The organism is Ensifer sp. 22460 (assembly GCF_052044935.1).
Classification (GTDB): domain Bacteria; phylum Pseudomonadota; class Alphaproteobacteria; order Rhizobiales; family Rhizobiaceae; genus Ensifer.
The window spans coordinates 1-113,332 of sequence record NZ_JBQENZ010000004.1 but is presented as its reverse complement, the minus strand read 5'-3'; the positions used below and the strand labels follow the sequence as shown (position 1 = coordinate 113,332).

The window sequence follows — 113,332 nt, the reverse complement described above, 5'->3', positions numbered from 1 at the left end:
ACGTTCGACGAGCGCCTGGTGCGGATCGTCTCGATGCGGGCAAACGCCTTCATCGAGGGCGTCGCCGATGTGACGACCGGCGACCGGGTGCTGAAGGGCGACGAGCTTTTCCATTTCTTCTCGAAGGACATCGCCAAGGCCGGGGCCGAATACACCACGGAACTGCGCGGTGGTGGCAAGCCGGACCTCGACGTCGGGGGTGCGCTGCAACTGCGCAATCTCGGCGTGCCGGAAGAGACCGTCAAAGCGATTGCCCGGAGCCGGACGGTGCCCAGGAGCATCGCTTATCTCTCCCCAAGCGATGGCGTCGTCCTCGAACGGAGCGCGACAACGGGCATGATGGCCGAGGCCGGCGACGTCCTCTTCCGGATTGCCGACATGTCGAAGGTATGGGTGATTGCCGACGTACCCGAATTCGATGCCGCGACCATCCGGCAAGGCGCGCATGCGACGGTCCGGGTGCGGAATCTGCCCGGCAAGGCGTTCGAGGGCACAGTCGATCTGATCTATCCCGAGCTTCAGTCGCAGACGCGGACGGCCAAGGTGAGGATCGAGCTTCCCAATACCGGCGGACTGTTGCTCGCGAACATGTACGCCGAGGTCGAGATCGCCTCGGGTGACACCGCCCCGGTCGTCGCGGTGCCCAACAGCGCCGTGATCGACACGGGCGACCGACAGGTGGTGTTCGTCGACAAGGGGGAAGGTCGCTTCGAACCGCGTGACGTCGCGCTCGGAGCGCGGGGCGGCGAGCGAACGGAAATCAGGAAAGGGATTGAAGCGGGAGAGAAGATCGTCGTCTCCGCGAACTTCCTGCTCGACGCCGAGAGCAATCTCAATGCGGCGCTAAGCGCCCTCACTGCGGACGAGGTGAAACCATGATCTCGAACGTCATTGCCTGGTCCGCCCGCAATCTGGTGCTGATCATCGTTGGAGCCGCGCTTGCGATCGCCGCGGGCGTGTACTCCCTGCGCTCGCTTCCGCTCGATGCCATTCCCGACCTCTCGGACGTGCAGGTCATCGTCTTCACCGACTATCCCGGCCAGGCACCGCAGGTGGTCGAGGATCAGGTCACCTATCCGCTAACGACGTCGATGCTGACGGTACCGCGGTCGAAGGTCGTTCGTGGCTTCTCGTTCTTCGGCATCTCCTTCGTCTACGTCATCTTCGAGGATGGAACCGATCCCTACTGGGCGCGCAGCCGCGTGCTCGAATACCTGAACGCGGCGGCAAACCGCCTTCCCGAAGGCGTCTCGCCGAGCCTCGGCCCGGACGCGACGGGTGTTGGCTGGGTCTACCAGTACGCCCTTGTCGCCAAGGAGCTGTCTCTGGCCGAACTGCGCTCCTTGCAGGACTGGGTCGTGCGCTTCGCCGCCTCGAAGTCCGAGGGCGTAGCCGAGGTCGCGAGCGTCGGTGGTTTCGTCAAGCAATACTCCGTCGTCGTCGATCCGGCGCGCCTGCGCGCCCAGGACGTGACGCTGAAACAGATTGCCGACGCAGTGCGCGCCAGCAACCGCGACGTCGGCGGGCGGACAGTCGAGATTTCCGAGTTCGAATTCATGGTTCGCGGCCGCGGGTATCTGCAAGGCATCAAGGACATCGAGAACATCGTGCTGATGACCGAAGGCGGTGCGCCGCTGCGCCTCGGCGACGTGGCGCGGGTAGAGACGGTTCCCGACGAGCGTCGCGGCATCACCGAACTGAATGGCGAAGGCGAAGTCGCAAGCGGCATCGTCCTGCAGCGGGTCGGCGAAAATGCCCTCAACGTCATCGACAGCGCCAAGAAGAGCCTGGCGGCGATCAAGGATAGCCTGCCGGCTGGCACCGAGATCGTGCCCGTCTATGACCGTTCGGAGCTGATCAAGGCGGCGATCGAGACGCTCAAGGGCACGCTGGTGGAGGAGTCGATCATCGTCGCGCTGGTGACGATCGCCTTCCTCCTGCATGTGAGGAGCGCGCTCGCCGCCATCATCATGCTGCCCATCGGCATCCTGATCTCCTTCATCGCGATGCGGGCGCTCGGCATCGGGGCCAACATCATGAGCCTTGGCGGCATAGCGATTGCCATCGGTGCGATGATCGATGCGGCGATCGTCATGATCGAGAACGCCCACAAGCATCTTGAGCGCGCGCCGCCCGACAAGCCCAGAGCCGAAGTCCTGATAGAAGCGGCAAGCGAGGTCGGCCCGGCACTGTTCTTCAGCCTACTGATCATCACCGTGTCCTTCCTGCCGATATTCACGCTGGAATCGCAGGAGGGGCGGCTGTTCGGACCGCTTGCCTTCACGAAGACCTTCGCCATGGCGGCAGCGGCGCTGTTATCGGTGACACTCGTTCCGGCACTGATGGTCCTATTCGTGCGCGGCCGGATCGTGCCGGAGCACAAGAACCCGCTCAACCGCTTTCTGATCTGGACCTACCGCCCGATCATTCACGGCGTGCTTAAGGCGAAGACGCTGACGATCCTGCTCGCGGTCGCCGCGCTTGCCGCAACGGTGTGGCCGGCGCGCCAGATCGGCAGCGAGTTCATGCCGGCCCTCAACGAAGGCACGCTGATGTACATGCCGACGACCTTGCCCGGCCTGTCGGTGACCAAGGCGGCTGAGCTGATGCAGACCCAGGACCGCATCATCAAGTCCTTCCCGGAGGTGGAGACGGTCTTCGGCAAGGCGGGACGGGCGCTGACTGCCACCGATCCGGCCCCGACGGAGATGTTCGAGACAATCATCACTCTGAAGCCGAAGTCGCAATGGCGGCCAGACGTGACCATCGACAGCCTCAAGCGGGAGATGGACGCAGCTCTTCAGTTCCCCGGAGTCTCCAACGCCTGGACCATGCCGATCCGCGCCCGCATCGACATGTTGTCGACCGGCATCCGTACGCCCGTCGGCGTCAAGGTCTACGGAACTGACCTCAAGGAGATGGAGCGGGTGGCGCGCGACATCGAGACGGTACTGAAGGCCATCCCCGGCACGTCCAGCGCCTACGCCGAGCGTGTCATAGGCGGATACTTCCTCGACATCGTGCCGGACCGCACCGCGCTCGGGCGCTACGGCCTCAGCATCGGTGACGTGCAGGATGTCATCGCCACGGCGCTTGGGTCCGAGGTGGTCACCTTGACCGTCGAGGGAAGGGAGCGCTACGGCGTCGCCGTCCGTTATCCGCGGGCCTTCAGAAGCGATCCACAGTCGATCGCGCGCGACATCGAGGTCGCGCTTCCCGGCGGCGGAACGGTGCCCCTCGGTGCTGTCGCCGACGTCAAGCTCGAACGCGGTGCGACAACGATCCGGACCGAAAACGGCCAGCTCGCGGTCTACATCTTCGTCGACATCGCCGACCGCGATCTTGGCAGCTATGTCTCCGAAGCTCAGGAAGCCGTCGCGAAGAGCGTGTCGCTTCCATCAGGCTATTCGGTCGCCTGGAGCGGGCAGTACGAGTATCTGGAACGGGCAAAAGCGCGCCTCGCGATCGTCGTGCCACTGACCCTCGCGCTGATTTTCCTGCTGCTCTACCTGAACTTCAAAGCGCTGACGGAGACCCTCATCGTCATGCTGTCGCTGCCCTTCGCACTCGTTGGCGGCATCTGGCTGATGTGGTGGCTGGGCTTCAACGCCTCGGTGGCGGTGGTCGTCGGCTTCATCGCGCTTGCGGGCGTGGCGGCAGAGACGGGTGTGATCATGCTGATCTATCTCGACCAGGCGCTTCGCGAACGCCGTGAGGACTGCGACCGCGAACAGCGCCCCTTCACGCGGGACGACCTGCATCACGCGATCATGGTCGGCGCAGTGGAACGGGTCCGACCGAAGATGATGACGGTCGTGGCGATCATCGCCGGGCTGGTGCCGATCCTCTGGAGCACTGGGGCCGGATCGGAAGTCATGCAGCGCATCGCCGTGCCGATGATCGGCGGCATGATCTCGTCGACGGTGCTGACACTGGCGGTCATCCCGGCAATCTACGGACTGGTGAAGGGCTGGCGTTTGCCAGCCCGCACCGACGAACGACCAATGGTCGAAGCTACCGAGATGAGGCTCAACGAAGCGGCCGAATGAAGGATGGCAACCATGCGCCGGGGCCAGGGCTTGCGTTGCGTCACACAGTGTTGACGCGGCTGGTCTCCGCAGGGGCGCATCATCGCTTGTATTCCCGAAGATTCGGCGCGATTCTCTCGTCATGAAGCGCTGGCCTGTCCGACAGCTTAGCCTCTTGCTCCTCGCGGTTTTCGTCGCCGCGGGGATGAGCCTGTCGGTGGCCCAGGCGAGCAGCATGGCTGCCAAGATGGCGACCATGGCGGAAATGACGATGTCCGACCACGGTGACTGCCAGGATTGTCCCGACCAGACCGGGGCGATGAAGGCGATGGCCTGCGGCAAGCTCTGCGCAGCGCCCGTCGTCGCGCCGCTGCCCACGGCGATCCACATTCCGGCCGGGGATAGGCTTGCTCCGGTTGCTGCCCGCGAGCCGTTTCTCTTCGGCTGGGTCTGGCCGCCCGATCCCGCCCCACCACGAACCTTCGACATCGGCTGATTTTCCGACGGTCGCGGCAAAGCGGCCCGCCGGATGAGCGAACCCATGCGCGGCAACGCAGATGCGTTCCGTCGTGTACGATGATCGGAAGGATCGAACGTGAATAGTGAATCCACTTGCCCTGTTTCGCGCCGGGGGCTGCTCCAGGCAGGCGCAGGTCTTCTGCTGGCAACAGCGCTGCCGTCCATTCCGGCGCAATCGGCGTCCTCTTCGAACGACTACAAGGTCGCTGTCGCGCCGGGCCGCGCGCGGCTTGCGGGTCCGGATCGGCCCGAAACGGGCGTCTGGACTTACAACGGAACGGTGCCCGGCTCACTAATACGCCTTCGCCAGGGCGACCCCGCGCGTCTCGTCGTCGAAAACCGCCTCGCGCAGGAAACGACGGTCCACTGGCATGGCATCCGGCTTCCCAACTCCATGGACGGCGTGCCTGGGCTGACGCGGCCGCCGATCGGGCCGGGAGAGAGCTTCGTCTACGAGTTCACGCCGCCGGATGCCGGAACCTTCTGGTATCACCCGCACGCCAACAGCCTCGAGCAACTCGGCCGCGGCCTCGCCGGAGCGGTGATCGTGGAGGAACGCGAACCCGTCGCCGTCGACCGCGACCTTGTCTGGATGCTTTCCGACTGGCGGCTGATCGAGGACGGCGGCATCGCCTCCGGATTCGGCAACCGGATGGAAGCGGGGATGTCCGGTCGCGTCGGCAACACGGTGACGCTCAACGGCCGGGTTTCGGACGCTGAGACTTTCCGGTCGGGTGAGCGCATACGGCTGCGCCTCGTCAACGCGTCGCTCGCGCGGATCATGGCGCTGCGCTTCGATGGACATCGGCCCGTGGTCGTGGCGATCGACGGTCAGCCGTGCGATCCCCACGAACCCGAGCGCGGCCGCATCTTTCTCGGTCCGGCGATGCGGGTCGACCTTGTTCTCGACATGCAGGGAGAACCTGGACGGCACTACGACGTTATCGATGATTTCTACGACGGCCTGTCTTATCGGCTGACGCAGCTCGTCTACGATGATGGGCCACCGGTCCGCGAGCATCCTCTCGACGCTCCGCTTGCGTTGCCCCGCAATCCTTTGCCTGAGCCCGATCTCGCCTCGGCGGAGCGCCACAGGCTTACGCTCCAGGGCGGCATGATGAGCGCGATGATGGGTAGGGGGGACATGCAGGGCGGAATGATGGACGGCGGCGGCATGATGGGCATGGGCCATGGTGCTGTCTGGGCGATCAACGGCCAGTCGATGACCGGGGATGGCCATGCGGGAATGGAGCCCGCCCTCGCTTTCAAGCGCGGACGAAGTGTCGTGCTGGAACTGCGCAACGAGACCACCTGGTGGCACCCGATGCACTTTCACGGCCATAGCCTCAAGGTGCTGAGCCGCAACGGCAGGCCCGTCCCGCATCGCCAATGGCAGGACACTGTGCTGATGGCCCCGAAGGATATCGTCGAGGCGGCCTTCGTTGCCGACAACCCCGGTGACTGGATGCTGCATTGCCACGTCATGGACCACCAGATGTCGGGCATGATGACCGTACTGCGCGTCGCCTGAACCAAACAGAACTACGCAAGGAGAACCGATATGACCCCTTCAATCCGCTTCGCCAGTCTCGCCGCCTTCATCGCCTTCGCCGGGCCGGCGATCGCCGATCCGCTGCAGGCCACGCTTTACAAGAACCCGCAATGTGGCTGCTGCGAGGGCTATGCCGCCTATCTGCGCGAGAACGGCTTCAACGTCGACGTCAAGCCGACCAATGATCTTCTCGAGATCAGCCGAGAGGCGGGGGTGCCGGAAAACATGCAGGGCTGCCATACGATGTTCATTGACGGCTACGTGGTCGACGGGCACGTGCCGGCGACCATCGTCCGCAAGCTCCTCAAGGAGCGGCCGCCAATCGCCGGCATCACCCTACCGGGCATGCCGATGGGCTCGCCCGGTATGGCTGGCACGAAGACCGAACCGTTCGTGATTTATACGGTGCCAAAGGACGGCAAGAAACCGGAGGTTTACGCGACGGAATGAAATGCGACGGAAGGCCCGTCGAATCGGCTATCCGTAACGGAGATCAAGGCCGACCGGTTCGCACAGCAATTCACAGTGGATTTCGCTCTTTGTTGGGAGAGAGGCGCTGTAAGTCCGATTTGCAATCGTCAATCACCGAGCAACGTTGACGCAAGGTGTGTCCATTAACGTGACAAAAGACGCGATCGACCTCAAGTGGCAATATGGGACGGAGGGATGTGGCGAGGTACCGTGCGCAGTACGTGCGAATGTGTCGAAACGGTCAGACCTGTCCGGCGGCGATTGTCGAATCGTGCAATGAAATCAATGCTGCCCTAAATTGATATATCTGGTGAATTACATCTGAAACAGGAAGGGAGGCGAAGCCTCCCGCGAAGGTGCCGAATGACGAATATGCAGAAGTTCGATCTGTCTTCCGTCGAGCCGGAAACCGGCACGCCCGCTGCCGACCGGCTGATCTCCGGGGCGCCGCAATTCAGTACCTGGAACCTGGAAGAGGCCGATGGCGGCCTCTATGCCGGAGTCTGGGAATCGACGCCCGGCAAATGGCGGATCGTCTATGAGGAGTGGGAATATTTCCACATCATCTCCGGCTATTCGATCGTCACGCAGGATGGTGGCGAGGCGGCGCATTTGCGCGCCGGCGACAGCATGATCCTGCGTCCAGGCTTCGAAGGGACCTGGGAGGTCGTGGAGACAACCCGCAAGGACTACGTCATCCGCTTGTGACACCCATGCACCGAAGACTGGGCGGTCTTCGGTGCCGCTACCAGACGAGGTCGAGACGCTCCAGGCCGTGGAAATGAAACGCGTCCTTCACCTCGGGCTCGTTCTTCAGCCGCATGTCCGGCAGCCGCCGAAACAGGATCGGCAGCGATAGATTGAGCTCAAGCCGGGCCAGCGGCGCGCCGATGCAGAAATGCAGGCCGGCCCCGAAGGAGACATTGGCGCCTTCATCGCGCGTCGGCCGGAACGCATTCGGGTCCGTGAACTTCTTCGGGTCGACATTTGCCGCCCCGAGCAAAAGGCCGATCTTGTCGCCCTTGCGAAGGGTGATGCCGTCTTCCAGCTCGACATCCGAGAGAGCGTAACGCTGGAAAATATGCAGCGGTGCCGCAAAACGCAGGCACTCCTCGATCGCCAGCCCCGTTGATGCCTCCGTGGCAAACAGGTCCTCGGCGGAAAGCCCCGATTGCAGAATGGTCCGAACGGCGTTGCCGATCTGATGCACCGTCGCTTCGTGACCGGCATTGAGGAGCAGGGCGGTGGTCGAGACCAGCTCTGCCTCTGAAAGTCGTTCGCCATCCTTTTCCGAGGTGATCATGTGCGTCAGCAGGTCATCGGCGGGATTGCGGTGTTTCTCGGCGATGATCTCTCGCAGATAGCCGGCAAATTCGGCGGACGCCTGGTTGGCGTCGAGTTCGGTCTCGTGGCTCGGGTTGAAGACATACATCCGGACCATGCGGTGCGACCAGTCGAGAAGATCGGGCGCGGCCTCGACGGGTATGCCGAGCATGCGGGCGATGATCGTCACGGGGATCGTTTCGGCGTACGTCTTGAGCAACTCGACTTCGCCGTCGCCTTCGAAGCCATCGATCAAGGCGTGCGACAGATGCTCGATATCCGGTCTCAACTGTTCGATCTGCCTTGAGACGAAGGCCCGGTTGACGAGGGTGCGCAGCCGCGTGTGTGCCGGCGGCTCGAGCTCCAGCAGCGAATGTTCCTCCAGCGCGTCGAAATCCCTTAGATGTGGCTTCGACGCCGGTAGGCCGACCTCTTCGCGCGTCGCCACATGCAGGATCTGCCGACCGAAACGGCGGTCGCGGAGCAGCGCGTTTACCTGGTCATAGCCTGCGAAATACCATTGTTGCCGCTCCTCCCAGAAGAAGGCCGGACATTGCGCGTGGATCTCGGCATAGGCGGCGAGCGGCTCACGGTAGAAAGCGGGATTGCGCGCATCGATAGAAACGCGCCGTTGGGCGCCGTCAATGGTTATGGCATGCATGCAACGGGCTCTTTACAGAATTTGACCGACGTCTATTTCTACGGGAACCGGCGTTCAGCCGGCAAGTGCAGATATCCCTGCGGGCGTCGGCATGGCGTTGACAGTGTCGGTAATGGCGGTCAATCTCCTGGCGCTGCGTAGGGCGCATCGGCAAGAGGCTGAAAGGGCAACGCCCGCCTACGGGAGACAGACCGTAGTTGCGCCCATGCCAAACCTTGAAAACCTGAAGAAGCAGGCGAAGCAGTACCTCAAATGGCATCGCGAACGGTACCATCCGGTCGCAGCGGAGATCAGGGCGGCCTTGCCCCGTTACCGTGACCTTGATGACGACGCCATTCTAAAGGCGGAGTTCAAGCTCGCCGACGCGCAGGAGCTGATCGCGCGCCAATCGGGATTCGACAGTTGGCAGGCGCTCAAATCAGGAGCCCTGGCAATGACCTCGCACTCAAAACCCACCACATCGCAGCCGGTGCTGCAGTCGACCGCCGCGCAGCTGTTCGTTGCCGATATCAGGGCTTCGTGCGACTTCTACGCGGAGAAGCTCGGCTTTGCCGTCGATTTCGTCTATGGCGACCCGCCATTCTATGGGCAAGTGATCCGCGACAGCGCCAGGCTTGCTCTACGCCTTGTCTGCGAGCCGGTCTTCGTCGATGACATCCGCCAGCGCGAGGACCTGCTTTCGGCTGCCATCACGCTCGAAACCGTCAATGACATCAAACAATTGTTCCTGACCTATCAGGCTGCTGGCGTACACTTTCACCAGCCGCTGCGGACCGAACCCTGGGGCGCCCGCACCTTCATCGTGCTCGATCCGGACGGAAATCTGATCCTGTTCGCAGGACCGGCCGACTGATCGAGAGCGGCGAAAATGGACGCCGGCGATGCTCGTGCTGTCCCGGCATCCACCCGTTCGCTCCCGTATCGCAGTTGCGAAACAACTTCTGCTCTCCGCCCTTTTTCAGTGGCGCCCGGTGACCTATTTGCGCAATGATGCGGGCAGCAGGCAGGGAGCGGCATGGCAAAAAACCAGTCCAGTCTATCGGCGGGGATCGTGGCAGCGATCCGCAAGCGGCGTCCCACGGTCGTTCATCGCGAAGCTGCGGTGAACCGCGGCGACATTGTCATCGCCTCCTACAACATCCATAAATGTGTCGGTACCGACGGCCGTTTCGATCCCGGGCGGACTGCCAATGTGATCGGCGAACTGGGCGCCGATATCGTCGCGCTTCAGGAAGCGGACCAGCGGTTCGGCGAGCGTGCGGGTCTTCTCGATCTCGAACATCTCCGGCGCGAGGCCCATCTCGTTTCGGTGCCGATCTCCGGCTTTTCGGCGAAGGGGCATGGATGGCACGGCAACGTGCTGTTGCTACGCGAGGGCGCCGTTTCCGATGTCAGGCAGCTGAAACTCCCAGGTGTCGAGCCGCGTGGCGCACTCGTCGTCGATCTCGACCTGAAGGTCGGCCCCTTGCGCATCATCGCCGCCCATCTCGGTCTTCTCAGGCATTCCCGCGCCCAGCAGGCCGAGGCGATCCTTGAAGCGGCAGCCGGCGCGAACGGGCGGCCGACGCTGCTCATCGGCGATCTCAACGAGTGGCGCATGGGCCGGAGATCGTCACTGTCCTTCCTAAGTCCTGTTTTCGATCCGTCGCACGCCACGGTCGCGAGCTTTCCGTCGCGTTTTCCGCTGCTGCCGCTCGATCGTGTGCTTGGCAATCCGCACCACCTGGTAACGTCGGTCGCCGTGCATGACTCACCGCTTGCGCGGATCGCATCGGACCATCTGCCGGTGAAAGCCTCCATCGCCTTGAAGGCTGCCCAGCAGGATCACCGAGACGGAAATCGGGTTGGGGCCGGCCGTGCGGGGTCGGTCTGACGGCGAGGCGCGCTTTCGATGTTATCCTCCGTTCTGATCATCGTCGCCGCGATCGTCGGTGTGGTCGTGGCGGCCATCCTCTACATCTATGGCCGGTTCGGACGGCGCCCGCACGGGCTGCCGTCAACGGCACTTCCGGTGGCCGAGGCCGGTACGGAACTCGATCGGCTTATCATGCCCCTTCTTGCCGGCCGCCCGAACGCAAATGGCGTGGCGCTCGTGTCGGACAGTATCGAGGCCCTGGTAGTGCGCGCGCATGCGGCGCGGCGCGCCGGGCGCAGCCTCGATCTGCAGTATTATTACTGGAAGGATGATCTGACCGGTCTTCTGCTGGCCCGAGAGATTTTGGCGGCGGCCGACAGAGGCGTATGTGTCCGGTTGCTGCTCGATGACATCAACGCCGGCATTCATGATCGCATGTGCATCGCGCTTGACGCCCACCCCAATATCGAGGTGCGGCTCTTCAACCCCAGCCGGGCGCGGACCGACCGCTTTCGCCGCGGCTTCGAGATGGCAATCCGCGCCTTCAGCGCCACCCGCCGCATGCACAACAAGCTGTGGGTGGCGGATGGCCGGGTCGCGATCGCCGGCGGGCGCAACATCGGCGACGCCTATTTCGACGCCGCCGAGCTTTCCAACTTCCGCGACCTCGACGTCTGGATGGTGGGGCCGGTGCTGGACCAGGCGTCCGCCATGTTCGACCGGTACTGGAACAGCGACTCCGTCCTCCCGATCGCTGCACTGCGCACGCCACGCAAGCAATATTTGCCGGCGCTCCGTGAGGCCGTCGACGGGCTTGCCCGGACACCCGCGGGCCGGTTTTACATCGAGCGCGTCGACAAGGCTGCCCAGGAAACCGGCATCTATCACGGCACGCGGCGGCTTCACTGGAGTTCGCAGATCCGCCTGGCATCCGACCCGCCGGAAAAGGCGCTGATGCAGCGGCGCCAGAACTGGTTGCTGCGCGAACTCTTCCCGTTGATCGAAGCGGCGACGCGGGATTTGAGGATTATCTCTCCCTATTTCATCCCCGGCGTTGCCGGCACGCGAGAGCTTGCGGCCATCGTTTCGCGCGGAGCTCGGGTCGCGGTGCTGACCAACTCTCTCGCAGCGACCGATGTCGCAGCCGTTCACGGCGGTTACATGAAGTACCGCCGGAAGCTCATCCAGGCCGGCATCGCTCTCTTCGAATTGAAGGAGCAGGGCGACGTTGCCGAAGGGCACCGCATGACGTTGTTCGGGCGCCGCAATGCGAGCCTGCACAGCAAGGCTTTCGTGGTCGATGGCTTGAACGGGTTCGTCGGCTCGATGAACTTCGACCCCCGCTCCGCATCGCTCAATACGGAAATGGGTGTCGTCTTTGCCGATGCGGCTCTTGCCGGCGAGCTGGCCAGCATGTTCGAGGAGGAGACCTCGCCGTCGATCAGCTACCGGCTCGGGATGGACGGTTCACGGCTTGTCTGGCGTGATCGCGCGAACGGCTCCGAGCGGCTGTTGCGGCGCGAGCCGGATGCCAGCCTTGCCAGGCGGATGATTGCCAACCTGATCCGTATTCTGCCGATCGAGTCACAGCTCTAGGAAGGCCGCGCCGCCGATACACGATTTGCCGTTCGTTTACCGACGTCATCGAACCCTGTGTGAAATGCTCGGTCGCGGCGGCCTGCGGCGCGCATGTCGGCGAAAAAAGGCTCTATTGACAACCATGTGTGGAGGAGCGCCGAACTTCGCAGCAAAGGGCGCTTCGATTAAGCTTATCGAAGCTTCGCGACTTGAAGTGAAGGGTGTTGACACTCTATGTAGGGACAGAAGGCAAATTCCGTGATTCCCGGTTCGCAAAGGTTTTGCGAGCCCGATTGATGAAGGTTCGATATGAGAAATCCCGTTGATACCGCCCTGGCACTGGTGCCGATGGTTGTTGAACAGACCAACCGCGGTGAACGTTCCTACGATATCTTTTCGCGCCTTCTGAAGGAGCGCATCATCTTCGTCACCGGTCCGGTCGAAGATCAGATGGCGACGCTCGTCTGCGCCCAGCTCCTTTTCCTCGAGGCGGAAAACCCGAAGAAGGAAATTGCGCTCTACATCAATTCCCCGGGTGGCGTCGTCACCTCCGGTATGGCGATCTACGACACGATGCAATTCATCAAGCCGGCGGTCTCGACGCTTTGCGTCGGCCAGGCGGCCTCGATGGGTTCGCTGCTCCTGGCGGCCGGCCACAAGGACATGCGCTTCGCCACGCCGAATGCGCGCATCATGGTTCATCAGCCCTCGGGCGGTTTCCAGGGCCAGGCCTCCGATATCGAGCGCCATGCCCGCGACATCCTGAAGATGAAGCGCCGCCTCAACGAGGTCTATGTCAAGCATTGCGGCCGCACCTACGAGGAAGTCGAGCAGACGCTCGATCGCGACCATTTCATGAGCGCGGACGAAGCTCTGGAGTGGGGTATCGTCGACAAGGTACTGACCTCGCGCGAAGAGATCGAAGGCACCGAGCAGGCCTGATAACGCGCTTTTGTGTCGCGATAGATGTAATTGTGACACAATTGTAATGGCTCAAGGGCTTTATCGTCAGGGTAAAGCCGGTAATATGGACCGTTAATGCTATGTTGGATTCTGAGGGCATAGTGTTCGGATGAGTTGGGAGAGTCGTTGCAGCCGCATCGGGCATGGTCGCCCAGGTGCGGTAAGTACTCCCGGAAGCCCTGCGTGAGGATAGGCTACAGGGCGAATTGAGTGGTCCGCGATACTTCGCTTGAAGTGTCCGGCGTGCTGGAAGGAAGTGGAAATGAGCAAGGTCAGCGGAAGCAACGGCGGTGACTCGAAGAATACGCTTTATTGTTCGTTCTGCGGCAAAAGCCAGCACGAAGTCCGTAAGCTGATTGCCGGACCGACCGTCTTCATCTGCGATGAATGCGTCGAACTGTGCATGGACATCATTCGCGAAGAGAACAAGACCTCGATGGTCAAGTCCCGCGACGGTGTGCCGACCCCTCAGGAAATCATAAAGGTCCTCGACGAATACGTCATCGGCCAGCAGCAGGCCAAGCGCATCCTCTCGGTGGCCGTGCACAACCACTACAAGCGCCTGGCGCATGCCGCCAAGGGCAGCGACGTCGAACTGGCGAAGTCCAACATCATGCTCGTCGGCCCGACCGGCTGCGGCAAGACCTATCTCGCCCAGACGCTCGCCCGCATCATCGACGTGCCGTTTACCATGGCCGACGCCACGACGCTGACCGAAGCCGGTTACGTCGGTGAAGACGTCGAAAACATCATCCTCAAGCTGCTCCAGGCCGCCGACTACAACGTCGAGCGCGCGCAGCGCGGCATCGTCTACATCGACGAAGTCGACAAGATTTCCCGCAAGTCCGACAACCCGTCGATCACCCGTGACGTTTCGGGCGAGGGCGTGCAGCAGGCGCTGCTCAAGATCATGGAAGGCACTGTTGCGTCGGTGCCGCCACAGGGTGGTCGCAAGCATCCGCAGCAGGAATTCCTGCAGGTGGATACCACCAACATCCTGTTCATCTGCGGCGGTGCGTTTGCCGGCCTCGACAAGATCATCTCCGCCCGTGGCGAGAAGACCTCGATCGGTTTCGGCGCGACGGTCCGCTCGCCGGAAGATCGCCGCGTCGGCGAGGTTCTGCGCGAACTCGAGCCGGAAGATCTGGTCAAGTTCGGTCTCATTCCGGAATTCATTGGCCGTCTGCCGGTTCTGGCGACGCTCGAAGATCTCGATGAAGATGCGCTGATCCAGATCCTGTCCGAGCCGAAGAACGCTCTGATCAAGCAGTATCAGCGCCTGTTCGAGATGGAAGACGTCGAGTTGACCTTCCACGAGGACGCGCTGCGCGAGATTGCCCGCCGGGCGATCGTGCGCAAGACCGGCGCCCGCGGCCTCCGTTCGATCATGGAGAAGATCCTGCTCGACACGATGTTCGAGCTGCCAACGCTCGAAGGCGTGCGCGAAGTGGTCATTTCCGACGAGGTGGTCAAGGGCGCGGCGCGGCCGCTCTACATCTACTCCGAGCGGTCGGACGAAAAGACCAACGTTTCGGCCTGATAACGCCGAATTATCGTTTGAGAAGCCCGCCTTGTGCGGGCTTTTTCATGTTCGCGCACTTAGCTGTTGAGACAAAGGCGCCCGAGCGCAGATTTCACAATTCGATTGTTGCTAAAGTGTCTCAAACAACGCAATGATGTGACGATTCAATGAAGGACCTTTATCGTTGCGCGTCCTTGAGCCTCGTTCTCCGTCGCAAGGCCCGCAACAGAAATGATGCGTAGTCAGAAGGACCCGGCCACGGTTGGTGGGTGTCGCGTCCAGCCTTGAAATGGACGCGGTGGCACTCCACTTTGATGTGGAAAATATGACAACCGGGAGTGCCTGCGGGGCTCCCGGGAACGGGCCCGAAATCGGGACGGAAAGGAAATGACATGACGAACAAAACGTCACCGGCGACTGAAAGCGCGACCTACCCGGTCCTGCCGCTCCGCGACATCGTGGTCTTCCCGCATATGATCGTGCCGCTCTTCGTCGGCCGTGAAAAGTCGATCCGTGCGCTTGAGGAAGTCATGGGCACCGACAAGCAGATCATGCTTGCCACCCAGATCAACGCCACCGACGACGATCCGGAACCGTCCGCGATCTATGAAGTCGGCACCATCGCCAATGTCCTGCAATTGCTGAAGCTACCCGACGGCACCGTCAAGGTGCTGGTCGAAGGCCGCGCGCGCGCCAAGATTGACGGCTACACGCCGCGCGACGAATTCTATGAGGCATCAGCGCACACGCTGAGCGAGCCGGAAGAAGATCCGGTCGAAATCGAAGCGCTGAGCCGCTCGGTCGTTTCCGAGTTCGAGAGCTATGTGAAGCTCAACAAGAAGATCTCCCCCGAGGTCGTCGGTGTCGCCAGCCAGATCGAAGACTATTCGAAGCTGGCCGATACGGTCGCCTCGCACCTGTCGATCAAGATCGTCGAGAAGCAGGAAATGCTGGAGACCACCAGCGTGAAGATGCGTCTGGAAAAGGCGCTCGGCTTCATGGAAGGTGAGATTTCCGTCCTGCAGGTCGAAAAGCGCATCCGCTCGCGCGTCAAGCGCCAGATGGAAAAGACCCAGCGCGAGTACTACCTCAACGAACAGATGAAGGCGATCCAGAAGGAACTCGGCGACGGTGAGGATGGCCGTGACGAGATGGCCGAGATCGAGGAGCGCATCGCCAAGACGAAACTCTCCAAGGAAGCGCGCGAAAAGGCTGACGCTGAACTGAAGAAGCTGCGCCAGATGAGCCCGATGTCCGCGGAAGCGACCGTGGTTCGCAACTATCTGGATTGGCTGCTCGGTCTGCCCTGGGGTAAAAAGTCGAAGATCAAAACCGACCTGAACCATGCCGAAAACGTGCTCAACACGGATCATTTCGGTCTCGATAAGGTCAAGGAACGCATCGTCGAGTATCTCGCCGTGCAGGCGCGTTCGTCGAAGATCAAGGGCCCGATCCTGTGCCTCGTCGGCCCTCCGGGCGTCGGCAAGACCTCGCTCGCCAAGTCGATCGCCAAGGCGACCGGCCGCGAATATGTGCGCATGGCGCTCGGCGGCGTTCGTGACGAAGCCGAGATCCGCGGTCACCGCCGCACCTATATCGGCTCCATGCCGGGCAAGGTGGTGCAGTCGATGAAGAAGGCGAAGCGGTCCAACCCGCTGTTCCTGCTCGACGAAATCGACAAGATGGGCCAGGACTTCCGCGGCGATCCGTCGTCGGCTCTGCTCGAGGTGCTGGATCCGGAACAGAACTCGACCTTCATGGACCACTACCTGGAAGTCGAATACGACCTGTCCAACGTGATGTTCATCACCACGGCCAACACGCTGAACATTCCGGCGCCGTTGATGGACCGTATGGAAGTGATCCGCATCGCCGGCTACACCGAAGAGGAAAAGCTGGAGATCGCCAAGCGGCATCTGCTGCCGAAGGCGATCCGCGACCACGCGCTGCAGCCGAAGGAGTTCTCCGTGACTGACGGAGCCCTGATGGCGGTCATCCAGACCTACACGCGGGAAGCCGGTGTTCGTAACTTCGAGCGCGAATTGATGAAGCTCGCCCGCAAGGCGGTGACCGAGATCATCAAGGGCAAGACGAAGACGGTCGAAGTCACGGCGGACAACATCAACGACTACCTTGGTGTTCCGCGCTTCCGTCACGGCGAAGCCGAACGCGACGATCAGATCGGCGTGGTCACGGGTCTTGCCTGGACCGAGGTCGGCGGCGAACTGCTGACGATCGAAGGCGTCATGATGCCCGGCAAGGGCCGCATGACGGTCACCGGCAACCTGCGTGACGTGATGAAGGAATCGATTTCGGCGGCGGCGTCCTATGTCCGCTCGCGGGCGATCGATTTCGGCATCGAGCCTCCGATGTTCGACAAGAGCGACATCCACGTGCACGTGCCGGAAGGTGCGACGCCGAAGGATGGTCCGTCGGCCGGTGTCGCCATGGCAACCGCGATCGTGTCGATCATGACCGGCATCCCGATCTCCAAGGACGTCGCGATGACCGGCGAGATCACGCTGCGCGGCCGCGTGCTGCCGATCGGCGGTCTCAAGGAGAAGCTGCTGGCAGCGCTCCGGGGAGGCATCAAGAAGGTGCTGATCCCCGAAGAGAACGCGAAGGATCTCGCCGAGATCCCGGATAACGTGAAGAACGCGCTCGAAATCATCCCGGTTTCGCGGATGGGCGAGGTGCTTGTACACGCTCTGGCGCGCATGCCGGAACCGATCGAATGGGACCCGGCAAGGGAGCCGGCAACCGTCGCAGTGGTTGATTCGCAGGACGAAGCAGGCACCTCGATCGCCCACTAAAAAGTGCCGGTGAATGGGCGCAGCGACCTCACGCGGCGCCCATTTTGCAGAAAAATTGGGAAGACCGGCCTCTGGCCGGTCTTTTTTGTTGTAAAAGCGCCCTGCAAGCCTTGCATTCCAAGGGATTAGGCGCAATTGGGAAAGGCAAGACGCGGGCGATGCGCAAGCCGCCGCGGCTTAAAACACAGTCGTTTCGAACCAATCTGAAAGGGGTGGAAACATGAACAAAAATGAGCTCGTGTCTGCCGTTGCTGAGAAGGCCGGACTTTCCAAGACCGACGCATCTTCTGCAGTTGATGCAGTTTTCGAGACCATCCAGGGCGAGCTGAAGAGCGGCGGCGACATTCGCCTGGTCGGCTTCGGCAACTTCTCGGTTTCGCGCCGCGAAGCCTCGAAGGGCCGCAACCCGTCCACGGGTGCGGAAGTTGACATCCCGGCCCGCAACGTGCCGAAGTTCACGGCCGGCAAGGGCCTGAAGGACGCCGTCAACGGCTGATCAGATTTGCTTGGCGGCCGGACACGAGGCCGGCAGTCCAGGTATTCGAGGGTTCGGCGAAAGCCGGACCCTTTCGCATTCCGGGGGGCTGCCCTTGCGGCCTCCTGCCATTTGCTCTACGGCTTGCCCATTCTCAGGGCGGGGTGAAAATCCCCACCGGCGGTAAGGGCGCTGCAACATCATGCGGTGACCCAAGCCCGCGAGCGCCTTTCTCTTGAAGCGGGGAAGGGGTCAGCAGATCCGGTGCAATTCCGGAGCCGACGGTCATAGTCCGGATGAAAGAGAATGGTCGTCGGCACGAAGAGCAGGGCTGCCCGGCGTCGTGCCGTGCGCTCATGCGTCCTGATTTGTGTTTGTCCATTTCTCAGGATGCGTGACATGAATCAGACTTCCCTCGGTTTGTCCTCCTCGCGCGCCATGGCCGGTGCCGGCTTCATGGTGCTGGCCGGTATTGCCTTCGCCGGGCTCAATGTCGTTACCCAATGGCTGACGATGAAACTCGGCTTTCCCGCTGCCGCCACGGCCTTCTGGCAATATGCCTTCGCCCTTCTCTTTTCTTTGCCGTTCCTGCGGCGCGTCGGACTTTCGGCGATGCGCACCGATTACCCGTGGCGCCACGTCGTGCGCGTGGCCCTCGCGGCCTTCGGCGTCGGGGCCTGGGTCTCCAGCCTTGCGCATGTGCCGATCTGGCAGGCGATTGCCCTGGTGATGACCTCGCCGTTCTTCATCATCCTTGGCGCTCGCCTGTTTCTCGGCGAACGCGTCGGTCCGGCCCGCTGGACCGCGACCGCGGTCGGATTTGCCGGTGCGATGATCATTCTTGAACCCTGGTCGGACAGCTTCACCTGGGCAGCGCTGCTGCCGATCCTCTCCGCCTTGCTCTGGGGCGCCTCGTCGCTCATCACCAAGAGCCTGACGAGCAGCGAGCGTCCCGAAACCATCACCATCTGGCTGCTTGTCCTTTTGACCCCGATCAATGGCGCCATTGCGCTCACGGCCGGTTTCGCGGTGCCGCAGGGCATGGCGCTCGGCCTTCTCGTGCTCGCCGGGGTCATGACAGTGTTCGCGCAATATTTGCTGACGCTCGCCTATACGGTTGCCGACGCCGCCTATGTGCAGCCCTTCGATGATTTGAAGCTGCCGCTCAATGTCTTTGCCGGCTGGCTGGTCTTCGGTTACGCACCGACAGGCTATCTCTGGTTCGGTGCGGTCCTGATCCTTGGCGCGTCACTGTTCATCATGCGCAACGAGAGTCGGCGCGAACGGGAGGCTGTTGCAACCTGAACGGTGTAAAACCCGGCCGGTGTCATTCGGCTGTCATCGCAGTCGCGCAGAACCCCCATGTTTTCAGTATTCTCCATGGGGGATTTCAATGATCATTACTTCGCGCGTGACCGCGTTCGCGGCCGTCCTTCTTGCTTCGGTGGCATTTCCTGCGGCGGCTGAACCTGTATTCAATCGTATTGCGTCCTTTGCCGTTGCCGACAATCTGCCTGATGGTGACGCGCGCAAAGCGCCGACGTCCGCCGAGATCATCACGGCCAGCGAAGACGGCAATACGCTGATCTACTCCGACAGCCCGGGCGAGCGCGTCGGCCTGATCGACATCACCGATGCCAAGGCGCCGAAGGCAGCCGGCACAATCTCTTTCGACGGTGAGCCGACCTCCGTTACCGTTGCCGGCGCCAAGGCGCTCGTTGCGGTCAACACGCGCGAAAGCTTCGTCAAGCCTTCCGGTCTTCTGGCAATCATCGACCTGGCGTCGAAGAAGGTGGATGCGACCTGCGATCTCGGCGGTCAGCCGGACTCGGTTGCCGTCAACAAGGACCGTACGCTTGCGGCCATCGCCATTGAAAACGAGCGCGACGAGGAAGTGAACGACGGCAAGATCCCGCAGATGCCGGCCGGCGATCTGGTGATCCTGTCCTTGAAGGACGGCGTTGCCGATTGCGGCTCGCTGAAGCGCGTGACGCTGACGGGTCTTGCCGAAATCGCTGGCGAAGATCCGGAGCCGGAATTCGTCTCCTTCAACGGCAAGGACGAGATTGCGCTGACGTTGCAGGAGAACAACCACATCGTCGTCATCGACGGCAAGACTGCGACGGTGAAGACGCACTTCTCTGCTGGCACCGTCGACCTCAAGGATATCGACATCAAGCGCAACGGCGCCATCGCCTTCAAGGACGAGCAGCCGGGCCGCAAGCGCGAGCCCGATGCGGTGAAGTGGCTCGACGATAACCGCATCGTCGTTGCCAACGAAGGTGACTACGAAGGCGGCTCGCGCGGCTTCACGATCTTCGACACCACCGGCAAGGTGCTCTACGAATCGGGCGCGAGCTTCGAGCATGCCGTTGCCGCGATCGGCCACTACCCGGAAAAGCGCTCGTCGGCCAAGGGCGCGGAGCCCGAGGGGCTGGAAGCGGCCAAGTTCGGCGACGACAACCTGTTCTTCCTGCTCGCCGAGCGCGCTTCCGTCGTCGGCGTCTACAAGGATACGGGTGCGGAGCCCGAACTGCTGCAACTGCTGCCGTCGGGCATCTCGCCGGAAGGCGCCGTCGCGATCCCGTCGCGCAATCTGCTTGCGACCGCCAATGAAGTCGACCTCGTCGAGGACGGCGGCGCGCGTTCGCATGTGATGATCTATGAGCGCGGCGAAGGCGAAGCTGCCTATCCGCAGATCCACTCCGCCGAGAAGGACGGGCTGCCGATCGGCTTCGGTGCACTCTCCGGTCTTGCTGCCGTCTCGGACAAGCCGGGCTTCCTGCGCGCCGTCAACGACTCGGTCTTCTCGTCGCAGCCGACGATCTTCACCATCGACGCCACCCAGAAGCCGGCGCTGATCACCGAGACGCTCGCCATCACCCGTGACGGCGCACCGGCTCAGAAGCTCGACATCGAAGGCATCGCCAATGACGGGGAAGGGGGCTTCTGGCTCGCATCGGAAGGCAATTCCGACAAGCTCTACAGCCACGCGCTCTTCCACGTGAACAAGAAGGGCGAGATCAAGAAGGAAATCGCTTTGCCTGAGGCGCTGCGCGCCGGCGAAACCCGCTTCGGCTTCGAAGGCATCACCGTTGTTGGCGAAGGCGACGACCAGACGCTGTGGATGGCTGTTCAGCGCGAATGGAAGGACGACGAGAAGGGCTTCGTCAAGCTCGTCTCCTACAAGCCGAAGAGCGAAGAGTGGGGTGCCGTGCGCTACCCCCTGGAAAAGGCCGGTGACGGCTGGGTCGGCCTGTCGGAAATCTCCGTTCATGGTGACTACGCCTACATCATCGAGCGCGACAACCTGATCGGCCAGGCAGCCAAGCTCAAGAAGATCTACCGCGTCGCGCTGACGGAACTGAAGCCGGCAGCACTTGGTGGCGAACTGCCTGTCGTCAAGAAGGAGGAGGTTCGTGACCTCATTCCCGACCTGAAGGCGCTCAACGGCTATGTCGTCGACAAGGTCGAGGGCTTCACAGTCGATGCAGCCGGCAATGGCTATGTCGTGACCGACAATGACGGTGTCGACGACTCCTCCGGCGAAACCCTGTTCTTCTCCATTGGCGCGATCAACGCGATGTAAGCGTTAACGCCCGGAGAAAACGGAAGAGGCCGGGACATGATGTCCCGGCCTCTTTCTGTTTCGGACTGGTAGGAAATAGCGACTAGCGGGCGACAGCGACCTGCGCCGCCGCTTCTTCGGCCTCATCCTTGCGCTTGCGGATCTCATCCGTCCTGTCGACCAGCTTGCCGACGATGTCGTAGAGGGCATCGAGTTCCTCGTCGTCGAGCGCCGAGAAAATTTCCTCGAGCAGTTGCTTGCGTGGATGCTCTGCGGCTTCAAGCACGACGCGACCCGTTTCGGTAATCGAGACGATCTTGGCGCGCCGGTCCTCGGGATCGGGCTTGCGCATCACCAGGCGGTCGCGTTCCAGACCGTCGATGGCCTCGGTGACCGTGCGCGGCGCGAAGTTCAGCGCACAGGCGATATCGGTCGAGCGACAGGGACCGAGCTTGCTCAGGAAGAAGAGGAACTTGCTGCGTGCCAGCGACACGCCTTCTTCGGTCATCGATTCGTTCACCAGCCGGTGAACCCGGTGGTAGAGCTCGAACAGTCTATCGGAAACTTCAAATGTCTTCTTCATGATCGTCGCTGGAATTTCATGAGGTGCCATGTGAAATGGCAGTAACATTAGTGATAGTTACAATTGCCACCTTTGTCGACAGAAACCTCTGAGACTTCACGGTAAGCACTTGGAGGCAAAGAAACGGCCGCCGTTTCCGGCGGCTGTTTCTGTCGGTTTGTCAAGAATTTCGTGTCTCGAACCCGCCCGCGAAAAACCAAGCACGGCGTGCGTCGTGGTTATGCCGCCCGGCGTGTCGAGCCGGCCGACGGCGCGTAGCCGTAGGCCTGAGCCTCTTCCAGCGTGAAGCGGGCGATCAGCTCGCGCAGGCGGCCGGCTTCCTGGGCAAGCGTGGCGCTTGCGGCATTGGCTTCCTCGACCATGGCTGCGTTCTGCTGGGTCACCTGATCCATCTGGTTCACGGCGGTGTTGACCTCCGACAGTCCGGCGGACTGCTCCTGCGCCGAGATGGCGATCGCATCCATGTGCTGGTTGATCGTGACGATGAAGCCTTCGATGGTGCGGAGAGCCTCGCCGGTTTCGCGCACGAGCCGGACGCCGCTTTCGACTTCGACAGCGGAGTTGCGGATCAGGTCCTTGATCTCCTTGGCCGCATTGGCCGAGCGCTGGGCAAGCTCGCGGACTTCCTGAGCGACGACGGCGAAACCCTTGCCGGCATCGCCGGCGCGGGCTGCTTCGACGCCGGCGTTCAGCGCCAGAAGATTCGTCTGGAATGCAATTTCGTCGATGACGCCGATGATGTTCGAGATCTGGCTCGACGAATGCTCGATCCGGCCCATGGCATCGACCGCGCCCGAGACGATGGCGCCGGACTTGCGGGCGCTTTCGTTTGCCTGGCCGGCGACGGCACGGGCCTCGTTGGTGCGCTTCGACGAATTGCCGACATTGACGGTGATCTGGTCGAGCGCAGCGGCCGTCTCTTCCAGTGAGGCTGCCTGCTGCTCGGTCCGACGCGACAGGTCGTCCGCACTCTGGCTGACTTCGCGCGCACCGCTGTCGATGCTGCCGGAGCTGGCCGAAACGGCGGCAAGCGTATCGGCCAGTTGGGCGACGGCCTGGTTCAGGTCGTGGCGGAGCTGCTCGAAGTCCGGTGCAAAAGGTTCGTCGAGCTGGAAGGCGAGATCGCCGGAGGCAAGCCGGCGCAGGCCGCCAGCAAGACCGGCCGTCGCTTCCTGGAGGCGGCGCTGTGCCGCCGTTTCGGCTTCCTCGGTCAGACGCAGGCGATCGGCTTCAGCCTGGGCGCGCTGTGTCTGGGCATCCGCTTCGAGCTGCTGGTTGGTGATTGCCGCCTGACGGAAGACTTCGACGGCACGGGCCATCTCGCCGATTTCGTCCTTGCGGGCACCGTAGGGGATGCTGGTGTCCGTGTCGCCTTCCGCAAGGCGCGCCATCGAACGGGTGATGATCTGGATCGGGCGGGCGATACCGCGCACGGCATAGAGAATGGCGCCGAGCACGATGATCGCCGCGACGGCGATGACTGCGATTTCGATCATGCGGATCTGGTCGTGCGTTGCCGAGCTTGCTGCAACCGCGGCGTCGGCGCCGGCGACGTTGAGCGCGCGTACTTCCTTGATCGCCTCGTCGACCTTCTGCTCGGTCTCCCGCATCTCGACCTTGAAGACGCTCTGCGCCTTCATGTTCTCGAGGTTGTTGGAGAGCTTGACCATGCCATCGGCGATGGAAAGGTAGGCCTGATAGGCAGCGCGTACCTTTTCCAGCGCGGCCTTGTCGGCGTCCGTTACCATCAGCGCCGCATAGTCGTCGGCGAGCTTGTTGAAGCCTTCGACGGTCTGGCCGATGACTTTTTCCGCGGCCTTCTTTTCGAAGGGCGTCAGCGAGATCAGGTGGCGCGCAAAGGCCATGCGCGTATCGGAAAGCTGGGTTTCGAGCGCGCGGGAAAGCGAGACACGCGGCAGCCAGGTGGTGGCGATCTCGTTGTTGCGCTCGTTCATCATCTTGATGCCGCCGAGCGACGAGACGGCTAGCGCCGCGACGATGACGGCGACCACGAGGAAGAGGGCAATGAGCGTGTGTGAAATCTTGAGTCGTGACATAGGTTCCCCCCGGAAGGACGGCCGTCCATAAAAGCTGTACTTGATGAAGTCGTTCCGGCTCTTGATCGTCATGACGGAGCGGATGCCGAAGCAGGAATCATTCCGGTGCCTGGATGCGCTGGGAGCGCAGCCGACGGAAACCTAGCGAACAAGATGTTACAAAAACCCTAATCGATTAAAGTGAGTATAATCTGATATTTGCAGGTACTCCGGCCGTGCTGTTGATCATTCGTTTTCGGCAGTCTCTGCGGAGATGTTCTGTATTAGTCTTGGCTTTACTTGGATGGTCTGAAGAATGCTCGTCTGCAGCCGACCAATCTCCCACGTGGATGAAGGGTCGACACTGATTGACGGGCGCCGGCCTGCCGGGCCATGGTCGGCCATGCCCTTCCGCTTCGTCCATACCGCAGATCTTCATCTCGATTCGCCCCTCCGCAGCCTCGCCCTTAGAAACGCCGACCTCGCGGAGATCGTGCGCGGCGCGTCCAGGCGCGCCTTCGTCAAGATCGTCGATCTCTGCATTGCCGAAAAGGTCGATGCGCTGCTGATTGCAGGCGACCTCTATGATGGCAGCCAGACGTCGATGAACACGGCGCTGTTTCTCGGGAGGGAGTTGCGCCGGCTGGATGAGGCGGGGATCCGGGCGTTCATCATCCGTGGCAACCACGATGCCCAGTCGCAGGTCACCAACGAGCTCACTTTGCCGCCTTCGGCGCATGTGTTCAAAGGCAGAGCGAAGGCCGTTCTTGCCAAGACCTTGGCAAGCGGGCGCGACGTCTATGTGCACGGGGTGAGTTTCGCCAGCCCGCACGCGCCGGAAAGCCTGCTGCCGGCCTTTCAGCCGCCGATGTCGGGGGCGCTCAACATCGGCATGCTGCACACAAGCCTTGCCGGTGCGGCCGGCCATGATCTCTACGCGCCCTGCAGCGCCGCCGACCTCGTGGCACATGGTTTTGACTACTGGGCTCTCGGCCACATCCATCAACGCCAGATCCATGCAACGGCCCCCTTCGTCGTCATGCCCGGCATACCGCAGGGCCGCGACGTCAACGAAGCCGGTGTGAAGAGCGTGACGCTGGTGGCGATCGATGAGGACGGCCGGGCGGAGATTACCGAACTGCCGATCGGCATCGCCAGTTTCGAGCGCCTGCCAGTCGATATCACCGGCCTCTCCGAGTGGCGCGACGTGCTTGATGCGGTCAGGCAGGCGCTTGTGCGGACATCTGTGGATACGCCGGCGGAAAATGTGATCCTGCGCGTAACGCTGACGGGCGCAACACCGCTGGCCTGGCGCCTTCGCCGCGACACGGATTTGCTGCGCGCCGAGATCGACAACATCGCGGCCGGCATCGTCGGTTGCTGGATCGAGAAGCTGGAACTCGCCTGCGGCAATCCCCTGGTGGAAAAAGCGGGTGCAATGCTGGATCCGGTCGATGAGCTGGTGGCCCTCGTCGAGGCCGATGTTCTGCCGGCTCACGGATTTCGCCAGGAAGTCCGGGCAGCCGTGGAAGATCTGCTGCAACAACTGCCCCCTGAGCTGCGCCAGGCGTTGGCACCCGATGAAGACGCGATCGAGCGCCTCGCTTTCGAGGCCAGCGCGTCGGGAGGCACGGAAGTGCTTGCCCATCTTCATGGCAGCGGTTCCGGCGAGGGCATCCACTGATGCGGCTCAGCGCGCTCGATCTCGTCCGCTATGGCAAATTCACCGATCGCCGCCTCGACTTCGGTGAGAGCGTGGCCGGCGTGCCCGACCTGCACATCGTCTACGGGCCGAACGAGGCGGGCAAGTCAACGATGTTCTCGGGCTTCCTCGATCTGCTCTTCGGGATCGAGCACTCGAGCCCCTATGGGTTCCTGCATCCCTATCCGACAATGCGGGTCGGTGGCACCATCGAGGCGGCTGATCGGACGCACCGCGTGTTCCGGGTCAAACGCAAGTCGAACTCGCTGGTCGGCCCCGACGATCAACCCTTGCCCGACAATCTCTTCTCCGGTGTGCTGGGCGCGATCGACCGCGACACCTATCAGACGATGTTTTCGCTCGATGACGAGAGCATCGAGAAGGGCGGCGAGGCGATCCTGAAGAGCGAGGGAGAGCTTGGGTCGCTGTTGTTTTCCGCAAGCTCCGGCCTGCCGGACAGTACGGCGATCCTTGCCGCCTTGCGCGGCCAGGCCGACGCCTTCTACCGGCCACAGGCGCGCAAGCATCAGCTTGCAGAGCTGAAGGCGCAGCTTGACGCCCTGAGGGCGGAGCGAAATGCCCTCGACATCAACGCACGCGAATATGCGGCGCTGCGCAAGACGCTGGCGCAAGCACGCGACCGGCATGAGGAAGCGATCACACGTCGCGCCGAACTTCGGGTCGCGCAGTCTCGCCTGAAGGCGGAGATCGAGGCCCTGCCGCACTTTGGCCGGCTGCGTGCGCTTCGCATGGAACTGGCGAGCGCGCCGGTACTGCCGGTCCCGCCGACCGAGTGGGCAGCCGAGCTGCCGGCGCTTCGCCGCCAGGAAGCGGAGATCGAGGTCAGGCTTCGGCAGAACCAAAGCGAGATGCAGCACCGCCGCAATGCGTTGGAAGAGCTTCCGCTCGACAAAAAAGGGCTGTGCCTGGCCGAACGGCTGACGGCGCTGCAGGAGACGGCCCTCGATGCGCGCTATGTCACGGCCGCGCGCGATATGCCGTCGCGATTGGAAGAGTTGGCGAGGTCGTCGACGGAGATCGTCGGTTGCCTGCTGCGGCTTGGCGAACCCGCTGACCGCGATCCTGCCGATCTGCTGCTGCCGGCAGGGGTCGGCGCGCGACTGCAGGATCTGGCGCGCCGACATTCTGCACTGGCCGAACGGTGCGCTTCGGCTCACCACGAAGTGCAAGCCGCGGCCGAGGAAAAACGGATCGCTGAATGTGAGCTGGTGCGGATTGATGGAGAAGGGGGGCTGGCGGACACCTCCGGTCTTTCGGGGCGACTGACGCTGCTGCGGCGCAGTGACTGCCTGCTTCGGAAACAGGCCGCCGCGCAATCTCTGGATCGGCTGGAAGCGGAACTTGCCGACAAGCTGCTGCTGCTGAAGCCTTTCGCTGGAAGCGCCGACGATCTGCTGGCGCTCGGCGTTCCAGCGCCTGGAGCGCTTGAGGCGTTGCGTAGGGCCGCAGCCACTTTGGAAGAGCGGCAAGCGCGCGTATCCGATCGCATTGCCGGCGAGCAGGAGCTGCTTGTGGGCGAGGAGGCGCGGCTGGCCGCGCAGTCCGCCGTTGGCGGCACTCTGGACGATGTTTCGGCCGCGGCACTGCGTCGCCGTCGTGACGAGGCCTGGGAGCGGCACAAGGGCCGGCTTCTTCAGGAAACGGCTGTCGCTTTCGAAGAGGCGATGGGTAGGGATGACGAAGTTACCGCGCTGCGCCTCGCCGAAACGGCGCGGCTTGCCGATATGCGCGGCCTGTCTCTTTCGATCGCCGAGAGACGCGCCCGCCTTGCGGCGCTGCGCGAGCAGCAGCAGCGATGCAGTGAGGAGGCGGCGCTCCAGGCGCAGTCTCTGGAAGTCGTCGTCACGTCCTGCGGCTTGCCGAGCGTCACGGGCTTGCTCCAACTGGAAGCCTGGCTCGCTATCCGGAGTTCGGCGCTCGAACTTCGCGCGCAATTGCGCCCTGTCCGTCTGGAGTTCGAGCGGGCGCATGCGGAGGAGGCCGAAGCGATTCGCGGGCTCAGCGACGAACTTGCCGGCATCGGCATAGAAGCAGGGCTGTCGGAGCGGCTCGACGATCTCCTGCAGATCGCGGAGCGAGCCGTATCGCAGGCACAGACCGCGGCCGCCGCCCGCAACGCGGCCCGCGAGACGGCAAAGCGCAGCGCAATGGTTCTTGAAGGCCGCCGCTCGACCTTAGATCTTGCTGAAGCCGAAATGGCCACGTGGCAGGAGCAGTGGAATACGCTTCTTGCCAAGAGTTGGCTTGCCGAACGCAGCGAACAGCTTGTTCCGGAGCAGATTGGCGCGATGCTTACGGTCCTGCAGGACCTGGACAAGCTCGTACAGCGCAAGGCCGATCTCGAGTATCGTGTCGCCGGGATGCGCAAGGATCAGGCGGCATTCGAACGTGCCATCGCCGACCTCGCCGGCGGACCGCTGACAGACGATACGTTCGCAACGTTCACGGCGCTCAAGGTGCGTGCTGCCGAGGCCCATCGGCTTTCCGACCGCCGGGCGACATTCCTGTCGGAGCTGGCCCGCTTGGACGACGAGCGACGCGCAATCTGTGCCGAGCAAGAGCTCCATATAGCGCGCCGGCGCCTCGTCCTCGAGTTTTTCGACTGTGAAACGGTCGACGATGCCATGCAGCAGTTCGAAGCCGCGCGCGAGCAGGGGCGCCTGCGCCAGCGAATCGCCGAACTGGAAGCGGATATCGCTTCCCGATTGGGCGTTTCCATGTGCCAGCAGGCCGAGGCGTTGCTCGCAGAGCTCGATGCGGCCGCGGTCCTGCTGGAATTGGCGCGGCTCGATGCGGCGCTCGAAGACAGCGACCGCGAAGTCAGCGAGTTGCACACGGATATGCGCGGCAAGGAGAAGGCGCTTGCCGATGTCGAAGGCGGGGACACGGTTGCCGAGCTCGATCAGAAGCGGCGAACGCTGCTGCTCGACATCGAGAGCAAGGCGCTTGCCTATCTGCGGCTCCGGGCCGGTGTCATCGCAGCGGAGACGGCGCTTCGGCTTTTCCGCGAGCGCCACCGCAGCGCAATGATGCGCCGCGCCTCCGAAACCTTCAGCCGGATCAGTGGTGGAGAATATTCCGGCCTGTCGGCGCAGTCCGACAAGGGGCAGGAGTTCCTGATCGCCAATGCCGCTGGCGGCGGATCGAAACTTGCCAAGGATCTCTCCAAGGGCACCCGATTCCAACTCTATCTGGCGCTCAGGATCGCCGGCTATCACGAAATCGCGGCAGCACGCGAATCGCTGCCCTTTATCGCCGACGACATCATGGAGACCTTCGACGACGGACGTGCTGGCCGCGCTTTCGAGCAAATGGCCGAAATGGCGCGCGTGGGCCAGGTGATCTATCTGACGCACCACGAACATCTTTGCGAGATCGCCCGCAGTGCCTGCCCGGCTGTGACAATCCACAGGTTATGATAGGCTCGCGGGCGTGGCGGTGCCTGTTGGCCGTGACGCGCTTTCGCTGAAAAGAAGCGCCGCAAACGAAAAACCCGGAGGAACGAGAGATGGACATCATACCCGGTGGGTCGAGACCTTCGATGCGCGCGCCGGCTGAGTATTTCACCGGTACGGTGCGACAGGATCCGGTCATCGAGACCGCAGATCCGGCGCGGATCCGCGCCGTCAGCGTTACCTTCGAGCCGGGCGCCCGCACCGCCTGGCACACCCATCCACTTGGTCAGACATTGATCGTGACCGCCGGCCGCGGCTTCGCGCAAAGCTGGGGCGGCCCGGTGCGCGAGATTCGCGTCGGCGACGTGGTCTGGTTCCCGCCGGGCGAAAAACACTGGCACGGTGCCGCGCCCGATACCGCAATGGTTCATCTTGCGATTCAGGAAGCGCTCGACGGCAAGGCTGTGGATTGGCTGGAGCATGTGACCGACGAACAGTATCGCGGGGCGTAGTGCCACGCGACAGAATCAGCTGACCGACAGGAACGGCCGGTCACGTCGATGATGGGGAGTGCATGGCTGACGGCGGCTGTCAGGCACAGCCGCTTCTGTCCCCGACAGGCGCCGCTCAACATCAGCGCTATCGTGGCACAGATAGGCGCCGCCGGAGCGAACGCATTCTCGGCCTATGAACAGTCACGAACGCAACAAGGTTCTAACGCCGCGAGGTCGCTGTCTTATGCGATGAATTGGGAGGAGAAGGAAAATGGTGGGCGATGAGAGACTCGAACTCCCGACATCCTCGGTGTAAACGAGGCGCTCTACCAACTGAGCTAATCGCCCTTCCGCGTTTGGACCGGATCAGTCCGCCGCGTCGGTGGCCGTGATCTAGGCGTAACCGAAAAAAACCGCAAGAGCATTTGTATCGTTTTTATGATTTTTTTTTGTGTTGGATCGCGCGATGCCCTGAATTGCCGGGGTTGCTAGTTGTGGACAAGAAAGCGTGTCTTCGGCCGTCACCCGTGGCAGGGGAGGGCGAGAGATAAAGATTTGCCGTTCGGGATCATCGTAGAGGATGGAAGAGGCAATCGGAGTGGGCGTATGGCTGCGTCGTGCGCATGATCCGGCCTCCTGAACATTGTCGTCACCTTGCCCTGTGGATCATTTTTCGCTCCGTCACGGATTTGTCTTCAAACACGCTTGACACCCAAATGCGAACCGCTTAGTTAGCCGCTCATCGAACGGGCAAGCCCGCTCGGTGCCGGGGCGGAAACGCTCCAACCAAGTCAAGATGATGCGGGTGTAGCTCAGTCGGTTAGAGTGCCGGCCTGTCACGCCGGAGGTCGCGGGTTCGAGCCCCGTCACTCGCGCCACTCTTGATCTGGATTTGCCTAGGCATTCTCAGGAAGCGCCGATGGTGGTAATAATGATCGTTCGCGGTCATCATGCGCGGGTGTAGCTCAGTCGGTTAGAGTGCCGGCCTGTCACGCCGGAGGTCGCGGGTTCGAGCCCCGTCACTCGCGCCATTTCTTCTTCTTACACTCCTCCTGTTTTTGCGTGCGCTAGCGCTGATTTGTGCACTGCGGCAATCTGTCTCTCCTTGCCGCTGTTTACGGTAAAGTCGGTCACGGCTTGCGATTCCGAGCTTTGTCGTCTCCACCCATTCGATCCTGTGTCGCGAACCGGTTTAATTGACCCTTGAAGGCTTGCGCACGGGCGCGGGCTGCGCTAACCACTCTGGCGTTGCAACATATTTTTCGGCCTGCGAGATCTGTTGTTCTGGCGCTCTCCCATGCGCCCTCCCGCAGGCAGGGACGGATAACAATGACTGAACTTCTCGGTTCCTACGTTCCGATCGCGATTTTCATTGGAATCGCATTGGTGATCGGTGTGGCGCTTCTGATTGCTCCCTTCGCCGTCGCCTTCAAGGCTCCTGATTCGGAAAAACTGTCGGCCTACGAGTGCGGCTTCAATGCGTTCGATGACGCCCGCATGAAGTTCGACATCCGCTTCTATCTCGTGTCGATCCTCTTCATTATCTTCGACCTCGAAGTGGCCTTCCTCTTTCCCTGGGCGGTCTCGTTCCATGAGCTGGGCTGGTTCGGCTTCTGGTCGATGATGGTCTTCCTCGGCGTGCTGACGATCGGCTTTATCTATGAATGGAAGAAGGGAGCGCTGGAATGGAACTAGCAGCATCCGGCACTACGCTCGTTGCGCCCAAGCCGAAGGGGATCATCGATCCCTCCACCGGCAAGCCGATCGGCAGCAATGATGCATTCTTCGGCGAGATCAACAATGAACTCGCCGACAAGGGTTTTCTCGTCACCTCGACGGATGAGCTCATCAACTGGGCCCGTACCGGCTCGCTGATGTGGATGACCTTCGGTCTCGCCTGCTGCGCGGTCGAGATGATGCAGATGTCGATGCCGCGTTATGATGCCGAGCGTTTCGGTTTCGCGCCGCGCGCCTCACCGCGTCAGTCCGACGTCATGATCGTCGCCGGCACGCTGACCAACAAGATGGCGCCTGCGCTCCGCAAAGTCTACGACCAGATGCCGGAGCCGCGCTACGTCATCTCGATGGGCTCCTGCGCCAATGGCGGCGGCTACTACCATTATTCCTATTCGGTTGTTCGCGGCTGCGACCGCGTCGTTCCCGTCGACATCTATGTGCCAGGCTGTCCTCCCACGGCAGAAGCGCTGCTTTACGGCGTGCTTTTGCTGCAGAAGAAGATCCGCCGGACCGGCACGATCGAGCGCTAAGGCAGGGGGTCTTTGATATGAGTGAAGCCCTGAACGAGCTTGCGTCCTACCTGCGCGAAACACGCGGTGCGCTGATCTCCGACGCGTCGCTGAACTATGGCGAACTGACGCTGACGACGACGTCTGCGAACCTCATCGCGCTGCTCACCTTCCTGCGCGATGACGTGCACTGCGCTTTCATCAACTTCGTTGACGTCTGCGGCGTCGACTGGCCGCAGCGTCCCGACCGTTTCGATGTCGTCTATCACCTGCTGTCGCCGCGCCAGAACCTGCGCGTGCGCATCAAGGTCCAGACCGGCGAGAACGAGCCTGTGCCGTCGGCGACGCCGGTCTATCCCGGCGCCGACTGGTTCGAGCGTGAAGCCTACGACATGTACGGCATTCTGTTCACCGGCCATCCGGACCTGCGCCGCATCCTGACGGACTACGGTTTCGAAGGACATCCGCTGCGCAAGGACTTTCCGGTCACCGGTTTTGTCGAGGTCCGTTACGACGACGAAGCCAAGCGCGTCGTCTACGAACCCGTCGAGCTGAAGCAGGAATTCCGCAACTTCGACTTCCTCTCTCCCTGGGAAGGCACGGATTACGTCCTGCCCGGCGACGAGAAGGCGAAGGCACGGTGAGACTAAATGGCCCGCGGTAGCCGTTGAACGGCTGCCGTCCGGCCTGGAGCAATCGGTATGACCGAACATAACGTCCGCAATTTCAACATCAACTTTGGCCCGCAGCATCCGGCGGCGCACGGCGTTCTTCGTCTGGTGCTCGAGCTTGATGGCGAAATCGTCGAGCGCGTCGACCCGCATATCGGCCTGCTGCATCGCGGCACCGAGAAGCTGATCGAGACCAAGACCTATCTGCAGGCCGTGCCCTATTTCGACCGCCTCGACTACGTGGCGCCGATGAACCAGGAGCACGCCTTTGCGCTGGCGATCGAGAGGCTGACGGCCACGGAAGTGCCGATCCGCGGCCAGCTCATCCGCGTCCTCTACTCGGAAATCGGCCGCATCCTCTCGCACCTGCTGAACGTGACCACGCAGGCCATGGACGTCGGTGCGTTGACGCCGCCGCTCTGGGGTTTCGAAGAGCGCGAAAAGCTGATGGTGTTCTATGAGCGTGCCTGCGGCGCGCGCATGCACTCGGCCTATTTCCGTCCGGGCGGTGTCCATCAGGACCTGCCGCACGAACTGGTCGAAGACATCGGCAAATGGATCGATCCGTTCCTGAAGACCGTCGACGACATCGACGAGCTGTTGACCGGAAACCGCATCTTCAAGCAGCGCAACGTCGACATCGGCGTTGTCAAACTCGATGACGCCTGGGCCTGGGGATTCTCGGGCGTGATGGTGCGTGGCTCGGGTGCTGCCTGGGACCTTCGTCGCTCGCAGCCCTACGAATGCTATTCCGACATGGAATTCGACATTCCGATCGGCAAGAACGGCGACTGCTTCGACCGCTACCTGATCCGCATGATCGAAATGCGCCAGTCGGCGCGCATCATGCGCCAATGCGTCGATCGCCTGCTCGGCGATGCCAAGGTCGGTCCGGTTTCGTCGCTCGACGGCAAGATCGTTCCGCCGAAGCGCGGCGAGATGAAGCGCTCGATGGAAGCGCTGATCCACCACTTCAAGCTCTACACCGAAGGCTATCACGTGCCGGCCGGCGAAGTTTACGCCGCCGTCGAAGCGCCGAAGGGCGAGTTCGGCGTCTACCTCGTCTCCGACGGCACCAACAAGCCCTATCGCTGCAAGATCCGTGCGCCGGGTTACGCGCATCTCCAGGCGATGGATTTCCTCTGTCGGGGACACCAGCTTGCCGACGTTTCGGCCGTGCTGGGCTCCCTCGATATCGTGTTCGGTGAGGTGGACCGCTGATGCGTCTCGTGCCCCTGGCCACGCTTGCTCTTTTCGCGTTTGCATCGACCGCTTCCGCACAGGAATCGGTCGATAGCGGCGCGACGTCGGGCGGCATGCGCGGGGGCTCGATGGCCGACCTTGTGGCCAAGGGCTACGAGATCAAGGCCGCGGTCGCCAATGGCACGCGCTACATCGTATTTTTGCAGAAAGACCAGTCAGCCTATGCCTGCGAATTCGTCTCGGTGACGAAATCGCGGTGCGGTTCGATTAACTGATAAGGTGTCCACTAGAATGTCCGTTCGTCGACTAGCCGAAGACACCGTCCAGCCAGCGAGCTTTGCCTTCAGCAAGGAGAACGCCGCCTGGGCGAAGGAAACGATCAAGAAATACCCCAAGGGTCGTGAGCAGTCTGCCGTCATCCCGTTGTTGATGCGCGCTCAGGACCAGGACGGCTGGGTCACGAAGGCCGCCATCGAGTCGATCGCCGACATGCTCGGCATGGCCTATATCCGCGCGCTCGAAGTCGCGACCTTCTACACCCAGTTCCAGCTGAAGCCGGTCGGTACGCGTGCGCACGTTCAGGTTTGCGGCACGACGCCGTGCATGCTGCGTGGCGCCGAAGACCTGATCAAGGTCTGCAAGAGTAAGATCGCCCACGATCCCTTCACCCTCAATGAGAGCGGCACGCTCTCCTGGGAAGAAGTCGAATGTCAGGGCGCCTGCGTCAACGCGCCGATGGTCATGATCTTCAAGGATACCTTCGAAGACCTGACGCCCGAGCAACTCGAGCAGATCATCGACCGTTTCGAAGCAGGCAAGGGTGCCGAAGTCACCCCCGGTCCGCAGATCGACCGTATCTATTCCGCACCGGAAGGCGGTCTGACGTCGCTGATGTTGGCTGATCTGGCTCCGGCCAAGGCGGCGACCAGCGCCAAGAAGGTCAGCGACGCGCCGGCCGTCTCCGTGCCGCCGTCCAACGCCGGCCGTGTCAAGACGGCTGCCAGCGAGACCAATGCTTCCCTGAAGACGCCGGCGACGGCAAAGGCCGAGGCTGCCGCCAACGCCAAGGTCGAAGGCGACACCGTCGACAAGTCGAAGCCGGTCAAGGCTGCAGCCGTTGCCGGCAAACCGTCGCTTGAGGACAAGAACCGCCCGGCCGGCATCGAAAAACCGGCTGCCGTCGACGACCTCAAGCTGATCTCGGGCGTCGGTCCGAAGATCGAGGGCACGCTGAACGAACTGGGCATCTACACCTACGCGCAAGTTGCTTCGTGGAAGAAGGCGGAGCGCGAGTGGGTCGACGGATACCTGAATTTCAAGGGCCGCATCGAACGCGACGACTGGGTCAAGCAGGCCAAGGCGCTCGCCAAGGGCGGCGAAGCCGAATACATCAAGGTCTTCGGCAAGAAGCCGCGGTAAAGAGGTGAATTATGCTCAGAGATGAAGACCGCATCTTTACCAACATCTACGGCCTCAAGGACAAGTCCCTGAAGGGCGCCATGGCGCGCGGCCACTGGGACGGCACCAAGCAGCTGCTCGAAAAGGGTCGCGACTGGATCGTCAACGAAGTGAAGGCCTCCGGCCTTCGCGGTCGTGGCGGCGCCGGCTTCCCCACCGGCCTCAAGTGGTCCTTCATGCCGAAGGAAAGCGACGGCCGTCCGCACTATCTCGTCGTCAACGCCGACGAGTCGGAGCCCGGCACCTGCAAGGACCGTGACATCATGCGTCACGATCCGCACACGCTCATCGAAGGCTGCGTCATCGCCAGCTTCGCCATGGGTGCGCATGTCGCCTATATCTATGTGCGCGGTGAGTTCGTCCGCGAGCGCGAGGCGCTGCAGGCGGCAATCGACGAGTGCTACGCCTTCGGCCTGCTCGGCAAGAACAACAAGCTCGGCTACGACATCGACATCTATGTGCACCACGGCGCCGGCGCCTATATCTGTGGCGAAGAGACGGCCCTGCTCGAAAGCCTCGAAGGCAAGAAGGGCCAGCCGCGCCTGAAGCCGCCGTTCCCGGCCAACATGGGCCTCTACGGCTGCCCGACCACCGTCAATAACGTCGAGTCGATCGCCGTCACGCCGACCATCCTGCGCCGCGGCGCCGGCTGGTATACGAGCTTCGGCCGTCCGAACAACCACGGTACCAAACTCTATTCGGTTTCCGGCCACGTCAATCGTCCGTGCACGGTCGAAGACGCGATGTCGATCCCGTTCCATGAGCTGATCGAAAAGCATTGTGGTGGCATTCGCGGCGGCTGGGACAACCTGCTCGCGGTCATCCCCGGCGGTTCGTCCGTTCCCTGCGTGCCCGGCGCGCAGATGAAGGACGCGATCATGGATTTCGACGGGCTGCGCGAAGTCGGTTCCAGTCTTGGAACCGCCGCCGTCATCGTCATGGACAGGTCGACAGACATCATCAAGGCGATCTGGCGTCTCTCGGCCTTCTACAAGCACGAGAGCTGCGGTCAGTGCACGCCGTGCCGCGAAGGTACCGGCTGGATGATGCGTGTCATGGAACGCATGGTTCAGGGTCGCGCCCAGAAGCGCGAGATCGACATGCTGTTCGACGTCACCAAGCAGGTGGAAGGCCACACGATCTGCGCGCTTGGCGACGCAGCCGCCTGGCCGATCCAGGGTCTGATCAAGCACTTCCGTCCGGAAATGGAAAAGCGCATCGACGAATACACGCGCAATGCCTCGTCGCACGGCGCGGTTCTGGAAGCGGCGGAGTAACAGGCGATGGCCGGTGCACGCGAGGAGGGACAGATGAAAGGGCAGGCCGAAACAGGCATTCCATTCGCGCGTCCGCTCGGCGGTGATCCGGCCGATCCGTTCGGCATGGCCGAATGGATGAAGGGCCTGCCGCAGGTGTCGCTGCACCCGCTGATGGTTCACCCGGCTGCCGCTGTGGCGGCGGTAACAGCGATCGGTTTCGGTCTGACCAGCCACTTTGCTGGCGCGATGTTCGGCGCGATGCAGGGTGCGGTCGAGGCGGCTCAGAAGCGGGTGGAGCCGGCAGAGCAGGACGTAACCACCGTTGTCGCCGAGACGGCGCTCCCGGCAGAAGCAGAAGCGAAAACGGTCGTGAAGCCCGCCGCTTCGCCAAATCGTATTGCGGCAAAACCGGCCGTTGAGAAGGTCGCGGTCGAGAAGCCGGTCAAGGTTCGCGCGGCGCGCGCCAAGGCGCAAGCTGCTGACGACCTCAAGCGGATTTCCGGTATTGGCCCGAAGCTGGAGCAGGTGCTCAACGCGAAGGGCATTCGCGGTTTTGCCGATATCGCCGGCTGGAGCGAGGCGGACGTTGCCCGCTTTGACGACGAGCTCGGTTTCGGCGGCCGCATCAAGCGGGACGATTGGGTTGGACAGGCCAAGGCGCTGAAGGGCGCGTGAGACAATAGGGGCGGGGACCTGAGACGGTCATCGCCCGCAAGCAGCAAGGCTGTGTTGGAATTGTCCGTCGCCGGAAGGCCGATGGACGGAAGACAGGATTGAGTACGAAGATGGCAAAGCTGAAAGTCGACAGAAAAGAGATCGAGGTACCGGATCATTTCACGCTGCTTCAGGCGTGCGAAGAGGCCGGAGCCGAGGTTCCGCGCTTCTGTTTCCATGAGCGGCTGTCGGTCGCCGGCAACTGCCGCATGTGTCTTATCGAAGTGAAGGGAGGGCCGCCAAAGCCCGCCGCTTCCTGCGCCATGGGCGTGCGCGACCTCCGTCCGGGCCCGAACGGCGAGACGCCGGAAGTCTTCACGACCACGCCGATGGTCAAGAAGGCCCGCGAAGGCGTGATGGAATTCCTGCTGATCAACCACCCGCTCGACTGCCCGATCTGCGACCAGGGCGGCGAATGCGACCTGCAGGACCAGGCGATGGCCTTCGGTATCGACAGCTCGCGTTATCAGGAAAACAAGCGCGCCGTCGAAGACAAGTATATCGGCCCGCTGGTCAAGACCGTGATGAACCGCTGCATTCACTGCACGCGTTGCGTCCGTTTCACGACCGAAGTCGCCGGTATTGCCGAGCTTGGCCTGATTGGCCGCGGCGAAGACGCCGAGATCACCACCTATCTCGAGCAGGCGATGACGTCCGAACTGCAGGGCAACGTCGTTGACCTCTGCCCGGTCGGCGCGCTGACCTCGAAGCCATTTGCCTTCACTGCTCGTCCGTGGGAGCTGAACAAGACCGAATCCATCGACGTGATGGATGCACTCGGTTCTGCGATCCGCGTCGACACCCGCGGTCGCGAAGTCATGCGCATCATGCCGCGCGTCAATGAGGACATCAACGAAGAGTGGATCTCCGACAAGAGCCGCTTCATCTGGGACGGCCTGAAGACGCAGCGTCTCGATCGTCCCTATGTCAAGAAGGACGGCCGACTGCAGCCGGCGACCTGGGGCGAAGCCTTCCAGGCGGTCAAGGCTGCCGTTGCCAAGACCTCCGGCGACAAGATCGGCGCCATCGCCGGCGACCTCGCTTCGGTCGAAGAAATGTACGCGCTGAAGCAGTTGATCGCAGCACTCGGCTCCGAGAGCGTCGATTGCCGCCAGGACGGCGCCGCACTCGACCCGTCGCTTGGCCGCGCCAGCTACCTTTTCAACCCGACCATCGCCGGCATCGAAAGCGCTGATGCGCTGCTGATCATCGGCTCCAACCCGCGCTTCGAGGCTTCGGTCCTCAACGCCCGTATCCGCAAGCGCTACCGCATGGGCAACTTCCCGATCGCCGTGATCGGGGAGCCCGGCGAGCTGCGCTACGAATACGAATATCTCGGCGCCGGCACCGAAACGCTCGCCGAACTCGTCTCCGGCAAGGGCAAGTTTGCCGCGACGCTCAAGAAGGCGCAGCGCCCGATGATTCTCATCGGCCAGGGCGCGATTGCAGGGGAGGGCGGCGCTGCCGTTCTTGCTGCCGCCGCCAAGCTCGCGGGCGCCGTCGGTGCGGTCACTGCCGAGTGGAACGGCTTTGCCGTTCTGCACACGGCTGCTTCCCGCGTCGGTGGTCTCGACCTCGGCTTCGTACCGGGTGCGAACGGCAAGACGGCGGCCGAAATGGTTACCGCTTCCGACGTTCTCTTCCTGCTCGGCGCCGATGAGATCGACCTTGCCGGTCGCAAGTCCGGCTTCACCGTCTATATCGGTTCGCACGGCGACAACGGCGCGCATGCCGCCGACGTCATCCTGCCGGGTGCGACCTACACCGAAAAGTCCGGCACCTGGGTCAACACGGAAGGTCGCGTTCAGGTCGGCAATCGCGCCGGCTTCGCACCGGGCGATGCGCGTGAGGACTGGGCGATCATTCGCGCACTCTCCGACGTTCTCGGCAAGAAGCTGCCCTTTGATTCGCTTGGCGAATTGCGCTCGAAGCTCTATGCGGCTCACCCGCATTTCGCGGATGTCGACGCGATCGCGACCGGCAACGGCGACGAAATTGCCGCACTCGGCCAAAAAGCCGGTGAGATGGGCAAATCCGTGTTTGCGTCTCCGGTCAAAGACTTCTATTTGACGAACCCGATAGCGCGCGCATCCGCCGTCATGGCCGAATGCTCGGCTTTGGCACGCAACAACTTCAAAGCTGCGGCGGAATGAGCGCGAGGGAATAGAGTATCATGGACGCTTTCGTTTCGACCTATGTCTGGCCCACGATCATCATGGTCGCCCAGTCGCTGCTGCTCCTGGTCGCGCTGCTGCTTTTTATCGCCTACGTTCTGCTCGCCGACCGTAAGATCTGGGCTGCAGTTCAACTCCGCCGTGGTCCGAATGTGGTAGGCCCGTGGGGACTTTTCCAGTCCTTCGCCGACCTTTTGAAGTTCGTCTTCAAGGAGCCGGTAATTCCGGCTGGCGCCAACAAGGCGATCTTCCTGCTCGCACCGCTCGTTTCCGTGACGCTGGCCCTTGCCGCCTGGGCGGTGATCCCGCTCAACGCCGGCTGGGTGATCGCGAACGTCAACGTCGGCATCCTCTTCGTGTTCGCCATATCTTCTCTTGAAGTTTATGGCATCATCATGGGCGGCTGGGCGTCGAATTCCAAATATCCCTTCCTCGGCGCGCTCCGCTCCGCGGCACAGATGGTCTCCTACGAAGTCTCTATCGGCTTCGTCATCGTTACCGTCCTGCTCTGCGTCGGCTCGCTGAACCTGACGGACATCGTCAACGCGCAGTCCACGGGCATCGGCACGAATCTCGGCCTGCCGGCGTCGTTCCTCGACTGGCATTGGCTGGCGCTGTTCCCGATGTTTATCGTGTTCTTCATTTCGGCACTTGCCGAAACGAACCGCCCGCCTTTCGACCTGCCGGAAGCCGAATCCGAACTCGTCGCCGGCTTCATGGTCGAGTACGGCTCTACTCCGTACATGATGTTCATGCTCGGCGAATATGCCGCCATCTGCCTGATGTGCGCGCTGACGACGATCCTGTTCCTCGGCGGCTGGCTGCCCCCGGTTGACGTCTGGTTCTTGAACTGGGTTCCCGGCATCATCTGGTTCGTTCTGAAGGCATCCTTCGTGTTCTTCATGTTCGCAATGGTGAAGGCTTTCGTTCCGCGTTACCGCTACGACCAACTGATGCGTCTCGGCTGGAAGGTCTTCCTGCCGATCTCTCTTGCAATGGTCGTGATCACTGCATTCGTTCTCAAGCTGACGGGAGCCGCATGACGATGGCTCACGCTTGGCAGCATACCGCCGGTCGCTCCCAGGCCGGCAATTCTGGAGGTAAATGATGGCCGGTCTTTCGCAAGCCGTCAGCTCGCTGTTCCTGAAGGAATTCGTCGGCGCGTTCTTTCTGTCGATGCGCTATTTCTTCAAGCCGAAGGCGACGTTGAACTACCCCTTTGAAAAAGGGCCGGTCAGCCCGCGCTTCCGTGGCGAGCATGCGCTGCGTCGCTACCCGAATGGTGAAGAGCGCTGCATCGCCTGCAAGCTCTGCGAGGCGATCTGTCCTGCACAGGCCATCACCATCGAAGCCGGTCCGCGCCGCAACGACGGCACCCGCCGTACGGTGCGCTACGACATCGACATGGTGAAGTGCATCTATTGCGGTTTCTGCCAGGAAGCCTGTCCGGTTGATGCCATCGTCGAGGGCCCGAACTTCGAGTTCGCCACCGAGACGCGCGAAGAGCTTTACTACGACAAGGACAAGCTCCTCGCCAATGGCGACCGTTGGGAGCGCGAAATCGCCCGCAACATCGCAATGGACTCGCCCTATCGCTGAGGCCAGAGCGTAGCGCCGCCCCGGGGAGGGCGGTGCATGTGACATAGGTTTGGGCAACGGCCGGACGCGTGTCCGGCTTTGCCTGTGGAGTGGGGCCTGAAGCGCCTCACGCCGTGCAAGACGAAGAAGGCACCGATCATGGGTCTGCAGGTTCTTTTTTTCTATCTCTTTGCCTTCATCGCGGTGGCGTCGGCATTTATGGTCATTGCGGCCAGGAACCCGGTTTATTCGGTTCTGTTCCTGATCCTGACCTTTTTCAACTCGGCAGGCCTGTTCCTGCTGACCGGCGCCGAGTTCCTCGCGATGATCCTGCTGGTCGTCTATGTCGGCGCGGTCGCGGTGCTGTTCCTGTTCGTCGTCATGATGCTCGACATCGACTTCGCGGAATTGCGGGCGGGCGTGCTCGAATACGCGCCGATCGGCGCGCTGATCGGCCTGATCCTGGCTGCCGAGCTTATCATCGTGGTCGGCGGCGCAACATTCTCGCCTGAGATCGCCAAGGCGATTTCGATGCCGATCCCGGCCGTCACGGAGCGCACGAACACGGCAGCCCTCGGCGACGTGCTCTATACGCACTACGTCTACTTCTTCCAGATCGCTGGCCTTGTGCTGCTCGTCGCCATGATCGGCGCCATCGTGCTGACCCTGCGCCACCGCGAAAACATCAAGCGCCAGAATATCCCGCAGCAGGTTGCCCGTACGCCCGAGACCGCCGTCGAAGTGGTCACGGTCAAGCCGGGCCAGGGCATCTAAGTCGGACGCGAGATCGAGGAACATAAAATGGAAATCGGAATTTCCCACTATCTCACCGTCAGCGCCATCCTGTTCACGCTGGGCGTCTTCGGCATCTTCCTGAACCGGAAGAACGTCATCGTTATCCTGATGTCGGTCGAACTCATTCTTCTGGCGGTCAACATCAACATGGTCGCCTTCTCGGCGTTCCTGAATGACATCACTGGCCAGGTCTTTGCCCTGTTCATCCTGACCGTCGCGGCTGCGGAAGCGGCTATCGGACTTGCAATTCTCGTCGTCTTCTACCGCAACCGCGGCTCGATCGCTGTTGAAGACGTCAACATGATGAAGGGCTGATTGGGCTATGGATACCATCATCAAGGCTATCGTCTTCCTGCCTTTGATCGGCTTTCTGATCGCCGGCCTCTTCGGTACTTCGATCGGCGCCAAGGCATCGGAATATGTGACAAGCGGTCTGATGATCATCGCCGCTGCGCTGTCCTGGTACGTCTTCTTCGACGTCGCCTTGGGCCACCAGGAGATGATCAAGGTTTCGGTGCTGCGCTGGATCCAATCCGGCAGCTTCGATGTCGAATGGGCGTTCCGCGTCGATACGCTGACATCGGTCATGTTCGTCGTCGTCAACACGGTGTCGACGCTCGTGCATGTCTATTCGATCGGATACATGCACCACGATCCGCATCGTCCGCGCTTCTTTGCCTATCTGTCGCTCTTCACCTTCGCGATGCTGATGCTCATCACGTCGGACAATCTGGTGCAGATGTTCTTCGGCTGGGAAGGTGTGGGTCTCGCGTCCTACCTGCTCATCGGCTTCTGGTACAAGAAGCCGTCGGCGAATGCTGCCGCGATGAAGGCCTTCATCGTCAACCGCGTCGGCGACTTCGGCTTCTCGCTCGGCATCTTCCTCGTCTTCGTGCTGTTCGGCTCGGTCAACTTCGAGACGATCTTCGCCGCCGCCCAGACCTACCTGCCGGCCGAAGGCGCTGCAGCAGGGGAGGCGGTTGTCACCCTGTTCGGCATGCACCTTGACAAGGCTGACGCGATCACTGCGGCCTGCCTTCTGCTCTTCATGGGCGCGATGGGTAAGTCGGCGCAGTTCCTGCTGCACACCTGGCTTCCGGATGCCATGGAAGGCCCGACTCCGGTTTCGGCACTTATCCATGCCGCAACCATGGTTACCGCCGGCGTCTTCCTCGTCGCCCGCATGTCGCCGCTCTTCGAACTGTCGCCGGACGCACTGACCGTCGTGACGATCATCGGTGCCATCACCGCCTTCTTCGCCGCGACCGTCGGTCTCGTTCAGAACGACATCAAGCGCGTGATCGCCTATTCGACCTGCTCGCAGCTCGGCTACATGTTCGTGGCGCTCGGCGTCGGCGCCTATGGCGCAGCGATCTTCCACCTGTTCACACACGCCTTCTTCAAGGCTCTCCTGTTCTTGGGTGCCGGTTCGGTCATTCACGCCGTCGATGGCGAGCAGGACATGCGCTACATGGGTGGCCTCAGGAAGCACATCCCGGTCACCTACTGGATGATGTTCATCGGTACGATCGCGCTGACCGGTGTCGGTATTCCCGGTACGCTCTTCGGTACGGCTGGCTTCTTCTCGAAGGACGCGATCATCGAGTCGACCTTTGCCGCGCACAGCTCGGTATCCGGTTTCGCCTTCGCCCTGCTGGTGGTCGCCGCGCTCTTTACGAGCTTCTATTCGTGGCGCCTGGCGTTCATGACGTTCCATGGCAAGCCCCGTGCGTCGTCGGATGTCATGCATCACGTGCACGAGTCGCCGCAGGTCATGCTGGTGCCGCTCTACATTCTCGCCGCCGGCGCACTGGTCGCAGGTTTCCTCTTCCACGACCACTTCTTCGGCGAAGGCTATGCCGAGTTCTGGAAGGGTGCGCTGTTCACGTCGGCTGAAAACGAAGTCCTGCATGAGTATCACCACGTACCGCTGTGGGTTAAGTGGAGCCCGTTCTGCGCCATGGCGCTCGGCCTCTTCACCGCCTGGTACATGTATATCCGCCGGCCGGAACTGCCGAAGTATCTGGCAGACCAGCACCGTGGCCTCTACCAGTTCCTGCTCAACAAGTGGTACTTCGACGAGCTCTACGACCTGCTGTTCGTGCGCTCGGCCAAGTGGCTCGGCACCTTCCTCTGGAAGGAAGGCGACGGCCGTGTGATCGATGGCTACGGCCCGAACGGCATTGCCGCACGTGTGCTCAACGTCACTGACCGCGTTGTCCGCCTGCAGACTGGTTACCTCTATCACTACGCGTTCGCGATGCTGATCGGCATTGCCGCGCTCGTTACTTGGATGATGTTCAGGAGTTCCTTCTGATGACCGATTGGCCCGTACTTTCCGCGGTCACCTTCATGCCGCTCGTCGGCGTACTGCTTCTCTTGCTTGTCAGGGAAGACAGCGCCTACGGCCGCCGGAACATCCTGAACGTTTCGCTGCTGACGACGATCTTCACCTTCGCGGTGTCGGTCTACATCTGGTACCAGTTCGATGCGTCGAACCCGGGCTTCCAGATGCTCGAAAAGCACGAGTGGCTCGGCACCGGCATTTCCTACCATCTCGGAGTCGATGGCATCTCGGTGCTCTTCGTCGTGCTCTCGGCCTTCCTCATGCCGTTCTGCGTGCTCGCAAGCTGGCTGTCGATCGAGAAGCGTCTCAAGGCATACATGATCGCGTTTCTGGTCCTGGAAACGTTCATGATCGGCGTCTTCGTGTCGCTCGATATCGTGCTGTTCTACGTGTTCTTCGAAGCCGGCCTGATCCCGATGTTCCTCATCATCGGCGTCTGGGGTGGCAAGGACCGCGTCTACGCCAGCTACAAGTTCTTCCTCTATACGCTGCTCGGCTCGGTGCTGATGCTGCTCGCGATCATGGCGATGTACTGGCAAGCCGGTACGACCGACATCACGCAGCTGCTCGCCTATAACTTCCCGCGCCAGATGCAGACATGGCTATGGCTCGCTTTCTTCGCCTCCTTTGCGGTGAAGATGCCGATGTGGCCGGTCCATACCTGGCTTCCAGACGCGCACGTTCAGGCGCCGACAGCGGGATCCGTTATCCTGGCGGGCATTCTCCTGAAGCTCGGCGGCTACGGTTTCCTGCGCTTCTCGCTGCCGATGTTCCCGCTGGCATCCGACTATTTCGCTCCGTTCGTCTTCACGCTGTCGGTCGTCGCTATCATCTACACTTCGCTGGTGGCGATGATGCAGACCGACATCAAGAAGCTGATCGCCTATTCGTCGGTCGCGCATATGGGCTATGTGACGATGGGCATCTTCGCCGCCAATGTTCAGGGCGTTCAGGGCGCGATCTTCCAGATGCTGTCGCACGGCATCGTCTCCGGCGCACTCTTCCTTTGCGTCGGCGTCGTCTATGACCGTTTGCACACCCGCGAGATCGCGGCCTATGGCGGTCTCGTCAACAATATGCCGAAATATGCTGTCGCCTTCATGGTGTTCACCATGGCCAACGTTGGCTTGCCGGGCACGTCTAGCTTCGTCGGTGAAGTGCTGACCTTGGTCGGCGCCTTCCGCGCCAACACCTGGGTGGCGCTCTTCGCCACGTCCGGTGTGATCCTTTCGGCCGCTTATGCGCTCTGGCTCTACCGACGAGTGATCTTCGGTGCGCTGGAGAAGGAAAGCCTGAAGTCTCTGCTCGATCTTTCCGGTCGTGAAAAGGCGATCCTCTATCCGCTGGTGATCCTGACGATCTTTTTCGGCGTCTATCCGGCACCGATCTTCGATGCGACCGCGGCTTCCGTGGATCTGCTCGTCAACAACTACTCCGCAGCCCTGCAGGCAGCGCAAAACGTTGCGCTTTCGGTGCAATGACCACAGGACGTGATTGGACATGACTGCTGAAACCCTCCTTGCAAGCCTGCAACTCTCGATCCCCGAGTTGATCCTCGCGGTCGGCGCGATGGCATTGCTGATGATCGGCGTGTTTGCCGGCGAAAAATCGGCGTCGACGGTCACCGGCCTTGCGGTTGCCGTTCTGATCATCGCCGGTCTCTGGCTCGTGCTAAAGACCGGCGAAGGCTCGGCCTATGGCGGCGCCTTCCTGTCGGATCCCTTCGCCAAGTTCATGAAGGTGCTGGCGTTGATCGGCTCGATCACGGCGCTGGTGATGACAGTCGGTCACGCGCGTTCCGCCCAGATCGATCGCTTCGAGTTCCCGGTGCTTCTGGTGCTGGCAACGCTCGGCATGCTGTTGATGATCTCGGCCAACGACCTGATGTCGCTGTACCTCTCGCTGGAACTGCAGTCGCTGGCGCTCTACGTCGTCGCTGCGATCAACCGCGACAGCATCCGCTCGACCGAGGCCGGCCTCAAGTACTTCGTGCTCGGTGCGCTTTCCTCGGGCATGCTGCTCTATGGCATGTCGCTGATCTACGGCTTCACCGGTCACACCGGCTTTACCCAGATCGCCGCTGCACTGACGGCGGAGGGACGTTCGCTCGGCCTGATCTTCGGTCTCGTCTTCGTGCTCGCCGGTCTCGCGTTCAAGATCTCGGCCGTGCCGTTCCACATGTGGACGCCGGATGTTTACGAGGGTGCGCCGACGCCGGTCACCGCCTTCTTCGCGGCAGCGCCGAAGGTTGCGGCCATGGCGATCCTTGTGCGTATCGTCATCAATGCCTTTGAACCCGTCGTTGCCGACTGGCAGCAGATCATCGTCTTCATCTCGATCGCTTCGATGCTGCTCGGTTCCTTCGCGGCGATCGGCCAGAAGAACATCAAGCGTCTGATGGCTTATTCCTCGATCGGCCACATGGGCTACGCGCTGGTCGGCCTTGCTGCCGGCTCGATGGCGGGTGTTCGCGGCGTGCTGCTCTACATGCTCATCTACATGGTCATGACGCTCGGCACCTTCGCCTGCATCCTGGCGATGCGGCGCAAGGAAGGCGAAAACGTCGAAAACGTCGACGACCTCGCTGGTCTCTCGCAGACAAACCCCTTCATGGCGACCGTACTGACCGTCCTGATGTTCTCGCTCGCCGGCATTCCGCCGATGGCAGGCTTCTTCGGGAAGTACTTCGTGTTCATGGCCGCAATCGAAGCGCAGCTCTATGCACTCGCCATCATCGGCGTCCTCGCATCCGTTGTCGGCGCCTATTACTACCTGCGCGTCATCAAGGTGATGTGGTTCGATGACGCCAAGGGCGAGTTCGCCCGTACGGCTGGCGAACTGAAACTGGTGTTCGGACTCTCGGGTCTGTTCGTCCTTGGATACGTCCTGATCGGCGGTCCGCTTGGAAGCGCTGCCGAGGCCGCGGCGCGGACCTTCTTTTGATCGCCCTTGAAAGCGGCGGCCGGATATCGCCCGACGATTTCCGGCACGTCGCTCTCGATGCGGTTGGATCAACAAACAGCGAATGCCTGGCGCGTGCGCGCCAGGGCGACCCGGGCAATCTCTGGGTCACCGCTGTCAGGCAGACCGGTGGCCGGGGACGCCGCGGTCGCGCCTGGTTCTCTGAGCCCGGCAATCTCTACGCATCGCTTCTCCTGATTGATCCAGCGCCGATCGAGCATCTGCATTCCCTGCCGCTCGCGGTTGCTGTTGCCGTGCACCGGGCAATCCGCCAGGTGATGCCGCCGGGCGCTGCACCGGTCGAGATCAAATGGCCGAATGATATCCTCATCGATGGGAAGAAGACCTGCGGCATCCTGCTCGAAGGTGAGGCGCTTGCAGATGGGCGCCAGGCACTGGTCATTGGCTGTGGCATCAACATTGCCGTCCAGCCGGACGAGGCCCTCTATCCCGTTACCTCGTTGAGGAAGGAAGGCGCTTCGGTTTCTCCGGACGAACTTTTCGCGCGGCTGTTCATGACGATGGCGGAGACGTTGTCGCTGTGGGAGCGCGGCGCGGGTATTGCAAAGACCATCGAGCAGTGGCGGTCGGCCGCCCGCGGCATCGGTGAGACGATAACTGTGAACCTGCCGGACCGGTCGCTTTCGGGCCGCTTTGCCGGTATTGATGAGACCGGGCGGTTGATGCTCGATACCGGGTCAGGCACGATGCACGCGATTGCCGCCGGCGACGTATTTTTCGGATAATTCCTAGAACAAGGGCGCGTTACAATATGGCGCAAGACGAAGAACTGGTGTTCTTGCCGCTTGGCGGCGTCGGCGAAATCGGCATGAATCTTGGCCTATACGGCTACGGGCGGCCCGGAAGCCGCCAGTGGATCATGGTCGATTGCGGCGTCACCTTTCCGGGGCCGGACCTTCCAGGCGTGGATCTGGTTCTCGCAGATATCAGCTTCCTGGCGGAAGAGCGCCGCAATCTCAAGGGCATCATCATTACCCACGCCCACGAGGACCATTATGGCGGCCTGAACGATCTTTGGCCGGGCCTCAACGTTCCGGTCTATGCCTCGCCGTTCACGGCGGGCATGCTGGAAGCCAAGCGCGATTTCGAGAGAAGCCGCAGTGAGATCCCGGTGACGATCTTCAAACAGGGCGACCGCATCAATGTCGGCCCGTTCGAGATCGAGGCGGTCGGTGTCAACCATTCGATCCCCGAGCCGATGTCGCTGATCATCCGCACCCCGGTCGGCACTGTCGTCCACACCGGCGACTGGAAAATCGACCTGCATCCGTCGCTCGGGCCCCTGACCGACGAGACGCGTTTCCGCCAGATTGGCGACGAAGGCGTCTTGGCGCTTATCTGCGATTCCACCAATGCGATGCGTGATGGTGTTTCGCCGTCGGAACAGGAAGTCTCCGAGAGCCTGACGAAGATCATCGCCAACGCCGAGGGCCGGGTCGCGATAACGACTTTTTCCTCGAATGTCGGGCGCATCCGCTCGATCGCCGAGGCGGCGGAAGAGGCGGGCAGGGATGTGCTGCTGCTCGGCAGTTCGATGAAGCGGGTCGTCGCCGTGGCTGCGGATCTCGGCCTGATGGAAGGGATCAAGCCTTTCCTTGCCGAAGACGAGTTCGGCTACGTGCCGCGCGACAAGGTCGTGGTCATCCTGACCGGTAGCCAGGGTGAGCCTCGGGCAGCACTCGCCAAGATTGCCCGCGACGAGATGCGCAACGTGGCTTTTTCCGCCGGCGATACGGTCGTTTTCTCCTCGCGCACCATCCCCGGCAACGAGAAGGCGATCAACGACATCAAGAATGGCCTGGTCGAGCAGGGCATACACATCATCACCGACAGTGAAGCGCTGGTGCATGTGTCCGGTCACCCGCGCCGCACCGAGCTGCAGCAGATGTATCAATGGCTGCGCCCGCAGATTCTCGTTCCGGTGCATGGCGAGGCCGCGCATCTGACGGCCCATGCCGAACTTGGTCAGCAGTCGGGCATCGCCAGCGTTCCGCGCCTTCGGAACGGTCAAATGCTGCGTCTTGCACCAGGCCCGGCCGAGGTCATCGACGAAGCGCCGCATGGCCGCATCTACAAGGACGGCAATCTCATCGGCGATTTCGAAGAGATGGGCATCGGCGAACGCCGCAAGCTCTCCTTCGCAGGGCACGTCGCCGTCAACGTCGTACTCGACGGCCGCTACGATTTCCTTGGTGACCCGGACATCGTGGCGATCGGCCTGCCGGAATTCGATGACGAGGGCGAAGACATGGAGGATACGCTCTATGACGCGATCCTCGGTGCGGTCGAGAGTATTCCGCGGGCAAAGCGAAAGGATCTGGCCATGCTGCAGGAAGCGGTTCGCCGCGCCGTTCGCAGCACAGCCAACCAGACGTGGGGCAAGAAGCCGATTGTAACGGTGTTTGTCACCAAAGTCTGATTGGCGGTCGCCCCGCGGCAGTGTAAGCGGGGCCGGTACAGGACGCGGGAGGATCGCAATGCTCGGAAGAGTGAACCATATCGCCATCGCCGTGCCGGATCTTGCCTCCGCCGCCGAAAGCTACCGCTCGACGCTTGGTGCATCCGTCACCGAGCCGCAGACGTTGCCGGAACACGGCGTAACCGTGGTGTTCGTCACGCTGGCGAACACCAAGGTCGAGCTATTGGAGCCGATCGGCGAGACCTCGCCGATCGCCGCTTTCCTGGCGAAGAACCCTTCGGGCGGAATGCATCACATCTGCTACGAGGTGGACAATATCCTCGCCGCACGCGACGCGCTGCGTGCGGCCGGAGCTCGCGTTCTGGGGGACGGCGAGCCGAAAATCGGTGCGCATGGCAAGCCGGTGCTTTTCCTGCACCCCAAGGATTTCCAGGGTACGCTGATCGAACTCGAAGAGGTGTGACAGTTGACCGCGCGATGCGCGTTTGTCTGATCGGGCCGGCGGCGCTATAAGGCGGACAGAATGTCGCGGATGTCGCGGCGAAACGGCCTGCGGTCGTTGCGTCGATCGCCTTCACCGGGAGCCGGAAATGCCACTGTTTTCAACTTTTGCTATTTACTTCATCATCTGGTGGATCACGCTGTTTGCCGTGCTTCCCTTGGGAGTGCGCACGCAAGCGGAGGAAAACAGCGTCGTCCCGGGAAGCGTCGAAAGCGCGCCGGCCAAGTTCAATGCGAAACGGGTCGTGCTTTTGACCACGGCGATCGCGGCTGTCATCCAGCTCGCCTGGTACATCGTCTCCGTCAAACTTGGCTACGGGATCGATTCCATTCCGCGGTTTTACCCGAAATTCTATTGAGAATATCGGCAAGGCGGATGGGCTGAGCCGAACCGCAAGGCTGCCGGGTGCTTGATTTCTGCGTCATGATGACGCCGCGCGCGATGCTGTGGGTGGAACCAGCGCAATTGCAGGGTTGACCGCCGCCGAATTGACATAGTTCAATTTTTACATCTGCTTCGTGCTCGCGACGGGGCGAGAAAAGCAAAAAAAAACAAGGCTAAAAGCCTTGTTTTTCAAGTTTCGCGTGATCCTAATCCGTTTCCGGCGGCAGCGACGAAGCGCGCCTAAGATCTTATCCTCCCAAGACTTGACCGCGAAAGTCGGCAAGAATTTAGTCTTCATGCCTGTTTTGTGAGCCGAAATTAGCCCAAACATTAAGCTGTGTCATCCTGTTTTTTTGCATTTTTGCTACAGTTGGGTAAAATATTCCCGTTGACAACTCCTGTCGTAATCTTGTTACTAGCGTGCTCTTTTGACGCAGGCTTTTCCGGTCTTTCCCCTCAAAATCAGTGGCTCCGATCTTTCCGGCGATGGCCTGAGAGTAGGGTTTTCTTCCGCCTGCGAAGCAGCTATGAACGCAAGGCTCATAAAGGTTCACGTTGGCTTTGCTGGCGATGGATAATGGAGAGCTCGACCCCGAGAAGCAACGGTCGCCCTTGCCAGTCTACCGGCGAAGAAGGCACCCGAGCTCAACGTCATTTCGCCCGAATCCGCCGATAGTGCGACGTTCATCAAGTTCTGGAACCCGTCATGCGCCTGTCCCGCTTTTTCATGCCCATCCTGAAGGAAAATCCTAAGGAAGCGGAAATCGTTTCCCACCGCCTCATGCTCCGTACCGGCATGATCCGGCAGCAGTCCTCGGGCATCTATACCTGGCTGCCACTGGGCAAGCGGGTTCTCGACAAGGTCAATGCGATCATCCGCGAAGAGCAGAACCGCTCAGGCGCGATCGAACTCTTGATGCCGACTCTGCAGTCCGCAGAGCTCTGGCAGGAAAGCGGTCGCTACGATGCCTATGGCAAGGAGATGCTGCGCATCAAGGATCGCCAGGACCGTCCGATGCTTTACGGCCCGACGAACGAGGAAATGATCACGGACGTCTTCCGGTCCTACGTGAAGTCCTATCGTGACCTGCCGCTCAACCTCTACCATATCCAGCTGAAGTTCCGCGACGAGATCCGTCCGCGTTTCGGCACCATGCGTTCGCGCGAGTTCCTGATGAAGGACGCCTATTCCTTCGATCTCGATCGCGAGGGGGCAGAACACGCCTATAACCGCATGTTCGCGGCCTACCTGCGCACGTTTGCGCGCATGGGTCTTCGCGCCATTCCGATGCGTGCCGACACCGGCCCGATCGGCGGCAACCTCAGCCACGAATTCATCATCCTCGCCGACACCGGCGAATCCGAGGTCTACTGCCACAAGGACTTCCTCGGCTTCGATATTCCGGGCGAAGAAACCAACTTCGAGGACGTCGCCGGCCTGAAGGCGATCTTCGACAAGTGGACCTCGCGTTACGCCGCGACATCGGAAATGCACGACGAGGCCGCCTTCAATGCGGTTGCCGAAGGCGACCGCCTGTCGGCCCGCGGCATCGAGGTCGGCCACATCTTCTACTTCGGCACCAAGTATTCCGAAGCCATGGGCGCCAAGGTTCTCGGCCCCGACGGCAAGGAGCATGCCGTGCACATGGGCTCCTACGGCATCGGCCCGACCCGCCTCGTGCCGGCAATCATCGAAGCGTCGCATGACGACAACGGCATCATCTGGCCGAAGTCGATCTCGCCGTTCGATGGCGTCATCATCAACATGAAAGCGGGCGATGCCGCTTGCGACGGCGCCTGCGAGACGCTCTACTCCGAACTCGGCAAGGCGGGATTCGACGCACTGCTCGACGACACGGACGACCGCGCCGGTGCAAAGTTCGCGACTGCGGACCTGATCGGGGTCCCGGTCCAGATCATCGTCGGCCCGCGTTCGATCGCCAACGGCGAAGTCGAGGTCAAGGATCGCAAGACCGGCGAGCGCGAGACCATGACCGTCGAAGCTGCGATCAACAAGCTGATCGCAACGAAGTGAAGAGGCGAGGGAAGGCAGGATGACCGCCGTGACTGAAGATCAGGTGCAGGCCGCAACGCAGCCTGAAAAGTCCTCCAGCCGTCCCTTTTCCGCCTTTGAGCGCATGGTGGCGTGGCGCTACCTGCGTTCCAGGCGCAAGGAAGCCTTCATTTCGGTTATCGCCGGCTTCTCCTTCATCGGCATCATGCTCGGCGTCGCGACGTTGATCATCGTCATGGCCGTGATGAACGGGTTCCGCACCGAGCTGATCTCGCGCATTCTCGGCATCAACGGTCACATGATCGTCCAGCCGATCGACGGGCCGCTCAACAACTATGCGGAGCTGGCGACCAAGTTCTCGGGCGTCAAGGGCGTCACCATGGCAATCCCGTTGGTCGAGGGCCAGGTTCTGGCGCAAGGCATCGGCGATAGTTCTACTGGTGCGCTGGTGCGCGGCATCCGCGCCGACGATCTCGGCAAGATGAAGTCGGTTTCCGACCATATCCAGTCCGGCGACATGGTCGGCTTTGCCTCCGGCTCCGGTGTCGCGATCGGCTCACGCATGGCCGAGCAACTCGGCATTCGCGTCGGCGGAACAATCACGCTGACCTCGCCCAATGGCGACGTGACGCCCCTTGGCATGAATCCGCGCGTCAAGGCCTACACCGTCTCGGCGATCTACGAGATCGGCATGTCGGAATACGACTCGACGATCATCTTCATGCCGCTCGAAGAGGCGCAGCTCTTCTTCAACGCGGAGGGGCTTGCGCAGTCGATCGAGATCTTCGTCGAGCATCCTGATGTCGTCGACGAACTGCGCCGGCCGATCGAGGATGCCGCGGGCCGACAGATCTTCATTACTGACTGGCGCGACCGCAACAAGACCTTCTTCTCGGCGCTCGAAGTCGAGCGCAACGTCATGTTCATGATCCTGACGCTGATCGTGCTCGTCGCCGCGCTGAACATCATTTCCGGCCTGATCATGCTGGTGAAGGACAAGGGCAGCGACATCGCGATCCTCAGAACGATGGGCGCGACCTCCGGCTCGGTGATGCGTATCTTCTTCATGACGGGTGCCGCGATCGGCGCGGCGGGAACGGTCGCCGGCGTGGCGCTCGGCGTCGTCGTCTGCCTCAACATCGAATCCATTCGGCAGTTCTTCTCCTGGATCTCTGGAACCACACTTTTCAGCCCAGAGCTCTATTTCCTGAGCCAGCTTCCGGCCGACATGAATGCCGATGAGACCGCGCTCGTCATCGTCATGGCACTCACCCTTTCTTTCCTCGCCACAATCTTCCCGGCCTGGCGTGCTTCGCGCCTCGATCCGGTGCAGGCCCTGCGTTACGAATGACAAGGACATCAACTGAATGAATGCGCGCGTGGCACTGCAGCTTTCCGGCGTCGAGCGACACTACGGGGAAGGCGAAACGTTCCTGTCCATCCTCAAGGGTGCGGATTTTACCCTGAGAAGTGGCGAGACGGTTGCGCTGGTTGCGCCTTCGGGAACCGGCAAGTCGACGCTTCTGCATGTCGCCGGACTGCTGGAGCGCCCGGATGGCGGCGAAGTGCTGGTCAACGGCGTCTCCTGTGGTGGCCTCAACGACGATCGGCGCACGGCGATCCGCCGCAACGAGATCGGCTTCGTCTACCAGTTTCACCATCTGCTTCCCGAGTTCTCGGCACTTGAGAACATCATGATGCCACAGCTGATCGCCGGCTTGCCCAAGGCTGAGGCCGCCGATAGGGCAAGGGCGCTGCTCGACTACATGCGCATCGGTCACCGTGCCGATCATCGCCCGACGGAGCTCTCCGGCGGCGAGCAGCAGCGCGTCGCGATCGCGCGCGCCGTCGCCAACGCGCCGCTCGTGCTTCTTGCGGACGAGCCGACAGGCAATCTCGATCCGGAAACCGCCGGTTATGTCTTTGAAGCGCTGGAGGCGCTCGCGCGCCAGTCGGGCCTCGCGGCCTTGATCGCCACGCACAATCATGAACTCGCCGGGCTGATGGATCGGCGCGTGACGATCGAGGACGGCAAGGTCGTCGAGATGAACTGATGGCGCCGGCCGCGCGGGCGCGTTGATCGCCCAGCGCCGTTGCCTCCAACTGTCTTTGGCCAGCGCGGAAGAAACGTCTCACAGTTCAGTCCCAGACCGCCCTGGGCGCGGCGTGCGCGTCTTCTGGCGTCGCTCCTAACGCCGGATCAGGCCGCCGCGGTAGTCGAGTTCGTAAGCTTCCTCGCCATCGACGAAGATGACCTCGCGGCCGGAAAAATGTTCGGTGTCGCCGCGGCTGCTATCGATGTAGTAGCCATGCGCATGCCGAAACTCCATGCCGCCGAGGAAGTGCCGCTTCTCACGATACATCGCCTGTAGGGCAGCCTTGATGACCAGACCTGCCTTCTCTCCAGTTGTGAGCTCGGGGCGCATAATCCGGCCGAAGTAGTTCATCGCCCAGCGCGGTTCGCCATCCTGCCAGACTGTTTCCTGTCCTGCAAAATCGGTTCCGCCGAAATAGCTGTCGAGATAGCGCCAACTGCCCGTTTCGTAGCCGATGTCATGGGAGCCTTGGCGAGAGGAAGGCCGCGGCTCGCCGCCGCCGACATAGGTTTTCGATTTGGCTTCGACGATAAAGTCCTTCAGTTGTTCGAGCGCGGCCATGTGGGTTCCTCATATGTTCTGGCCGAGGATGCCGTGGTCCGTGTTGGTTGTAAAGAACAAATAGAGAACAATCACCTGATTACTGAACGCCGCAAGCCTTCTGGCCGCGATCGTCGTTCCAGTCCTTGAGCAGGACGAGTTCGCCCTTGGTGGCTATGGCCTTGTCGTTGGATTTGCCCTTGCCTGTCAGAACGTTGAGGTCGCACTTCAACGTGTTGTCTAGATCGAGTGTATCGTAGGATGAGTAGGTATAGCCGGCGACCACGAACTCGAAATTGCGGTAGGCGACCGTCAGTTTCTGTTCCCAGCGGTCACGTCCGATGGAATCGTTGTGGCTGGAGATGAGCAAAGAACCGCTCGGCAGCGCCTCGACCCACGGCGCCTGTCCGGCAAAGTCAAAGTCGCCCCAAATCTTGTTCGGGATCGCCGCCTTCAGCTCAAGAGCGCCATTCTCACCGGTCAGATAGAGATAGACACCGTTGTCATCGTCGCTTCCATCTGCGGGGCGCACGATCAGGGCGAGGTCCGCGTCACCGTCCTTGTTCCAGTCGCCGGTCGCCGCGGAGACGATGCGGGCAGGGTCGATCGTTTCGGCCGCGGAGGCGACGGCCGGAACCAGAAACAGCAATGGCAGAATCAGACGTGCATGCATGTCGGAACGCTCCGCTTGGTTGTTCCTCTTGATATGCGGGCGCGGCGCTTTCCTCAAGCGGCTTCCTGGCAGTTAACCTGCATTCGACTGCCGTGTTAACCATCGTCAACAGAACGTCTGTGCTCGGCTTGACGCGTGAACAAAAATAGAACAAAGTAAAAACATAACGGAAAAGGAGCCATGTTATGACTGATTTTGTTCGTGACCTCGCCGCCTTCGCTTCGATGAGCCTGTTCATCGCAAGCATCTCTTTCATCGCGCTCGGCCTCTGAGGAGCGTCGATATTTCCTCTCAAGCACCTCCCGAAATGCGCCCCCTGGATTGAATAAGGGGGACGACGTGTCAGGTGAAACTGGACATGTCGGGTGATAAACGGGATATCCTGCCGACCAGACAGGAATCAGGGTGCGAATAATGGCAGACGACGGCAAAGCAGCATCGAGCGAGGCGCTTGGTTCGGACCCGCAGTTTGTGCATCTGCGCGTCCACTCGGCCTTCTCCCTGCTCGAAGGTGCGCTGCCGCTGAAGAAGGTCATCGGCAAGGCGGTTGCCGATAATCAGCCGGCGATCGGGATCGCCGACACCAACAATCTCTTTGCCGCGCTCGAGTTTTCGCAGAAAGCAGCCGACGACGGACTGCAACCGATTACCGGCTGCCAGCTTTCCATCGACATGGAAGACGAGGCGGATGGCGAACGGCGCGGCCACGCGCAACATCTCGCGAAGCTGCCCGCGATCGTCCTGATCGCCGCGACCGATGATGGTTACACCCGGCTCGTGGATCTGGTGAGCCGTGCCTATCTCAGCGGCGAGGGCAGCCAGGCGACTCGGATCACGCGCTCCTGGCTTGCCGAAAACGGTACGGACGGATTGATCGCGCTGACCGGTGCGTCGGGCGGCCCGGTGGACCTGGCCCTGAAGGCGGGCTCGACGGCACTGGCCGAAGCGCGTCTCGAGGCGCTGCATGATCTCTTCGGCGACCGGCTCTATATCGAGCTGCAGCGGCACGGCGGATTTGACCGCCGCCATGAGAGCCGGATTATCGACCTTGCATACAAGTTCGACATTCCGCTGGTTGCCACCAACGAAGCCTTCTTTCCGTCACCGTCCGACTATGACGCCCATGACGCCCTGATGGCGGTCGCGCACAACGCCATGGTTTCGGACGACAGCCGCTTCCGCCTGACGCCGGACCACTACCTCAAGAGCCGCAAGGAGATGGCTGCGCTTTTTGCCGATCTGCCGGAGGCGCTGGAAAACACTGTCGAGATCGCACGGCGCTGCTCTTTCATGCTGAAGACCCGCGGACCGATCCTGCCGCGCTTTACCGGCGCCACCGCAGATCCGGAAGAGGCGGAGCGCGCCGAGGCGGACGAACTGCGCCGCCAGGCGGAGGAGGGGCTCGAAGAGCGTCTCGCCAGGCTCGGCATGGCGCCCGGCTATAGCGAAGAGGAGTATCGCGAGCGCCTGGCCTTCGAACTCGGCGTTATCGAGCGCATGAAGTTCCCCGGCTACTTCCTGATCGTTGCCGACTTCATCAAATGGGCGAAGCAGCACGATATTCCCGTTGGGCCGGGCCGTGGTTCGGGTGCAGGGTCGCTCGTTGCCTATGCGCTGACGATCACCGACGTCGATCCGATGCGCTTCTCGCTGCTGTTCGAGCGCTTCCTCAATCCCGAGCGCGTCTCGATGCCCGACTTCGACATCGACTTCTGCCAGGACCGGCGCGAAGAGGTGATCCGCTACGTGCAGCGCAAGTATGGTCGCGAGCAGGTGGCGCAGATCATCACCTTCGGTTCGCTGCAGGCGCGTGCCGCACTGCGCGACGTCGGCCGCGTGCTCGAAATGCCCTATGGCCAGGTCGACAAGATCTGCAAGCTGGTGCCGAACAACCCGGCCAATCCGACGCCGCTCTCCAAGGCGATCGAGGAAGAGCCACGCCTGCAGGAGGAAGCCGAGAAGGAGCCAGTCGTCGCGCGGCTTCTCGACATCGCCCAGAAGATCGAAGGCCTCTATCGCCACGCCTCGACCCACGCCGCCGGTATCGTGATCGGCGACCGTCCGCTGTCTCAGCTCGTGCCGATGTATCGCGATCCGCGCTCCGACATGCCGGTCACCCAGTTCAACATGAAATGGGTGGAGCAGGCGGGCCTCGTCAAGTTCGACTTCCTCGGCCTGAAGACCCTGACCGTTTTGAAGGTCGCCGTCGATTTCGTGAAGCAGCGCGGCATCGAAGTTGATCTGGCGAGCATCCCGCTCGATGACCCGAAGACCTATGAGATGCTGTCGCGCGGCGAAACGGTTGGCGTGTTCCAGGTGGAAAGCGCCGGCATGCGCAAGGCGCTGATCGGCATGCGGCCGGACTGCATCGAGGATATCATCGCGCTGGTGGCGCTCTATCGCCCGGGCCCGATGGAGAACATCCCGGTCTACAATGCTCGCAAACATGGCGAGGAAGAAGTCGAGTCGATTCATCCGAAGATCGACCATCTGCTCAAGGAAACGCAGGGCGTTATCGTCTACCAGGAGCAGGTGATGCAGATCGCCCAGGTGCTCTCGGGCTACTCGCTCGGCGAAGCCGATCTTCTGCGCCGCGCCATGGGTAAGAAGATCAAGGAGGAAATGGATAAGCAGCGCGCCCGCTTCGTCGACGGCGCCGTGAAGAACGAAGTGTCGAAGCCGCAGGCGGACCTGATTTTCGACCTGCTCGCCAAGTTCGCCAACTACGGCTTCAACAAGTCGCACGCAGCGGCTTACGCCATCGTCTCCTACCAGACCGCCTATATGAAGGCGCACTATCCGGTGGAGTTCCTGGCGGCGTCGATGACGCTCGACATGTCCAACACGGAAAAGGTCAACGACTTCCGTCAGGACGCAAAGCGCCTGGGCATCGAGGTGATTGCACCGTCGGTGCAGTCCTCATTCCGACATTTCCAGACGGGCGAAAACCGCATCTATTATTCGCTTGCCGCAATCAAGGGCGTGGGCGAATCCGCGGTTGAGCATATCGTCGAAGTGCGCGGCGACCGGACCTTCGCGAGCCTTGAGGATTTCTGCCTCAGGATCGACCCCAAGCTTCTCAACCGTCGCGTCTTCGAAAGCCTGATCGCTGCCGGCGCGTTCGAATGCTTCGGCTATGACCGTGCGGAACTGGTCGGCGGGCTCGACCGCATCCTCGGCTTCGCCCAGCGTGCGCAGGAGAACAAGACGAGCGGCCAGAGCGACATGTTCGGGGCGGGGGCGGCAACCGGGCCGGAGCGTATTGCGCTCCCGACCTACACGCCTTGGCTCGCTTCGGAAAAGCTGCACCGCGAATTCCAGGTGCTGGGTTTCTACCTTTCCGCCCATCCGCTCGACACCTACAATGCGCTGCTCGCCAAGATGCGCGTGCAGACCTTCGGCGATTTCGCCGGCGCGGTGAAGAAGGGGGCAACCGCCGGCCGGCTTGCCGGCACGGTGACCTCGAAGCAGGAGCGCAAGACGCGCACCGGCAACAAGATGGGAATCGTCGCCTTCTCGGACTCCTCGGGCCAATTCGAGGCCGTGCTGTTCTCCGAAATGCTGCACCAGTATCGCGACCTCTTGGAGCCGGGCAAATCGTTGGTCATGACGGTTGCCGCCGAGGAGCGGCCGGAAGGCATCGGGCTGCGCATCCAGACCCTGCGCTCGCTCGAGGAAGAATCGCTGCAACTGCAGAAGGCGCTGCGCGTCTATGTGCGCGATTCCGGCCCACTGAAATCGATCGCCTCGCACCTCAACACCAGGGGCGACGGTCTCGTCTCCTTCGTCGTCATCAAGGACAACGGTCAGCGCGAGATCGAGGTGGAACTGAGCGAGAAGTTCCGGATCTCGCCCGAGATCGCTGCGGCGCTGCGCTCGGCGCCGGGCGTGGTCGACGTCGAGTTGGTTTGATCGGCAGGTTTCTCCGTTTCGTTCGAAGCGAAGAAATCACACCGATCACCTTGAGGGTGGGCAGCTGGGACAGAAAGCGCACATTGTGCTTTCCTGCGGTTCCCCGGGATCAGTCACCCGGACGCGATCGGGTGACGGTGATGAAATCGGTTCCCTGGCCGGTCTCCAGCCCGCTTTCCGTGTCGGCGATCGAGAGCGAAGAGCCCTCGGCCAGCAGTCCTTCAACCCGCTTGCGAACGTCGTCGGATATCGTCATTCGCGCCAGCGTGCGCTGTATGCCGTTATAAGCGAAGGGGTCGGCCTCAATGGAAATGCCGAGCCGCTTCTTCATCGAGGCGGGCAGGTGGTTTTCAAGCGAGACGCCGAACCATTTGCCTTCGGCGCCTTCTTCTTCATTGTGCCGGAACTGGAGGAAATGCGTCCCAAGGGCCTCTTCCGGTTTGTCGATGGTGAGGCCGGCTTCGAAAAGCGGCTTGAAACCTTGCCGTACGAGGATCTTGCCGTTCTGCGGCGGCGTTCGGCCGGCCTTACGCAGGAGCTTGTCGGTCAGTTCCGGCGTCAGCTTGCCATCACTCTCGAGACCTTCGCCCGTCTGGAAGGCGCGGAGCGCCGCAATGGTTGCCGTGCCTGCATGGCCGTCGATCGAGCCGGGCGCGTATCCGAGGAATTCCAACGAGGTTTGAACCTCGCGCATGGTGTCGCGCGCGTCGCTGCGCGTGATCAGGATGCGGATCGGTTCTTCCATGGATCTGGAGGTGCCGGCACCGCCGGTCGGCTCTCTCATCGCCACTTCCACCGGCGTATCTCCGGCCTGACTGATCGCCGGTCTGAGCGGAACATCGGAAAGCGGCGGCTGGATATTTACCGGAACCGGACGGAAGAGGAGGGCGCTTTTAACCTCTGCGGGCGATATCTGCCGGTCCGAGATCAGCACATGCACGCCGCGCTCGGTCATCTTGTAGAGCGACGCGGCGAAAGCGCTTGGCAGGCGCACACATCCGTGTGAGGCGGGGTAGTCGGGCACGTGGTTGGAGCCGTGCAGCGCAATACCCGACCAGGTGAGCCGCTGCATGAACGGCATCGGCGCATTCGAATAGATGTTCGACTTATGATGGCGCCGCTTTTCGAGGATAGAGAAGATTCCGGTCGGCGTCGCATGGCCGGCCTTGCCGGTCGACACCGGTGACGTCGCAATCACGGCATCGCCGTCATAGACGACGAGCGATTGCTGGTCTTTCGAGACAATGATTTGCAGCGGCCCGCGACTGCCTGCAAAGCCGGTGGCCGGCGACAAAAGCAGAGCGACGAAGCTGGCGGTGAGAGCGAAACGCGATACCATACACTCAACCCAACACGTGACTTGGCGAACGAGCCTAGCCGGCAATCTTTAAGGAATTCATCCAGTCCGTGTGTGGGCCACATCAAGGTTGCGTGATCGCCGTGTATCTACGTTCAGTGATCGCGTTTGCGGGTACCGAAGGTATAGCCGGTCTCGACGCTCTCCTTACCGAACTTGTCGCGCAGCTTGTTCATGGCGTCTTCGGCCGCTGCCCGGCGGGTTGCCGCCGGATCGACAAGGTCCGGAGGGTCGGCCAGATCCGGGGCGGATAGATCGCTGACGCCAATCCCGATCAGGCGATACTTCGTGCCATCCGCCTCTTTCTCCAAAAGCTGAAGCCCGGTGCGGAAAATGCGGTCGGCAAGCCGGGTGGGGCTGTCGAGCCGCCGGTTGCGGGTGCGAAGCTTGAAGTCGGTGGTTTTGAGCTTCAGAACGACGGTCTGGCCCGCGAGTTCGGACTTTCGCAGCCGGTGGGCCACCTGCTCGCTCAGGCGCCTAAGGTGCGTGACCAGGTCGTCGTAGCGTGCGATGTCGTCATTGAACGTCGTCTCCGCGGAAACGCTCTTCGCCTCGCCGTCGATTTCGACCGCCCTCTCGTCGAGCCCGCGCGACAGGCGATAGAGCCGCTGCCCCATGGTGCCATAGCGGCGCATCAGGTCGGCTTCCTCCATGGTCTGCAATTGCCCGATCGTGCGCACGCCATAGCGTTCCAGGGTGGCGGCGAAGGCCTTGCCGACGCCCCAGATCAGAGTGACCGGCTTTTCCCTCAGGAACTCCAGCGCCTCGGCCTGACCGATGACGGAAAAGCCGCGCGGCTTTTGCAGATCGGAAGCCACCTTGGCGAGGAACTTGCAATAGGAGAGGCCAACCGAAACGGTGATGCCGATCTCCTGCTCGACACGGCGGGCGAAGCGCGCGAGGGTGCGGGCCGGCGGATCGTGATGCAGTCGCTCGGTGCCTCTGAGCTCAAGAAATGCTTCGTCGATCGACAGTGGCTGCACCAGCGGCGTCAACTCCTGCATCAGCGTGCGGACCTCGCGGCCGACGCGCGCATATTTCTCCATGTTGGGTTTGATGACCACGGCCTGCGGGCAGGCCTCCAGCGCCTTGAACATCGGCATTGCCGAGCGTACGCCGTGAATGCGGGCGATGTAGCAGGCTGTGGACACCACGCCGCGCTTGCCGCCGCCGATGATCACCGGCTTGTCGGCAAGCTCCGGATCGTCGCGTTTCTCGATCGACGCGTAGAACGCGTCGCAATCGATATGCGCCAAGGTCAGATCGTAGAGCTCGCTATGGCGCAGCAGGCGCGGACTGCCGCAGGCCGTGCAGCGCCGCGCGCTAGCGGCCTGTTCCTTGAGGCAGTCGCGGCAGAAGCCTGGAGATTGAGCAGCGCTGTCGGGCATATCAGGAACAAATATTGAACATCGCGACCTTACGCTCTACGCTAGTGAGTCTCAAGGGAGGCTCTGTTGGAAATCACACTCCAGTTCTCACCTGTCACGGCAGATAGTTGGGCGGATTTCGAGCAGCTTTTTGGGCCGAACGGTGCCTATGGCGGTTGCTGGTGCACCGCGTTGCGCCTGCCGCATTCCGTTCGAACGGCGATGCCGGCAAGGGAGCGCAAGGCCTTTATCAAGGCTCGTATCGATACCGCGCCGTCGCCCGGTATCCTCGGCTATTTCGAGGGAACGCCGGTGGCCTGGGTTCAGGTTGGTCCGCGCCAGGATGTTCCGCAGTTCAATTCGCCGCGCACGGTCGCGCGACCGCTGGAGGACCGTGAGGCGACCGATCCGACGATCTGGGCGCTGAGCTGTCTGTTCATGCAGTCGAAGCTGCGGGGCAGGGGCTTGAGCCATCAAATCGTGCGCGCCGCGATCGACCACGCCAGGGCGGGCGGCGCGCGCTATCTCGATGCTTGTCCGATCGATCGTGCCAAACAGTCCAAGTCAGTCGCCCTTTGGGTCGGCGCGACGACGGTCTTCGAGGCTGCAGGATTCGACATCGTGGCGCGCCGCAAGGATGGTAGACCGCTGATGCGATTGGATTTGCACTGATGGGAACCGGCGCTGAACTAGCCCTCGAAATGCGCGCGGATGGTGGCCGCCGCTTCCGGCCAGTCGGCCACAGCGCGGATGCCGGCGTCCGGCTTTGGTGCAAGCGCGCGAAACTCCGCGTTAACCATCAGGTTGATCAGCAGGCAGGACGGCGTGTGATGCTGGACCGACTGCAGGTTGCGAAGAATGTCATCCACGAAGACCAGCGGAACCGGGCGTCCGCCGTGCAAATTTTGGACGATCGGTCCCTTCGGTTCCTCGGAGGCAAGCAGCGGATAGGGAAGGCCAAGCCGGTCGAGCAAGGCACGGCGGATCGCGGCGTGATGCGGCGGCATGGCCGTCAGGAAAACGATGTCCGCCTCCTCCGACAGAGCAGCCAAGGTCTCGACGACCTGTGCAGCCGGCGTCTGCCAGCGATCCTGCGTCCCGTAGAAGGAATCAAGCAGGGCTTTGACCTCCGCCTCCGCCAGCGGTTGTTCGTTCGCGCGATCGATGATGTTGCCGGTCAGGCGGAACGATCGGGGCAGCAGCACGTGGCCGCAGCTATCGAGAAAGGCTTTGAAGGGATTGATGAATTCGAGCACGACTTCATCGACGTCACTGACGATCAGCGGGCGCTCTCGAAGCTGAATGCGGTCGCTTGTGGACGTGCCTCGCACGCTCAATCCTCAAAACCCGAATGGTCAGAAAGCGCCGCATGGGCGCGCACGACATCTTCCGGTGCCGTGCCGGTTGCCTGGCAGAATGCCATCAGCGTCGGCTCGTGGTCCATGAGAAAGGCGATGAGACCGCCCATGAAGCCGGGTTCGGCAATGGCATTGCGCAACGCCGTTGGATCGGTGCCCGTCAGTGCCAGGAAACGGGACAGAAGCTCAGGCTCGCCCGCGAGCCAGGCAAGGATGTCGATGGCGATTTCGTCAGCGCTCTTCAATGCTTCGTCCCCGTATGGTTTTTACGTGCGGAGTTACCTATTTTTCAACCAAATAGGCCTATCTCTGAAGTTGAGGAAATGGGTCGAGTCGTCGGCTCTGCAAGTTAAATGTCCTGAGGAGACTTGCAAGACGATGATGGACAGCAAGGGATCGACATGCCCAAACAGGTAATGATTGTTGAAGACAACGAGCTGAACATGAAACTGTTCCGCGACCTGATTGAGGCTTCCGGCTACGCGACGATCCAGACGCGCAACGGCATGGAGGCGCTCGAGCTCGCGCGCAAGCACCGGCCCGATCTCATTCTCATGGACATCCAGTTGCCGGAAGTATCCGGTCTGGAAGTGACGAAATGGCTGAAGGAAGATGACGAGCTTCACGTCATTCCGGTCATTGCGGTCACCGCATTTGCGATGAAGGGCGACGAGGAACGGATCCGCCAGGGTGGATGCGAAGCCTATGTTTCCAAGCCGATTTCCGTACCGAAGTTCATAGAAACGATCAAAACCTACCTGGGCGATGCCTGAGCGGCGGGAAAATTGATATGACTGCGCGTATTCTTGTCGTTGATGATGTTCCGGCCAATGTGAAGTTGCTCGAAGCCCGGCTGCTCGCCGAGTATTTCGATGTACTGACGGCCAATGACGGCTATTCGGCGCTGGCGCTTTGCGAGAAGACGCCCATCGATCTCGTGCTTCTCGACGTTATGATGCCCGGCCTCGATGGCTTCGAGGTCTGCGAACGTCTGAAGGCCAATCCGCGCACGGCGCATATTCCCGTCGTCATGGTGACGGCGCTCGACCAGCCGTCGGATCGCGTGCGCGGCCTGAAGGCCGGCGCCGACGACTTCCTGACCAAGCCCGTCAACGATCTCCAGCTAATGTCGCGCGTGAAGAGCCTGGTGCGGTTGAAGAATGTCAGCGATGAATTGCGCCTGCGCGCCCAGACGGCGCAGACCATCGGCCTCGAAGACGTCGGCGGTGCGGATCGTCCGGACGAGCCGGGCAATGTTCTGCTCGTCGATGGCCGTGGCTCGTCACAGGAGCGGCTGCAACGCGCCCTCAAGCCGATCGCCGATGTTTCGGTGATTTCCGATCCGCAGGCGGCGCTCTTCGAAGCGGCCGAGAACAACTTCGACCTGGTCATCGTCAATGCGAATTTCGACGACTACGATCCCCTGCGGCTGTGTTCGCAGTTGCGCTCGCTGGAGCGGACGCGCTTCATCCCGATCCTCTTGATCGCGGAGCAGGGCAGCGACGAGATGGTGGTGCGTGCGCTCGATCTCGGCGTGACCGATTATCTGATGCGGCCGGTTGATCCCAATGAACTGATTGCCCGCTCCATGACCCAGATCCGGCGCAAGCATTGCAATGACAGGCTGCGCTCGAGCGTGCAGCAGACCATCGAACTTGCCGTCACCGATGGCCTGACAGGCTTGCACAACCGCCGCTATTTCGACACCCACCTGAAACTGTTGATGGACCGGGCTGCGGCGCGCGGCCGGCCGCTCTCCATCTGCATGACCGACATCGACCGTTTCAAACAGGTCAACGATACCTACGGCCATGATGCCGGCGACGAAGTGCTGCGGGAGTTCGCCAACCGCATTCGCACCACCGTGCGCGGGGCCGATCTTGCCTGCCGCTTCGGCGGAGAGGAATTCGTCGTCGTGATGCCGGATACGTCGGCTGAAATGGCGGCGGGCGTCGCCGAGCGCTTGCGCATGATTATCGAAAGCCTGCCGTTCCCGGTTCCGCAGGCGGATGGCGTTTTGAAGGTAACGGCGTCGATGGGAATAGCGACGCTCAGGCCGGGTGCTGACACGGCCGAGGCTCTGCTGAAGCGCGCGGATACGGCGCTCTACCAGGCCAAGCACGAGGGCCGCAACCGCGTGGTGGCGGCGGCCGCCTGAGCGTTTGTCCGTCCAATCCGGGCGCTCCGCGACCCAGTGATTTTCTTGGGGCACCTCTTGCGGGTCGCATTTAAAGTTGTATTCTCGCCACAGCCGATGCTACCGGGGAGTTTGGGTAGCCGCGGCGCCCATGCGCGTGCCTGTCTTACTCTGATACAGAATTAACCATGCGCTTAGCGGCACCGCTTCGCGCATTAAGAATTCGTTGATTTTTTTCCATTTTCAGGTGATGCTGATGAACAAGTAGGCATCGCCTACCAACATTTTGCTTACCCCATGATGCTCAGGTCCGCCGCATCTCCTGGGTCGTGGGGTCGGTCGGTTGGCTTTTGACTTCTGCGGAATCCTCGTGCCGCAGTCAGACGCCAGCCGACCCCCTTTTCCGAAGCGCCGTCCCATCTTGGGGCGGCGTTTTTTGCTTTCTCGGTACCGGGCGAGGGGGCGCCGAGTCGGCATGTCTTTCAAGCATCCTTTGACCTGTCAGCGAGGCCAGCGGTGCCTTGCGTGCCATTTCCCGGACGTCCAAAAGGAAAGGGCGCCTGACCTTGCGGTCGGCGCCCTAAATCCCCGAGAAACGGTCGATCTTACTTGATCTTGGTTTCCTTGAACTCGACGTGCTTCTTGACGACCGGGTCGTACTTGGTCTTGGTCATCTTTTCCGTCATCGTACGGCTGTTCTTGGTCGTGACGTAGAAGAAACCCGTGTCGGCTGTCGAAAGCAGCTTGATCTTGATGGTGGTGGCTTTTGCCATGGTCGTCCTGCCTTTGTAACAATGAAAGCCGTGGACAACCGGTTGCGGGCCACGGGCAAGGTTGGCGCGAAACTACAAATCGCGGCCGAAAAGTCAAGGCCGTTTTGGATTCAAAACGATCCTGACCACCGAAAGCGCGACATAGAGGCCGAAAAATCCGGCGATCGCCCAGGCAAAGCCATTGTTGCCGGTGGCATCCATTGAAGCACCGATGGCCTGCGGCCCCGCAACGGTGCCGACGGCATAGGAGAACACGAAAGCGGCGTTGGCGGCGGCAAGATCGGCGCCCTGCAGCCGCGAGCCAAGGTGGCTGAGGCCGACCGTGTAGAGCCCGGAGACGCAGCCGCCCCAGAACAGCAACACGATCGCCATCAGGAACCAGCTTTCGACCAGAAGCGGCAGGAACAGCGCGCCAACAAGGCCGATAACAGTCATGGCCGAGAGCAGGGTGCGCCGGTCTTTGACGCGGTCGGACAACATGCCGACCGGGATCTGGAAGATGAAATTTCCGACCCCCATGACCGTCAGCAGGAGGGCCGCCTGCGATTCGCTGAAACCGGCTCTCGTGCCGAAGATGAGGAACAGCGAAAGACCGCCTGATTCGACCGCGCCGAAGATGAACACGGCGGCGGTTGCGGTGGGCACGAGGAAGACGTAGCGCAGGAAATGCCGCTCCGGCTTCTCGTCGATGACGGGGCTTTCGTCGCGTGCGAGGAAGATCGGCACCGAGGCAAGCAGGATGACGCCGGCGCCAACCATGAAAGGCAGGATGCCATCACTGCCGAGGATTGAAAACAACAGCGGCCCGGTCAGGAAGCCCAGCGACAGGAACGTGCCATAGATGCCGAGCACGAATCCGCGCTTTGCCGGCGGCGCCGTGGCGTTGATCCAGAACTCGGAGAGAATGAAGAGGACGGTGATCGCCCCGTGGAAAACGATCCGCAGCGGGAACCAGAGCCAGAAGTTGGTGATGTAGTAAAAGCCGAACGAACTCGTTGCTGCGATCAGGACGGCCCACAGCATTGTCGGCGCGACGCCGTGTCTATGAGCGAACTTGGTCGTGAACGGGGCGGCAACCATCGATGCCACGCCAGCCATGGCGGAGTTCAAGCCGATCAGCGTCGAGGAGATCCCGCGCTTCTCCATGATGATCGACAGGAGCGGCAGACCGAGACCAATTGCAATGCCGACCGCACTGATCGCTGCAACGGCGGCGATCAGCGACCGCCAGTGAATTTCCTCAACCGGTGCAACTGTACCGGGCGATGGCTGTGACATGCGACGAGGGTCCTTAGAGCAACGTGCGGACGAGGCGCCCACGGCGCGCGGCATAAAGTGGCACCTCTCGTTCACATGGGAGCGACGGATCGGTGTCGAGACTGCTTCTGAGGTCAGCAAGTATGATGGCGGTGATGTCGGGTATCCGTAGAGACGGAGAATCGTTCACATCGATCCACTGCAAATCCTGAAGCTCCCGACTGTCCAGGAAGCGTGTCGGATCGATTTTGGCCTCGTCCGCAAACAATGCGAAGAAGCGCGTATCGAACCGCCGCGCGTGGCCCGGAGGGGTAATGGCCCGAGCCATATAGCGCAACTTTGCAAGATCGGGAAGAAATGGAACCGGCGCTGTGGCAGAGGGAGCCGGTTGCCCGACGGCGATGCCGGCCTCTTCGTAAAGTTCGCGCAGTGCGGCAAGGGCGAGCGCGCGTGCGTGGGCATCTGTCAACTCGCGCTTGCCGGCCGCCTTCAGCGCATGCAGGACGGAAGGGTGCAGGTCGGAGCCGAAGCCGATTCGGTGATCGCCGGCATCACGCCGCCCACCGGGGAAGACATAGAGATCCGGCATGAAGACATGGGCGCTGTGCCGTTTGCCCATCAGGACGCGCACGCGTCCCCCTTGGCGGTCGAGCAGCATGACGGAGGCCGCATCGCGTGGCCTGACGGCTGCGGAACGTTGGCGTTCGACCTCGCCGCCCGGGCCCCGCGCAGACGTCATGCCCTGTCGTCTCGCGGCGGCAGGATATCTTCCGGTGCGTCTTCGTGGCCGCCGAAACCGTGCATCTTGAGCGCCCATTGCAGCCCGATGACGGCGCCCTTGACCGGCTGCAGCAGCGCCAGCGAACTGATCACGGTGATCGGTGCCCAGATCGCCAGATGCTGCCACGTTGTCAGCGGCAGGATGAGATCGGTCATCATGTAGCCCGCAAGCACGACGTGGCCGACGATCGTCACGACGATATAGGGCGGGAAGTCATCGGCGCGGTGATGGTCCATGCGTTCGCCGCAGGCGGCGCAGGCATCGACGGACTTGACGTAGCTGCGAAACAGTTTGCCGCTGCCACAGGCCGGGCAACGGCCGAGAAAGCCGCGCTTCATCGAAAGGCCAACGGAGCGCTTGTCGCTTTCGCTACCGCCCAGTTGAAGTGTTTCGCCCGCCGCTGCTTTCATGCTTATTCCTCTGCCTTACGGGAGTTCTAACGCCTGCCTCGCGGCGGCCGCGTTCCCGGCGTCTTACGTGCTCCGGTGCGATCGCGCCGGCCGGACTTGTGGAAGGAGCGCGTTGCCGTCGGCATCTTGCGCCCCTCGCTTTGCATCTCGAACCTGAGCGCACCCGCAAGCGGCACAGCTTCGACGAGCTTGACGCGCACGGGATCGCCGAGGCGATAGCCGAGCCCGGTCTTTTCGCCGGAAAGCGCCTGATGCGCCTCATCATAGATGAAGTAGTCGCGCCCGAGCGTAGATATCGGAACGAAGCCATCGGCGCCATAGGCGGGCAGGGTGACAAAGAGTCCCGCCTTGGTGACGCCGGAGACGCGGCCTTCGAATTCCTCGCCGACACGGCCATTCAGATGGTGTGCGATCAGCCGGTCGACGGTGTCGCGCTCCGCCGCCATGGCGCGACGCTCGAAGGTCGAGATCTCGGCGGCGATGTCGTCGAGCACGCCCTCTTCCTGCGGCGTCAGTCCGCCTTCGCCCAGACCGAGCGAGGCAACCAGCGCCCGGTGCACGATCAGGTCGGCATAGCGGCGGATCGGCGAGGTGAAATGTGCGTACTTCAAAAGGTTCAGGCCGAAGTGCCCGATGTTCTCGGGGCTGTAGATCGCCTGGCTCTGCGACCGCAGCACCATCTCGTTGACCATCGTCTCGAAGGGTTTTCCCTCGGCCTTGGCGAGAATGCCGTTGAAATGATTCGAGCGCATGTTGCCGCCCTTGACGAGCGAGATGTCGAGCGTCGCCAGGAACTCGCGCAGGCTTTCCTGCTTGGCGAGCGACGGCTGGTCGTGCACGCGATAGATCAGCACCTGGCGCTTCTGCTCCAGCGTCTCGGCGGCCGCGACGTTCGCCTGGATCATCATCTCTTCGATCAGCTTGTGGGCGTCCAGGCGTTCCGGCACGAAAACGCGATCGACCGTGCCGTCGGGCTTCAGGATGATCTTGCGCTCGGGCATGTTGAGTTCGAGCGGCTGGCGCCGGTCGCGCCCGCGCGTGAGGATCCGATAGGCCTCCCAGAGCGGCTTCAGGATCGCGTCGAGGATCGGCCCGGTCTTGTCATCCGGGTTGCCGTCGATCGCCGCCTGTGCCTGCTGGTAGGAGAGCTTGGCAGCACTCTTCATCATGATGCGGTGGAAGGTGTGGCCGGCCTTGCGGCCCTCCTTGGAGAAGCGCATGCGCACGGCAAGCGCCGGACGGTCGACGCCTTCCTTCAGCGAGCAGAGGTCGTTTGAAATCCGTTCGGGCAGCATCGGTACCACCCGGTCGGGGAAATAGACCGAGTTGCCGCGCTTCAGCGCTTCCAGGTCCAGCGCCGATTTCGGACGTACGTAATAGGAGACGTCGGCGATTGCGACCGTGACGATGACGCCGCCGGGATTGTCCTCGGACGGGTCGGGTTCGGCATAAACCGCATCGTCGTGATCCTTGGCATCGGCCGGGTCGATGGTGATCAGCGGCAGCGTGCGCCAATCCTCGCGATGCGCCATCGTGGCGGGACCGGCGGCGTTCGCCTCTTCGATCACACGCTCCGGGAAGATGTGGGGGATGCCATGCGCGTGAATGGCAATCATCGAGATTGCCTTCTCCGAGGCCACGGAGCCGATGACGTTTTGGACCTGGGCGCGCGGCAGACCATAGCGGCCGAGACGCGAGAGCTGCACTTCGACCAGATCGCCATCCTGCGCGTTGCCGGTGAACTCCGGATCGACCAGCACTTCTTCGCCGCGCTTTTCGATCGGCATCAGCCGGCCACCGCCACCAGGTGTGGCGCGGAAGACGCCGAGCACGGCGTCCTTGCGCTTGTCGAGAACCTTGATGATGCGCGCCGTATAGGCAGGTCCGCCACGCTCCTTTGCGGGGAAGATCTTGGCGAGCACCCGATCGCCGAGGCCGCCGACCGGTACCTTGCCCTTGGCCTTGCCGACTGCCGACTGCTTGATCAGCACCGCCGGCGCGACGCCGTCATCGTCCAGCCACTCGGCGGGCCGGCCGATCAGTTCGCCATCGACATCACGGATGGTGATGTCGAGCACGGTCACCGGGGGCAGGGCGCCGGGACGTACCAGCGACTTGCGCTTCTTCTCGACCAGGCCGTCCTCTTCCAGTGACTTCAGCAGCGCCTTGAGCTCGACACGGGTATCGCCCTTGAGGCCGAAGGCCTTGGCGATCTCGCGCTTGGAGGCGCGGTCCGGGTTTTCGGCAATGAAACGCATCAGCACGTCACGCGGCGGAACCGCACCGTGGATAATGGGCTCGCTTGCCGGAGCCGGTCCGGCCTTGGCCGCGCGAGCAGGCTTCCTGCCCATGGCTCTTCTGCCGGACTGTTCGGTCGGATCGCGCGGTATTCTGGTCAAGATCAGCCCTTCTTGGCCTTGGCGGCCGTCTTGGTTTTGCTTTTTGCGGGCGCCTTGGCCTTGGTCGACTTGGTTGCGCCGTCCTCGGACTTTGCCGCCGCCTTGGTCGTCTTGGCCTTCACGGCCTTGCCCTTGGTAGCTCCACCCTTGGCGGCACGCTCCGAAATCAGCACGAGTGCCTCCTCGACCGTCACCGACTGCGGATCCTTGCCCTTGGGCAGGGTAGCGTTGACCTTGCCCCAGTTTACATAGGGACCGTAGCGCCCGTCACGAACGGTGATGGAGCCGCCGTCCGGGTGGTCGCCAAGTTCCTTGAGCGAGGCGGCCGCGGTGCGGCCACGCCCGGCACCGGCCTTCGACTGCTTGTCGGCGAGAACCGACACGGCGCGATTAAGGCCGATCGAGAAGACGTCTTCGATCGATTCGAGATTGGCATAGGTTCCGTCGTGCAGCACGAACGGTCCGTAGCGGCCAAGGCCGGTCGAGATCATCTTGCCGCTCTCGGGGTGCGCGCCGATATCGCGCGGCAACGACAGAAGGGCCACGGCCTTCTCGTGGTCGATTGTCGACGGCGTCCAGCCCTTCGGCAGGCTCGAGCGCTTCGCTTCCTTGCCGTCGCCGCGCTGGACATAGGGACCGAAACGGCCGCTGCGCAGTGTGATTTCCTCGCCGGTGTGCGGGTCCTTGCCAAGTGCCTGCGGTTCGTTCGAGACCGCCGCTTCCTGGTCGCCGTTGCTGTCGGAGGAAAGCTGGCGGGTGAAGTTGCACTCCGGATAGTTCGAGCAGCCGACGAAGGCGCCATATTTGCCGAGCTTCAGCGACAGCTTGCCGGTGCCGCAGACCTGGCAGATGCGTGGATCACCGCCGTCTTCGCGCTTCGGGAAGACCAGCGGCGCCAGTTCTTCGTTCAGCGCATCGAGCACGTTGGTAACGCGCAGCTCCTTTGTTTCCTCGATCTGTGCGAAGAAATCCTTCCAGAAGTCGCGAAGAACATCCTTCCAATTGACCTCGCCGGCCGAGACCTGGTCGAGCTTTTCTTCGAGCGACGCCGTGAAGTCATAGCCGACATAGCGGGTGAAGAAGCTTTCCAGGAACGCCGTCACCAGACGGCCCTTGGCCTGGGGTATGAGCTTGCGCTTGTCGTTGGTGATGTAGTCGCGGTCAAGCAGGGTCGTGACCGTCGCGGCATAGGTCGACGGTCGGCCGATGCCGAGCTCTTCCATCTTCTTGATCAGGCTCGCTTCCGAATAGCGCGGTGGCGGCTCGGTAAAGTGCTGCGAGGCGTTGATCTTCTGCTTGGCGAGGTTCTCGCGCGCGTTGATCTCCGGCAGGCGGCCATCCTCCTCGCCATCATCCGTCTGCTCGCCGTCTTCCTTGGCGTCCGTATAGGCGGCGATGAAGCCGTCGAAGCGGATGACGGAGCCGGTGGCGCGCAGGCCAGCCTTCTGTCCGCCGTTGTCGGCGGTGATTTCTGCCGTGGTGCGCTCGATCTCGGCCGATGCCATCTGGCTGGCGATGCCACGTTTCCAGACGAGGTCGTAGAGGCGCAGCATGTCACCGTCGAGGAAGCGGCGGACCTGGTCCGGCGTCCGGTTGAAATCGGTCGGGCGGATGGCTTCGTGCGCTTCCTGGGCGTTCTTCGCCTTGGTCGAATAGAAACGCGGCTTTTCCGGCAGGTAGCGGTCGCCGAACTGGTTGGCAATCGCCTTGCGCGAGGCCTCGACCGCTTCCGGCGCCATCTGCACGCCGTCGGTACGCATATAGGTGATCAGACCGACCGTCTCGCCGCCGATGTCGACGCCTTCATAGAGCTTCTGCGCGACCTGCATGGTGCGCGATGCGGAGAAGCCGAGTTTGGAGGAGGCGGCCTGCTGCAGTGTTGAGGTGGTGAAAGGCGGCGACGGGTTACGCTTGACCGGCTTTGCCTCGATGCTGTCGACGACATAGGCGGCGCCATCGAGCAGGGTCTTCAGCCGGTTGGCCTCTTCGCCGTTGCCGACAGCCCTTGGCGCGAGGCGCTTGCCGTCGGCCGAGACGAGGCGGGCCTCGAACTCGTCGCCGCGCGGGGTCTTCAGCAGCGCGGAGATGTTCCAGTATTCCTCGGAGATGAAGCGCTCGATCTCGGACTCGCGATCGCAGACGAGGCGAAGGGTGACAGATTGCACACGGCCGGCCGAGCGGGCGCCCGGCAGCTTGCGCCAGAGGACCGGCGACAGGTTGAAGCCGACGAGATAGTCGAGTGCGCGGCGCGCCAGATAGGCATCGACCAGCGAGATGTCGATGTCGCGCGGGTGGGCGATTGCTTCGAGAACCGCCTTCTTGGTGATGGCGTTGAAGGCGACGCGCTTCACCGGTTTGTCGCCGAGCACCTTCTTCTTCTTCAGAAGGTCGAGCACGTGCCAGGAAATGGCTTCGCCTTCGCGATCCGGGTCGGTTGCCAGAATGAGGCCGTCAGCGGACTTTACCGCGTCGGCAATGTCCTTCATGCGCTTGGCCGAGGCGCCATCGACCTCCCAGGACATTTCGAAGTCCTCATCCGGACGGACCGAACCGTCCTTCGCCGGCAGATCGCGCACATGGCCAAACGAAGCCAGCACCTTGTAGTCAGGCCCGAGGTACTTGTTGATCGTCTTTGCCTTGGAAGGCGACTCCACCACTACAACATTCATCGTCATTTTTTGAGACAACCGGTTCTGGTTCGGGCGTCAGCGCTGTCAGCGCCGTGTGTCGCCTTGTATCGATGCCCCGAAATGGACAGGGATTCGTGCGGGGTCAAGAGGGTTCACCCAAAATAACGATGAGAGGAGGTGATGCAACTCATGCAAGATTGCATCGCATCTGCAATCTGGAATGGGTGTCTGCTCGCTTCCTCATGGCCGCGGGGTCGCCATCGCCGGTGCTCATTCGCTTGCCGTGAGAGACACGAGTCCTCCGGCGTGGCGATCGAGCCGCCCGGCGAGATCGAGCTCCAGGAGAAGAAGGTAGACCTGTGCCGGCGAAAGCCCGGTGTGCCTGACGATGTCGTCGGTTTCGACCGGCGTCGGACCAAGCGCATTGATGATGGCCGCACGGTCGCTGTCATTGGTTGCGGCAGGGGCGTTCGGTTGCGTGTGCCCCTCCGGTTCCCTGACGCTTGGCACGCGTAGTTCGAACTGGCTGAGCGGCGCCAATGCTTCGAGGACATCGTCCGGCGAGGTCGTGACGATCGCGCCCTGCTTCAAAAGGTCGTTCGTGCCATGACACCGCGGATCGAGCGGAGAACCCGGAACGGCAAAGACCAGCCGGCCGAGATCGGCGGCATAACGCGCGGTGATCAGGGAGCCGGAGCGATTGGCCGCCTCGACGACGGTCACGCCGAGGCTGACGCCGGCAATCAGCCGGTTGCGCCGAGGGAAATCGCGTGCACGTGGCTCCCAGCCAAAGGGCATTTCGCTGATCGCCAGACCCCGGCCCGACGTGATCTCGTCAAGCAAGCCGATGTTTTCGGGCGGGTAGGGCCGATCCAGGCCGCCGGCAAGCGCGGCGATCGTGCCGCTTTCGAGGCTTGCGCGATGGGCAGCGGTATCGATACCGCGCGCGAGACCCGAGGTGACGACATAGCCGGCGCGACCGGCATCGCGGGCAATCATCGCCGCGAACTTGGCGCCGCTGACCGACGCGTTGCGCGAGCCGACAATGCCGAGCGACGGGCGGGTTGCTGCTTTGAGATCGCCCTTCATCGCGAGGAGCGGGGGAGCGCCGTCGATCTGCCGAAGCGCTGAGGGATAACCTGGCTCACCGATGCCGACAAAGACCGCGCCGCAGCGTCGCGCCGCTTCCAGTTCCCGTTCGGCCTCGCTTACCGTTGCCACGCGATAGGCCTGTTTGGTCCCTCCGCGCCGGGATAGTTCTGGAAGCGCGTCGAGCGCGTTTTCCGCGGTGCCGAAGTGGTTGATGAGGTCCCTGAAGGCGATGGGGCCGACATTGTCGCTGCGGATCAGCCGCAGCCAGGAGATTTTCTGTCGTTCGGTCAGCGCCACTCCGGTTCGTCCTGCGCTGCCTTCAGACATTATCCCTTGTCCCCGATCTTGCTTTCCGTGCCGGCGAGCAACCGCTGGATATTGGCGCGATGCTTCACCCAGCTAATGATGGTCATTGCCGCGAAGAGGAGAGCGACCTTTTCGTTCCCTACCGCGTAAAGTAGAACCGGGATGATAGCCGTTACAACCAGTGCGGACAATGAGGAGTAACGGCTGATTTTCGCCATGGCGAGCCAGATCACCGCAAAGGCGAGCACCATCGGTGGGGCGAGGCCAAGGAGGACGCCGATATAGGTGGCGACACCCTTGCCGCCCTTGAAGCCGAGCCAGACGGGATAGAGATGGCCGATGAAGGCGGCGAAGCCTGCGGCGATCCCCGCTTCGACGCCCCAATGAGATGCAATGGCGGCTGCCGCGGTGCCCTTGAGCGCGTCGAGCAGCAGGGTCGCTGCGGCAAGCTTCTTGTTGCCGGTGCGCAGCACATTGGTCGCGCCGATATTGCCCGAGCCGATCTTTCTGACGTCGCCCAGCCCGGCCATGCGGGTCAGGATCAGTCCGAATGGGATCGAGCCGAGCAGATAGCCGAAGCCCAGGCTTAACAACGTCAAGGGCAGCCCAAGCTGCCAGGAAAATAGATCCACCGGTTCCCCTCCCGCGCGACCGCTTTGGGCTTATGCGGAATGCACAAGCTTGCCGGCAACATAGGTTTGCACAACCCGGCCGGTAAAGCGTGCATTTTCAAACGGCGTGTTCTTGGAGCGCGAGACGATCGCTTCCTTGTAGAGCACCCACGGCTCGTCGAGGTCGAGGACCGCGATATCGGCCTTGGCGCCCGGCTTCAGCGTGCCTGCGTCGAGACCGAAGATCGCCGCCGGGCGGGTCGACATGGCATCGATCAGGCGCATCAGTGGAACCTGGCCGCTGTGGTAAAGCCGAAGAGCGGCCGCTGCCAGCGTTTCAAGGCCGATCGCACCGTCGGCAGCGTCGGCAAACGGCAGGCGTTTGGTGTCGACGTCCTGCGGGTCATGCGAGGAGACGATGATGTCGATCGTGCCGTCGGCCAGCGCCTCGGCCATGGCCACCCGGTCGTCTTCGCTGCGAAGGGGCGGCGAAAGCTTGAAGAAGGTGCGGTACTCGCCGATGTCGTTTTCGTTGAGCGCCAGATTGTTGATCGAGATGCCGCAGGTGACGTTGGCGCCGCGCTGGCGTGCTGCACGAATGGCCTCAGCCGATTCGGGAACCGAGATTTGGGCGGCGTGGTAGGCGGCCTTCGTCAGGCCGGCGATGCGCAGGTCGCGCTCGAGCGGGATGATCTCGGATTCGCGCGGGATCCCGGCAAGGCCGAGCCAGCTTGCGAGCAGGCCCTCGTGCATGACGCCGTTGGCGCCGAGATACTTGTCGCGGGTCTCAAGAGAGATGACGGCGCCGAATTCGCGCGCGTAGGTCATGGCCCGGCGCAGAACCAGCGTGTCGTGGATCGACCGTCGGCCATTGGTGAAGCAGACGGCGCCGGCTTCGCGCAGCAGGCCGAATTCGGTCATCTCTTCCCCGGCCAGTCCCTTGGTCAGGGCCGCGGCAGGATGGACATTGACGAGGGCCTTGTCGCGCGCCGTCTTCTTTACGTACTCGACCAGCGCGATATCGTCGATCACAGGATCCGTGTCGGGCATCGCAATGAAGGTGGTGACGCCACCGACCGCTGCTGCGCGCGACGCGGATTCGAAGGTTTCGCGATGTTCGCTGCCCGGTTCGCCGACGAACACGCGGGCATCGACGAGGCCGGGAACGGCGGTCAGGCCATCGCAGTCCTTGACGAAGGCGCCATCGGGCGCGCCCTGGTTCTGTGCATCCGCGCCGGCGGCCAGGATGCGGCCGTCGTTTCCGACGATGACAGTGCCGACCTCGTCAAGGCTGCGCGAGGGATCGACGATGCGGAGGTTCTTCAGAACGAGTGGTCTGGTCATAGGCGCGGCCCCTGGTTCTGCGAGAGAAGCAGCGTTTCCATCACCGCCATGCGTACGGCAACGCCCATCTCGACCTGCTGTTCGATCACGCTCTGCGGGCCGTCGGCGATTTCCGAGGCGATCTCGACGCCGCGGTTCATCGGCCCGGGGTGCATGACGAGCGCATCGTCCTTGGCCGCCTTCAGCTTCTGCGCATCGAGCCCGTAGTAGTGGAAGTATTCGCGCACCGAAGGCACGAAAGAGCCGGCCATGCGCTCGCGCTGGAGGCGCAGCATCATGACGACATCCGCATCCTTCAGGCCCTCGGCCATCGAGTGATAGACCTCGACGCCCATTTCGGCGATCCCCGAGGGAAGCAACGTCGCCGGAGCGACGACGCGCACGCGGGCGCCCATCTGGTTCAGGAGCAGGATGTTGGAGCGCGCCACGCGCGAGTGCAGCACGTCGCCGCAGATCGCCACGATGATGCGCGAGAGCTTACCCTTGGCGCGGCGGATCGTCAGCGCGTCGAGCAGGGCCTGGGTTGGGTGCTCGTGCTGACCGTCGCCGGCATTGACGACGGAGCAGGAGACTTTCTGTGCCAGGAGAGCGGCGGCACCGGCCGAGGAATGGCGCACCACCAGCACATCCGGGTGCATGGCGTTCAGCGTCATCGCCGTATCGATCAGCGTTTCGCCCTTTTTCACCGAGGAATTGCCGACCGACATGTTCATGACGTCGGCGCCAAGCCGCTTGCCGGCGAGCTCAAACGAAGACTGCGTACGCGTCGAGGCTTCGAAGAAGAGGTTGATCTGCGTCAGCCCCCGCAGCGTCGAGGTCTTTTTCTCTCTTTGACGGGAGATTTGGACGGCTTCATCGGCGCGATCGAGCAGATAGGTGATATCCTGCTCCGTGAGCCCCTTGATGCCGAGCAGGTGGCGATGCGGGAAAGTGATCATGGGCCGCCCTTGCGCTCTGGAAATGTGGTCGCTCTATAAGACTTGGCCCCCGGTACGGCAAGGCTTGGGCGTCACCGTCCGCAGAAAACTTGCAACGGCCATCCTATCTTTTTCGCGCCCCGTTCCGTGGTCGAGAAACTTGCGCTAGAACCGGCCCATGAATCAGATGAACCGGACTGAACAGAAACTCGCCGAGCTGAACCAGCCCAAGCCCTGGTCCGGTGTCAACGCCTATCGCTCCGATCCGCTCGTGGTGGATATCACCTCGTCGATGAGCAAGACGCTGCGCGACGAATTCGATGTGCTCGGCCGTTACGTCACCTCGCCAGAAGCGCAGGAACTGGCGCGCATGGCGAATGAAGGTCCGCCGAAGCTGAAGACGCATGGTCCGCGCGGCGAGCGTCTCGATGTCGTCGAGTTCCACCCGGCCTGGCATGCGCTGATGCGCCGCTCAATGTCGTCGGGCCTCCATGCGTCGGCCTGGGAAAACCTGGCTGACGAGCGCAACCAGTCGCACAAGACACGCGCCATCCGCTTCTATCTGACGGCGCAGCTGGAATGCGGCCATCTCTGCCCGCTGACGATGACGAGCGCGTCGCTTGCCGCGATCACCGCGTCTCCGGCGGTGCAGAAGGAATGGGCGCCGAAGATCCTGTCGCGCAAATACGACTCGACGAACCGTCCCTGGATGCAGAAGTCGGCCGTCACCGTCGGTATGGGCATGACCGAGAAGCAGGGCGGTACCGATGTCCGCGCCAATACCTCGACGGCCGAGCGTGTAGGCGAGGGCATCTATCGGTTGAATGGCCACAAGTGGTTCATGTCGGCACCGATGAGCGACGCCTTCGTCATGCTGGCGCAGACCCGCGAGGGCCTTGCCTGTTTCCTCGTGCCGCGTCTTCTGGAAGACGGCAGCGCCAACGGCCTGCGCTTCCAGCGGTTGAAGGACAAGCTCGGCAACCGCTCCAACGCTTCGTCGGAGGTCGAGTTCTCCGACACGTTCGGTTTCATCCTCGGCGCTCCGGACGCCGGCATCCGGACGATCCTCGACATGGTCACGCTGACGCGCCTCGACTGCGCGTTGGCATCCGCAGGCATGATGCGTGCCTCGCTTGCCGAAGCCGTGCACCACACCCGCGGCCGCAAGGTCTTCGGCAAGCCGCTCGTGAGCCAGCCGATGATGACGCGCGTGCTTGCCGACATGGCGCTCGATGTGGCGGCGGCAAGCGCCCTTTCGTTCCGTCTGGCTGAAGCGTTCGACAAGGCCCGCAACAGCCCTGAAGACGCGGCCTATGCGCGGATCATGACGCCTGTTGCCAAGTACTGGGCCTGCAAGATCGCCCCGGCACTGATTTACGAGGCGATGGAGTGCCTTGGCGGCAACGGCTATGTGGAAGAGCGCGCGCTGGCGCGCCATTACCGCGAAGCACCTGTCAACGCTATCTGGGAAGGGTCCGGCAACGTCATGGCGCTGGACGTGCTGCGCGTACTCGCCAAGGGCAAGGACCTCTTCGAGCAGCTCTTCGTCGTTTTGGCGCGCGATCTCGGACCAGCCGGCCGCAAGACGATCGACGTGTTGCGCGCCGCCATGTCGCTCTGCGAACGGGACGAGGGTGCTGCGCGCATGCTGGTCGAGCAATTGGCGCTCGCCGCCGCAGCAGCAGAACTCTACCGTCTCGGTGCCGGCCGCATCGCCGACGCTTTCCTCGAATCGCGCCTGGCTGCCGGATGGCGCTCGACCTACGGCATGCTCGATTCGCGCTTCGATTCCGCCTACATTCTCGATCTTCTCTATCCCCCTGCGGCGTAAGACGTCAGCCCTCTGCGGCGTATGCCGTCAGGTAGAGGACGAGTGGTATCGTGAAGAACGAGACGACCGTCTGGACGGTTGCGACCGCCGCATAGAGTTCGGCGTCGCCATCCATCTGCTTGGCGAGCAGATAGCCGTTCATCGCCGTCGGCACGGCCGCGCCAAGCGCGATGACCAGCAGGGCGTCCCCCCGAATGCCGAGCAGATAGCTCGCGCTCACCATGAAGACCGGCATGACGATCAACTTGAGGAAGACCGCGAGCAGCGCCGTCGCGCTCGGCTTCAGCGCATCGGAAGCGCGCAAACCTGCCCCGACCATCACCAGCCCGAGGCTGAGCGAGGCGCTTGCCAGCATCTCGATCGTGGTCATCACGGGGCCGTAGATCTTCAGTCCGACCAGGTTGACGAGAATGCCGAGCACCGAGGCGACGATCAGCGGATTGGTGGCGATCTTTGCGAAGAAGCGCCTGAAGTCACGATTGCCCCCGCCGAACCAGACCAGCACGCCGATATTGTAGAGATTGATGGGGATGATCACGAGCGTCATCACCAGCGCGGTCAGCGTCAGGCCGATTGGGCCGTAAAGCTTCTGCGCAATTGCCAGCGCCATGAAGCCGTTCCAGCGTGTTGCCGTCTGGAAGACTGAGGTGAACGAGGCGCCGGACACGTGCCGGTCTCGCAGCACTGGCCAGAGGAGCAGCACGAAGGCCGACATCAGGCTGACGCTGCCGATTGTCGCGATGGCCGTCGCGTCGGCTTTCAACCCGGCAAAGTCTGCCTGGGCAAGCGTCGAGAACAGCAGTGCAGGGAACAGGATGAAGTAGCCGAACTGCTCGAGCCCGAGCCAAAGGCTCTGGTCGACGAATGTCGAGCGTTTGAGCCAGACGCCGAGCAGAACCAGCAGGAAGATCGGAAGGATGCTTTCAAAGACGACGGTCATGGAGGAGGACCTGCGAGGGGGAGGGATACCGCTACCCGAATTTTGCAGAGACCGGAATGGGCTTGCAGCTTTGTGGTGAATGATCGGGCGCAACCGCAAGCGTGAGCGCAAGAAAACCTAGCTTGTGAAAATTAACCTTAACAAATGGTTTACGTTGCACGCCTTGCCTGTAGGGGCGAAATTGACCAGGAATTTCAACAGATCCGGAATGGAGCGGTTCGGTGAGAGCTGGTCTTTTGATCATCATGATGATGTTTTTCGCCGGACTGGCGCTGGATATTGCGGTCCCAACGGTGGCCCTGCTTGCCTTGTTGCTGGCAGACCGCGCCATATATCCGCTAGTCTACCGCCGCATCTCGGAAAGGGGAGCCGCATGAAGTGGTTTCTAATCCTTTGGGCCTGCCCGGTCATGTTCCTCACGTCGTGGTATGGTCTCTCCTATTACGACATGAGCTTCGGCTTCTTCATGCTGACGCGGCAGACCCATGATCTCGTGTTCCAGGTCTACGGCAATGTCCTCGGCATTCCGCCAGAGACGATCCCGCCGCTCGTCGCCCGTGCGATCGTCTTCGATAGTTTTGTGGTTTTTGCCATTATCGGCTTTCGCAAGCGCCGTGAGATCGCAGCCTGGTATCGCCGTCGTTTCGGTGCCGGCGTAGCTCAGTCCGAAAGGCCGTCCCTCGCGAGCGAAGCCAGCCTGTCGAGCGCGCCCTGAAGAATGAAGGAGGCGGCGGCCGAATCGATGCGTTCGGCCCGCTTCCGTCGCGACACATCCATCTCGATCAGCACGCGCTCGGCCGCAACGGTCGAAAGCCTTTCATCCCAGAAGATGAAAGGCAGTGGCGTCTTTTGCTCCATATTGCGCACGAAGGCGCGGGTCGCCTGACAACGCGGTCCCTCGCTGCCGTCCATGTTGACGGGCAGGCCGATGACGAAGGCTGCGATCTTTTCCTTTCCTGCCACTGACAACAGGGCTTCCGCGTCCACCCCGAACTTGACCCGGCGGATCACCTCGCGGGGTGTCGCGAAACGGCGACCGAGATCGGAGACCGAAAGACCGATCGTCTTGGTGCCAAGGTCGAGCCCGGCGATCGCCTGGTTCTGTTGAAGCTGGGATGCCAGCTGTTCGATGGTGAGAATTGCCATGTCGGTATCGATTCGATCTTTGCGCGGAGGGCTGTCTGTTCCATATGCTGTTCCGACACGCAAATCATCAGGGAGATCGTCATGAAGATCAAATGGCTCGGTCATGCCGCCTTTCACATCGAAACGGCAAAGTCCAAAATCCTCATCGACCCCTTCTTCACCGGCAACCCCGCCTTCCGGGACGAAGATCGCAGGGACGCGACCGCCGGGCTCACCCACATCCTCCTGACCCATGGTCACGGCGACCACGTCGGCGATACGATTGCGATCGCCAAGGAGACCGGTGCGACCGTGGTCGCCAATGCCGATCTCGCTACCTGGCTCGGGCGGCATGGCGTCAAGGCGCTCGAAATGGGAAATACCGGCGGCACGATCAACCTCGGTGCGTTTTCAACGACCTTCGTCAACGCGCTCCATTCCTCGGCGCAACTCACCGAGGACGGCGTTTCCCATTCGCTTGGCAATGCCAATGGGTTGGTACTGCATTTCGAGGATGAGCCGACGCTCTACCACATGGGCGACACGGATATCTTTTCCGACATGGCGCTGATCAACGAATTGCACCAGCCGGAGATCGGCATCGTGCCGATCGGCGACCGTTTCACCATGGGCGGCGCGGTGGCGGCACTCGCCTGCCAGCGCTTTTTCAAGTTCTCAACGGCGATTCCCTGCCACTACGGATCGTTCCCGATCATCGACCAGACGCCCGAGACCTTCGTTGCCGGCATGGAAAGCGCATCCACCAAGGTGGAGACGCCGTACGTTGGCGGCGTCGTCGAGGTCTGATGTTGCGCCGGGCCTTTGACGAGAGGTCCGGTACTCCGGCAATTCCCCCGTTGCGTGGCTCGCCGTGCGCCATTATAGCGGGGGAAGTTCCAGTTACCGGAGACGATCATGTCCGTAGACCTTGCCACCGTGAAGCGCGTTGCGCGCCTTGCCCGTATCGCCGTCAGCGAAGAGGAAGCCGAGCGGATGATGGGCGAGCTCAATGGCATCCTAGGTTTTGTCGAACAGCTCTCCGAAGTTAATGTCGATGGCGTCGAGCCGATGACCTCGGTCACGCCGATGGAGATGAAGAAGCGGACGGACATCGTGTCGGACGGCAACAAGGCCGACGATATCGTTGCCAATGCGCCGAATTCCGATCGCAATTTCTTCCTCGTTCCGAAGGTGGTCGAGTAACCAGACCCCCTGCCGCCCCGACGTTCCCGATTGCGAAAGCCCGATTTCATCATGACCGACCTTATCAGCCTCACGATTGCCGAAGCCCGCGCGAAACTCGCCGCCAAGGAAATCACCGCCGTCGAACTGACGGATGCCTATATCGGCGCGATCGATGCCGCCAATGAGGCGATCAATGCCTACATCGCCGTAACGCCGGACAAGGCGCGCGAGATGGCGAAGGCCTCGGACGCGCGTATCGCCGCCGGCAAGGCCGGTGCGCTCGAAGGCATCCCGCTCGGCATCAAGGATCTCTTCGGCACCGAGGGCGTGCACACGCAGGCCTGCAGCCATATCCTCGACGGTTTTGCGCCGCGTTACGAATCGACCGTGACCCAGAACCTCTGGAACGACGGCGCCGTCATGCTCGGCAAGCTGAACATGGACGAATTCGCCATGGGCTCGTCGAACGAGACCTCCTACTACGGTGCCGTGAAGAACCCGTGGCGCGCCAAGGGCTCCAATCTCGACCTCGTTCCGGGCGGCTCGTCCGGCGGTTCGGCTGCAGCCGTCGCTGCGCATCTCTGCGCCGGTGCCACGGCGACCGATACTGGCGGTTCCATCCGCCAGCCGGCCGCCTTTACCGGCACCGTCGGCATCAAGCCGACCTATGGCCGCTGCTCGCGCTGGGGCGTCGTCGCCTTCGCCTCGTCGCTCGATCAGGCCGGCCCGATCGCCCGTGACGTGCGCGATGCCGCGATCCTCTTGAAGTCGATGGCAAGCGTCGACACCAAGGATACGACCTCGGTCGATCTGCCGGTGCCGGATTACGAAGCTTCCATCGGCAAGTCGGTCAAGGGCATGAAGATCGGCATTCCCCGGGAATACCGCGTCGACGGCATGCCCGAGGAGATCGAGGCGCTCTGGCAGCAGGGCATTGCCTGGCTGAAGGACGCCGGCGCCGAGATCGTCGACATCACCCTGCCGCACACGAAGTATGCGCTGCCGGCCTATTACATCGTCGCTCCGGCCGAAGCTTCCTCGAACCTCGCCCGCTATGACGGCGTGCGCTACGGCCTGCGCGTCGACGGCAAGGACATCGTCGACATGTACGAGAAGACCCGCGCCGCCGGTTTCGGCCAGGAGGTCAAGCGCCGCATCATGATCGGCACCTACGTGCTTTCGGCCGGCTATTACGACGCCTATTATCTGCAGGCGCAGAAAGTCCGCACGCTGATCAAGCGCGACTTCGAACTGGCCTTCCATGCCGGTGTCGATGCGATCCTGACGCCTGCCACGCCGTCCTCCGCCTTCGGCATTGCCGACGAGGACCTGGCGTCCGATCCGGTCAAGATGTACCTGAACGACATCTTCACGGTAACGGTCAACATGGCTGGTCTTCCCGGCATTGCCGTTCCCGGCGGCCTCGACCACAAGGGTCTGCCGCTTGGTCTCCAACTGATCGGCAAGCCGTTTGAGGAAGAGACGCTGTTCAAGACGGCGCATATCATCGAACAGGCCGCCGGTCGCTTCACACCCACCAAGTGGTGGTAAGGCTTTGATGGCGGTGCCGGGCCGGCACCGCCACTGTTTCTGAAGGCGATCAGTCACTCTTGTCGCGAAAGGAGCCCGCGTCATGCCCGCCATCCGTCATGCCCGCGCCGGCGATGTCGACCGGCTGACGGCGATCGGTCTCGCCGCTTGGCAATCCGCCATTGCCGGTCTTGCCGATGGTGAGAGAATGCGGCGTGTGGCAGAAGCCTCGTTTTTCCGTTTTCTTTCCGATCACTGGTTGTCTGTTTTACTGATCGAAGCCGAAGGCGGCATTCGCGGTTGGGTGGCGCGAGAGGACTTCGACAACGCGATATCCGACGTGTGGATCGAGCCGGCGGTCCAGGGCAGGGGCCTTGGCGCTTTGCTGCTCGGCGAGATCGAGCGTCGCATCGTTGCGGACGGGTTCGATGTCGCCACTACCAAGACCCATGCGCGCAACGACCGAGCCGTGACCTTCTTCCGCAACCGCGGCTACGGCGTGAGTTGGCTTTCCACCGCCTACGCCCCGCAACTCGACAGTGATGTCGAGTTTATCGGTCTGAGCAAAGTCCTCACCGAGCAAGACTAGAACCGCCGACCCTGCGCATATCCGTGCACGGCTGCCACCCGGAAATGCGCAGCTTCCGGTATTGATGCAAGGTGAGGCTTCTCGTCGCTTCACCTTGCGTGAAGCGCCGGCGATACCAGACATCGTTCGATGTCCGTTATCGCCGTTTCAGCCGCTCAGCGGTTGTTGAATTCGGAGCGCACGAGCTGCAAACCGCGTTCCGTGATGCGATAGGGATTTCCGCCGGAAGACGATATCGCCTTCTTGCGCTTCAGTTTGCGGAAGAGCTCCAGGTCGAAGCCGGGGTAGACCCAGCCGTCACGGGTGAAGCAGCGGATCTCGGTGATCGCCTTGCTTTCGCGGATGATTTCGATGCGGCCGCCCTGGGCCAAATGATGAAGAATGCGCTGTTCTGCACGCGAGATGTCCATTGTCTGAATGTTCCGGAAAAGCGTTCGGAAGAACGCAGGAAAACGTTCCGCAAATCACTGGGAAAGCGGGGTGACGTTTCCGGCCCGTGCGCGCAATCAAAGGAAGATTGCGGGGACGGGCCCTTACCGGGACTCAGGCGAATACGAGAACATCAAAACTCCAGAAAGACGGTGCTTTCCTAGAAGACGTTCGCGAGCGCGTCAAGGTGCCCCTGCAACGCCAGGGTGCCGATCACCGCGGCTACCACCTGGAAAACGATGATGAGCGCCAGCCGGGTTCGAAATGGTTCCTTGCGTGTCTTGTGGCGAAATATGTGCCGGGCGGCGATCGCCCCCGGACTTCCGCCGAGAAAAGCAATCGTCAGCAGCGTCTGTTCGCTGATGCGCCAACGACCCGCGCGCGCCGCCCGTTTGTCAAACCAGAACAGCCCGAAGCTTAAGATGTTGATGTAGGCTGCGTACAATGCGAGTGCGGTGGCGGTGGACATCGACAAATCTTGGAGCAAGTGTACTAAGCGGTGGTTAAGTGGCGCTCCCAACGCGCGGCTGTCCGGAGATGCGGCCGCATGCTGCCGAACAACTTGCACCGGCGAACCAATTGTTCTACCGAGAAACCAAGAATTCAGGCTTCAAAGAAGAGCATGATATGAGCATTGTCGACGTCCGCACCCCCGATCCGAAACGCTTCATCCCCGGCGCCACCGGCGACTGGGAAGTCATCATCGGCATGGAAGTCCATGCCCAGGTGCTTTCCAATTCGAAGCTGTTCTCGGGTGCCTCGACGGAGTTCGGCAATGCGCCGAATGCCAACGTTTCGCTGGTCGACGCCGCCATGCCCGGCATGCTGCCCGTCATCAACGAGGAATGCGTGAAGCAGGCGGTGCGCACCGGTCTCGGCCTCAAGGCCGCGATCAACAAGCGCTCGATCTTCGACCGCAAGAACTATTTCTATCCGGACCTGCCGCAGGGCTATCAGATCTCCCAGTTCAAGGATCCGATCGTCGGCGAGGGCAAGATCATGATTTCCGTTGGCCCTGATCGCCAGGGCCAGTTCGAGGACGTCGAGATCGGCATCGAGCGGCTGCATCTCGAGCAGGATGCCGGCAAGTCGATGCACGACCAGCATCCGTCCATGTCCTATGTCGACCTCAACCGTTCGGGCGTGGCGCTGATGGAGATCGTCTCCAAGCCGGACATGCGTTCGTCGGATGAGGCCAAAGCCTATATGACGAAGCTGCGCTCGATCGTGCGCTACCTCGGCACCTGCGACGGCAACATGGACGAAGGTTCCATGCGCGCCGACGTCAACGTTTCCGTGCGCCGTCCGGGCGAGGGTTTCGGCACCCGTTGCGAGATCAAGAACGTCAACTCAATCCGCTTCATCGGCCAGGCAATCGAGTACGAGGCGCGCCGCCAGATCGGCATCCTCGAAGATGGTGGCTCTATCGATCAGGAAACCCGCCTGTTCGATCCGAACAAGGGCGAGACCCGTTCGATGCGCTCCAAGGAAGACGCGCACGACTACCGTTACTTCCCGGACCCGGACCTGTTGCCGCTGGAGTTCGACGATGCTTTCGTTGAAGCGTTGAAGGCCGATCTGCCGGAATTGCCCGACGACAAGAAGGACCGGTTCGTTCGAGACCTCGGCCTTTCGGTCTACGATGCCTCGGTGCTCGTTTCCGAAAAGTCGATCGCGGACTACTTCGAGGCTGTAGCCGAAGGACGCGATGGCAAGATCGCCGCGAACTGGGTCATCAACGACCTGCTCGGCGCCTTGAACAAAGCCGGCAAAGCCATTGAAGAGACTCCCGTTTCCCCGGCTCAGCTCGGCGGCATCATCGATCTCATCAAGGCCGAGACCATCTCGGGCAAGATCGCCAAGGACCTCTTCGAGATCATCTGGAACGAAGGTGGCGACCCGGCCCAGATCGTCGAAACGCGCGGCATGAAGCAGGTGACGGACACCGGCGCCATCGAAAAGGCAGTCGACGAGATCATCGCCGCCAACCCCGATCAGGTTGCCAAGGTCCAGGCCAAGCCCTCGCTTGCCGGCTGGTTCGTCGGTCAGGTGATGAAGGCGACGGGCGGCAAAGCCAACCCGCAGGCCGTGCAGGCCCTCGTGAAGGCCAAACTCGGCATCGAGGAATAAGCGATGTTCTTCGTGCGGACGGCCAGCGAGCGTGATCTCGAAAAGGTTCGCGCCCTGCTGGTCGGGACGTGGCATGCGACCTACGACACCTTCTATGGCGTCGAGAAGGTCAACGAACTGACGGAGCGCTGGCATTCGCTGCCGGCGCTGAAAGCGCGGGTCGCGCGCAAGAACGCCGAGTTCCTGGTCGCAGATGACGGTCGCCAGATCGGCGGCATGGGTTTTGCGGCCATGTCCGACACGCAAGCCAAGACTGCCGTGCTGCATCAGCTCTATGTGCTGCCGAAGTTCCAGCGGCAGGGCATCGGCCGCGACATCTTCGCCGAGCTCGAAACCTGCTTCCCGGATGCCGAGCGCATGCGCGTCGAAGTCGAGCCGCAGAACCTGCACGCGCTTGCCTTCTATCGAACGCATGGCTTCGCCGAGGTCGGTGAGACGGCCAACCATGGTGACGAGCAATCCGGTCTGCCGGCGATCATCCTGGAAAAGCGGCTTCTCGGCTAAGTGCAAGTCCTGGCAGCTCCCTGTGGATAACTTCATCGGGGGCGGCTCTGTCATGAAACCTTTGCACTGCAGTGCTTGGTCCGCCGTCGATGAACGAAGCGAGCCGAGGGAACCATGGACGCGATAGCCGAACTCTTGATCCGCAAGGCCGAGCGCGAAGATCTGTCCGCCATCGTGGCACTCTTTGCCGATGATCAGCTCGGTGGTCATGGCGATACGACCGCTCCGGAAGCCTTCGGAGACTACGTCGCCGCCTTCGAACAAATCGAAGCCTCGTCGCTGCAGACACTCTTTGTCGCGGTTCTTGCCCGGGAGATCGTCGGTACCTTTCAGACGGCGCTGCATACGTCGCTTTCCGGTCGCGGCAGCTCGAGCCTGATCGTCGAAGCGGTTCAGACGCGCGAGGATATGCGTGGCCGTGGGATCGGCGAACGCATGATGCGCCACGCGATCGCCGAGGCTCGCGACCGAGGAGCGAAGAAGGTCCGGCTGACGTCCAATGCTGTGCGCACCGACGCGCACCGTTTCTACGAGCGGCTCGGCTTCACGCGCAGTCACTTCGGCTTCCTCATGCCGTTGAAATGACGGCCTTTGCCTCGGAATCACTGGACAAGCCATGAGCGGCGGGGCATAAGCGGGAACATAGTTTTGGTATCTGGCCGCCTTCCCAACGGCCGGTCAAGGACGGCATCCATGAAGCTCCTGCTGCAGATTTTCACCTGGTGGAACGAACAGACGATCGGAACGCGCTTTCACACCTGGCGCCATGGTCAACGGGTCGGTCAAGACGAACTCGGCAATGTCTACTATCAGGGCGGCAAGGACTCAGAAGGCCGCACCCGCCGCTGGGTGATCTACAATGGCTATGCCGAAGCCTCCGCCATTCCGGCCGGCTGGCACGGCTGGATGCATCACCGGACCGACGTCTCGCCGGCCGATGAGAAATACACGCCGCGCGAATGGCAGAAGCCGCATCGCGCGAACCCGACCGGTACGGCCAGCGCCTACCGCCCGCAGGGCTCGATTGCAGCCACCGGCAAGCGTCCGCGCGTGACCGGCGACTACGACGCCTGGACGCCTGGCTCCTGAATAATCTGTTCTCAGAGACGACGACGGGCCGCGGAATAGGTTCCTCGATCACGGCGCGGCCACAATTGATGGTTAGCGCCTGAAATCCATCGACGATGAACAGGGCACGCGGGAGACAGGCGACAATGGCAGGTTCTGATCTGCGCAAAGCAATCGGCCAAGGAGCACGGCGGTTGGGCTTGTCCCTGCTTGCCGGTTTGCCGCTGATCGCCTCGGCGGGAGCCGTTGACGCGGCGCGCCTCTCCAATGCCGTCGCTGTCTTCTCCGGCATCGACAAGATCACCGGCCGCATCACCACCTTCGACGTCTATATTGGCGAGACGGTCCAGTTCGGCGCCCTCCAGGTGACGCCGCGCGTCTGCTACAGCCGCGATGATACCGAAGCGCAAAAGATCACGACCTTTGTCGAGGTCGAGGAGATCACGCTCGACCGCAAGATCCGCCGCATCTTTACAGGCTGGATGTTTGCCGATAGCCCGGGCCTGAACGCTGTGGAGCATCCGGTCTATGACGTCTGGCTGCAGTCCTGCAAGGCGACGTCCGATCTGCCGCCACCGGATACCGCGGCGAAGCAGTAATTCGCTGAGGCTGCCGGACATAAGAGCGGCAGCCTAACCCGTAATCGATGTACCTCATCACCTTGGCGCTATGCGCTTGGCGGTTCCTTGCGGCCCAACAGGCCCTTGAAGAAACGCATAGCCGCAGCACCTGCAATCACGACCAGCACGCCGCCCTTTTTCAGAAAGGCCAGCGCGACGGCAAGCAAGCCGGCCTTGGCAGCGACCTTGGCGCCGGCGCCGGCGGCAATAAGGCCCGCCATGCCATAGGCCGCGACGGCATCGCCCTCCTTAAAGTCTGCGTAAGCCTGCCCGGCGTCGAACTGCACCATGCCTGTAACACCCGGCAGTCCCGACTTGATTTCGTCGAGCTGCTCCAGCCCCGAAACGAAGTTCATCTGCAGCACGCCTTCTCTGCTGAGGATGCGAACAGAGTAGTTCAGGGTGTGGGGCGCGTTCGGATCCTTGCCGAAGATCAGGTCGCGTGCCCAATGCATCGTGTGCGTTGCCAGATCGTAATGGGGAGGGGAGGCCCAGCCGACCAGCGTTATTGGATCGTAGCCCTGCTTCTCGCGCTCGATGTTGTTTTCGGCAGACGCTTCCTTCAGCTGTGCCAGCAGTTCGGTAAAATCGGTGGTCAGCGCATCCGCATCCGAGACGTACCCGTCCTTCAGGTAATCGATGACCGATCCCCAGGCTTTGTCGGCGTCAGGCGCATACTTGGCGGGAAACACCATGCCGAGATGACCCTCGGCAGAGCCCGGAGGATTGCCCCACAGGTCGACAAGGACCTTCTTTGTGTCGGCAGGATCCAGGAAATAGAACTCCGCTGGAATATCGAGCTGCGCCTGGGCTGCGGGCAGCGAGACCTTGCCCTGCTTGAAATCAAGCGACCCGACGATGGCCGAGTACTCAGGCGACAGGTTCGGTTCGCTGCCGAACATCTCGCGATATGTCTTTGCTTCCGCAATGGCGCTGGAAGCCATGAAAACCGACAATGCCAATATAAACTTGTTCATCCATGTGCCCTCGAAAACGGTTGAACTGTGGATGAACATGTGAGCGAAGTACATCTCCAGGTGGAGATATCCAACGAAGAGTATCCAGAGCATCCCGCTCTCAAGTGGAATCACTGGAAGCGGGAAGACGCTCTAGAAGGAAAGGTCTGGCGAGTTCATCGCGTTGCCGAGCATGATCTCGTACTCGGCCTTCGGCACATCGACCGCACCGAAAGATTTCAGATGCTCGGTCGTGAATTGGGTGTCCAGCAGCTCAAAGCCTCGGGCACGCAGGCGCTGCACCAGATGCACAAGGCAGATCTTTGAGGCGTCGGTGCGCCTTGAAAACATGCTTTCGCCGAAAAATGCCGAGCCGAGCGAGACACCGTAGAGGCCGCCGACCAACAGGTCGTCCTCCCAGGCCTCGACGCTGTGGGCGTAACCCATCGTGTGCAGCGTTGCGTAGAGGGTGCGGATCTTGTTGTTGATCCAGGTCGTCGGGCGGTCAGGGGCCGGGGCGGCGCAGCCTTCCATCACTGCTTCGAAGGCGGTGTTGAAGCGGATGTCGAAGGGTTTTCGGCGGATCGTCTTGGCGAGGCTGCGGGAGACGTGAAAGTCCGTGAGCGGGATAACGCCGCGAATTTCGGGCTCGACCCAGAAAAGCTCGGGGTCATCGGCCGAATCGGCCATAGGGAACAGGCCGATCGAATAGGCGCGCAGCAGCATGTCCGGTGTAATGTCGGGCTGCTTGCTGCGCGTCCCTTTCAATGTACGGTCCTTACTCGGACGTGGCGGCCAGATGCTTTTCCAGCCAATGGATATCGTAGTCGCCGTTGGCAATATCCTGATTATTGATCAGGTCCTGGAACAACGGAAGCGTGGTCTTGATGCCATCGATGACAAATTCATCAAGCACACGGCGCAGACGCATCATGCATTCGACGCGGGTACGCCCGTGCACGATCAGCTTGCCGATCAGGCTGTCGTAGTACGGCGGGATACGGTAGCCCTGATAGGCGCCCGAATCGACACGTACGCCAAGACCGCCCGGAGCATGGAAATGCGTGATCGTGCCCGGGGAGGGGACGAAGGTGCGCGGATCCTCGGCGTTGATGCGGCATTCGATGGCGTGTCCGGAGAACACGATATCTTCCTGCTTGACCGAGAGGCCGCCGCCGGAGGCGACGCGGATCTGCTCGTGCACGAGGTCGATGCCGGTGATCGCTTCGGTGATCGGATGCTCGACCTGAAGACGGGTGTTCATTTCGATGAAATAGAACTCGCCGTTTTCGTAGAGGAACTCGATCGTGCCGGCGCCGCGGTACTTCAGCTTCTTCATCGCGTCGGCGCAGACCTGGCCGATCTTCATGCGCTGGTCGACGTTGAGGGCTGGGGAGTTTGCTTCTTCCCAAACCTTCTGGTGACGACGCTGCAGCGAGCAATCGCGTTCGCCGAGGTGCACCGCGTTGCCGGCACCATCGCCAACGATCTGGATCTCGATGTGGCGCGGCTTGCCGAGGTACTTTTCCATATAGACGGCGTCGTTGCCGAAGGCAGCAAGCGCTTCGGCGCGGGCAGTCGAGACGGCTTCTTCGAGGTCAGCCTCGGAGCGAGCGACCTTCATGCCGCGGCCACCGCCGCCGGCGGTTGCCTTGATCAGCACGGGGAAGCCGATCTTGCGGGCGACTTCAAGCGCGTTTTCCGGCTTCACTTCGCCATCGGAACCCGGAACGACCGGGATGCCAAGCTCCTGCGCCGTCTTCTTGGCGGTGATCTTGTCACCCATGATGCGGATGTGCTCCGCCGTCGGGCCGATGAAGGTGATGTCGTGCGCTTCCAGGATTTCGGCGAACTTGGCGTTTTCTGACAGGAAGCCGTAGCCCGGGTGCACGGCATCGGCGCCGGTGATTTCGCAGGCAGCGACGATCTGGTGAATGTTCAGATAGCTATCGCGCGAAGGCGGCGGGCCGATGCAGACGCTCTCGTCGGCGAGGCGCACATGCATGGCGTCGGCGTCGGCCGTGGAATGAACGGCAACCGTAGCAATGCCGAGCTCCTTGCAGGCCCGGAGCACGCGAAGGGCGATTTCGCCGCGATTGGCAATGAGAATTTTCGAGATCATCGCCGCGCCGCCTTATTCGATTACGATCAGCGGTTCGCCATATTCGACGGGGGCTGCGTCCTGGACGAAGATCTCGGTGACCTTGCCCGAGCGCGGAGCCGGGATCTGGTTCATCGTCTTCATGGCTTCGATGATCAGGATCGTCTGGCCTTCCTTGACGGTGGCGCCGACTTCAACGAAGGGGCGGGCGCCCGGTGCCGGAGACAGATAGGCGGTGCCGACCATCGGTGCGGTCACGGCGTTCTTTGATGCGCGGGCGCTCTCGGCGGCGGGAGCGGCGACAGCGTTTGCCGGGGCAACCGCTGCGGCTGCGGCAGGGAACTGGTAGGCCGGCATCTGCGGCATGGCCATCGGCATTGCAACCGGCGTGCCGTTGCGCGAGACGCGAATGCGCAAGTCGTCCTGCTCGACTTCGATCTCGGTCAGATCGGTGTCCTTGAGAATGTTGGCGAGATCGCGGATCAGCGCCTGGTCGATACCTGGTTTCTTGTCAGCCATGGAATATGAGCCTCTTGTGTTCTTTTTATTTCGACGGATGTGTCAGGTTCTTTAGCGCATGCAGCGCAAGAATGTAACTCTGGGCACCGAAGCCGCAGATGACACCTTTGACAGCCGGCGCGATCATCGACTTGTGACGGAATTCCTCGCGCGCATGGATGTTCGAGAGGTGGAGTTCGACGACTGGAATGCCGATGGCGCGGATGGCGTCGTGAAGTGCGATCGACGTGTGGCCGTAGGCCGCCGGATTGATCGCCACGCCGGCGGCGACGCTGCCGGCTTCATGCAGCCAGTCGACCAGCGTGCCCTCATGGTTCGATTGGCGGAAATCGACCTCGAAACCGAGCGTCTTGCCCTCCGCCTTGCACATGGCCTCGATATCGGCGAGCGTCTGGCCGCCATAAATACCCGGTTCGCGCTTGCCCAGCGCATTTAGGTTGGGGCCGTTCAGCACGAAAATGGTCGATGGCATAAGGGATTCCGGTCCGGTGATGGAGGGTTACCTATAGACTGATGGTCCCGCGAGGAAAAGCCCTTTGGGCCCCCGCGGGATTTGTCCACAGTCATGGGAAGGTTTGTCAGCAGGCCGTCTTGCCGCATTCGCGCATATTGGAGACCTTGCCCTCGATCTCTTCGGCGCCGACGGCCCCGAAGACGGCTTCGTTGCCGATGACATAGGACGGTGTGCCGGTGATGCCGAGGTCGTTGGCAAGCCCATAGGCCTCGCGCACGGCCGCATCATGCGGCTCCTTTTCCATCTTGGCGCGCAGGTCCTTCTCCGAGACGCCAAGCTTTGCGGCAACCGCAATTGCGGTCTCTTCCGTGGCGCGCTCTTCGCCGCCGAGAAGCGCACGATGGAAGTCGCCGTACTTTTCCGGAGCGACCAGGCGGAAGGCGGCGCTCACCTTATGGGCGGCAAGCGAGTCTGGGCCGAGGATCGGCAGTTCCTTTAGCACGAAACGGACGTTCTTGTCCTTGGCGAGGATGTCATCCATGTCGGAGAGGGCGCGTTTGCAATAGCCGCAATTGTAGTCATAGAACTCGACGATGGTGACGTCGCCCTTGGGATTGCCAAGGACCATGTCATAGTCGGAGCTGAAGATTGCCTTCTTGTTCTCGGTGATCGCGCTCTCGGCAGCTTCCTGCTGTTTGGCGCGCTGCTTCGTCGTCAGCGCCTCCTGGACTTCAAGCATGATCTCCGGATTGGCGATCAGGTACTCCTTGATGAAGGCGCCGATCTCTTGCTTCTGCTTCGCGTCGAGCGCAAACGCGCTTTGCGGCAGGCTGACCCCGGCCACGAGCGCTGCGAGCGTCCCGGCGGCAATCATCTTGGTGCTGAAATTCATTTCTACCTCGTTGTCCTTGCGTGTCCTGTGTGTCGTTCATCCCCCGTCGTCACGTCAACCGGCAGTTCTGAAAGACAACAGGAATCCTCGTATCCGCAATATGCTGGCAGCATAGGGTGGGTGCCGCGGAAACGAAACGGCAAAATCGGCGGAAATACGGCACTCGCGGACTTGTGAAGGTCAATTTCATCGGGCAAAGGGGCTGGAGAACAGCCGCTTATCGAGGATTTTCCGTTGGTAGACTTGTCAAAACGCAGCGCCGTCGAACCTTTTCACGCGATGGATGTGCTGGCGGAGGCGACCCGCCGCCGTGATGCCGGCCACCCGGTGATCTCTATGGCCGTCGGGCAGCCTGCCCACCCGGCGCCGCAGGCGGCTCTCGAAGCTGCGCGCAACGCACTCCAACATGGGCGCCTTGGCTATACCGACGCACTCGGCACTTTGTCGCTGCGAACCGCGATCGCCCGCCACTACGGGAAGCGCCACGGTATCGCGCTCGATCCGCAGCGGGTGGCAGTCACCACGGGATCGTCCGCCGGCTTCAATCTCGCCTTCCTTGCGCTGTTTGATCCTGGCGACTGCGTCGCCATCGCGCGGCCCGGCTATCCGGCCTACCGCAACATCCTCGCCGCTCTCGGCCTGACAGTAGTCGAGGTCGAGGCCAATGCCGAGACCGGCTTCACGCTGACGCCGGAGAGCCTGAAGCGGGCCGCTGCAAAGGTCGGCCGGCCGCTGAAGGGCGTATTGCTGGCAAGCCCGGCGAACCCGACCGGCACCGTGACGGGGCGGGCCGGCCTCAAAGCGCTGGCCGACTATTGCCGCGCGGAAAAGATCGCGTTCATTTCGGACGAGATCTATCACGGGCTGACCTTTGCCGGCGAGGAGGCGAGCGCGCTGGAGGTTACCGACGAAGTGATCGTCATCAACTCCTTCTCGAAATATTACTGCATGACCGGCTGGCGCATCGGTTGGATGGTGTTGCCGGCCGATAAGGTGCGGGGCTTCGAGCGCATCGCCCAGAGCCTATACATTTCGCCGCCGGAACTGTCGCAGATCGCCGCGGAAGCGGCGCTCGACGCGCATGAGGAACTCGACCGCTACAAGGCTGCCTATGCGGTCAATCGGGACATGCTGCTGAAGCGCCTACCGGAGATCGGCTTCTCGATCGCTTCGCCGATGGACGGTGCCTTCTATGCCTATGCGGATGTCAGCCGCTTTACCAATGACAGCATGGCCTTTGCCCGGCGGATGCTCGCCGAGATCAATGTCGCGGCAACGCCGGGTTTCGACTTCGATCCGTTGGAAGGGCATCGCACCATGCGCTTTTCCTATGCCGGCGCGGAGGCTGACATGGTCGAGGCAATGGAGCGGATAGCGCGCTGGCTTGCCTGATTGCCCGGCAGAATGGGCAGGGGAGCGAAGACGCCCCGTCTGCTGTGACGATCACCCGTAAAAGAAAAGGCCCGGAGCGATCCGGGCCTTTCTATTTATGATCTTTCGCGTCCAACGCTTCGGCGTCAGGATCCCGGTTCGGCTTCGAGCCGGGACCAGAAGCTTCTTCTTAGAAGAAGCCGCGGCGCTGCCACCAGCCGCCCTTCTTGGGCTTGGTCGGGTCTTCTTCTTCGCCTTCGGCCTTCGGAGAGCTCGAGGTCACGACAGGCTCCGAGGCGATCTTCGAAAGGTCGCGGTTCGCGCGTGCCGGCTTGGTTTCCGCGAGGTCGGCCGCAGCCTCTTCCACCGCCTCGGCGGCGACATCGACGCCTGCCGGCTGGTCTTCGATAACCGCCTGAGCGACTTCATCGACGGTTGCGACCGGTTCTTCGGCCTTTACCGCCTTCTTGCGGGTCCGCTTCGGCTTGGCCGGCTTGGCCTCGACAGCCTCGGCTTCCGCGACGACTGCCGCGGTTTCCTCGACGGCGACGGCTACTTCGATCTCTGCGGCAACGGCCGGCTCGTCTACGGCTTCGGGCTCGTCGGCGTCGTCACCTTCGGCATCGGCCTCGATCTGGCCTTCGCCTTCACCTTCGCCCTCCGGACGATTGCGGCGGCCACCGCGCTTGCCGCGGCGGCGACGCTTGCGCTTCTGCTCGCCGTCAGCGGTTGTGGCTTCGGCATCGACACCCTCGTCGTCCGCATCACCTTCGTCGGCGTCGTCATCGACATCGCCTGCCGCTTCGGACGCCTGGCCGACGGCACCTTCGGCCTGCTGGCCACCCTTGCCGCGACGGCGGCGACGGCGCTTGCGCTTGCGTCCACTCTGGTCGTCGGAGGATTGGGCAGCCTTCGGCTGCTCCTGGCGCGGCTCGCTGACGACTATTTCGGCTTCTTCTTCGTCGAGATCCTCTTCGATCACGACGTCTTCTTCTTCTTCTTCCGGCTCCGGCTGGAAGTGCAGGAGCTGCTCGATCTTGACCGGGTTTTCGACCGGTTCGCCGCGATCGATCGCGAAGTGCTGCGCGCCGACATGGGCGTCAGCCTCGATGATGATCGAGACGCCGAAGCGGGCTTCGTAGTCCATGATCGTGCCGCGCTTCTGGTTGAGCAGGTAGAGCGCGATATCCGGGATGGTGCGCACGGTAATGTCGTGCGTGGTGTTCTTCAGCAGATGTTCCTCGACGCCGCGCAGCACGTGCAGGGCGACGGAGGACTGCGAGCGAACATGACCCGTGCCGTTGCAGTGCGGGCACGTCTGCATCGTCGATTCGAGCACCGAGGCGCGAATGCGCTGACGCGACATTTCGAGCAGGCCGAAATGCGAGATGCGGCCGACCTGGATGCGGGCGCGATCGTTCTTCAGGCAGTCCTTCAGCTTCTTCTCGACGGCGCGGTTGTTGCGCTTTTCTTCCATGTCGATGAAGTCGATGACGACGAGGCCGGCAAGGTCGCGCAGGCGCAGCTGGCGCGCCACTTCTTCGGCAGCCTCCAGGTTCGTCTGCAGCGCCGTGTCTTCGATCGAGTGCTCGCGCGTCGAACGGCCGGAGTTGACGTCGATCGAAACCAGCGCTTCGGTCTGATTGATGATGATGTAGCCACCGGACTTCAACGTCACCTGCGGCTGCAGCATGCGGTCGAGCTGCGCTTCGATACCGGAGCGCGAGAAGATCGGATGCACGTCGCGATAGGGCTGAACCACCTTGGCGTGGCTCGGCATCAGCATCTTCATGAAGCCCTTGGCTTCCTTGTAACCTTCCTCGCCGGAAACGATGATCTCGCCGATATCCTTGTTGTAGAGATCGCGGATCGAGCGCTTGATCAGGCTGCCTTCCTCATAGACGAGGCAGGGGGCCGTGGAGTTCAGCGTCAGCGTGCGGACGTTTTCCCACAGGCGCATCAGGTATTCGAAGTCGCGCTTGATCTCGACCTTGGTGCGATTCGCACCCGCGGTACGCAGGATGACGCCCATGCCCTGCGGCACTTCGAGGCCGCGCGCGATTTCCTTCAGGCGCTTGCGGTCCTGCAGGTTGGTGATCTTGCGGGAGATGCCGCCGCCGCGTGCCGTGTTCGGCATCAGGACAGAGTAGCGGCCGGCCAGCGACAGGTAGGTCGTCAGCGCCGCGCCCTTATTGCCGCGCTCTTCCTTGGCAACCTGGACGAGCAGGATCTGGCGACGCTTGATGACTTCCTGAATGCGGTACTGCTTGCGCGGCTTGCGGACCTGGCGATCCGGAACCTCTTCCATGGCGTCTTCGGCGCCGACGGATTCGATGATTTCCTTTTCGCCATCGTGGCTGTCGTCATCATCGTCGTCGTCGTCATGGCGACGGCGGCTGTCGACGTCTTCGGAGATCGCGTCGGTATCGACCATCGCGGCCATTTCGCCGCCGTTGCTTTCGTCGCCATCGACGGAAGCGGCAGCCGCTTCTTCCGCAGCCTTGGCCTTGGTCTTGCGGGTGCGCTTCGGCTTTGCCTTGGGCTTTTCGGCCGGCACTTCCTCTTCGACCACCGGTTCGGCGGCGACGGCTTCTGCCGGCTGCGCCTCGACTTCGGTCTCCGCTACGACCTCGAGGTCGACGGGAACGGAAAGTTCGCTCGCCGGCGCCGGGGCGGTTTCGACATGTTCGATGTCGTCGTCGCGTCGCGCTTCTTCGGCTTCGGCCTTCAGCAGTGCCTGACGGTCGGCAAGCGGAATCTGGTAGTAGTCGGGGTGAATTTCGGCAAAGGCCAGAAATCCGTGGCGGTTACCGCCGTAGTCGACGAAGGCGGCCTGCAGCGAAGGCTCCACTCTGGTGACCTTCGCCAGATAGATATTGCCGCGGATTTGCTTCTTATGTTCCGACTCGAAGTCGAACTCTTCTATGCGGTTTCCGCGTACGACAACGACGCGCGTCTCCTCGGAGTGAGACGCATCGATAAGCATTTTCTCTGCCATCTAAGCTGTGCTCCTCGGCGCACCAGCGGAACGGGAGACAGACCTGCTTCCTTGGGAAGACTGCCAAACACGTCGGAAGGTGCGCCGGATATGAAAGTTCCTGTTTGGTGCAGGCGATGGTGCAGCAGCCAGACGACAGCCGGAACACCTGTGTCCCGGGGCCGCTCTACTTCTGACCGATACTGCTGAGTCAACATCAATGACCAAACAAGAATGCCAATGTCCAAGGTCTCATGAAGACCCGATGAATTCGCCCGCTTGCGGGCGTTGGTGAAAAATCACCATCAAGAACTCCGGCCACCGCCGGAAATTTGCGATCCAGTGTACGAGGAGGAAATGCAGCGACGGCGGATGAACACCTTGCGACCGCGGAAGTGCGATGCGTTTAACCGGTTGATCCGGTTCGACCACTCCCTGGCGCCAAGCTTTGGAGAAGCTCCGGCTGCCCGGTCGACTGTTCTATCCCGTCAACACTTTCTCCTTGTGACGCTTTTATGTTTTCTATGTCACATTGGCAAGGGAAAAGCCCGTGCCGCCACAATAATGATCGATTCGCTTGTCCACGTGGAGTAGGCCGGCAAATGATGAATCGATGGCGCCGGTGCGAGGCGGAAGATGACCTTTGTCAAGCTTTGGTTAACCATAAGGGTTCATTGATCAAGGTATGCGTTTGGTGGCCGCATCGGCCGCAGTCTGGTTTTGAGAAAGTGGCGGGGAGCCCAAGGTGAAGCCTTTGGCGGTTTGTATGCGCGGTTCGCTGTTGTCGTTGATGTCGCGGATGGGTTGGCGTTTGCTCGGTGCTTCGGTGCTCGTCGTCGGTCTCCTCCTGAGCGTGCCGGCTGCTCGTGCTGCCGAGCCGGGCCCGTTGCTCGCCTTTGGCGCGCGGATCGCCGGCGACGACGCGCGCACCCGGGTCGTCGTCGAGTTCGACCGCAAGCCGGATTTTTCCGTTCATTACGTGGCCGACCCCGTTCGCGTTGTCGTCGACCTGCCGGAAACAGCCTTCGGCCTGAAGGCGGACAGCCTCCAACCGCGCGGCCTGTTCGACGCGATCCGCTACGGCGGCATGGGCGCGGGCAATTCCCGTATCGTTCTTTCCGCGAAGGGGCCTGTTGCGGTAACCCATGCGGAGGTGATCGCGGAGGAGGGGGGCAAGGGCTACCGCCTGGTTATCGACGCCGAACGGGTCGACCAGACGCGCTTCGATGCGCTTCTCGGCGAACAGCAATGGACCGGTTCCGTCGCTGCGACGAAAACCGACAGACCTGTGGCCGTTGCGCCCACCAAGGACGGCGGTCCCTTCATCATCGCGATCGATGCCGGCCACGGCGGCATCGACACCGGTGCGCTTGCCGCCGAGACGAAGACGGAAGAGAAACACGTCACGCTGGCCTTTGCCAAGGATCTCGTCGAGGCCCTGAACAAGGGTGCCGGGATCGAGGCTTTTCTCACCCGCGACAAGGATGTTTTTCTCTCGCTGCCGCAGCGCGTGCAGATTGCCCGGAACAAGGGCGCCAATCTTTTCATCTCGCTCCATGCCGATGCGCTCCGCCAGAAGGACATCCGCGGCGCTACGGTCTATACTATCTCCGACAAGGCGTCGGACCATCTGGCCGCAAGCCTTGCCGCTCGCGAAAACCTTTCGGACGAAATCGCCGGCGTACCGCTTCAGAGCGAGCCCGCGGAGGTCGCCGATATCCTGATCGATTTGACCCGCCGCGAGACGCAGGCCTTTTCCGTCAACATGGCGCGCGCGGTGGTTTCTTCCTTCGAGGGCCGGATCAATCTCATCAACAACCCGCACCGCTTCGCCGGGTTCCGCGTGTTGCAGGCACCCGACGTGCCGTCGATCCTGCTGGAACTGGGCTTCCTGTCGAACAAGGAGGATGAGAAATTGCTGCTGGATCCGGAATGGCGCAAGAAGGTTTCGGAGCGTCTTGCCGTCGCGGTTCGGCGTTATCGCGAGCAGGCGGTTGCCAGCGGCGGCTGACGTTTGAAGGCATGCCCAGGAACGAAGTGATTTGTGTCGCCTTGGTAACAGCGTTATGCTTTTCAACTGGATGCGCACGCGATAATCGGAAACAGCCCTATTTTACGCACATTCCGGGACCTAACCGGAATTGCGCCCGGATTTGTTGAGAAACGAGTTGAAGCCCGGGGTTCCTCGCCATAAGAGGAGCCGGGCTTAGCGGGTTGCTGCGAAGCCAGACGATTTCTGACGGAAGAGTTTGGTCGGACTGACGCAATTAAGCCGGCGGGACAGAGCATGGACTGTCGCTCGGCGGTCCGGCAATTGAACGATAATTAAGGTACCGGTATCTGACTGATGATCAGGCTGATTGGATATTTCTTCGGGATTGGTGCGTTTCTGCTGCTTGGCGTGGCTGGAGCCGTGGCGCTTTATCTGGGCGTCGTCACCAAGGATCTACCGGACTACGAGGTGCTGGCGAAATACTCGCCGCCTGTAACGACGCGCTTTCATGCCGGCAATGGCGCGCTGATGGCGGAATATGCCCGCGAGCGGCGTCTCTATCTGCCGATCCAGGCGATTCCTGATCGCGTCAAGGCAGCCTTCATCTCGGCCGAAGACAAGAATTTCTATCAGCATCCGGGTGTCGATATCACCGGTCTCGCCCGCGCCATCGCGGTGAACCTGCAGAACTTCGGCTCCGGCCGCCGCCCGGTTGGGGCGTCGACGATCACGCAGCAGGTGGCAAAGAACTTCCTGCTGAGCTCGGACCAGACGATCGACCGCAAGGTCAAGGAAGCAATCCTTTCGTTCCGCATCGAGCAGGCCTACAGCAAGGACCGAATCCTTGAGCTCTATCTCAATGAGATCTTCTTCGGCCTGAATTCCTACGGTATTGCCGGTGCGGCGCTGACCTATTTCGACAAGTCGGTGACCGAGCTTACCATTGCCGAGACCGCCTATCTCGCAGCACTGCCGAAGGGACCGGCCAACTATCATCCGTTCCGCAAGACCGAAGCCGCCATCGAACGCCGCAACTGGGTGATCGACCGCATGGTCGAGAACGGCTATGTCACCAAGGCCGACGGCGAAGAAGCCAAGAAGCAGCCGCTCGGTGTCAACCCGCGCCGCGGCGGCGCGCATCTCTTCGCCTCCGATTTCTTCGCCGAGGAAGTCCGCCGGCAGATCATTCAGAAATATGGCGACAACGCGCTCTATGAGGGCGGCCTGTCGGTTCGCACCTCGCTCGATCCGCGTCTGCAGATCGCGGCCCGCAAGGCGCTGCAGGCGGGTCTGCTGACCTACGACGAGCGCCGCGGCTTCCATGGTCCGGTGAAGTCGATCGAGATCGGTGGCGATTGGGGTGAGCCGCTCGGCGCGGTCGTTGCCTTCAGCGATGTGCCGGAGTGGAAGCTCGCCGTTGTTCTCTCTGTCGACGCACAGGGCGCCGAGATCGGCATCCAGCCGGAGAAGGAAGCCTCGGGCAAGATCGTGGCCGAGCGCGTCACCGGACACATCTCCGCCAAGAACATGCAGTGGGCTTACCGTTCGGCGACTGGCGACCGCAAGTCGGCGAAATCCCCCGAAGGCGTTTTCGGTGCCGGCGACGTTGTCTACGTCGAGCCGCTCGCCGAAAAGGGCGAATATCGCCTGCGGCAGCCGCCGAAGGTGCAGGGTGGTCTCGTCGCGATGGATCCGCAGACCGGCCGCGTCCTGGCGATGGTCGGCGGCTTCTCCTATGGCCAGTCGGAATTCAACCGCGCAACGCAGGCGATGCGTCAGCCGGGTTCGTCCTTCAAGCCCTTCGTCTACGCCGCAGCACTCGACAACGGCTACACGCCGGCATCGGTCATCCTCGATGCCCCGATCGAAATCGTCGCGGGTGGCCAGGTCTGGCGTCCTGAAAACTATGGCGGCGGCTCCGCCGGTCCGTCGACGCTGCGCCTCGGCATCGAGAAATCGCGCAACCTGATGACGGTTCGCCTTGCCAATGACATGGGCATGAACCTGGTCGCCGAATATGCCGAACGCTTCGGCATTTACGACAAGATGCCGCCGCTGCTCGCGATGTCGCTGGGTTCCGGCGAAACGACGGTTCTGCGCATGGTCTCGGCCTATTCGGTGCTCGCCAACGGCGGCAAGCAGATCAAGCCGTCGCTGATCGACCGTATTCAGGACCGCTACGGCAAGACGATTTTCCGGCATGAGGACCGCACCTGCGACAACTGCAATGCGGGTGATTGGCAGAGCCAGGAAGAACCTGTCCTGACCGACAATCGCGAGCAGGTGCTCGACCCCATGACCTCCTACCAGATCACGTCGATGATGGAGGGCGTGGTGCTGCGCGGCACGGCCGCCGGCAAGATCAAACTCGATCGTCCGGTTGCCGGCAAGACCGGCACGACCAATGACGAAAAGGACGCCTGGTTCGTCGGCTACACGCCCGACATGGTTGCCGGCCTCTACCTCGGCTTCGACAATCCGGCCCCGCTCGGCCGCGGTGCCACCGGCGGCAGCCTCGCAGTGCCGATCTTCAACGACTTCATGCAGGAAGCCGTCAAGGACACCCGCCCGAGCAAGTTCGTTGTGCCCGAGGGCATGAGCATGGTCGCCGTCAACCGCAAGACCGGCATGGCCGCCCAAGAGGGTGAGCCGGACACGATCATCGAGGCCTTCAAGCCCGGCACCGGCCCGGCTGACACCTTCTCGGTCATCGGCGGGCTCGATCAATACGTGCCGCCAGAGGAAATCCTGAAGAACTCGCCGCAGGCGAACCAGGCGGTGACCTCGGGCTCCAACGGTCTGTTCTAAGCCTTTCCCCTCTCGCGATGCCCGCCGCCTTTACATCAGCGGCGGGCATCGCTATTTGACGCTCAATTTCATATCGGGTTCACAAGAAGCAGGATTATGCGCAGCGAAATCGAGAACATTGTCGACGAAATCAAGCAGGCCATAAGCCTGCTGAGGAGGCATCTTTGACTGGGATCAGGCGGTAAGACGACTGGACTGGTTGAACAACAAGGCGGAAGATCCGACCTTGTGGAACGATGCTTCGGAAGCACAGAAGCTGATGCGCGAGCGCCAGCAACTCGACGACGGCATCAATGGCCTGCGTCGTTTCGAGCAGCAGCTCAACGACAACATCGAACTCATCGAGCTCGGCGAGGAAGAGGGCGACGCGGCGATCATCGCGGATGCCGAACAGGCGCTGCGTGAACTGCGCAACGAAGCGGCCAAGAAGCAGGTCGAAGCCATGCTTTCTGGCGAGGCCGATCAGAACGACACCTATCTCGAAGTGCATTCCGGCGCCGGCGGCACCGAAAGCCAGGACTGGGCCAACATGCTTCTGCGCATGTACACCCGTTGGTCCGAGCGCCAGGGATACAAGGTCGAACTGATGGAAATTCAGGACGGCGAAGAGGCGGGCATCAAGTCGGCGACGCTGCTCGTCAAGGGCCATAATGCCTATGGCTGGCTGAAGACGGAATCGGGCGTTCACCGTCTGGTGCGCATCTCGCCCTATGACAGCAACGCGCGTCGCCACACCTCGTTCTCCTCGATCTGGGTCTATCCGGTCGTGGATGATTCGATCCAGATCGACATCAACGAGAGCGACTGCCGCATCGACACCTACCGCTCTTCGGGCGCCGGCGGCCAGCACGTCAATACGACCGACTCGGCCGTGCGTATCACGCATATGCCGTCCGGTATCGTCGTGCAGTGCCAGCAGGAGCGCTCACAGCACAAGAACCGGGCCAAGGCCTGGGATATGCTGCGTGCGCGTCTCTATGAGTCCGAGCTGAAGAAGCGCGAAGACGCGGCCAATGCCGAAGCCGCGTCGAAGACCGATATCGGCTGGGGTCACCAGATCCGCTCCTACGTGCTGCAGCCCTACCAGTTGGTCAAGGATCTGCGCACCGGCGTCGAAAGCACCGCACCGGGCGATGTGCTCGACGGCGAGCTCAACGAGTTCATGGAGGCGGCACTTGCGCACCGTGTCAGCGGTGGCGCGGATGCAGTCGTCGACGATTTGAACTAAGCGTCGTTGCGAGAGTTCTTGAATTGAAGAAGGCCGGGTGTTCGCATCCGGCCTTTTCTTTTGCTCAGTTCGAGGCGCGCTCGACCTTGATGTCGCCGAGATCATCGATGAGCACGGTCCAGGTCTCCGGTTCGCGGGCGGTCGGATCTGTCTTCAGATAGACGGTCGCGAACATGCCCGGCTGCGCGGTGACGCCGGTTGAGGTCTCCGGGCGAATGTCGGTGACATAGGCTTTGAGCGCCGAGAACTCTTCGAGCTCCGCCGAGGAAACCACCACCGGTCCGGCTGGCGTCGCTTCGATCTGCTGCAGATGGACCTGTGCCGTGCCATCCGTCTGGCGAAGCGCGATCAGCTTGTAGTAGCCGCGGCGGGCGTCGGTTTGCTTCTCGGCGGCCGCATTGGGATCGAGTGATGAAAGCGGCGCTCCGCTTTCCTCCCAGTAGCCGGTGCTCGTGACAAAGGTAGCCTGCGGCGGCACGACGTTGGCGTCCTCGGCCCTGGCGCCGGCGGTGCTCACGAACAGGAGAAGCGCGAGGAGGGCGGATCTTTGCATTGGGGATTGTCGTCCTTTCAAACCGCAGCTCCGCTGCCGCCTCGCTCCTACAGCGCCGCGCGTCTTTTCAGACGCGCAAAGGTCGCTGTAGCACTTTGAATTGCTGCATGTTTTTGTCCTTTAATCGGGTACGATTAAAGGAAACATGCATTAGCCGTCGGAAAACGAGCCATGGAGGATCATAACATACCGCACGGAGAACGTGCGTTCAGTTCGAAAATTGCTCGGCTAGGATGCGGTCCGACCAGGAATGATCGGGATCCGAGAGGATGCGCGCCGTCATGTTCTCCGATTCGGCGATCCGCACCTTGACCACCGACTTTACTTCCTGATGGTCCGCCACGGCGTTCACCGGCCGCTTGTCGGCTTCCAGGATTTCGATCTCGACCGTGACATGGTTCGGCAAGAGCGCGCCGCGCCAGCGGCGTGGACGGAAGGCGCTGACCGGCGTCATGGCCAGAAGCGGTGCTTCGAGTGGCAGGATCGGGCCGTGAGCGGAGAGGTTGTAGGCGGTGGAACCTGCTGGTGTCGCCACCAGCAGGCCGTCGCAGGTCAGCTCCTCGAGCCTTGTCTTCCCGTCGATGAGGACGCGAAGCTTTGCAGCCTGGTACGATTGGCGGAAGAGGTAGACTTCGTTGATCGCAAGCGCCATGAAGCTCTCGCCGTAGACGTCGGTCGTCTGCATCTCCAGCGGATGGAACGCGTTCTCGACTGCCTGGCAGATGCGGTCCGTCAGGTTCTCGGTGCTGTAGCGGTTCATCAGGAAGCCGACGGAGCCGCGGTTCATGCCGTAGACCAGTTTGCCGCTGTTCATGGTCTGGTGCAGCGTCTGCAGCATGAAGCCGTCACCGCCGAGCGCCACGATCACGTCGGCCTTCGCCGGATCGTTGTCACCATAGATCGCCTTGAGATCAGCCGCAGCCTTTTGCGCCTCCTCCGCAGAAGAGGCGAGGAAGGCGAAGGAATTGAACGTTCGGGCCATCAACTCTAGTCCGTTCGATGCGTTGCATGCCGCTTGCGGCGATCTCTGTCCATCGTTTCTGGCATGGCCCGAAGCCGAACGCATCTGAAAAATTGGGAGAATTCGCAATTTTGCTTTACACCGGATGAGATTATGGTAACTCCCACCGCAGCAAGTGCCCTTATAGCTCAGTTGGTAGAGCGGCTGATTTGTAATCAGTAGGTCGGGAGTTCGAGTCTCTCTGGGGGCACCACATCTGCCTTTTTCTGCTGAAATCGCGCATTTTTTGAAGCTTTAACCGCATTCGGATTTGAGACGCGGGGCGAAGCTGCGAATTGAGCAGTCAATCACGTTCAGCAAGGATCGCCATAAAAACGGGCGAGCCGATCCAGGTCGACGAACCGGAAACCGTGCACGGCCACCTCGCGGTCTTTCCAAAGGGTAGCGGCGCACGATTGATTCTCGATGCGGAAATATTCGCTCTCGGGAGGCCGCAGGATGCGCCGCTCTTTCATTTCGATACAGAAGATGTGGCTGCAGCACATCATCACGCGGTCGCCCTCGGTGTCGAGATCGTCACGCCGGTGCAATTCGAGCAATGGTTCACGATCCGCGACCCCGACGGCAATGTCTTGATGATTTGCCGGTGCTGAGCGGGACTGCCTCGCGATGTCAGATGTCGAACGAGGGGGCCATGCGCATCGGAACCTCCCGGCATTTCTGCAGGGCGTTGAGAAGGTTTTCGGCGAGATAGTCGATCAGCGCCCGGGTCGCCGGCAGCATGCCCTGGCGAGACGGGAAGACGAGGTGCACCACGACGTCGTTCGAGGTCCATTCCGGCAGCACCGGCACGAGCACGCCGGCGCGGAAGGCGCGCTCGCAGATATGGTCCGGCAACAGCGCCACGCCCATGCCTTCGATCGCGGCGCGTTCGAGGATCAGGAAGTCGCTGCAGCCGATGATCGGACGATGGGAGATTTCCGTCGTGTTTCCGTCGGATGAGACGAGCCGCCAGACGTCGGTCGGGTGTTGTTCGTTCATCGACAGCGTCGCCTGCTGGCTGAGGTTGTCGATTGTGATGTCGCCCGAGCGGGCAAGGAATGTCGGGCTGGCGGCGAGCCGCTCACGAACCTCGCCGAACTTGCGGATGATCAGCTGATTGTCGGTATCGAGCTGGCCGCGGGCGCGGAGCGCCACATCGATCCGTTCCTCGATCAGGTCGATGCGCCGGTTCGTGGCGGTGATCAGGAGCCGCACGCCGGGATAACGCCGGTGAAACGCCGGCAGGATATCCGCGAGCATCGGGGTGAAGCCGAGTGGGCAGGCGAGCCTGACGGTGCCCGAAGGTTCAGCCCGCACCGCCGCAATTTCGGCTTCGGCGGCCGCGACGCCGTCGAGCAGCCCCTGGCAATGTTCATAGAAAACCCGGCCGATGTCGGTGACACGCAGCTTGCGGGTCGAACGTTCAAGCAACCGCACGCCGAGCTGTTCCTCGAGGCGGGCCACATGTTTGCTGAGTTTGGATTTGGGTATATTGAGATCGCGTGCGGCAGCGCTGAAGCCGTTGTTGCGCACGACGGCGGCAAAGAGCCCGAGATCGTTCAGATCCTGCATTTTCCTGTCTCCGAGGTCCGGATGCTTTGCCCGATTGTTTCCGTCTGGAAACAGTATGTCAAATATCCACTGGCTTATCGGTCGATTGTTTTCCCCTCATATGTGGAGCACCGCAACGCAAACACAAAGGTGTTCCCATGAACGTTCTTCATATCGACTCTGGTATCCTCGGCGATCACTCGGTTTCCCGTCGCCTGACGGCGGCACTCGCCGCTCAGATCAAGGCTGACCGCCCGGATGCCACCGTAACCTATCGTGACCTCGCCGCCAGCTCGCTCCCGCATTTGACCGGCGCCCAGATCATGGCTCCCGCCGATCTCGCAGGCGTGGATGCCGACCTTGCCGCCGACGTCAAGCTTGGCCGCGACATGCTCGAAGAATTCCTGGCGGCCGACACGGTCGTCATCGGTGCCCCGATGTACAACTTTGGCATCCCGAGCCAGCTGAAAGCCTGGATCGACCGCATCGCCGTCTCCGGCAAGACGTTCCGCTACACCGAAAATGGTCCGGAAGGCCTCGCCAAGGGCAAGAAGATCATCGTCGCCTCGACCCGCGGCGGTCACTACTCCGCCGGCCCGGCCGCCGTCATGGACCACCAGGAATCCTACCTGAAGACGGTCTTCGGCTTCCTGGGCGTCACAGATGTGGAATTTGTCCGTGCCGAAGGTCTCAACCTCAGCGCCGATTCCAAGCAGTTTGCGATCGCTGAGGCTGAAAAGACCATCGCGGAAGGCAACGTCCTTCGCCTGGCGAGCTAACATATAGGTTCAGCGGGTCACTGACGTGATCCGGTGGAGGGGCCCAGGCCCTGCGTGCGGACGGTGCCGGTTGCAAACGCAGCCGGCATTGTCCGTTTTGGGATTTCACAATCTGCTTTATAATGCATCGATGGTGGACCGGCGGACAATTCTGTTGGGCGTGACCGCTGCGGTGGCTGCACTGCTCGCCGCCGACGCGGCGCGCGCACACAATTGCACGTGCCGCAACCGCGACGGTTCGAAATATGAGCTCGGACAGATCGCCTGCCTAAGGGTCGACGGCAACGTCTATATGGCGCGCTGCGAAATGAACCTCAACGTCTCCACCTGGAAGAAGCTGCGTGACGGCTGCCCGACGGCGGCCGGCATGAGCACGCCGCTGAGCCCTACGGAGCAATTGGTCAGTTTCTGACGAGGAGCAGCGGCTTGCCGCCCTCATTACGGTCTTTTTCGAAGCCGGAAGGTGTGGCGGTGAACGCGAGCGAGCTGCCGTCTTCGCCGAGCAGGGTTATGCCAAGGCCGTTCGCCGTCCAGATCTTCAGTTTCAATTTTCTGACGGCGCTATCGCATGGCTCTTCGACGGACAGTGCAAAATTGCCGTCACTGTCGGCAGCCTCCTTAAAGCGCACATGGCAGATGGCGGTTCCGCCCGGCCGTTTCATCTGCCACGCGCCTTTCATGTTTGCCGGCGCCGGCAGATGCGAGATGCCGTCCACCGCGGTTACGAGGGCCAGTCGAGGCCCGTCCTCGCCGTTCGTCAGGAGCGGGGATCCCTCGCTCTCTTCAAAGCGGGCATGGACTTTTCGCAGGACGTCGATCAGCAGCAGGCCGCCGTTCCCGTCGAAATTCCAGGCGGCGACGTCGGCAAGGGTTGGCACACTCTTGGCGCAACCCTCGGCTCCGGTAACTGCGTAGCCGCCGATCGCCTCATCGGCGGTGAGGGTGAGCTTGCATCCTTCGGCGCCATCGAGCGGCGCGACCAGATAGTCGCCCGCCTGCGCCGCGATGATCCCGGGATCGATGTCGCCGGCGGCGAAGGCGGTGTGTGAACCGAGGCAGACTGCACCCAGAACGAGCAGCCGAAACATAGGAACGCGTGACGCAACTGCGACAACCATGGAGCTCTCCGATCCCAACGCGCGGAGATTTCCACAGTCACATTTTCGCGTCAATGCGCCAGCCCTTGCAGCAGTGTGGGATGACGCCGTCGCCCGCTTGGTCGTCGCCATGGGCGGCCGGCTGCGCGTGGATGTCAGCGGTTCAGGAACTGGCGCGCGGCATACATGGCGATTGCTGCCGCGTTCGACACGTTCAGCGACTTGATCGCGCCCGGCATGTCGAGGCGGGCAAGGTCGGTCACGATCGAACGGGTCTTCTGCCGCAGTCCCTTGCCCTCGGAGCCGAGAACGAGCGCGATCTTCTCACCGCTGAATGTTCCTTCAAGCGGCTGCGGTCCTTCCGAATCGAGGCCGATCGTCTGGAAGCCCAGCCGATGGAGTTCTTCGATGGCATCCGCAAGATTGGTGATCTGGATATAGGGAATCATTTCCAGCGCGCCCGAGGCGGATTTGGCGAGAACGCCCGATTCGGTCGGGCTGTGGCGCATGGTGGTGATCAACGCACCGGCATCGAAGGCGACGGCGGAACGCATGATGGCGCCGACATTGTGCGGATCCGTCACTTGGTCGAGCACCAGAATCAGCGGGCAGTCGCGAAGCGCTTCGAGCTTGCGATGCGGCAAGGGGCGCGTCTCGAGCATCACGCCCTGGTGGATCGCATCGGGGCCGAGGATCTTGTCGAGATCCTGCGGCGTCACGGTTTCGACCGGGAAGGGCAGGGCCGAAAGCTCGTCGAGCTCCAATCTTGCAGCGGCGTTCGGCGTCACGCTGAGGCGAACGAACTGGCGCGCCGGATTGTCGAGGGCGGCGCGAACCGTATGCAGGCCGTAGAGCAGAACCTGCTCGGGCGCGAGCTGCGGTGGCTTCCAGTCGGCCGGCGCCTTGCGGCGCTTCTCCTGTTTTGGCGTTGGGATTTCGCCGCGTTCCCGCTTGGCGTCGCGGTGGGCGCGCCTGAGGTTGGCGTAATGGGTGTCCTTGGCGCTCTTGTCGCCGGTGTGATCTTTGCTCATGGGCGTCTTATAGAGGGGTTGCAGGCGTGGCGAAATGGTTTTCGATGAGCGGTCCGGAATTGTCGCTGTGGAGAAATTCGGAAATTTTCCACTGACCCGTGTTGACAGGAGGAAAGAGGGCGGTCATATACCCGGCCACAGATCGAGAGGCGGCAACGACGCGTCGCTGGTTGTCTCACGATCTCAAATGCTTGGTCGAAAGATCCCGACAGAATAATGGAGGGATGCCCGAGTGGTTAAAGGGGACGGACTGTAAATCCGTTGGCTCAGCCTACGTTGGTTCAAATCCAACTCCCTCCACCATTCTGCTTCTGGATCGAAGGCCCGCGGGTATAGCTCAATGGTAGAGCAGCAGCCTTCCAAGCTGAATACGCGGGTTCGATTCCCGCTACCCGCTCCAGCAGCGAACAGCCTCCTTATCCGAATTAATCCGATGCTCCAACGCTTCGCGGTAAGTCATTGTTTGTCTTGCTTGCGGAGCGATCCGTGATTCGCGCATGCCTGCCCTTGTGTCGGCGCTTCAGCGTTCTTACATATCGGCAGGAAAAGGCCGTCGGCGACCGGTCCGGGCGTACGCAATTAAGTCTTGCGCAAATCCCCTGAAACCCTTAAACGGCTCCACAAACCGGCCCTGCCGGCTGATCATTCATACTTGACCACAGGAAACGTACCCATGGCAAAGAGCAAATTTGAGCGCAACAAGCCGCACGTTAACATTGGCACGATTGGCCACGTTGACCATGGCAAGACGTCGCTGACCGCAGCGATCACGAAGTACTTCGGCGAGTTCAAGGCGTATGACCAGATCGACGCTGCGCCGGAAGAAAAGGCCCGTGGTATCACCATTTCGACGGCCCACGTTGAGTACGAGACGCCGAACCGTCACTACGCTCACGTTGACTGCCCCGGCCACGCCGACTACGTCAAGAACATGATCACCGGTGCTGCCCAGATGGACGGCGCGATCCTGGTTTGCTCGGCTGCTGACGGCCCGATGCCGCAGACCCGCGAGCACATCCTGCTCGCCCGCCAGGTTGGCGTTCCGGCAATCGTCGTGTTCCTCAACAAGGTCGACCAGGTTGACGACGCCGAGCTTCTCGAGCTCGTCGAACTCGAAGTTCGCGAACTTCTGTCGTCCTACGAATTCCCGGGCGACGACATTCCGATCATCAAGGGCTCGGCTCTTGCTGCTCTGGAAGATTCGGACAAGAAGATCGGCGAAGATGCGATCCGCGAGCTGATGGCCGCTGTTGACGCCTACATCCCGACGCCGGAGCGTCCGATCGACCAGCCGTTCCTGATGCCGATCGAAGACGTGTTCTCGATCTCGGGCCGTGGTACGGTTGTGACCGGTCGCGTTGAGCGCGGTATCGTCAAGGTCGGCGAAGAAGTTGAAATCGTCGGCATCCGCGACACGTCGAAGACGACGGTTACGGGCGTTGAAATGTTCCGCAAGCTGCTCGACCAGGGCCAGGCCGGCGACAACATCGGCGCGCTGATCCGTGGTGTTAACCGTGACGGCGTTGAGCGTGGCCAGATCCTGTGCAAGCCGGGTTCGGTCAAGCCGCACAAGAAGTTCATGGCCGAAGCCTACATCCTGACGAAGGAAGAAGGCGGCCGCCATACGCCGTTCTTCACGAACTACCGTCCGCAGTTCTACTTCCGCACGACGGACGTGACGGGCATCGTGACGCTGCCGGAAGGTACGGAAATGGTCATGCCGGGCGACAACGTCACCGTTGCCGTCGAGCTGATCGTTCCGATCGCGATGGAAGAAAAGCTGCGCTTCGCGATCCGCGAAGG

Annotated in this window: 100 protein-coding genes, 6 tRNA genes and 1 riboswitch (1 of these 107 cut by a window edge); of the genes, 69 read left to right on the top strand and 37 right to left on the bottom strand. The window is 61.9% G+C overall.

Translation table 11 applies throughout. The features are described from left to right. The 6 genes from ACTJKM_RS06400 to ACTJKM_RS06375 form a co-directional block, all read left to right on the top strand. Positions 1 to 879, top strand: the 3' portion of a protein-coding gene (locus ACTJKM_RS06400; RefSeq protein WP_058329369.1) for an efflux RND transporter periplasmic adaptor subunit. Its footprint begins 552 nt before the window's first position; only the last 879 of its 1,431 coding nucleotides appear in the window; its start codon lies off the left edge, out of view; it ends in the stop codon at positions 877 to 879. After that, positions 876 to 4,049, top strand: coding sequence for an efflux RND transporter permease subunit (locus ACTJKM_RS06395; RefSeq protein ID WP_058329368.1), 3,174 nt, complete (start codon positions 876 to 878; stop codon positions 4,047 to 4,049). The genes ACTJKM_RS06400 and ACTJKM_RS06395 overlap by 4 nt, the downstream gene beginning before the upstream one ends. A 214-nt stretch (positions 4,050 to 4,263) precedes the next feature. Further along, positions 4,264 to 4,524 carry a hypothetical protein gene (locus ACTJKM_RS06390; RefSeq protein WP_245296262.1) on the top strand — a complete coding sequence of 87 codons (261 nt, stop codon included), beginning with the start codon at positions 4,264 to 4,266 and terminating at the stop codon, positions 4,522 to 4,524. A gap of 99 nt (positions 4,525 to 4,623) precedes the next feature. Continuing rightward, entirely contained in the window at positions 4,624 to 6,078 is a 1,455-nt protein-coding gene (locus tag ACTJKM_RS06385; protein ID WP_058329366.1) for a multicopper oxidase family protein, read from the top strand. A gap of 30 nt (positions 6,079 to 6,108) precedes the next feature. Continuing rightward, positions 6,109 to 6,549, top strand: a complete 441-nt coding sequence (locus ACTJKM_RS06380) for a DUF411 domain-containing protein (protein WP_058329365.1) — start codon at positions 6,109 to 6,111, stop codon at positions 6,547 to 6,549. Positions 6,550 to 6,933: 384 nt separating this feature from the next. After that, complete coding sequence (locus ACTJKM_RS06375) at positions 6,934 to 7,278, top strand: cupin domain-containing protein (protein WP_058329364.1); 345 nt, start codon at positions 6,934 to 6,936, stop codon at positions 7,276 to 7,278. A gap of 37 nt (positions 7,279 to 7,315) precedes the next feature. Here the strand turns inward: ACTJKM_RS06375 and ACTJKM_RS06370 are convergent, their stop codons facing one another. Continuing rightward, complete coding sequence (locus ACTJKM_RS06370; protein ID WP_058329363.1) at positions 7,316 to 8,554, bottom strand: cytochrome P450; 1,239 nt, start codon at positions 8,552 to 8,554, stop codon at positions 7,316 to 7,318. A 205-nt stretch (positions 8,555 to 8,759) separates the two neighbouring features. Between ACTJKM_RS06370 and ACTJKM_RS06365 the strand changes: the two genes are divergently transcribed. The 9 genes from ACTJKM_RS06365 (at position 8,760) to ACTJKM_RS06325 (ending at position 21,349) form a co-directional block, all read left to right on the top strand. Further along, positions 8,760 to 9,407 carry a VOC family protein gene (locus ACTJKM_RS06365; protein ID WP_058329362.1) on the top strand — a complete coding sequence of 216 codons (648 nt, stop codon included), beginning with the start codon at positions 8,760 to 8,762 and terminating at the stop codon, positions 9,405 to 9,407. 162 nt (positions 9,408 to 9,569) lie between these two features. Continuing rightward, positions 9,570 to 10,427, top strand: coding sequence for an endonuclease/exonuclease/phosphatase family protein (locus ACTJKM_RS06360; protein ID WP_058321503.1), 858 nt, complete (start codon positions 9,570 to 9,572; stop codon positions 10,425 to 10,427). Positions 10,428 to 10,445: 18 nt separating this feature from the next. Beyond that, entirely contained in the window at positions 10,446 to 12,005 is a 1,560-nt protein-coding gene (locus ACTJKM_RS06355) for a phospholipase D family protein (protein ID WP_058329361.1), read from the top strand. A 291-nt stretch (positions 12,006 to 12,296) separates the two neighbouring features. Continuing rightward, positions 12,297 to 12,929, top strand: coding sequence for an ATP-dependent Clp protease proteolytic subunit (locus ACTJKM_RS06350; RefSeq protein WP_057252356.1), 633 nt, complete (start codon positions 12,297 to 12,299; stop codon positions 12,927 to 12,929). A gap of 283 nt (positions 12,930 to 13,212) precedes the next feature. Further along, the gene (gene clpX, locus ACTJKM_RS06345) at positions 13,213 to 14,490 is read left to right on the top strand and encodes an ATP-dependent Clp protease ATP-binding subunit ClpX (protein WP_034803621.1); all 1,278 of its coding nucleotides are present in this window, start codon (positions 13,213 to 13,215) and stop codon (positions 14,488 to 14,490) included. A 374-nt stretch (positions 14,491 to 14,864) separates the two neighbouring features. Next, a complete protein-coding gene (gene lon, locus ACTJKM_RS06340; protein ID WP_057252354.1) occupies positions 14,865 to 17,285 on the top strand; it encodes an endopeptidase La in 2,421 nt (806 codons plus the stop codon). A 220-nt stretch (positions 17,286 to 17,505) separates the two neighbouring features. Further along, positions 17,506 to 17,781: a DNA-binding protein HupB gene (hupB, locus tag ACTJKM_RS06335; protein WP_057252351.1), complete on the top strand. Its 276-nt coding sequence runs from the start codon at positions 17,506 to 17,508 to the stop codon at positions 17,779 to 17,781. A gap of 125 nt (positions 17,782 to 17,906) precedes the next feature. Beyond that, positions 17,907 to 18,072, top strand: a riboswitch (FMN riboswitch). 78 nt (positions 18,073 to 18,150) lie between these two features. Further along, entirely contained in the window at positions 18,151 to 19,065 is a 915-nt protein-coding gene (locus tag ACTJKM_RS06330; protein ID WP_192494661.1) for a DMT family transporter, read from the top strand. 88 nt (positions 19,066 to 19,153) lie between these two features. Next, the gene (locus ACTJKM_RS06325; protein WP_058329360.1) at positions 19,154 to 21,349 is read left to right on the top strand and encodes an esterase-like activity of phytase family protein; all 2,196 of its coding nucleotides are present in this window, start codon (positions 19,154 to 19,156) and stop codon (positions 21,347 to 21,349) included. An 82-nt stretch (positions 21,350 to 21,431) separates the two neighbouring features. Here ACTJKM_RS06325 and ACTJKM_RS06320 read toward each other — a convergent pair whose 3' ends face one another. Beyond that, positions 21,432 to 21,911, bottom strand: coding sequence for a MarR family winged helix-turn-helix transcriptional regulator (locus ACTJKM_RS06320; protein WP_058329359.1), 480 nt, complete (start codon positions 21,909 to 21,911; stop codon positions 21,432 to 21,434). Between the two features lie 218 nt (positions 21,912 to 22,129). Then, entirely contained in the window at positions 22,130 to 23,968 is a 1,839-nt protein-coding gene (locus ACTJKM_RS06315) for a methyl-accepting chemotaxis protein (protein WP_058329358.1), read from the bottom strand. 382 nt (positions 23,969 to 24,350) lie between these two features. On the opposite strand from ACTJKM_RS06315, the gene ACTJKM_RS06310 reads away from it, so the two are divergent. From ACTJKM_RS06310 to ACTJKM_RS06300, 3 genes are all read left to right on the top strand, one after another. Next, positions 24,351 to 25,631: a metallophosphoesterase family protein gene (locus ACTJKM_RS06310; protein ID WP_113512929.1), complete on the top strand. Its 1,281-nt coding sequence runs from the start codon at positions 24,351 to 24,353 to the stop codon at positions 25,629 to 25,631. Continuing rightward, positions 25,631 to 29,089 carry an ATP-binding protein gene (locus ACTJKM_RS06305; RefSeq protein WP_058329357.1) on the top strand — a complete coding sequence of 1,153 codons (3,459 nt, stop codon included), beginning with the start codon at positions 25,631 to 25,633 and terminating at the stop codon, positions 29,087 to 29,089. Before ACTJKM_RS06310 ends, ACTJKM_RS06305 begins: the two co-directional genes overlap by 1 nt. Before the next feature lie 89 nt (positions 29,090 to 29,178). Further along, positions 29,179 to 29,577: a (R)-mandelonitrile lyase gene (locus tag ACTJKM_RS06300; RefSeq protein WP_058329356.1), complete on the top strand. Its 399-nt coding sequence runs from the start codon at positions 29,179 to 29,181 to the stop codon at positions 29,575 to 29,577. A 254-nt stretch (positions 29,578 to 29,831) separates the two neighbouring features. Here ACTJKM_RS06300 and ACTJKM_RS06295 read toward each other — a convergent pair. Further along, positions 29,832 to 29,907 (bottom strand) — tRNA-Val (locus tag ACTJKM_RS06295). Between the two features lie 453 nt (positions 29,908 to 30,360). Between ACTJKM_RS06295 and ACTJKM_RS06290 the strand changes: the two genes are divergently transcribed. From ACTJKM_RS06290 to ACTJKM_RS06170, 25 genes are all read left to right on the top strand, one after another. Beyond that, positions 30,361 to 30,437 (top strand) — tRNA-Asp (locus ACTJKM_RS06290). 76 nt (positions 30,438 to 30,513) lie between these two features. After that, a tRNA-Asp gene (locus ACTJKM_RS06285) sits at positions 30,514 to 30,590 on the top strand. Positions 30,591 to 30,888: 298 nt separating this feature from the next. Continuing rightward, positions 30,889 to 31,254 carry an NADH-quinone oxidoreductase subunit A gene (locus ACTJKM_RS06280; RefSeq protein ID WP_034803593.1) on the top strand — a complete coding sequence of 122 codons (366 nt, stop codon included), beginning with the start codon at positions 30,889 to 30,891 and terminating at the stop codon, positions 31,252 to 31,254. After that, positions 31,245 to 31,826 carry a NuoB/complex I 20 kDa subunit family protein gene (locus tag ACTJKM_RS06275; protein WP_057252335.1) on the top strand — a complete coding sequence of 194 codons (582 nt, stop codon included), beginning with the start codon at positions 31,245 to 31,247 and terminating at the stop codon, positions 31,824 to 31,826. The genes ACTJKM_RS06280 and ACTJKM_RS06275 overlap by 10 nt, the downstream gene beginning before the upstream one ends. 17 nt (positions 31,827 to 31,843) lie before the next feature. Then, positions 31,844 to 32,449: an NADH-quinone oxidoreductase subunit C gene (locus tag ACTJKM_RS06270; protein WP_057252333.1), complete on the top strand. Its 606-nt coding sequence runs from the start codon at positions 31,844 to 31,846 to the stop codon at positions 32,447 to 32,449. A gap of 57 nt (positions 32,450 to 32,506) precedes the next feature. Then, positions 32,507 to 33,697, top strand: a complete 1,191-nt coding sequence (locus ACTJKM_RS06265) for an NADH-quinone oxidoreductase subunit D (protein ID WP_058329355.1) — start codon at positions 32,507 to 32,509, stop codon at positions 33,695 to 33,697. Continuing rightward, positions 33,697 to 33,954, top strand: a complete 258-nt coding sequence (locus tag ACTJKM_RS06260) for a hypothetical protein (RefSeq protein ID WP_058321496.1) — start codon at positions 33,697 to 33,699, stop codon at positions 33,952 to 33,954. The genes ACTJKM_RS06265 and ACTJKM_RS06260 overlap by 1 nt, the downstream gene beginning before the upstream one ends. Positions 33,955 to 33,970: 16 nt before the next feature. Beyond that, entirely contained in the window at positions 33,971 to 35,098 is a 1,128-nt protein-coding gene (locus ACTJKM_RS06255; protein ID WP_058321495.1) for an NADH-quinone oxidoreductase subunit E, read from the top strand. A gap of 11 nt (positions 35,099 to 35,109) precedes the next feature. Continuing rightward, a complete protein-coding gene (gene nuoF / locus ACTJKM_RS06250) occupies positions 35,110 to 36,414 on the top strand; it encodes an NADH-quinone oxidoreductase subunit NuoF (RefSeq protein WP_058329354.1) in 1,305 nt (434 codons plus the stop codon). 6 nt (positions 36,415 to 36,420) lie between these two features. Then, complete coding sequence (locus tag ACTJKM_RS06245; RefSeq protein WP_058329353.1) at positions 36,421 to 37,071, top strand: NADH:ubiquinone oxidoreductase; 651 nt, start codon at positions 36,421 to 36,423, stop codon at positions 37,069 to 37,071. A gap of 110 nt (positions 37,072 to 37,181) precedes the next feature. Continuing rightward, complete coding sequence (nuoG, locus tag ACTJKM_RS06240) at positions 37,182 to 39,263, top strand: NADH-quinone oxidoreductase subunit NuoG (RefSeq protein ID WP_058329352.1); 2,082 nt, start codon at positions 37,182 to 37,184, stop codon at positions 39,261 to 39,263. Between the two features lie 20 nt (positions 39,264 to 39,283). Beyond that, a complete protein-coding gene (nuoH, locus tag ACTJKM_RS06235) occupies positions 39,284 to 40,327 on the top strand; it encodes an NADH-quinone oxidoreductase subunit NuoH (protein WP_058321492.1) in 1,044 nt (347 codons plus the stop codon). Positions 40,328 to 40,391: 64 nt separating this feature from the next. Next, complete coding sequence (gene nuoI, locus ACTJKM_RS06230; protein WP_025426590.1) at positions 40,392 to 40,883, top strand: NADH-quinone oxidoreductase subunit NuoI; 492 nt, start codon at positions 40,392 to 40,394, stop codon at positions 40,881 to 40,883. Positions 40,884 to 41,021: 138 nt separating this feature from the next. Then, positions 41,022 to 41,636: an NADH-quinone oxidoreductase subunit J gene (locus tag ACTJKM_RS06225; RefSeq protein WP_057252871.1), complete on the top strand. Its 615-nt coding sequence runs from the start codon at positions 41,022 to 41,024 to the stop codon at positions 41,634 to 41,636. A 27-nt stretch (positions 41,637 to 41,663) separates the two neighbouring features. Next, a complete protein-coding gene (gene nuoK, locus ACTJKM_RS06220; RefSeq protein ID WP_034803568.1) occupies positions 41,664 to 41,972 on the top strand; it encodes an NADH-quinone oxidoreductase subunit NuoK in 309 nt (102 codons plus the stop codon). 7 nt (positions 41,973 to 41,979) lie between these two features. Further along, positions 41,980 to 43,974, top strand: a complete 1,995-nt coding sequence (gene nuoL, locus ACTJKM_RS06215; RefSeq protein WP_058329351.1) for an NADH-quinone oxidoreductase subunit L — start codon at positions 41,980 to 41,982, stop codon at positions 43,972 to 43,974. Then, positions 43,974 to 45,485 (top strand): NADH-quinone oxidoreductase subunit M, encoded by a 1,512-nt coding sequence (locus tag ACTJKM_RS06210; RefSeq protein ID WP_057252314.1) that lies wholly within the window; start codon positions 43,974 to 43,976, stop codon positions 45,483 to 45,485. The genes nuoL and ACTJKM_RS06210 overlap by 1 nt, the downstream gene beginning before the upstream one ends. Before the next feature lie 19 nt (positions 45,486 to 45,504). Next, positions 45,505 to 46,947 (top strand): NADH-quinone oxidoreductase subunit NuoN, encoded by a 1,443-nt coding sequence (nuoN, locus tag ACTJKM_RS06205; RefSeq protein WP_057252312.1) that lies wholly within the window; start codon positions 45,505 to 45,507, stop codon positions 46,945 to 46,947. Beyond that, a complete protein-coding gene (locus tag ACTJKM_RS06200; RefSeq protein ID WP_058321535.1) occupies positions 46,947 to 47,711 on the top strand; it encodes a biotin--[acetyl-CoA-carboxylase] ligase in 765 nt (254 codons plus the stop codon). Before nuoN ends, ACTJKM_RS06200 begins: the two co-directional genes overlap by 1 nt. A 26-nt stretch (positions 47,712 to 47,737) precedes the next feature. Continuing rightward, complete coding sequence (locus ACTJKM_RS06195) at positions 47,738 to 49,405, top strand: ribonuclease J (protein ID WP_058329350.1); 1,668 nt, start codon at positions 47,738 to 47,740, stop codon at positions 49,403 to 49,405. A gap of 58 nt (positions 49,406 to 49,463) precedes the next feature. After that, positions 49,464 to 49,868 carry a methylmalonyl-CoA epimerase gene (gene mce, locus ACTJKM_RS06190; RefSeq protein ID WP_058321489.1) on the top strand — a complete coding sequence of 135 codons (405 nt, stop codon included), beginning with the start codon at positions 49,464 to 49,466 and terminating at the stop codon, positions 49,866 to 49,868. A gap of 127 nt (positions 49,869 to 49,995) precedes the next feature. After that, positions 49,996 to 50,265: a DUF1467 family protein gene (locus tag ACTJKM_RS06185; RefSeq protein ID WP_057252306.1), complete on the top strand. Its 270-nt coding sequence runs from the start codon at positions 49,996 to 49,998 to the stop codon at positions 50,263 to 50,265. A gap of 732 nt (positions 50,266 to 50,997) precedes the next feature. Continuing rightward, the gene (gene proS / locus ACTJKM_RS06180; RefSeq protein ID WP_058329349.1) at positions 50,998 to 52,326 is read left to right on the top strand and encodes a proline--tRNA ligase; all 1,329 of its coding nucleotides are present in this window, start codon (positions 50,998 to 51,000) and stop codon (positions 52,324 to 52,326) included. 19 nt (positions 52,327 to 52,345) lie between these two features. Continuing rightward, positions 52,346 to 53,656: a lipoprotein-releasing ABC transporter permease subunit gene (locus ACTJKM_RS06175; protein WP_058329348.1), complete on the top strand. Its 1,311-nt coding sequence runs from the start codon at positions 52,346 to 52,348 to the stop codon at positions 53,654 to 53,656. Between the two features lie 16 nt (positions 53,657 to 53,672). Further along, positions 53,673 to 54,359 (top strand): ABC transporter ATP-binding protein, encoded by a 687-nt coding sequence (locus ACTJKM_RS06170; RefSeq protein WP_057252300.1) that lies wholly within the window; start codon positions 53,673 to 53,675, stop codon positions 54,357 to 54,359. Between the two features lie 135 nt (positions 54,360 to 54,494). Here ACTJKM_RS06170 and ACTJKM_RS06165 read toward each other — a convergent pair whose 3' ends face one another. Beyond that, positions 54,495 to 54,962 (bottom strand): DUF5680 domain-containing protein, encoded by a 468-nt coding sequence (locus tag ACTJKM_RS06165; protein ID WP_058329347.1) that lies wholly within the window; start codon positions 54,960 to 54,962, stop codon positions 54,495 to 54,497. A 79-nt stretch (positions 54,963 to 55,041) separates the two neighbouring features. Further along, positions 55,042 to 55,614, bottom strand: a complete 573-nt coding sequence (locus ACTJKM_RS06160) for an FG-GAP repeat protein (RefSeq protein WP_057252297.1) — start codon at positions 55,612 to 55,614, stop codon at positions 55,042 to 55,044. 414 nt (positions 55,615 to 56,028) lie between these two features. On the opposite strand from ACTJKM_RS06160, the gene dnaE reads away from it, so the two are divergent. Then, positions 56,029 to 59,526, top strand: coding sequence for a DNA polymerase III subunit alpha (gene dnaE, locus ACTJKM_RS06155; protein ID WP_057252296.1), 3,498 nt, complete (start codon positions 56,029 to 56,031; stop codon positions 59,524 to 59,526). 109 nt (positions 59,527 to 59,635) lie between these two features. Here dnaE and ACTJKM_RS06150 read toward each other — a convergent pair whose 3' ends face one another. Together ACTJKM_RS06150 and ACTJKM_RS06145 are read right to left on the bottom strand one after the other, a co-directional pair. After that, positions 59,636 to 60,865, bottom strand: a complete 1,230-nt coding sequence (locus ACTJKM_RS06150; RefSeq protein ID WP_058329346.1) for a L,D-transpeptidase family protein — start codon at positions 60,863 to 60,865, stop codon at positions 59,636 to 59,638. A gap of 113 nt (positions 60,866 to 60,978) precedes the next feature. Further along, the gene (locus ACTJKM_RS06145; RefSeq protein WP_058329345.1) at positions 60,979 to 62,271 is read right to left on the bottom strand and encodes a DNA polymerase IV; all 1,293 of its coding nucleotides are present in this window, start codon (positions 62,269 to 62,271) and stop codon (positions 60,979 to 60,981) included. A 66-nt stretch (positions 62,272 to 62,337) separates the two neighbouring features. Here ACTJKM_RS06145 and ACTJKM_RS06140 point away from each other — a divergent pair, with 66 nt between their 5' ends. Next, positions 62,338 to 62,922, top strand: a complete 585-nt coding sequence (locus ACTJKM_RS06140; protein WP_058321484.1) for a GNAT family N-acetyltransferase — start codon at positions 62,338 to 62,340, stop codon at positions 62,920 to 62,922. A 17-nt stretch (positions 62,923 to 62,939) separates the two neighbouring features. Here ACTJKM_RS06140 and ACTJKM_RS06135 read toward each other — a convergent pair whose 3' ends face one another. Then, a complete protein-coding gene (locus tag ACTJKM_RS06135; RefSeq protein WP_113512923.1) occupies positions 62,940 to 63,581 on the bottom strand; it encodes a hypothetical protein in 642 nt (213 codons plus the stop codon). Positions 63,582 to 63,583: 2 nt separating this feature from the next. Beyond that, positions 63,584 to 63,853 carry a DUF3572 domain-containing protein gene (locus ACTJKM_RS06130; RefSeq protein WP_058329343.1) on the bottom strand — a complete coding sequence of 90 codons (270 nt, stop codon included), beginning with the start codon at positions 63,851 to 63,853 and terminating at the stop codon, positions 63,584 to 63,586. Positions 63,854 to 64,009: 156 nt separating this feature from the next. On the opposite strand from ACTJKM_RS06130, the gene ACTJKM_RS06125 reads away from it, so the two are divergent. Continuing rightward, positions 64,010 to 64,381: a response regulator gene (locus ACTJKM_RS06125; protein ID WP_003537642.1), complete on the top strand. Its 372-nt coding sequence runs from the start codon at positions 64,010 to 64,012 to the stop codon at positions 64,379 to 64,381. 17 nt (positions 64,382 to 64,398) lie between these two features. After that, positions 64,399 to 65,766 carry a PleD family two-component system response regulator gene (locus ACTJKM_RS06120; RefSeq protein WP_057252290.1) on the top strand — a complete coding sequence of 456 codons (1,368 nt, stop codon included), beginning with the start codon at positions 64,399 to 64,401 and terminating at the stop codon, positions 65,764 to 65,766. Between the two features lie 584 nt (positions 65,767 to 66,350). On the opposite strand, the gene rpmG is transcribed toward ACTJKM_RS06120, so the two are convergent. The 10 genes from rpmG to ACTJKM_RS06070 all read right to left on the bottom strand — a co-directional run bounded on the left by rpmG (position 66,351) and on the right by ACTJKM_RS06070 (position 78,286). After that, entirely contained in the window at positions 66,351 to 66,518 is a 168-nt protein-coding gene (gene rpmG, locus ACTJKM_RS06115) for a 50S ribosomal protein L33 (protein ID WP_034795357.1), read from the bottom strand. Between the two features lie 93 nt (positions 66,519 to 66,611). Next, on the bottom strand, positions 66,612 to 67,796 hold the full coding sequence (locus ACTJKM_RS06110; protein ID WP_058329342.1) for an MFS transporter: 1,185 nt from the start codon (positions 67,794 to 67,796) through the stop codon (positions 66,612 to 66,614). Positions 67,797 to 67,809: 13 nt separating this feature from the next. Continuing rightward, on the bottom strand, positions 67,810 to 68,514 hold the full coding sequence (locus ACTJKM_RS06105; RefSeq protein WP_058329341.1) for an NUDIX hydrolase: 705 nt from the start codon (positions 68,512 to 68,514) through the stop codon (positions 67,810 to 67,812). Further along, on the bottom strand, positions 68,511 to 68,966 hold the full coding sequence (locus ACTJKM_RS06100) for a DUF983 domain-containing protein (protein WP_058329340.1): 456 nt from the start codon (positions 68,964 to 68,966) through the stop codon (positions 68,511 to 68,513). Before ACTJKM_RS06100 ends, ACTJKM_RS06105 begins: the two co-directional genes overlap by 4 nt. A gap of 26 nt (positions 68,967 to 68,992) precedes the next feature. Then, positions 68,993 to 71,365: a ribonuclease R gene (gene rnr, locus ACTJKM_RS06095; protein WP_058329339.1), complete on the bottom strand. Its 2,373-nt coding sequence runs from the start codon at positions 71,363 to 71,365 to the stop codon at positions 68,993 to 68,995. A 2-nt stretch (positions 71,366 to 71,367) separates the two neighbouring features. Next, positions 71,368 to 74,034 (bottom strand): type I DNA topoisomerase, encoded by a 2,667-nt coding sequence (topA, locus tag ACTJKM_RS06090; RefSeq protein WP_058329463.1) that lies wholly within the window; start codon positions 74,032 to 74,034, stop codon positions 71,368 to 71,370. A gap of 231 nt (positions 74,035 to 74,265) precedes the next feature. After that, positions 74,266 to 75,414: a DNA-processing protein DprA gene (dprA, locus tag ACTJKM_RS06085; protein WP_058329338.1), complete on the bottom strand. Its 1,149-nt coding sequence runs from the start codon at positions 75,412 to 75,414 to the stop codon at positions 74,266 to 74,268. Further along, entirely contained in the window at positions 75,414 to 76,025 is a 612-nt protein-coding gene (gene plsY, locus ACTJKM_RS06080) for a glycerol-3-phosphate 1-O-acyltransferase PlsY (protein ID WP_440660039.1), read from the bottom strand. Before plsY ends, dprA begins: the two co-directional genes overlap by 1 nt. 30 nt (positions 76,026 to 76,055) lie before the next feature. After that, positions 76,056 to 77,348, bottom strand: coding sequence for a dihydroorotase (locus ACTJKM_RS06075; protein ID WP_058329337.1), 1,293 nt, complete (start codon positions 77,346 to 77,348; stop codon positions 76,056 to 76,058). Beyond that, positions 77,345 to 78,286, bottom strand: coding sequence for an aspartate carbamoyltransferase catalytic subunit (locus ACTJKM_RS06070; protein ID WP_057252282.1), 942 nt, complete (start codon positions 78,284 to 78,286; stop codon positions 77,345 to 77,347). The genes ACTJKM_RS06075 and ACTJKM_RS06070 overlap by 4 nt, the downstream gene beginning before the upstream one ends. Before the next feature lie 157 nt (positions 78,287 to 78,443). Here ACTJKM_RS06070 and ACTJKM_RS06065 point away from each other — a divergent pair, with 157 nt between their 5' ends. Then, positions 78,444 to 80,096, top strand: a complete 1,653-nt coding sequence (locus ACTJKM_RS06065; protein ID WP_057252281.1) for an acyl-CoA dehydrogenase family protein — start codon at positions 78,444 to 78,446, stop codon at positions 80,094 to 80,096. Positions 80,097 to 80,100: 4 nt separating this feature from the next. Here ACTJKM_RS06065 and ACTJKM_RS06060 read toward each other — a convergent pair whose 3' ends face one another. Both ACTJKM_RS06060 and ACTJKM_RS06055 read right to left on the bottom strand, forming a co-directional pair. Next, a complete protein-coding gene (locus ACTJKM_RS06060; protein WP_058321476.1) occupies positions 80,101 to 81,036 on the bottom strand; it encodes an AEC family transporter in 936 nt (311 codons plus the stop codon). Positions 81,037 to 81,067: 31 nt separating this feature from the next. Further along, complete coding sequence (locus ACTJKM_RS06055) at positions 81,068 to 81,283, bottom strand: hypothetical protein (RefSeq protein WP_156433040.1); 216 nt, start codon at positions 81,281 to 81,283, stop codon at positions 81,068 to 81,070. Between the two features lie 126 nt (positions 81,284 to 81,409). Here ACTJKM_RS06055 and ACTJKM_RS06050 point away from each other — a divergent pair, with 126 nt between their 5' ends. Next, positions 81,410 to 81,751 carry a DUF6105 family protein gene (locus tag ACTJKM_RS06050; RefSeq protein ID WP_058321475.1) on the top strand — a complete coding sequence of 114 codons (342 nt, stop codon included), beginning with the start codon at positions 81,410 to 81,412 and terminating at the stop codon, positions 81,749 to 81,751. On the opposite strand, the gene ruvX is transcribed toward ACTJKM_RS06050, so the two are convergent. Beyond that, positions 81,697 to 82,182, bottom strand: a complete 486-nt coding sequence (gene ruvX / locus ACTJKM_RS06045; protein WP_058329336.1) for a Holliday junction resolvase RuvX — start codon at positions 82,180 to 82,182, stop codon at positions 81,697 to 81,699. The genes ACTJKM_RS06050 and ruvX overlap by 55 nt on opposite strands. Before the next feature lie 81 nt (positions 82,183 to 82,263). Between ruvX and ACTJKM_RS06040 the strand changes: the two genes are divergently transcribed. From ACTJKM_RS06040 to ACTJKM_RS06025, 4 genes are all read left to right on the top strand, one after another. Further along, positions 82,264 to 82,968, top strand: coding sequence for a metal-dependent hydrolase (locus tag ACTJKM_RS06040; protein WP_058329335.1), 705 nt, complete (start codon positions 82,264 to 82,266; stop codon positions 82,966 to 82,968). Between the two features lie 108 nt (positions 82,969 to 83,076). Continuing rightward, positions 83,077 to 83,364 carry an Asp-tRNA(Asn)/Glu-tRNA(Gln) amidotransferase subunit GatC gene (gene gatC / locus ACTJKM_RS06035; protein ID WP_057252276.1) on the top strand — a complete coding sequence of 96 codons (288 nt, stop codon included), beginning with the start codon at positions 83,077 to 83,079 and terminating at the stop codon, positions 83,362 to 83,364. Positions 83,365 to 83,415: 51 nt separating this feature from the next. Next, positions 83,416 to 84,897 carry an Asp-tRNA(Asn)/Glu-tRNA(Gln) amidotransferase subunit GatA gene (gene gatA / locus ACTJKM_RS06030; RefSeq protein WP_057252275.1) on the top strand — a complete coding sequence of 494 codons (1,482 nt, stop codon included), beginning with the start codon at positions 83,416 to 83,418 and terminating at the stop codon, positions 84,895 to 84,897. Positions 84,898 to 84,979: 82 nt separating this feature from the next. After that, positions 84,980 to 85,465, top strand: coding sequence for a GNAT family N-acetyltransferase (locus ACTJKM_RS06025; RefSeq protein ID WP_058329334.1), 486 nt, complete (start codon positions 84,980 to 84,982; stop codon positions 85,463 to 85,465). A gap of 155 nt (positions 85,466 to 85,620) precedes the next feature. On the opposite strand, the gene ACTJKM_RS06020 is transcribed toward ACTJKM_RS06025, so the two are convergent. Both ACTJKM_RS06020 and ACTJKM_RS06015 read right to left on the bottom strand, forming a co-directional pair. Further along, positions 85,621 to 85,875: a YjhX family toxin gene (locus ACTJKM_RS06020; protein ID WP_057252273.1), complete on the bottom strand. Its 255-nt coding sequence runs from the start codon at positions 85,873 to 85,875 to the stop codon at positions 85,621 to 85,623. 179 nt (positions 85,876 to 86,054) lie between these two features. Next, positions 86,055 to 86,369 (bottom strand): DUF1294 domain-containing protein, encoded by a 315-nt coding sequence (locus ACTJKM_RS06015; protein ID WP_440660037.1) that lies wholly within the window; start codon positions 86,367 to 86,369, stop codon positions 86,055 to 86,057. Between the two features lie 152 nt (positions 86,370 to 86,521). Here ACTJKM_RS06015 and gatB point away from each other — a divergent pair, with 152 nt between their 5' ends. The 5 genes from gatB to ACTJKM_RS05990 all read left to right on the top strand — a co-directional run bounded on the left by gatB (position 86,522) and on the right by ACTJKM_RS05990 (position 90,195). Beyond that, entirely contained in the window at positions 86,522 to 88,024 is a 1,503-nt protein-coding gene (gene gatB / locus ACTJKM_RS06010; protein WP_058321533.1) for an Asp-tRNA(Asn)/Glu-tRNA(Gln) amidotransferase subunit GatB, read from the top strand. 3 nt (positions 88,025 to 88,027) lie between these two features. Further along, the gene (locus ACTJKM_RS06005; RefSeq protein ID WP_058329332.1) at positions 88,028 to 88,528 is read left to right on the top strand and encodes a GNAT family N-acetyltransferase; all 501 of its coding nucleotides are present in this window, start codon (positions 88,028 to 88,030) and stop codon (positions 88,526 to 88,528) included. Positions 88,529 to 88,642: 114 nt separating this feature from the next. Next, a complete protein-coding gene (locus ACTJKM_RS06000; protein ID WP_093232281.1) occupies positions 88,643 to 89,113 on the top strand; it encodes a GNAT family N-acetyltransferase in 471 nt (156 codons plus the stop codon). A gap of 108 nt (positions 89,114 to 89,221) precedes the next feature. Continuing rightward, positions 89,222 to 89,617 (top strand): NADH:ubiquinone oxidoreductase subunit NDUFA12, encoded by a 396-nt coding sequence (locus tag ACTJKM_RS05995; RefSeq protein ID WP_057252270.1) that lies wholly within the window; start codon positions 89,222 to 89,224, stop codon positions 89,615 to 89,617. 125 nt (positions 89,618 to 89,742) lie between these two features. Next, on the top strand, positions 89,743 to 90,195 hold the full coding sequence (locus tag ACTJKM_RS05990) for a DUF2155 domain-containing protein (protein ID WP_057252269.1): 453 nt from the start codon (positions 89,743 to 89,745) through the stop codon (positions 90,193 to 90,195). A 68-nt stretch (positions 90,196 to 90,263) separates the two neighbouring features. On the opposite strand, the gene ACTJKM_RS05985 is transcribed toward ACTJKM_RS05990, so the two are convergent. The 6 genes from ACTJKM_RS05985 to ACTJKM_RS05960 form a co-directional block, all read right to left on the bottom strand. After that, entirely contained in the window at positions 90,264 to 91,193 is a 930-nt protein-coding gene (locus ACTJKM_RS05985) for a DUF2167 domain-containing protein (protein WP_057252861.1), read from the bottom strand. Positions 91,194 to 91,325: 132 nt separating this feature from the next. After that, the gene (gene aat, locus ACTJKM_RS05980; RefSeq protein ID WP_057252268.1) at positions 91,326 to 91,940 is read right to left on the bottom strand and encodes a leucyl/phenylalanyl-tRNA--protein transferase; all 615 of its coding nucleotides are present in this window, start codon (positions 91,938 to 91,940) and stop codon (positions 91,326 to 91,328) included. Positions 91,941 to 91,950: 10 nt separating this feature from the next. Further along, complete coding sequence (accC, locus tag ACTJKM_RS05975) at positions 91,951 to 93,294, bottom strand: acetyl-CoA carboxylase biotin carboxylase subunit (RefSeq protein ID WP_057252267.1); 1,344 nt, start codon at positions 93,292 to 93,294, stop codon at positions 91,951 to 91,953. Positions 93,295 to 93,306: 12 nt separating this feature from the next. Continuing rightward, positions 93,307 to 93,792: an acetyl-CoA carboxylase biotin carboxyl carrier protein gene (gene accB, locus ACTJKM_RS05970; protein ID WP_057252266.1), complete on the bottom strand. Its 486-nt coding sequence runs from the start codon at positions 93,790 to 93,792 to the stop codon at positions 93,307 to 93,309. Between the two features lie 25 nt (positions 93,793 to 93,817). Next, positions 93,818 to 94,264, bottom strand: coding sequence for a type II 3-dehydroquinate dehydratase (gene aroQ / locus ACTJKM_RS05965; RefSeq protein WP_058321467.1), 447 nt, complete (start codon positions 94,262 to 94,264; stop codon positions 93,818 to 93,820). A 106-nt stretch (positions 94,265 to 94,370) separates the two neighbouring features. Then, a complete protein-coding gene (locus tag ACTJKM_RS05960; RefSeq protein WP_058329331.1) occupies positions 94,371 to 95,138 on the bottom strand; it encodes a DsbA family protein in 768 nt (255 codons plus the stop codon). Positions 95,139 to 95,372: 234 nt separating this feature from the next. On the opposite strand from ACTJKM_RS05960, the gene ACTJKM_RS05955 reads away from it, so the two are divergent. After that, entirely contained in the window at positions 95,373 to 96,530 is a 1,158-nt protein-coding gene (locus ACTJKM_RS05955) for a pyridoxal phosphate-dependent aminotransferase (RefSeq protein WP_110878287.1), read from the top strand. 169 nt (positions 96,531 to 96,699) lie between these two features. Here the strand turns inward: ACTJKM_RS05955 and ACTJKM_RS05950 are convergent, their stop codons facing one another. Further along, positions 96,700 to 99,507 carry an Rne/Rng family ribonuclease gene (locus ACTJKM_RS05950; protein WP_440660036.1) on the bottom strand — a complete coding sequence of 936 codons (2,808 nt, stop codon included), beginning with the start codon at positions 99,505 to 99,507 and terminating at the stop codon, positions 96,700 to 96,702. Positions 99,508 to 100,285: 778 nt separating this feature from the next. Between ACTJKM_RS05950 and ACTJKM_RS05945 the strand changes: the two genes are divergently transcribed. From ACTJKM_RS05945 to prfB, 3 genes are all read left to right on the top strand, one after another. Beyond that, complete coding sequence (locus ACTJKM_RS05945; protein ID WP_440660034.1) at positions 100,286 to 101,497, top strand: N-acetylmuramoyl-L-alanine amidase; 1,212 nt, start codon at positions 100,286 to 100,288, stop codon at positions 101,495 to 101,497. A 336-nt stretch (positions 101,498 to 101,833) separates the two neighbouring features. Then, positions 101,834 to 104,287: a penicillin-binding protein 1A gene (locus ACTJKM_RS05940; RefSeq protein ID WP_058329328.1), complete on the top strand. Its 2,454-nt coding sequence runs from the start codon at positions 101,834 to 101,836 to the stop codon at positions 104,285 to 104,287. Between the two features lie 96 nt (positions 104,288 to 104,383). Beyond that, positions 104,384 to 105,515 (top strand): peptide chain release factor 2 gene (gene prfB / locus ACTJKM_RS05935; protein WP_113512925.1). Its coding sequence is split into 2 segments (ribosomal slippage): positions 104,384 to 104,452 and positions 104,454 to 105,515, totalling 1,131 coding nucleotides; the frame shifts between segments, so codons are not numbered across the junction. Positions 105,516 to 105,579: 64 nt separating this feature from the next. Here the strand turns inward: prfB and ACTJKM_RS05930 are convergent. Together ACTJKM_RS05930 and ACTJKM_RS05925 are read right to left on the bottom strand one after the other, a co-directional pair. Next, positions 105,580 to 106,068 (bottom strand): hypothetical protein, encoded by a 489-nt coding sequence (locus ACTJKM_RS05930; RefSeq protein WP_057252258.1) that lies wholly within the window; start codon positions 106,066 to 106,068, stop codon positions 105,580 to 105,582. 208 nt (positions 106,069 to 106,276) lie between these two features. Further along, a complete protein-coding gene (locus ACTJKM_RS05925) occupies positions 106,277 to 107,050 on the bottom strand; it encodes an NAD kinase (protein WP_058329326.1) in 774 nt (257 codons plus the stop codon). Positions 107,051 to 107,206: 156 nt separating this feature from the next. Here ACTJKM_RS05925 and ACTJKM_RS05920 point away from each other — a divergent pair. Then, positions 107,207 to 107,282 (top strand) — tRNA-Thr (locus ACTJKM_RS05920). 157 nt (positions 107,283 to 107,439) lie between these two features. Further along, positions 107,440 to 107,682: a VOC family protein gene (locus ACTJKM_RS05915; RefSeq protein WP_375293051.1), complete on the top strand. Its 243-nt coding sequence runs from the start codon at positions 107,440 to 107,442 to the stop codon at positions 107,680 to 107,682. Positions 107,683 to 107,701: 19 nt separating this feature from the next. Here the strand turns inward: ACTJKM_RS05915 and ACTJKM_RS05910 are convergent, their stop codons facing one another. Then, on the bottom strand, positions 107,702 to 108,643 hold the full coding sequence (locus tag ACTJKM_RS05910; protein WP_057252255.1) for a LysR family transcriptional regulator: 942 nt from the start codon (positions 108,641 to 108,643) through the stop codon (positions 107,702 to 107,704). 137 nt (positions 108,644 to 108,780) lie between these two features. Between ACTJKM_RS05910 and ACTJKM_RS05905 the strand changes: the two genes are divergently transcribed. Together ACTJKM_RS05905 and ACTJKM_RS05900 are read left to right on the top strand one after the other, a co-directional pair. After that, positions 108,781 to 109,401: an FMN-dependent NADH-azoreductase gene (locus ACTJKM_RS05905; protein WP_057252254.1), complete on the top strand. Its 621-nt coding sequence runs from the start codon at positions 108,781 to 108,783 to the stop codon at positions 109,399 to 109,401. 130 nt (positions 109,402 to 109,531) lie between these two features. Then, positions 109,532 to 109,813, top strand: a complete 282-nt coding sequence (locus ACTJKM_RS05900) for a hypothetical protein (protein ID WP_058329461.1) — start codon at positions 109,532 to 109,534, stop codon at positions 109,811 to 109,813. On the opposite strand, the gene ACTJKM_RS05895 is transcribed toward ACTJKM_RS05900, so the two are convergent. Next, positions 109,803 to 110,519 carry an AprI/Inh family metalloprotease inhibitor gene (locus ACTJKM_RS05895; RefSeq protein WP_082663718.1) on the bottom strand — a complete coding sequence of 239 codons (717 nt, stop codon included), beginning with the start codon at positions 110,517 to 110,519 and terminating at the stop codon, positions 109,803 to 109,805. The genes ACTJKM_RS05900 and ACTJKM_RS05895 overlap by 11 nt on opposite strands. Positions 110,520 to 110,653: 134 nt before the next feature. Then, positions 110,654 to 111,529, bottom strand: a complete 876-nt coding sequence (locus ACTJKM_RS05890) for a TrmH family RNA methyltransferase (RefSeq protein ID WP_057252252.1) — start codon at positions 111,527 to 111,529, stop codon at positions 110,654 to 110,656. Between the two features lie 218 nt (positions 111,530 to 111,747). On the opposite strand from ACTJKM_RS05890, the gene ACTJKM_RS05885 reads away from it, so the two are divergent. From ACTJKM_RS05885 to tuf, 3 genes are all read left to right on the top strand, one after another. Then, positions 111,748 to 111,832, top strand: a tRNA-Tyr gene (locus ACTJKM_RS05885). A 23-nt stretch (positions 111,833 to 111,855) separates the two neighbouring features. After that, a tRNA-Gly gene (locus ACTJKM_RS05880) sits at positions 111,856 to 111,929 on the top strand. Positions 111,930 to 112,202: 273 nt separating this feature from the next. Then, the coding region (gene tuf / locus ACTJKM_RS05875; RefSeq protein ID WP_058326272.1) for an elongation factor Tu at positions 112,203 to 113,332 on the top strand (1,130 nt) is incomplete at its 3' end.

Excerpts from the sequence above, each read along its gene's own strand:
- hupB (WP_057252351.1), top strand. The coding sequence starts at position 17,506 with ATGAACAAAAATGAGCTCGTGTCTGCCGTTGCTGAGAAGGCCGGACTT.
- ACTJKM_RS06105 (WP_058329341.1), bottom strand. The coding sequence starts at position 68,514 with ATGACGTCTGCGCGGGGCCCGGGCGGCGAGGTCGAACGCCAACGTTCC.
- ACTJKM_RS06120 (WP_057252290.1), top strand. The coding sequence starts at position 64,399 with ATGACTGCGCGTATTCTTGTCGTTGATGATGTTCCGGCCAATGTGAAG.
- nuoN (WP_057252312.1), top strand. The coding sequence starts at position 45,505 with ATGACTGCTGAAACCCTCCTTGCAAGCCTGCAACTCTCGATCCCCGAG.
- ACTJKM_RS06055 (WP_156433040.1), bottom strand. The coding sequence starts at position 81,283 with ATGATGATCAAAAGACCAGCTCTCACCGAACCGCTCCATTCCGGATCT.
- ACTJKM_RS05895 (WP_082663718.1), bottom strand. The coding sequence starts at position 110,519 with ATGGTTGTCGCAGTTGCGTCACGCGTTCCTATGTTTCGGCTGCTCGTT.
- ACTJKM_RS06390 (WP_245296262.1), top strand. The coding sequence starts at position 4,264 with ATGGCTGCCAAGATGGCGACCATGGCGGAAATGACGATGTCCGACCAC.
- ACTJKM_RS05995 (WP_057252270.1), top strand. The coding sequence starts at position 89,222 with ATGAAGCTCCTGCTGCAGATTTTCACCTGGTGGAACGAACAGACGATC.
- nuoI (WP_025426590.1), top strand. The coding sequence starts at position 40,392 with ATGGCCGGTCTTTCGCAAGCCGTCAGCTCGCTGTTCCTGAAGGAATTC.
- mce (WP_058321489.1), top strand. The coding sequence starts at position 49,464 with ATGCTCGGAAGAGTGAACCATATCGCCATCGCCGTGCCGGATCTTGCC.
- ACTJKM_RS06110 (WP_058329342.1), bottom strand. The coding sequence starts at position 67,796 with ATGTCACAGCCATCGCCCGGTACAGTTGCACCGGTTGAGGAAATTCAC.
- ACTJKM_RS05905 (WP_057252254.1), top strand. The coding sequence starts at position 108,781 with ATGAACGTTCTTCATATCGACTCTGGTATCCTCGGCGATCACTCGGTT.
- ACTJKM_RS06170 (WP_057252300.1), top strand. The coding sequence starts at position 53,673 with ATGAATGCGCGCGTGGCACTGCAGCTTTCCGGCGTCGAGCGACACTAC.
- ACTJKM_RS06265 (WP_058329355.1), top strand. The coding sequence starts at position 32,507 with ATGACCGAACATAACGTCCGCAATTTCAACATCAACTTTGGCCCGCAG.
- accC (WP_057252267.1), bottom strand. The coding sequence starts at position 93,294 with ATGATCTCGAAAATTCTCATTGCCAATCGCGGCGAAATCGCCCTTCGC.
- ACTJKM_RS05925 (WP_058329326.1), bottom strand. The coding sequence starts at position 107,050 with ATGGCCCGAACGTTCAATTCCTTCGCCTTCCTCGCCTCTTCTGCGGAG.
- ACTJKM_RS05950 (WP_440660036.1), bottom strand. The coding sequence starts at position 99,507 with ATGGCAGAGAAAATGCTTATCGATGCGTCTCACTCCGAGGAGACGCGC.
- aroQ (WP_058321467.1), bottom strand. The coding sequence starts at position 94,264 with ATGCCATCGACCATTTTCGTGCTGAACGGCCCCAACCTAAATGCGCTG.
- nuoG (WP_058329352.1), top strand. The coding sequence starts at position 37,182 with ATGGCAAAGCTGAAAGTCGACAGAAAAGAGATCGAGGTACCGGATCAT.
- ACTJKM_RS06185 (WP_057252306.1), top strand. The coding sequence starts at position 49,996 with ATGCCACTGTTTTCAACTTTTGCTATTTACTTCATCATCTGGTGGATC.
- ACTJKM_RS06315 (WP_058329358.1), bottom strand. The coding sequence starts at position 23,968 with ATGTCACGACTCAAGATTTCACACACGCTCATTGCCCTCTTCCTCGTG.
- topA (WP_058329463.1), bottom strand. The coding sequence starts at position 74,034 with ATGAATGTTGTAGTGGTGGAGTCGCCTTCCAAGGCAAAGACGATCAAC.
- nuoF (WP_058329354.1), top strand. The coding sequence starts at position 35,110 with ATGCTCAGAGATGAAGACCGCATCTTTACCAACATCTACGGCCTCAAG.
- ACTJKM_RS06255 (WP_058321495.1), top strand. The coding sequence starts at position 33,971 with ATGTCCGTTCGTCGACTAGCCGAAGACACCGTCCAGCCAGCGAGCTTT.
- ACTJKM_RS06165 (WP_058329347.1), bottom strand. The coding sequence starts at position 54,962 with ATGGCCGCGCTCGAACAACTGAAGGACTTTATCGTCGAAGCCAAATCG.
- ACTJKM_RS06280 (WP_034803593.1), top strand. The coding sequence starts at position 30,889 with ATGACTGAACTTCTCGGTTCCTACGTTCCGATCGCGATTTTCATTGGA.
- ACTJKM_RS06050 (WP_058321475.1), top strand. The coding sequence starts at position 81,410 with ATGAAGTGGTTTCTAATCCTTTGGGCCTGCCCGGTCATGTTCCTCACG.
- ACTJKM_RS06060 (WP_058321476.1), bottom strand. The coding sequence starts at position 81,036 with ATGACCGTCGTCTTTGAAAGCATCCTTCCGATCTTCCTGCTGGTTCTG.
- ACTJKM_RS05900 (WP_058329461.1), top strand. The coding sequence starts at position 109,532 with ATGGTGGACCGGCGGACAATTCTGTTGGGCGTGACCGCTGCGGTGGCT.
- gatA (WP_057252275.1), top strand. The coding sequence starts at position 83,416 with ATGACCGACCTTATCAGCCTCACGATTGCCGAAGCCCGCGCGAAACTC.
- ruvX (WP_058329336.1), bottom strand. The coding sequence starts at position 82,182 with ATGGCAATTCTCACCATCGAACAGCTGGCATCCCAGCTTCAACAGAAC.
- ACTJKM_RS06125 (WP_003537642.1), top strand. The coding sequence starts at position 64,010 with ATGCCCAAACAGGTAATGATTGTTGAAGACAACGAGCTGAACATGAAA.
- ACTJKM_RS06225 (WP_057252871.1), top strand. The coding sequence starts at position 41,022 with ATGGGTCTGCAGGTTCTTTTTTTCTATCTCTTTGCCTTCATCGCGGTG.
- ACTJKM_RS06330 (WP_192494661.1), top strand. The coding sequence starts at position 18,151 with ATGCGTGACATGAATCAGACTTCCCTCGGTTTGTCCTCCTCGCGCGCC.
- ACTJKM_RS06175 (WP_058329348.1), top strand. The coding sequence starts at position 52,346 with ATGACCGCCGTGACTGAAGATCAGGTGCAGGCCGCAACGCAGCCTGAA.
- ACTJKM_RS06100 (WP_058329340.1), bottom strand. The coding sequence starts at position 68,966 with ATGAAAGCAGCGGCGGGCGAAACACTTCAACTGGGCGGTAGCGAAAGC.
- ACTJKM_RS06365 (WP_058329362.1), top strand. The coding sequence starts at position 8,760 with ATGCCAAACCTTGAAAACCTGAAGAAGCAGGCGAAGCAGTACCTCAAA.
- ACTJKM_RS06000 (WP_093232281.1), top strand. The coding sequence starts at position 88,643 with ATGGACGCGATAGCCGAACTCTTGATCCGCAAGGCCGAGCGCGAAGAT.
- nuoK (WP_034803568.1), top strand. The coding sequence starts at position 41,664 with ATGGAAATCGGAATTTCCCACTATCTCACCGTCAGCGCCATCCTGTTC.
- ACTJKM_RS06160 (WP_057252297.1), bottom strand. The coding sequence starts at position 55,614 with ATGCATGCACGTCTGATTCTGCCATTGCTGTTTCTGGTTCCGGCCGTC.
- ACTJKM_RS06075 (WP_058329337.1), bottom strand. The coding sequence starts at position 77,348 with ATGACCAGACCACTCGTTCTGAAGAACCTCCGCATCGTCGATCCCTCG.
- ACTJKM_RS06300 (WP_058329356.1), top strand. The coding sequence starts at position 29,179 with ATGGACATCATACCCGGTGGGTCGAGACCTTCGATGCGCGCGCCGGCT.
- ACTJKM_RS06320 (WP_058329359.1), bottom strand. The coding sequence starts at position 21,911 with ATGAAGAAGACATTTGAAGTTTCCGATAGACTGTTCGAGCTCTACCAC.
- dnaE (WP_057252296.1), top strand. The coding sequence starts at position 56,029 with ATGGCAGACGACGGCAAAGCAGCATCGAGCGAGGCGCTTGGTTCGGAC.
- gatB (WP_058321533.1), top strand. The coding sequence starts at position 86,522 with ATGAGCATTGTCGACGTCCGCACCCCCGATCCGAAACGCTTCATCCCC.
- ACTJKM_RS06145 (WP_058329345.1), bottom strand. The coding sequence starts at position 62,271 with ATGCCCGACAGCGCTGCTCAATCTCCAGGCTTCTGCCGCGACTGCCTC.
- ACTJKM_RS06195 (WP_058329350.1), top strand. The coding sequence starts at position 47,738 with ATGGCGCAAGACGAAGAACTGGTGTTCTTGCCGCTTGGCGGCGTCGGC.
- ACTJKM_RS06210 (WP_057252314.1), top strand. The coding sequence starts at position 43,974 with ATGACCGATTGGCCCGTACTTTCCGCGGTCACCTTCATGCCGCTCGTC.
- ACTJKM_RS06245 (WP_058329353.1), top strand. The coding sequence starts at position 36,421 with ATGGCCGGTGCACGCGAGGAGGGACAGATGAAAGGGCAGGCCGAAACA.
- gatC (WP_057252276.1), top strand. The coding sequence starts at position 83,077 with ATGTCCGTAGACCTTGCCACCGTGAAGCGCGTTGCGCGCCTTGCCCGT.
- ACTJKM_RS06260 (WP_058321496.1), top strand. The coding sequence starts at position 33,697 with ATGCGTCTCGTGCCCCTGGCCACGCTTGCTCTTTTCGCGTTTGCATCG.
- rpmG (WP_034795357.1), bottom strand. The coding sequence starts at position 66,518 with ATGGCAAAAGCCACCACCATCAAGATCAAGCTGCTTTCGACAGCCGAC.
- ACTJKM_RS05990 (WP_057252269.1), top strand. The coding sequence starts at position 89,743 with ATGGCAGGTTCTGATCTGCGCAAAGCAATCGGCCAAGGAGCACGGCGG.
- ACTJKM_RS06025 (WP_058329334.1), top strand. The coding sequence starts at position 84,980 with ATGCCCGCCATCCGTCATGCCCGCGCCGGCGATGTCGACCGGCTGACG.
- accB (WP_057252266.1), bottom strand. The coding sequence starts at position 93,792 with ATGGCTGACAAGAAACCAGGTATCGACCAGGCGCTGATCCGCGATCTC.
- ACTJKM_RS06150 (WP_058329346.1), bottom strand. The coding sequence starts at position 60,865 with ATGGTATCGCGTTTCGCTCTCACCGCCAGCTTCGTCGCTCTGCTTTTG.
- ACTJKM_RS06360 (WP_058321503.1), top strand. The coding sequence starts at position 9,570 with ATGGCAAAAAACCAGTCCAGTCTATCGGCGGGGATCGTGGCAGCGATC.
- ACTJKM_RS06310 (WP_113512929.1), top strand. The coding sequence starts at position 24,351 with ATGCCCTTCCGCTTCGTCCATACCGCAGATCTTCATCTCGATTCGCCC.
- ACTJKM_RS05890 (WP_057252252.1), bottom strand. The coding sequence starts at position 111,529 with ATGAGCAAAGATCACACCGGCGACAAGAGCGCCAAGGACACCCATTAC.
- ACTJKM_RS06270 (WP_057252333.1), top strand. The coding sequence starts at position 31,844 with ATGAGTGAAGCCCTGAACGAGCTTGCGTCCTACCTGCGCGAAACACGC.
- ACTJKM_RS06380 (WP_058329365.1), top strand. The coding sequence starts at position 6,109 with ATGACCCCTTCAATCCGCTTCGCCAGTCTCGCCGCCTTCATCGCCTTC.
- ACTJKM_RS06355 (WP_058329361.1), top strand. The coding sequence starts at position 10,446 with ATGTTATCCTCCGTTCTGATCATCGTCGCCGCGATCGTCGGTGTGGTC.
- ACTJKM_RS05985 (WP_057252861.1), bottom strand. The coding sequence starts at position 91,193 with ATGAACAAGTTTATATTGGCATTGTCGGTTTTCATGGCTTCCAGCGCC.
- nuoH (WP_058321492.1), top strand. The coding sequence starts at position 39,284 with ATGGACGCTTTCGTTTCGACCTATGTCTGGCCCACGATCATCATGGTC.
- ACTJKM_RS06370 (WP_058329363.1), bottom strand. The coding sequence starts at position 8,554 with ATGCATGCCATAACCATTGACGGCGCCCAACGGCGCGTTTCTATCGAT.
- ACTJKM_RS06375 (WP_058329364.1), top strand. The coding sequence starts at position 6,934 with ATGACGAATATGCAGAAGTTCGATCTGTCTTCCGTCGAGCCGGAAACC.
- ACTJKM_RS05930 (WP_057252258.1), bottom strand. The coding sequence starts at position 106,068 with ATGCAAAGATCCGCCCTCCTCGCGCTTCTCCTGTTCGTGAGCACCGCC.
- ACTJKM_RS06395 (WP_058329368.1), top strand. The coding sequence starts at position 876 with ATGATCTCGAACGTCATTGCCTGGTCCGCCCGCAATCTGGTGCTGATC.
- nuoL (WP_058329351.1), top strand. The coding sequence starts at position 41,980 with ATGGATACCATCATCAAGGCTATCGTCTTCCTGCCTTTGATCGGCTTT.
- dprA (WP_058329338.1), bottom strand. The coding sequence starts at position 75,414 with ATGTCTGAAGGCAGCGCAGGACGAACCGGAGTGGCGCTGACCGAACGA.
- ACTJKM_RS06065 (WP_057252281.1), top strand. The coding sequence starts at position 78,444 with ATGAATCAGATGAACCGGACTGAACAGAAACTCGCCGAGCTGAACCAG.
- clpX (WP_034803621.1), top strand. The coding sequence starts at position 13,213 with ATGAGCAAGGTCAGCGGAAGCAACGGCGGTGACTCGAAGAATACGCTT.
- ACTJKM_RS06305 (WP_058329357.1), top strand. The coding sequence starts at position 25,631 with ATGCGGCTCAGCGCGCTCGATCTCGTCCGCTATGGCAAATTCACCGAT.
- ACTJKM_RS06275 (WP_057252335.1), top strand. The coding sequence starts at position 31,245 with ATGGAACTAGCAGCATCCGGCACTACGCTCGTTGCGCCCAAGCCGAAG.
- ACTJKM_RS06005 (WP_058329332.1), top strand. The coding sequence starts at position 88,028 with ATGTTCTTCGTGCGGACGGCCAGCGAGCGTGATCTCGAAAAGGTTCGC.
- ACTJKM_RS05960 (WP_058329331.1), bottom strand. The coding sequence starts at position 95,138 with ATGAATTTCAGCACCAAGATGATTGCCGCCGGGACGCTCGCAGCGCTC.
- ACTJKM_RS06070 (WP_057252282.1), bottom strand. The coding sequence starts at position 78,286 with ATGATCACTTTCCCGCATCGCCACCTGCTCGGCATCAAGGGGCTCACG.
- ACTJKM_RS06020 (WP_057252273.1), bottom strand. The coding sequence starts at position 85,875 with ATGGACATCTCGCGTGCAGAACAGCGCATTCTTCATCATTTGGCCCAG.
- ACTJKM_RS06040 (WP_058329335.1), top strand. The coding sequence starts at position 82,264 with ATGAAGATCAAATGGCTCGGTCATGCCGCCTTTCACATCGAAACGGCA.
- ACTJKM_RS05945 (WP_440660034.1), top strand. The coding sequence starts at position 100,286 with ATGGGTTGGCGTTTGCTCGGTGCTTCGGTGCTCGTCGTCGGTCTCCTC.
- ACTJKM_RS05940 (WP_058329328.1), top strand. The coding sequence starts at position 101,834 with ATGATCAGGCTGATTGGATATTTCTTCGGGATTGGTGCGTTTCTGCTG.
- lon (WP_057252354.1), top strand. The coding sequence starts at position 14,865 with ATGACGAACAAAACGTCACCGGCGACTGAAAGCGCGACCTACCCGGTC.
- ACTJKM_RS06325 (WP_058329360.1), top strand. The coding sequence starts at position 19,154 with ATGATCATTACTTCGCGCGTGACCGCGTTCGCGGCCGTCCTTCTTGCT.
- ACTJKM_RS05910 (WP_057252255.1), bottom strand. The coding sequence starts at position 108,643 with ATGCAGGATCTGAACGATCTCGGGCTCTTTGCCGCCGTCGTGCGCAAC.
- ACTJKM_RS06350 (WP_057252356.1), top strand. The coding sequence starts at position 12,297 with ATGAGAAATCCCGTTGATACCGCCCTGGCACTGGTGCCGATGGTTGTT.
- proS (WP_058329349.1), top strand. The coding sequence starts at position 50,998 with ATGCGCCTGTCCCGCTTTTTCATGCCCATCCTGAAGGAAAATCCTAAG.